Source organism: Rhizobium sp. AN5, from assembly GCF_900215255.1.
GTDB classification, from domain to species: domain Bacteria; phylum Pseudomonadota; class Alphaproteobacteria; order Rhizobiales; family Rhizobiaceae; genus Agrobacterium; species Agrobacterium tumefaciens.
Map to the genome: position 1 here is coordinate 2,038,116 of NZ_OCMJ01000004.1, position 113,714 is coordinate 2,151,829.

The window sequence follows — 113,714 nt, forward strand, 5'->3', positions numbered from 1 at the left end:
GCTTCTTCGCCCATGCGTCGCTTGCTTATGCTTATGGTAAAGACACCGACAGCAACGAATTCATCCGCACGGTGGCGCCGTTCAAGTCCGTCCTCGGCGTCGGCTACGCACAGGAGACATGGGGCACGGAATTCACCGGCATATTCTCCTCGCATATGCGTGATGACAAGGTGGCCACAACCTACGACGCACCCGGTTACGGCATCTTCAACCTGACTGGCTGGTGGGAACCGGAACAGACCAAGGGCCTGCGTATCCAGGCCGGCGTCTACAACCTGTTCGACAAGCAATACTGGAATGCCGTCGGCGTTCGTGACGTCAATCCCAACGCCGTCAGCACCGTAAACCAGCCTGTCGACTTCTATACGGAAGCGGGCCGCACCTTCAAAATCTCTCTGACCCAGAAATTCTAAATCTGGTCAGAACATCATCTCCAGTCGGGGCGGCCTTCGGGTCGCCCCCTTTTTTATCAGCGGCAGTAGAGATAACCTCCCTTTCGCTCCAGCACGTCGAGATGCAGGTGATCCTGATGGGTCGCGTCACTGCCGGGGGAAAGAACGGTGCGGAAGAACAGGCAGGCGGCGGCTGTAATCGTCCGCTGGAACGCACCTTCCACCGTTCCATCCTCGCCGCGCGGCTTCATCACCAGCGGATCGCCCTTGTCGAAGGCGATGGTGGAAATATCGACAGCATTGCCCTTTGCATGTTCGGAAATCTTGCCGGTTTCGGCACTGTTGCGGTTGCGGCAAATATAGGTCGAAGCATTGGCAATCGCCGTTACTTTTTTGTCCGGCAGGGCGAGAGCCGCAGCCGGCAGCATCATCCCCTTTGTCCAGCGCGATAGCGCAAGCGCGGTTTCGCAGCGCATGGTGCCAGATGGTTCAAGCTTGACGCCCGGCAGCACCACGGAAAGCTCGATCGGCGCCTCGATACCGCACCCCTGCTCTTCGTCGCGGATCGGCTCGAGCTCTTTGAATTCCGCGCCGATTTCCTTCAATGCGCCAAGGCAGGCCTGAAGCTCTGCCGGGTCTTCCGGCTTCACAGGCTCCGGCGGTTTTTCCTCGGGTTTCGTGGCTTCGCCAGCCGGAGCTACCGTCTCACCGCCGTTTTGCCCCTTGTCGTCTTTCTTCTTTTCCTCGGCACCCTTCCCTTCCGCGCCAGATTTTCCTTCTTCAGGCGGTTGCGGTTTGGGGGTCGGTTTCGGTGTGTCTTCGGGCGTTTGCGCGCCCTTATCGGCCGGCTTTTCCGTCGTGGCAGGTGCTTGCTGTTCGCCAGGCTTCGGCTGTGGCACCGGCACCTGTGGCGACGGTTCGGAAGCGGAAATAAGGGCGAGACTCGTCATCAGAAGACACAGGCGATGAAGCATTTTCCGGGGCACTCCTGACTGTTTCGGCAGGACAGGAACGCAACTCGCGCCGGTAAGGTTCATTCCGTCGCCGGAATCCGCTTGCCAAGGCGAATTGTGCAGGCTAACAATTTTCCCATGAACATCGTGTCTATGAACATTGCTAACTGGTGGTGGAGCAGCTTTACGCGGCCTTGACCAGTCATGTCTTCAGACAAAGTCCAAGCCGCCCGAATTTTCAGGCGGCTTTTTTGTTATTCTGCCGCCTGTCATCGGGCCTGAAAAACGGGAAGTGCGAAAGAAATGGTAACGATCATTCAGGATGACGGAGCGGAAACCTACGAGACGAAAGGCGGCATCAAGGTCAGCCGAAAGCGTCGCGCCGCCGAATATGCCAGCGCCATCGACAACTACATCGAAAAGCTCGATGCCCATCGCGGCGCGGTTTTCTCGTCCAACTACGAATATCCGGGCCGCTACACGCGCTGGGATACGGCCATCATCGATCCGCCGCTCGGCATTTCCTGCTTCGGTCGCCAGATGTGGATCGAAGCCTATAACGGCCGCGGCGAAGTGCTGCTCGACTTCATCACCGAAAAGCTGAAGGCGACACCCGATCTTACGCTGGGCGCATCCTCCGTCCGCCGTCTCGACCTCACGGTCAACGAGCCGGACCGCGTCTTTACCGAAGAAGAACGCTCGAAAATCCCAACCGTCTTCACGGCGCTACGCGCCATCGTCGACCTGTTCTATTCGAATGCGGATTCGGCCATCGGCCTGTTCGGCGCCTTCGGTTACGATCTCGCTTTCCAGTTCGACGCGATCAAGCTTTCGCTCGCGCGCCCGGAAGATCAGCGCGACATGGTGCTGTATCTGCCCGACGAAATTCTCGTCGTGGACCATTATTCCGCCAAGGCCTGGATCGACCGTTACGATTTCGAGAAGGACGGTGTAACGACGGACGGCAAGTCCTCAGAGATCGCACCCGATCCCTTCAAGACCACCGATACGATCCCGCCCAAGGGCGATCACCGTCCCGGCGAATATTCCGAGCTGGTGGTGAAGGCCAAGGAAAGCTTCCGACGCGGCGATCTGTTCGAGGTCGTTCCCGGCCAGAAGTTCATGGAGCGCTGCGAAAGCAATCCCTCGGCAATCTCCCGCCGCCTGAAGGCGATCAACCCCTCGCCCTACTCCTTCTTCATCAATCTCGGTCATCAGGAATATCTGGTCGGTGCTTCGCCGGAAATGTTCGTGCGCGTCTCAGGCCGTCGCATTGAGACCTGCCCGATTTCAGGCACCATCAAGCGTGGCGACGACCCGATTGCCGACAGCGAGCAGATCCTGAAGCTGCTCAATTCGAAGAAGGACGAGTCCGAACTGACCATGTGCTCGGATGTGGACCGCAACGACAAGAGCCGCGTCTGCGAGCCGGGTTCGGTGAAGGTCATCGGCCGCCGCCAGATCGAGATGTATTCGCGCCTCATCCACACGGTCGACCACATCGAGGGCCGTCTGCGCGACGACATGGATGCCTTCGATGGCTTCCTCAGCCACGCCTGGGCGGTCACCGTTACCGGCGCACCGAAGCTATGGGCCATGCGCTTCATTGAAAGCCATGAAAAGAGCCCGCGCGCCTGGTATGGCGGCGCAATCGGCATGGTCGGTTTCAACGGCGACATGAATACCGGGCTTACGCTGCGCACCATCCGTATCAAGGACGGCATCGCGGAAGTCCGCGCCGGTGCGACGCTTCTCAATGATTCCAATCCGCAGGAAGAAGAAGCCGAAACCGAACTGAAGGCATCCGCCATGATCGCGGCCATTCGCGATGCAAAAGCCACAAACTCGGCCGCCGCCAAGCGCGATGCCGCCAAGGTGGGCACCGGCGTCAAGATCCTGCTGGTCGATCACGAAGACAGTTTCGTGCACACGCTGGCGAATTATTTCCGCCAGACGGGCGCCACGGTTTCCACCGTCAGAACGCCGGTCGCAGCGGAGGTCTTCGACCGCTTCCAGCCCGATCTCGTCGTGCTTTCGCCCGGACCGGGCAGCCCGACGGATTTCGACTGCAAGGCGACGATCAAAGCCGCCCGCGCCCGCGAGCTGCCGATCTTCGGCGTGTGCCTCGGTCTTCAGGCGCTGGCGGAAGCCTATGGCGGCGAACTTCGCCAACTTGCGGTACCAATGCACGGCAAGCCCTCACGCATCCGCGTGCTGGAGCCAGGCCTGGTCTTCTCCGGTCTCGGCAAGGAAGTGACCGTCGGTCGCTACCACTCGATCTTCGCCGACCCTTCCACCCTTCCGCGTGATTTCATCATCACGGCGGAAAGTGAAGACGGCACGATCATGGGCATCGAACACGCCAAGGAACCGGTAGCCGCCGTTCAGTTCCACCCGGAATCGATCATGACTCTCGGCCAGGATGCCGGCATGCGCATGATCGAGAACGTCGTGGTGCATCTGACCCGCAAGGCGAAAACCAAGGCAGCGTAAACATCCTGCATCGGCGGCGTCACTTCGGCGCCGCCGGGCAAGCCTCAAACAGCGCGACTTCGAGATCGCCTGCTACCTAGCTACGCGGCAGCGATGTGGAAATGCACAGCGCGAATTTCTTCAAAAGCTGCATGTCGAAGTGGCCTTCCCGGCGCAACATCCACGTCAGCGCTTCGTTTGCCGTCCACGGCTTCTTGTAGGGCCGAACCGAGGTTACGGCGTCATAGACATCGCAGATCGCCGCAATGCGCGCGTGAAGACTGATCTCGTTTCCGGCGCAGCCGCTGGGATAACCGCCGCCATCAATGCGCTCGTGATGACTGAAGCAGACATCCAGAACCATGGCTGGCATCTGCTCGTTGCGCGACAAGATATCCCGACCGAACGTTGGATGAAGATTGATGATTTCCCGCTCGGTGGGGCTTAACCCTTCCGCCTTATTGAGGATCGATGAAGGAATTTCCACCTTGCCGATATCGTGCAGCAGGCCACTGATGCCGAGCAGATCGACCGTTTCCTTGTCCAGCCCGAGATAATTGCCAAAATGGATCATCAATCCGCTGACGGAAACCGAATGCACAAACGTCGTCTCGTCCTTCGACTTCAACCGGGTAACGCCGATGAAAATCGCCGGGTTCGACTGGACCGCATCGGAAATCTTGCCGGCCGCCGCTGTCATGCCCTTCAGGGACACGCAGCCACCGGCTTCGGCAACGGCAAATGTCTCGGCAATGGCATCGGCGGCGGAGCGCACGGCATGGGTGACTGCATCAATGGTTTCGGGGCCACTATTTAATCGCGGCGGGACGGCTCCAGAGCGCGGCCTGCCCTCGATATCGTTTCCCCTGGCCGTATTGATGATGATGCTTTCAGCGCCGCTCAATTTCAATTGACGCATCAACTCTTCATGCCGCAGAAGAAATCGATATCGCTGCAAAAATTCGCTGTTCGAAAGCGCTCCCTCGACCGCTTCGATAAACATGCCAACCGTCAATTGCTGGGTAGAAATTCGTTTGAGCATCTGACGCTTTTATTTTCCTTCCCGGGAATGGTAACCTCCGCTGGCAATTACTGAAAACACCGGAACCAACCGGTATCCCTGCAAGGGTAAGTTACGCATTCCTAACGTTGTTCAATTTTGGAACTTAAACATAAGATAGCACGAATATGAAAATTTTTTACTCTGGATATATTTAAAACGCAAAGAATCAATTCGCTTAAGCCAAGAAACAACCTAAGAATGTAAATACTGAAAATTCTCGCGAACGACATAAACCAGGAGCCGAAGAAAAGCCGCATGAATTCGAAACTTGAAACGCGCATCGATCAGGGTACGGGCCGTGAACCGGCAGATATAGTTCTCAAGGGCGGACGATTCTTCGACCTCGTAACTGGAGAACTTGTTGCCTCCGACATCGCCATCTGCGGCGATACCATCGTTGGAACTTGCGAAAGCTACAAGGGTCGCCGGGAAATCGACATTTCCGGGAAAATCGTCGTTCCAGGCTTCATCGATACCCATCTCCACATCGAATCATCGCTGGTCACACCGCACGAATTCGACCGCTGCGTTCTGCCCTATGGCGTTACCACCGCCATCTGCGACCCGCATGAGATCGCCAATGTTCTGGGCGCGGAGGGGCTTCGGTTCTTCCTGGACAGTTCCATGGAAACCATCATGGACATCCGCGTGCAGCTCTCGTCCTGCGTGCCCGCAACCCATCTGGAAACCTCGGGCGCCGATCTGCCGATCGAAAAACTGCTGCCGTTCCGTGATCATCCGAAGGTTATCGGCCTTGCCGAATTCATGAATTTTCCGGGTGTCATCCACAAAGACCCGGTATGCATGGCAAAACTCGAAGCCTTTCAGGGGCAGCATATCGACGGACACGCGCCGCTTCTGTCGGGAACGGCGCTGAACGGATATCTGACAGCCGGCATCCGCACCGAACATGAGTGCACCAGTGCTGCCGAGGCTTTGGAAAAGATCCGCAAAGGCATGCATATTCTTGTGCGCGAAGGCTCGGTCTCAAAAGACCTGCACGCCCTGATGCCTGTTATCACCGAGCGTCTGTCGCCTTATCTTGCGCTTTGCACCGATGACCGCAACCCGCTCGACATCGCCGAACAGGGTCATCTCGATTATATGATCCGAACGGCAATCGCCAACGGCGTGGAACCGCTCGCCATCTACCGCGCCGCCTCGATTTCCGCCGCAAAGGCCTTCGGCCTGCGCGATCGCGGTCTTATCGCACCGGGCTGGCGTGCCGACCTCGTGGTGATCGACACCTTGCAGAACTGCAAGGCCGGCATGGTCTTCTCCGGCGGTCGTATCGTCGATGACGCGCTGTTTGCCACCCGCAAGCCGGTCGCGCCCGTCGGTCTTGACAGCGTCAAGGCAAGACCCGTGCTCGCCGCCCATTTCGGCGTGCCGGTCGCACAAGGCGAGACCCCGGTGATGGGCGTGCTCCCCGGCAAGATCATCACCGAACATCGCCGCTACACGCTGCCGACGGACGGCAACCAGACGACTGTCGATCTCGCAAACGACATCATCAAGGTCGCCGTCATCGAGCGCCATGGCAAGAACGGCAACCACGCCAACGGCTTCGTGCAGGGCTTCGGGCTTAAGAAGGGCGCCATCGCCTCCACTGTCGGTCATGACAGCCACAATATCTGCGTTGTCGGCGTGAACGAGGACGACATGGCGCTGGCCGCCAACCGGCTCGGCGAAATCAAGGGCGGTTTCGTGGTGGTCGAAGACGGCAAGGTGACGGGCGAGATTGCGCTCCCGGTGGCCGGGTTGATGAGCCTCGAACCTTACGAAACGGTGCGAGACACGCTCCACACCCTGCGAAAGGCAGCCTATGCGCTCGGCACAACGCTCGAGGAGCCCTTCCTGCAGGTGGCTTTCCTGCCGCTACCCGTCATCCCGCACCTGAAGATTTCCGACATGGGCATGGTGGATGTGGATCGGTTTGTACTGATCTGACGATGGAGTTTATCGGCCGGAAACAGCGTAATCTGCTTATGCCGCGTTTCTGAGACGGCGCGAGCCGTCTCAGGTTTTCGTTTCTGCAGGCCAGGTCACGTAATAATATTTGCCCGCGACCCTGCCAAAATAGGCGTGGTTGCCCGTTGTCTTTTCGACATAGCTGCCACTTGCGTCCCTGGAAAGAACGCCGCTTTCGTTACGTTTGAGCTGCGAGTTCAGGAAATCCGCCCAGTTGGTCTTGGCGATATCCGTGGCGGTTGTCGACCTGGCGTTTTTCTGACTCGGATCCCATGCGCTGATCGATTTGCCTTGCGTGGGGTCCGAGATCTGCAAGCGCCCGCCCGCAAGAGCGCTCATCATCGATTGGGAACGCAGATATTGCGCCGGGTCGTCCCCCGCCGTCGAAAGCTTGACCTTCAGATTTTGCATAAAGCCTGATGACGCGAGATATTCGATTGACGACATTTTTGGCGTTGCATTCGTTGTGGATGCGGGGACTGACGATTGTCCAGAAGCGAAAACGCTTCTGATGGATGTCGCGGGGGCGGTCTGAGCCCTGGTACGTGAGGATGCGGAATTAGCGGGGGTAAGCTGACTCGAATTCTTGATCGAAACGGACATGACAATCCCTACTTCGCTTTATGGTTATTATCCGAAAATATACAATTATTCAGTCAATAATAATCCAAACTTGCGCAAAGCTCGCCAAATTCATAAGCAATACATAAATAATGGACCGAATATTTCGTTTTTTCTTAGATTAAAATGATAAATTACATCAATTAATTCAAATTTTCACATTTTTCAGTAAATTAATACATAAGTATTATGAAAATAAGCACTATCGCCTATGGGCGATTTGCATCGCGTCACCAAGTCCAACCCAGCGCAAGTTCCCGGAATGAGCATAGAGGAGCCGAGCGACGTCCGCATGAAAATGCCGGTTCAGACAAGGCGAAACGGACGGATTGCTAAATCGGCTGGCCTACAGCATCGGCAAGTCATGAACGCGATGGCAGCAGCTTGCGGAAATAAACCACCCGTTCAGTTTCCTCAAACCCCAGCGCCGCATGCATGCGGTGTGAATCGACATTGGCAATATCGGCATCGGAGGCAAGCTCGCTCACACCCTTGCTGACCGCCCAGCGGGTGACCTCGGCGATCAATGCAGCGGCAACGCCCTGACCGCGGAATTCCTCTTCCACATAAACGCCTTCGAGAAACGCCACGGGCGACGTATCGCATCCATTGACATAGTCGTGTCGCAGGCTGACGTCGGCAAAACCGATGGCCATTCCGACCAGATCATAGGCAATGAAACCGGCGTCGTTGTCGGAGAGGTTCCGCAATTCCGCCCTGTGTTCGGCAACGGAGGCATCGGGCCATAAACGGTGGCGCAAAAGGGACCAGTCATCCAGAGATGCTGCGGCGTCCCTGATGGAAAATTGCAGGCTCAAGCGACGACCCCGCAAAACACGTCCAACCCCTCAAGCTTCACGATCCCCGCGTCGAACAGCGGCTCAAAACCCGGCATCGGCAGGATATCCGTGACCTCCATACCCTTCGGGACAGGGAATTCCACCGCCTCACGGGTCAGGTTGAAAACGAACAGCAGTTTTTCGTCACCCTTGTGGCGCGTGAAGGCCAGCACATCGAGATTGGTCTTGATGAAGTCCATATCGCCGTCGCGCAATGCTCCATGGGTTTTGCGGAAGGACAAGACCGCGCGGTAGTGGTTCAGAACCGAGTCCGGCTTGCGCTCCTGCGCATCCGCCGCCTGCATGGCGTGGGCATAGGGCACCGGCAGCCACGGTTTTTCAGCGCTTGAAAAACCAGCATTCAGCTTGCCGGTTTCCCACACCATCGGCGTGCGGCACCCGTCACGCCCCTTGAAGGCGGGCCAGAAGCGAATGCCGTAGGGGTCACGCAAATCCTCGAAGGCAAGTTCGGCCTCGGTCAGGCCCAGCTCCTCACCCTGATACAGACATATCGAGCCGCGCAGGCTGGCGAGAACGCAGATGGCGAGCTTCGCAACCCGCGTCTGCTCCTCGGAGCCCTCGGAAAACCGGCTGAGATGGCGCACCACATCGTGGTTGGAAAAAGCCCAGCACACCCAGCCATCCGTCACCACCTTGCCGAAGGTCTCGACCGAACCGCGCAGGTGTTTTGCGCTGAAATCCGGGCCAAGGAGATCGAAGGTATAGCACATGTTGAGCTTGTCATTGCCGGATGTGTAGGCCGCGACCGTCTTCAGTGAGCGTGCGCCGTCCCCCACCTCACCCACGGTGGCGCGGCCCTCATATTCATCGAGAAGCGCGCGGAAGCGCTGGAGGAAGGCCACGTTTTCCGGCCGCGTCTTGTCGTAGAGATGATCCTGCATGCCGTAAGGATTGACGTCGGACGCATCGAGGCCAAAGCTTTCGTCGTCAAAAAGCGGCGGGTTGTCGCGCAACAGCTTGTCGTGGAAATAGTGATTGACGGTATCGAGACGAAAACCGTCCACGCCGCGATCAAGCCAGAACCGTACGGTTTCCAGAAGCGCATCCTGAACATCCGGATTGTGAAAATTGAGATCCGGCTGCGAGGCGAGAAAGCTGTGCATGTAATATTGCTTGCGCACGCCATCCCATTCCCATGCCGGCCCGCCGAACACGGAAAGCCAGTTGGTGGGCGCCGTGCCATCCGGCTTGGAATTGGCCCAGACATACCAGTCCGCCTTGCTGTTGATGCGGCTTGCACGGCTGTCCACGAACCAGGGGTGCTTATCGGATGTATGCGAAATCACCTGGTCGATGATGACTTTCAGCCCCAGCCGGTGCGCCTCGGCCATCAATGCATCGAAATCGGCAAGCGTGCCGAACATCGGATCGACATTGCAATAATCGGATACGTCATAACCCATATCCGCCATGGGGGAGGTGAAGAATGGCGAGAGCCAGATGGCATCGACGCCGAGCGAGGCGATGTAGGACAGCCGCTTCGTCACCCCGGCAAGATCGCCGTAACCGTCGCCGCTCGTGTCCTGAAAGGATCGCGGATATACCTGATAGATCACCGCCCCCTTCCACCAGTCCGATTGCGCTTGGGATTTGTGGACCGGGGCATGGGTTGTCGGCATGAGCGATCTCCTGATGAGGGTTGGTCCGAGAATATAAAGCAGCTGTCCCTGCGTAAACCGGAACTTCGCAAATGCCCAAAATCACCTCGAAGCGGGCTTGTCAGGCACCGCCTGTCGTCGTAATCCCGAAGGTAAAGCAAGTGGAGGATGACGGCGTGGGCGGACGGTTTCTGTCGATTGGCGAATGCATGGTGGAACTGTCGCAGGCCGGAAACGGGCTGCTGCGCAAGGGTTTTGCCGGTGATACCTTCAATACGGCATGGTATGCACGTGCCTGCCTGCCAGAAGACTGGTCCGTCGATTATTTCACGGCACTCGGCGACGATCCTCTTTCGCAGGACATGCTGGCCTTCATTGCAGATGCCGGTATCGGCACGGAAAAAATCCGCCGCATCAAGGGCGGCACACCCGGCCTTTACCTCATCAACCTCAAGGATGGTGAGCGCACCTTCAGCTATTGGCGCAACGCCGCCGCAGCAAGGCAGCTCGCAGCCGATGCGGACCACCTGCGCAAGACGGTGGAAAGCGCCGACGTCGTCTATTTTTCCGGCATCACGCTCGCCATTCTCGCCTCGCCGCATGATGTCGACACTTTCCTTGCGGAACTGCGCCGCGCCAAGGCAGCGGGCAAGCCCGTGGTCTTTGACCCGAACATCCGACCGCGCCTCTGGTCCGACAAGAACACGATGCTGGAGACGATTACCAACGGCGCACGCGCCGCAACGCTGGTAATGCCAAGTTTCGATGACGAAGCCAGCCATTTCGGCGACACATCCGTCGAGGCCACAATCGAGCGTTACCGTGCGCTCGGCGTCGCCAACATCGTCGTCAAGGATGGCGCAAAGGGTGCGACACTCGACTTCAGCGGCGCACGCAGCCACGCTCCGGCGGTAGAGGCTGTGGACGTGGTGGATACGACAAGTGCAGGCGACAGTTTTAACGGCGCGTTTCTCGCCCGATATGTAACCGGCAGTTCGCCGCATGACGCCGCCGTCTTTGCCGCACGGGCAGCGGCAACCGTCATCGGCCATCACGGCGCGCTGATCAGCCCGGAGCTTCTTCCGCTGGTCGGATGATGCCAGACGGAACCGGCTTCCCTCATCCCTGTGCTTGTCACAGGGATGACCAGGAGCGCGCTTACGGACAAGAGCAAGCTCGTGTGTGCAAAGGCACTTCTACTACCCTCATCCGCCCTGACATGATCCTGTAACACGCACGCCGCATATACGGGCTGAAGCCGGGTGGTGGGGAATCGCCCGCGCGCAGTCGAGCAGGATCGGTGTTTCATGACGAGAATCACGATTGTCACAGATGCCTGGCACCCGCAGGTCAACGGCGTGGTTCGTTCCATCGAAAACACCAATACGGAACTCGCGCGGCTGGGCGTGGATGTGCACATGGTGACGCCGCAGAGTTTCTACAGCATCCCCTGCCCGACCTATCCGGAAATCCGCCTGTCGGTCGCCGGCTATCGCCGTGTCGCGGCGGAGATTGAAAAAAGCCAGCCCTCCTTCGTGCACATCGCCACCGAGGGTCCGCTGGGTTTCATGGCGCGGCGCTGGTGCGTGAAGAACAGGATGCGTTTTTCCACCAGCTATCACACCCGCTTTCCCGAATATGTCGCGGCGCGCTTCCCCATCCCGGAAAGCTGGCTTTACGCTTTCGTTCGCTGGTTTCACAACGGCGGCAACACCTGCATGGTGGCGACGCCAAGTCTCGAGACCGAGCTTGAGGCCCGCGGGGTTCGCAACCTGAAGCGCTGGAGCCGCGGCATCGATGCCGAACTGTTCCATCCACGTCCGAAAACGTCGCTGCCATTCGATCTGCCGAGGCCGATCTTCATGACGGTCGGGCGCGTGGCGGTGGAAAAGAACCTGCCTGAATTTCTCGACCTCGAGCTGCCCGGATCGAAGGTCGTGATCGGCGACGGCCCGGCCCGCCATGAATTGCAGGAAAAATATCCGGACGTGCTGTTTACCGGCATCAAGACAGGGGAAGAACTCGCGGCCGCCTATGCGCAGGCCGATGTCTTCGTTTTCCCGTCCAAGACTGACACATTCGGCAACACCATTCTCGAAGCGCTGGCGAGCGGTGTGCCGGTGGCCGCCTTCCCCGTTACCGGGCCGATCGACATTCTCGGCGGCAATCCCGGGGCAGGCGCGCTGAATGACAATCTTCGCGACGCGTGTCTTGCAGCGCTCCATTGTTCGTCGCAGGAGGCCCTGGCGCTTTCCAAAAGCTACAGCTGGGAAAAGGCATCGCGGCAATTCCTCGACAACGTCATTCACGCCGCCGGAAAATCCCTGCCGCTTTTGTCCCGCTCACGACTTGCCTGACGTGGAGACACATTGATCCCCGACATTTTATCGGGGAACGGTGGACGAAACAAAGCAGGAGTGTCACAAGACGATCTGGACGCGACCGCCGTTATCTTTAGAACGGGGTCGGGCTGCTGATTGACGTCAGGCGGCTGCCGCGAGATCACGCTGGCCGTCCTAATTTCACAACGACTTATCCCGTCTCAGATCACCACGTGCCGACGAGCGCCTGGCCGGAAAGCGGCACCGTCCGCGACTTGCCGTTCCGCTCCGTGACCGAAAGCGACGGGGACATCTGTTTCGGCGACTTGCGGAACCAGTTTGCGGCGACGCTCGCCAGATCGCCGATCATCGCCTGTCTGTGCCAGTCGGCAAAACGCCGCGCGGTGGCTTCCGGCTCGGAGCGGTAGAAGAAATCGCCGGATTGATCGAGATCGTTGATGGAGGTCGCCATTGCCGATAGCGGACGCTGAAACATCTTCGGGGGCACGGAAAGTTCGCGTGCGCTTTGCGAAAAAGCTGGCGCCATGAAATCGATAGCCCATCCGTCCGCTTCAACCCAGCAATGAAAATTATCGCCAGCGCCCGTCACATAACCATCGTCACGATGGTCCGCAAAAAGCATGACCGTTCCACCCAGATTATAAGCGGCAAGCCCGCCCTTCGGCACAGCTTTCACCTTGTAATGCTGCTGAAGGATGAAGGCGCCGAAGGTGCTGAAATACATGCAGGCCGTAGCCGGGTCGGCATTGTCGTTGATGAGCAGGCTGTTGATGACGCGGTAAATCCGGTGATAGTCGGTCTGCTTGATCAACATGGTTCTTACTCGCCAGTTTTATTCTCGATGTTGGTGAGACCTCTGCCCCACGCGACGTCATCCTCGGGCTTGTCCCGAGGATCTACCTCCCGTGTCGCAAAATCGAAAGTTTGCAGATTCTCGGGACAAGCCCGAGAATAACGGAGGAGAGGTTTTCAGCAGCCGATTACCGCCTCTTCTTCGCCTTGCTCTCGAACGGATTATCCGACCCACGATAATGCACGCGGATCGGCACGCCCGGCATGTCAAAATCCTTGCGAAGGCCGTTCACCAGATACCGCGTATAGCTCTCCGGAATGGCTTCCGGCCGTGTGCAGGAAATCATGAAGGCTGGCGGGCGCGCCTTTACCTGCGTCATGTATTTCAGCTTGAGGCGGCGGCCGGAAACGGCCGGCGGCGGATGCTGCGTCGTCTGCGAATCCAGCCAGCGGTTCAGCTTGGCGGTCGAGATGCGGCGGTTCCAGATCTTGTCGGTGTCGATGATGTTCTGCATCAACCGGTCAAGGCCATAGCCCGTCTGGCCGGACATCGGCACGGCGCGGATGCCGCGGGCCTGCGGCAGAAGCCGCTCGGTCTTTTCACGCAGATCGGCCAGAAACGCCTGCGGATCTTCAACCAGATCCCATTTGTTGAAGGCGAGCACGGCGGCGCGGCCTTCGCGGATAACGAGATCGACCAGTTGCAGGTCCTGCTTTTCGAACGGAATGGTGCTATCGAACACGATCACCACCGTTTCGGCGAAACGAATGGAGCGCAGGGAATCCGCGACCGAAAGCTTCTCCAGCTTCTCCGTCACCCTTGCCTTCCGGCGCATGCCGGCCGTGTCGAACATCTTGATGGTGCGGCCGCGCCAGTCCCACTCGACAGAAATACTGTCGCGGGTAATGCCCGCTTCCGGGCCGGTCAGCAGACGGTCTTCACCGAGAAAACGGTTGATGAGGGTGGACTTGCCCGCATTGGGTCGGCCGATGATGGCGACACGCAGCGGCTTGGTCTCGTCATAAACAGGCTCTTCTTCTTCCTCTTCCTCGCTGCCGGGCTCAGTGCGCGGAAGAACGATATCGGTCTCCGCCTCATCCACTTCAGGCGGGAAGGCGACGTCTTCGCCGATCGCCTCGACGATGGCGTCGCGCAGGTCGATCATGCCCTGACCATGTTCGGCCGAGATGGCGCACGGGTCGCCAAGACCGAGCGTAAAGGCATCGTAGAAGCCCGCATCGGAACCGCGCGCCTCGGACTTGTTGGCCACCAGAACCACCGGCTTGCCACGACGGCGCAGCATTTCGGCCAGCGTTTCATCGGCGGGCGTCAGGCCTGCCTTGGCGTCAACGACAAAAAGCGTCACATCGGCTTCGTCGATCGCCGCTTCCGTCTGCGCCCACATGCGGCCCTGAAGCGTCTCCGGCCCGGATTGCTCCAGACCGGCGGTATCGATGATGGTGAAACGAAGGTCGACAAGCTTCGCGTCGCCGGGGCGGCGGTCACGGGTCACGCCCGGCGTATCGTCGACAAGCGCCAGCTTCTTTCCGACCAGACGGTTGAAAAGCGTGGACTTGCCGACATTGGGGCGCCCGACTATGGCGACGGTGAAGCTCATTGATCGTTAATCCTTGGAGGTGGGAAAGCCGTGTTAGACAGCTTTGCCCGAAGCAGTGATATTGTCGAGCATGATCTGCGCGCGGTTCGTCACATTGCGTGGCGCCTGCGCGTCGCTGACGATCTGCTCGAACCATTGTTTGGCCTTGGTGAAATCGCCAGCCTTGTAGGCGGCAAGACCAAGGGCTTCGCGAGCCGATGCACGCATGGTCTGGGCTTCGCCGCTCAACGGCTCCGCAAGTGCAACGACCTGATCATACGTACCGTTGTCAACCAGCAGCCACGCCGCGCGTACCTTCGCCGTATCGCGGAAGACCTGCGGGGCAGACGTGTCGTTGCCGATCGCGGTGAAGGCAGCGATGGCGCCGGCCGCATCGCCCTTCTGCGAAAGCAGCGTCGCAGAACGGAACTTCGCCAGCACCGGATAATTGCCATGACCGGAGGTTTCAAGATCGGCAAAGGCCTTCAGCGCTTCGTCCGTCTTGTTGTCGGAAGCAAGCTTCAGCGCCGCAATGAACTGGTCGCCGGAATTGGAAGCGCGGCTGGTGTTCCAGTATTCATAGATGCCCGCACCGGCGGCGCCCACAACCACGAGAACGGCGGCGCCAACGACCACGATACCGTAGCGGCCCCAGAAACGGGAAAGCTGCTCGGAACGGATCTGCTCGTTCACTTCGCGGATAAAGGTATCATTTTCGTTTGCCATCAAATTCTCCGTTACCCGCGCGGAGATCGTCGCCGATCCATCCGTTCGCGGACATACCAAGCCGCTTACCCGGGTCAGCAAAAGTCCGGCCGACGGGTCATGGTCGGCCTTCTAGCCTATTTTGCCTGATATGTAAGGGGGAAACGTTGATTTCCTACATGGCGATGGGCTGAACGCCGATCAACCATTCGTGCAGTTTCAGGATGAAAGCGCCCCAGAGAACGATGCCGCCGACGATGGCCACCAGATCGTAACGGCCCGAGACGAAGGGACGGACCACTTTTTCACCCGCTCTTTCCCGGCGCTTCAGCGAAATCCGCATCACCACACCCCAGGCGAGGAATGATGCAAAGAGAAGGATCGAAGAGGTCTCTCCATTCGCCAGAAGATGGGCGAGCGCCCAGATCTTGACCGCCAGAATGAGCGGATGTTTGGTTCTGGTTGCGATGTTGCCAGCCGGGATGAGGCTGGCGATAAGACAGATCATCGCGGGCAGCATCAGGGTCACGGCGAGGTGGCTCGTCCAGACCGGCGGGTTCCACAGAACGCCGGTTTCCTGTCGCGCCTCGCCGAACGCATAGATGACGAGACCGAGCGTTATGAGGCTTGCGACAGAATAGACGCCCTTGAACGGTCCTTCTCCCATCTTCGCGATCATCTGCGCGCGAAATTGCGGTGCAAACACCTTCAAAAGATGCGTCAGGAAAAACAAGGCAAGACAGAGTACGAGAAAAAGCATGGAACACGGTCCCCCGGTGGAACGGAATGCGGCCTCATTACCGCGACGCAGAAAAGGAATTAGGCTGAAAGACGTAAAAAAGCCAGTTTATTCAAAGCTTCGCCTTATTCCACCCGCAAAAGGCAGCGGTGTTTCATATGACGGATGCCTGATGTTTCGCCCATTGACTGCTTTTTCCCTGTCGCTCTGCCTTGCCCTTCCCGCTTTTGCCGAAAATGCGGAGAAGCCGAAGCAGCTCGTCATCGTTTCTTTCGACGGTGCGGGCGACAATTCGCTGTGGGAAAGAAGTCGTGCGACGGCGAAGGAGGTCGGCGCGCATTTTACCTATTTCCTCGCCTGCACGCTGGTGATGGACCGCAAGACCAGCGCCAAGACCTATCAGGGCCCCGGCCAGAAGGCCGGCCGCTCCAACGTCGGCTTTGGCCAGTCGCCGGAAGAGGTGGAGACGCGGCTGCGCAACATCTGGTCGGCCTATCGCGAAGGCCACGAGATCGGCAATCACACCTGCGGGCATTTCGATGGCGGCCAATGGACCGCCGAGCAATGGGACGGCGAGTTCACCACCTTCACCAGCACGCTGGAAAATGCCTGGCAGATGATTGGCAAGAAGGGTGAGGAACCCGAAGGCTGGCGCGACATGGTGAAAAACATCAACGGTTTCCGCGCGCCCTATCTTTCGCAGGGGCCGGCGCTGACCGCAGCCCAGAAGAAACACGGCTTCGTTTATGACGCCACCAGCATCACCAAGGGACCGGAATGGCCGGTGGAGCGCGACGGCATCGAACATTTTGGCCTGCCGCTGGTTCCGGAAGGTCCCGGCAATCGCCCGATCATCGCCATGGACTACAACCTCTTCATCCGCCACTCCATCGGCATCGAGACGCCGGACCGCGCGCAGGAATTCGAGGACCGCGCCTATGCCGCGTTCCGCACCGCTTTCGACAAGCAGTATAATGGCGAACGCATCCCTCTGCAGATGGGCTTCCATTTCGTGAAGATGAATGGCGGCGCCTATTGGAACGCCTATGAGCGGCTGCTGCGCGAAGTCTGCCGCAGGGACGATGTCGCCTGCGTGAGTTACGCCGAGGCCATGCCGATCATCAAGGCGCGCAGGAAGCAGAAGACCGAGGGCTAAGGTCCCCGGATGTAATGCAAAAGGGCGGCCAATCGGCCGCCCTTTTTTGTTTTCCGTCAGGGCTTGTTGGCCGCCAGCTCTCCGGCTTCCGCTTCCCGCTGAAGATAGCGCTGGTCGATTTCAGGCAGTGGCTTGTCGTCAATTGCAGCTTCGAAGGCGCGGAGACGTTTGTAGATCGACATTAGCTCTACAATCGTCGTCCATGAGTTGATGAGATACTGAAACGAACCGCGGACCTGATCGAAGACGTTGCCGATCTGCGTGAAAACGCCAAGCGTCACCTTACCTGCAGCAATGGAAGGAATGAGGACGATGAGACTATAGATGTTGTCGGCCTGAAGATAGAAAATCCGCGCTACGTTGAAATACATATAGTGGAAATACAGACGGAAGTAGTTCTTTCGAACATTTGCAAATAGCTCGGCCACAGTTGCCGGTTGCGCACGATTTCCGTCGTCTTCACCGTAGACGAGTTCTTTTCGATAAGCCGCCTCGACCCGCTGGTTGCGGAATTCGAGACCCGGCAGCTTTATACCCACAAGAGCAAGAAAGCCGGTGCCGAACAGCGACCACAAAATAGCTGCCCAGACCAGTGCGTGCGGCACCTGACCGATGATCGGCAATTCGTTGATCGTCTCCGAGAAGGTAAACAGAACCGGCAAGAAAGCGATGAGGGTCATGATCGCGCGCACCAGACCGACGCCGAGCCCCTCAACTGTCGAGGAAAACCGCATCGTATCTTCCTGAACGCGCTGGGAAGCACCTTCGATATGGCGCAGGCGGTCCCAGTTTGCCATGTAGAATTCGTTCATCGCCGTGCGCCAGCGAAAGATATAGTGGCTTACGAAGAACAGGTTCAGCACACCGACCGTAATCGCAAAAAACAGAATGCCGCTGACGCCGACGAGGCCCATATAAAGTTGCTCGGCCGTTACCGGCGCGGTCTTTGCCAGCGCCTGCTGGATAAGATCGTAATAAGGCCCATACCACGCATTGAGTGCGACACTAACCTGCACCGAAAAATAAGTCGCGAAAACGATGAGTGCGGAACCGAGAATGGACCAGTTCTGCCAGCGGTGTGGCCTGTACCAGAACCAGAATCCGGCAAACACTAGAACTGCCGCAGCATAATAAACGTAAAACCACAGGAACGGGGTGGACCAGAAAACCGAAACGCCGGTCGCGGGCGCCTGTCCCTCTGGCAGCGGCGGCAAGCCGATTGCCGCACCCCAGTTGCGTGCGCCTGCATACCACAGCCCAATCATGGCCATGGTCCACACAAAGGCAGAGGTGAAGAACAATTTCGGCTTGGGAAAGAAGGAATGAAACACGTTGTTGAACTCACGCGCGTTTGAAGTCGGCCACTATTGGCGAAGCATTTGTTATCCCGAACCTAGGGCAGAAATTTGTGCACAGCAATGAAGAAGCGCCGACCTTAACAAGATGTAACGCGCAACATGCTGGATTGACTGACAAAACGGTTGGGGATCAGCAGTGGCCCGGCCTTGTAGGCGCGGTTATCGCCGCTCCGTGGCGAGAACCGGCAGCATCAGGAGAATGCTGGCGACAAGCACGGCAGAGGCGAGAATACTCGGTGCGGTGAAACTTCCCGTCACCTCGGCAATCCAGCCGGCGGCGAGTGGTCCGACGATCTGTCCAGTACCGAAGGCTGCCGTCATCAGGGCAAAGGCGCGGCGTGGACTTGGGCCTGCGAATTCCCGGCCGAGCTGAAGGCCATAGGCGGTGATGACCATGAAAGTCAGCCCCAGAAGCAGACCGCCGGCAAGCACGCCCGGAACGGGTGGCAGCATGACGGAAGCGAAGACGCCGACGGCTTCCACAGCAAGAACGATCACGAAAGCGCGCTTCAGCCCCTGCGATTTCAAGACCGGCTTCCAGAGGAAAAGCGAAATGGCGGCGGCACATCCCGTCACGAACCAGGCCAGAAACTCCACGAAAGCGCCGGCAGCAGCCATGCGGGCAATCGCAACAATGAAGGTGGCGGTGATGACGTAACCGAAGCCGAACAGCCCATAGGCAAGCGTCGTCAGAAAGAGCGGCTTCGTCCATTTGAGCGGCGGCTCCGCCAGCGCAGACGCATGCCGGGGTGGCCCGGCGGGCAGCACCCGCCAGACGAGAAGAAACGTAGCGAAGGAAAAGACGGCACCGGCAATCCACTCCTCTCGCCAGGAGGCGCCGCCGCCATCAAAAACGACGCCGATGAGATAGACCACAAGCGAGGAAATCGCGATGCCGGCACCGACGCCGCCATAATGCAGCGCCTGAATATGGTCCTTGCCGGCTTTCATGGCGTGGCCGATGACGATCTGCGACGTGAAGATCATGGTCATCGCACTGGCAACACCGGCGAAAAACCGGATCAGAGTGAAGGCCGCAACGGAGTTGAAAGCGGCCATGGCAAGCAGCAACGCGCCCGTGGAAAACAAGCCGCAAAGGGCGACCAGCCGCTCCCGCCCCGAGCCCCATGAATAGGCGGCGAGAACCGCCCCCGCGAGATAACCGGCGAAATTTCCAGCCGCGACAATCCCCGCATCCCCCGCCGATAGCGGAACATCCGCCATCATGCCGGGAAGAATGGGGGTGAAGGAAAAGCGGCCGAAGCCCATGGCGGACGCCATCATCAAGGCGCCGGCGAAACCGAGTGCAGTCAGATGTTTGGGGGAAAGTGGCTTGTCGATGCTCATGTACGGCTTATCGCAACCGCACTGCCACGGAACAAGCGAGTTATTTTGATCGGCAGCATAAGCCGTCTTTATCGGTACGAGATGCGAGATCCCGTCGCCTGTTCATCCCCTCACTCAACCAGCGTCAGCACCAGCGGGCCGTTCTTCGTAGCAACCACGGTATGTTCATACTGCACGGTCGGCGCGCTCGGATCGCTATAGAGCGTCCACGGATCGTCGTCGCCATCTTCGGCCCAGTAGGCACCCGTCGACAGGAAGGGCTCAACGGTGAAGACCATGCCCTCCTGCATGATGCGCCGCTCACCCTTGTCCGGCCAGGTCGCCAGTTCCTTCGGCTCCTCATGCAGGGAGCGGCCGATGCCGTGGCTCGCCAGATTGGTGATCAGCGTGTAACGGTTCTTTTTTGCAAAGGAGCCGATGGCATTGCCGATATCGGCAAAGGGCCGGCCGGTTTTCACCTGCTGCAAGCCAGTCCACATGGCGCGCTTGCCATCGCGGCACAACCGCTCGATCTCCTTTTTCACCGGCGGCACGGCGAAAGACGAACCCGTATCGCCGAAAAAACCGCTCTTCACCGCCGAGACATCGATATTGACGAGATCGCCCGCCTTGATGATGCGCGGGCCGGGAATGCCATGCGCAACCTCTTCGTTGACGCTGATGCAGGTCGCGCCGGGAAACTGGTAGCAGAACTCCGGCGCCGATTGCGCGTCGTTATCCTCCAGCACCTTGCGGCCGATCGCATCCAGTTCGGCCGTGGTGATACCGGGTTCCAGCGCATCCGCCATGGTCTGCATGGCCACGGCGCAGATGCGGCCGATATCCTTCAGCAAAACCAGTTCTTCGTCGGTGGAGATGACCATGTTTCTGTCCGTCGTTCTAAATGGCGGGTCTGAAGACGCCCGCCTTGGTAATAATCAGGCCGTGGCTTTCACCGGATCGGCACTCCCCGTCAATTCTTTTCTGACAACAGGCGCGACTTTCGTACCATAAAGCTCGATGCCGCGCATGATCTGGTCATGCGGCATCAGGCCGATTGCCATCTGCAACAGGAAACGGTCGTTCTTGAAAACGCCGTGCGCCTTGATGATCTTTTCCGCCACCAGCTCCGGTTCGCCAAGGAAGAGGTTGCCCTCCGGCCCACGCGCCGCATCGAAATGCGCGCGGTTCGTCGGACCCCAGCCGCGCTCGCGCCCGATGCGGTTCATTACCTCAGCCTGCGGTCCGTAAAACTGGTCCGCCGCCTTATCGGTGGTGTCGGCAATGAAGCCGTGCACGTTGATGCTGGTGCGCAGCTTGGTCTTTTCCTGCCCCGCGCGGCGTGCCGCTTCGTGATAGAGATCGAACAGCGGTGCGAAGCGGCGATATTCGCCGCCGATGATGGCGAGCGCCACCGGCAGCCCCATGGCCCCTGCCCGCGCCACCGATTGCGGCGTGCCGCCAACGGCGATCCAGACCGGCAGGCGCTCCTGCAAGGGGCGCGGATAGACACCGCGGCCATTGATGGCCGGATGTTTGGTGCCGGACCAGGTGACGATCTCATTTTCTCTGAGCGCCAGCAGCAGATCGAGCTTTTCCGCAAACAGCACGTCATAGTCTTCGAGATCGTAACCGAACAGCGGGTAGGATTCGATGAAGGAACCGCGCCCGGCCATGATTTCGGCACGGCCGTTCGACAGGAGATCGACGGTGGAGAATTGCTGGAAGACCCGGACCGGATCATCCGAACTCAGAACCGAGACAGCGCTCGTCAGGCGGATATTCTTCGTCTTCACCGCCGCCGCCGCAAGCACGGTGGAGGGTGAGGACGCGACATAGTCCGGGCGGTGATGTTCACCCAGCCCAAACACATCCAGTCCGACCTGATCGGCAAGCTCGATTTCCTCAAGCAGTTCCCGCAGCCGGCGCGCACCTTCCGGCCCACGGCCATCGGCGGGGTTGGGATTGACATCCGCAAAAGTGTAAAGACCGAGTTCCATAGACGATACCTCTGTTTGATTGTCTGAGAGATAGGCACGGACGGCCCTTCAGACAAATGCAAAATCTGGCGCAAAATCTGGATGCTTAGCTTCGAAAAAGTGGATGGGCGCCGGCGCATTATGCCCCATGCCGGCCTCCCCCGAAATCGCGCCCGAAATCGCGATTGCCAGCCCGCCCCCTTTGGGCATAACCTGCTTAAATATGTGCGAAGTAATGCAAAAAGGGGAAAGCATGCATCGGACAGTTATCGTGACAGGCTCCACAAGTGGCATCGGCCTTGGCATCGCACAGAGATTTGCGAGGGAGGGCGCAAATATCGTGCTGAATGGCTTCGGCGACGAAGACGAAATTGAAAAACTCCGCCTTTTGCTGGAAGCCGAAAGTGGCGGGCGTGTGCTCTACCACCCGGCAGATATGACGAAACCGGACGAGATCGCCGATCTCATCAATTCCGCGCATGAAAAGCTTGGTTCGGTCGATGTGCTCGTCAACAATGCCGGCATTCAGCACATCGCTCCGATCGAGGAGTTTCCGACGGAAAAATGGGACTGGATCATCGCCATCAATCTGACCAGTTCCTTCCATACGATGCGCGTTGCGATACCGCTGATGAAGAAGGCTGGCAAAGGCCGTATCATCAACATTGCCTCCGCCCACGGTCTCGTCGCCTCGCCGTTCAAATCGGCCTATGTGGCAGCCAAGCACGGCATCATGGGCCTGACGAAGACGGCCGCGCTCGAGCTTGCGCAGACGGGCGTCACCGTCAACGCCATCTGTCCGGGTTATGTGCTGACGCCGCTCGTCGAAAAGCAGATACCGGAAATGGCCAAGGTGCGCGGCATCAGCGAAGAGGCGGTGAAGAACGACGTGATGCTGGAATTGCAGGCGACCAAGCAATTCGTCACCATCGATGACGTGGCGGCAGCGGCGCTGTTTCTGGCAAGCGATGCCGCCAGCAACATTACCGGCACACATATTTCCGTTGATGGCGGCTGGACAGCGCAATAATCGACGGCATCTCTTTCCGTTTTGGAAACAATGAATTGCCAAAACGGAAATCGATATGCGCGCGCGGGCGTGCATAGATAGTAGATTGGGAACCGGCTCAACCGGACAAAAAGCAAGGCAGTGCATGAACGACGCGATCAGCTTCATCCTCAACAGCGAAACCGTTTCGCTTAAGGGTTTCGGACCGACAGACACGCTTCTCGATTATCTCCGCCTTCAAAGACGGCTGACCGGGACGAAAGAAGGCTGTGCTGAGGGCGACTGCGGCGCATGCACGGTGCTGGTCGGGCGGCTTGTCGATGGCTCGCTGCGTTATGAAAGCGTCAATGCCTGCATCCGCTTTTTGGGCTCGCTGCATGCAACCCATATCGTGACGGTGGAGCATCTGGCCGGCCGCGATGGCACGCTTCACCCCGTGCAGCAGGCAATGGTGGATTTCCACGGTTCCCAATGCGGTTTCTGCACGCCGGGCTTCATCATGTCGCTCTACGGCCTGTGGCTTGCCAGCGAAAACCCGTCCCGCGCCGATATTGAAAAGGCGCTGCAAGGCAATCTCTGTCGATGCACGGGTTACGAGCCGATTGTGCGGGCTGCCGAAAAGATTGCAGCCGCCCGCCCGAGTGCGCTGTTCGACCCGCTGCAACGCGACCGCACCGATATCATGGCAAGGCTCTGGGCGATCCGCGCCAATGAGACCATTACGGTCACCCACGGCGAGGATCGGACCATCATCCCGGCAACGCTTGCTGAATTGACCGATATCTATGCCGCCGAGCCGAAGGCTACCATCGTTGCCGGTTCCACCGATGTCGGCCTGTGGGTGACAAAGCAGATGCGGGCGCTTAACCCTGTCATCTTCATCAACAACCTCGGCGATCTGCAGGGTATTGCCGTGGATGAGAACGGCGTGACGCTCGGCGCCGGCGTTACCTACAGTCAGGCGTTCAAGACCATCGCCCAGCATTTCCCGCCGCTTGCCCGGCTGTTCGATCGTCTTGGCGGCGAGCAGGTGCGCAATATGGGAACCATCGGCGGCAACATCGCCAACGGTTCGCCCATCGGCGACACGCCCCCGGCCCTGATCGCGCTCGGCGCAACGCTCACCTTGCGCTCGTCTTCCGGCAGCCGCACCTTGCCGCTGGAAAGCTACTTCATCGATTATGGCAAGCAGGACCGGCTGAGCGGCGAATTCGTCGAAAAGCTCTTCATTCCGTTCCAGAAACCCGAAAGCCTCTATGCCGTCTACAAGATTTCAAAGCGGCGCGACGAGGATATCTCTGCTCTCTGCGCCGCCTTCCATCTGACGCTCGACGCCGACGGCACGGTCGAAGACATCCGCATCGCCTTTGGCGGCATGGCCGGCACGCCGAAACGCGCCGCGCATCTTGAGGCAGCACTTCTCGGCAAGCCCTGGTCTCAGGAAACCATCGATGCGGCGCGCAATGCGCTGGACGATGATTTCACCCCGCTGACCGACTGGCGCGCCACCGCCGAATATCGGCAACTGACGGCCAAGAACCTGCTGACACGGTTCTTGCTTGAGACTTCGGGCAAAAAGCAGGAACTCACGCGTTTCTCGCTGGCGGAGGCGTGATCATGGAAAGAGCAAACCTCCCCACCTCCCTCATTCCTGTGCTTGTCACAGGAATCCAGCCGACGCGCGTCTGCGCGGCGAGACAACCCTTTCAGCCCGAGGATTTGGGCTGGCTGGATTCCTGTGACAAGCACAGGAATGAGGGTTTATTGTCGCTGTCATATGCCGCAATTGATGAAGGAGAGGCTTGAACCATGGACACGACAAGCTTCGATAAGACCAAGACCGAAATCGACGGCCCTGTACACGCTTCGCTCAGGCACGATTCCGCCCATAAACATGTGACGGGCAGCGCCGAATATATCGACGATATTCCCGAACCCGCCGGCCTCGTTCACGGCGCGCTTGGCCTTTCCGACCGGGCCCATGCCGAAATCGTCTCGATGGACCTTTCCGAAGTGGAAGCTACGCCGGGCGTGTTATGGGTGATGACAGGCAAAGACGTGCCCGGCGAAAACGACGTCTCCTCCGGCGGGCGTCATGATGAGCCGCTGTTGGCCGAAACGAAGGTTGAATTTCACGGCCAGCCGATCTTCGCGGTTTTCGCCGAAAGCCGCGATATTGCCCGTAAGGCCGCCCGCAAGGCGAAAATCGTCTACAAGGACCTGCCGCATTTCACCGATATCGACACGGCGATTGAAAATGGCGGTGCGCTCGTCATCGATCCGATGACGCTGAAGCGTGGCGATGCGAAGCTGGAAATGGACGTAGCGCCCCGTCGCCTGACCGGCACGATGCGGATCGGCGGGCAGGAGCATTTTTATCTCGAAAGCCACATCGCCATGGCCGTGCCGGGCGAGGACGATGAGGTGACGCTGTGGAGCTCCACCCAGCATCCGAGCGAAATCCAGCACATTGTCAGCCACATCCTTCAGGTGCCATCCAATGCCGTCACGGTGCAGGTGCGGCGCATGGGCGGCGGTTTCGGCGGCAAGGAAACCCAGGGCAACCAGTTCGCAGCCCTTTGCGCCATTGCCGCCAAGAAGCTGAACCGGGCCGTGAAAATCCGCCCCGACCGCGACGAGGACATGACCGCGACCGGCAAACGCCACGATTTCCGCGTCGACTACGAACTTGGCTTCGATGAGGAAGGCCGCATCCACGCCGTCGACGCCACCTATGCGGCCCGCTGCGGCTTTTCCTCCGACCTGTCCGGCCCCGTTACCGACCGCGCGCTGTTTCACGCCGATTCCAGCTATTTCTATCCGCATGTGCATCTGACCTCCCGGCCGCTTAAAACGCACACGGTCTCCAACACCGCCTTCCGCGGTTTCGGCGGCCCCCAGGGCATGCTCGGGGCTGAGCGTTTCATCGAGGAAATCGCCTATGCCGTCGGCAAGGACCCGCTCGATGTCCGCAAGCTCAATTTCTACGGCGAGACCGGTTCGGGCCGCACCACGACCCCCTATCATCAGGAGGTCGAGGACAACATCATCGCCCGTGTCGTCGAGGAACTGGAAGCCTCCAGCGAATACCGCGCGCGCAGGCAGGCAATTGTCGAGTTCAACAAGACCAGCCCGATCATCCGCAAGGGCATTGCGCTCACACCGGTAAAATTCGGCATCTCCTTCACCATGACCGCCTTCAATCAGGCGGGCGCGCTGGTGCATATCTATAATGACGGTTCGATCCATCTGAACCATGGCGGCACCGAAATGGGCCAGGGCCTCTACACCAAGGTGGCGCAGGTGGTGGCCGATGCCTTCCAGGTGGATATTGGCCGGGTGAAAATCACTGCCACGACCACGGGCAAGGTGCCCAATACGTCGGCCACGGCCGCCTCGTCCGGTACGGACCTCAATGGCATGGCGGCCTATGACGCTGCCCGCCAGATCCGTGAAAGGCTCATCAAATTCGCCGCCGAGAACTGGAACGTGCCGGAAGAAGAGGTTGTCTTCCTGCCAAACCGGGTGCGCATCGGGCTTGAGGAAATCGCCTTCAACGATTTCATCAAACGAGCCTATTTCGCCCGCGTGCAGCTTTCAGCCGCCGGTTTTTACAAGACGCCGAAAATCCATTGGGATCGTGCCGCCGGCCGCGGCACGCCGTTTTATTATTTCGCCTATGGCGCGGCCTGTTCGGAAGTGTCGATCGATACGCTGACCGGCGAATACATGATGGAGCGCACCGATATTCTCCACGATGTCGGCAAGTCGCTGAACCCGGCCATCGATATCGGCCAGGTGGAAGGCGCCTTCGTGCAGGGCATGGGCTGGCTGACGACGGAGGAATTATGGTGGGACGGCAAGGGGCGGCTGCGCACCCACGCTCCCTCCACCTACAAGATCCCGCTTGCCTCTGACCGGCCAAAGATTTTCAACGTTCAACTGGCGGAATGGTCGGAAAACGCCGAGCCCACCATCGGCCGCTCCAAGGCCGTGGGCGAACCGCCTTTCATGCTGGCGATCTCGGTTCTCGAAGCACTTTCCATGGCCGTCGCGTCCATCGCCGACTACAAGGTCTGCCCACGCCTCGATGCGCCGGCAACGCCCGAGCGGGTGCTGATGGCGGTTGAACGGTTGAAGAAGGTGTGAGGGGAGACATAATGACGTCCCTCTCCCTCTTCCTCGCCAGTTCCGGACCTGCAATCCTCGTGGAAATCGAGGCCGTGAAAGGGTCATCGCCGCGCGAGGCGGGAACCTTCATGCTGGTAAGCCGGAAGGCGCTGTGGGAAACCATCGGCGGCGGGCAGTTCGAATATATGGCGATAGATCATGCCCGCGCCATGTTGAAGAACGGCACGACCGAAGACGGCATGGATATTCCGCTCGGCCCCGAAATCGGCCAATGCTGCGGCGGCCGCACCCTGCTCCGTTTCCGGCTGGTAACGGCGGACATCGCGGCAGCACTCGAGGCAAGGCTTAAGGCTGAAACCGAGCAGCAGCCGGCCGTCTTCATTTTCGGGGCAGGCCATGTCGGCAAGGCGCTGGCTGATGCTCTGTCGCTTCTGCCTTTGACACTGACCGTGGTGGAAACCCGTGAAAACGAGTTGCGCGATCTTTCAGCCGGCGTCGTATCCGTGCTGACCCCCATGCCGGAAGCGCTGATCGCGAAAATTCCCGCAAACGGTGCTGCGATCATCGTCACCCACGATCACGCACTCGATTTCCTGATTGCAAAGGAAGCGCTTGCCCGCGACGATCTCGCTTATGTTGGCATGATCGGCTCGAAGACCAAACGCGCCACCTTCGCCCATTGGCTGGAGCGGGAGGGAGTGCCCCCTTCCCGTCTTCAAAAACTCATCCTGCCCATCGGTGGAAGTAGCGTCAGGGACAAGCGCCCGGCAATCATAGCGGCCCTTGTGGCAGCCGAGTTGCTGCAAGCATTTTCCGCTGACGAAACCCGTCGCACCGAAAATCAGCGCGTCCATCCTCAAGACCAAGATCACGCCTGATCCCGTCGGGCAGGCTTTCATCTGCCAGATTGTCCGGTCGAAGGCTTTCAAGGGAAAACCGTTCCGCGGTCCGCAGACCCGCGCGCAGGCGGGACCACGCGCGCAAGAGTGCTGTGCGCATGTTCGTCTCCATTCAAAAAGTGTTAGAAGCTAAGTTGATGAATGACACGAAAAATGCTCTGTTTTCCGGATAAAAACCAATGAAACCTTTGGCCCTTGGCATAAAGAGAACTTATCCATGAAAATGTCCCGCCAGTTCCCCCTGAACGCCCTGCGCGTGTTTGAAGCCGCTGCAAGGCATCTGAGCTTCACCAAGGCTGGTGAGGAATTGGGCATGACCCAAACGGCAGTCAGCTATCAGGTGAAACTGCTGGAGGAGAACATCGGCGAGCCGCTCTTCATCAGAAAGGCGCGGCAGGTTGCGCTGACCGAGGCCGGGCAGAAACTGGCGCCGAAAGTGGCGGAAGCCTTCAACAGTCTACGCGAGGCCGTCGAAAATGTGCGCGACACCTCCGACACGACCTTGACCATTCACTCCACCGCGACGTTCGCATCCCGCTGGCTTTCGCGGCATCTGGGCGCTTTTCAGCTGGAGCATCCCTCGATCGCGGTGAGGCTCGAGACCTCCGCCGCGTTGATCGATTTCGAGCAGTCCGACTGCGATGTCGCCATTCGCTGGAGCAGCGGCGATGGCAAAGGACTGATCTATCATCAGTTGCTACGGGGCGTTTATACGCCGATGCTGCATCCGAACCTTGCCGAAAGCATTGGCGGATTGAAAAAGCCGGAGGACCTTCTGCGCCTGCGCATCATCGATCCGGGTGACATCTGGTGGAGCCAATGGTTCCGGGAAGTCGGCATCGAAAATCCGGGCCTCGACCGTTATCCGCGCAGCCGCCTCAGCGTGCAGGCTTTCGAAGCCGCAGCGGCAATTGCCAGCCAGGGGGTAGCCATGCTCACCCCTGAACTTTATGCGGACGAGATTGCCCTCGGCCGCCTTTATCAGCCCTTCGAGCACCTCAGCAGCGAAGGTAAGAACTACTGGCTCGTCTACCCTGAAAACCGCAGAAACATTCGCAAGATAAGGCTGTTTCGCGACTGGATACTGAAGCGGATCGACGAAAACCGGCCGCAAACATCTCAATACCCCATATCAGGCGCATAAAAGCAGCGCGGCGTGTCCTCGTCCGGGAACAGACAGAGATGATATTCTCCATCCTCGGATCGTCTTGCCTCACGCTGCGACCAGCTGAAGACGTGGCGCCGCGTCACCAGACGATGATCGCCGGGCGCAAGCGAGACCTCGTAACCATCCTGCGTGACACGAACACTTCGCGTAGGGATCATCTGGCAATCGCCGGTTTCGGCGTCGCCATTGCAGCAGTAGCTTTCATATTTGAACCCCTTGTGGGATTCATGCGCAAGCGCCGTGGCGTTGAACGCCATCAGCAGGAAAAGAACTGTCAGAACAAGGCGCATCGGCACGGTCTCCGTTGAAAACAACGGCGGCTGCCGGAAGGTCATTGCGTCACTTCATTCAAAATCCAAGCATCAACGCATACCCGGACGCAACGGCACCGGGAACTGCAACACCTGCCCCTGATCTGCCCCCCGCCCCCAGGGTTCGCAGCACCCGCTTTCGGAATGAACCGCCAGCGAAAACATGTCATTGAAGCCCTGCGCCTCTGACCGAAAACCGGAAAGAACAATGCGCAACATAAATGTGTCAGAGTGCCCTTCGAAGCGTCCTTTCGGACGCAGGTCGCTCCAAGGCCCCGCAGCCCAATAGTTTGGCACATCAGCAGACTGCTCAACAGATAATAGCTGAGTCGCGTTAGCCAGCTAAGCACAAACTCAGCGGCAGGACGGCTCCTTTACGATTGGGCGGGGCCGGAAGCGGGGCGTCGCCGCGCCTGCGCCAAAGTTGTGGACACGAGCGTACGGGATTGTGAACAATCATCGTGCGGTGTTTGCTTTTCCCTTTCCTAACGGTCAAATTTCTCGCAAGGTGCGCTGCACAAGGATCAGGGGAACCGAATGTACGAATATGCCATTGCGTGGGAATGGATGGCCTTTGCCGTCCGCTGGCTCCACGTCATCACCGCCATCGCCTGGATCGGCTCGTCCTTCTATTTCATCGCGCTCGATCTTGGGCTGGTCAAACGGCCGCATCTGCCGCCGGGGGCCTATGGCGAGGAATGGCAGGTGCATGGCGGCGGCTTTTACCACATCCAGAAATATCTGGTCGCCCCGGCCCAGATGCCCGAACACCTGACATGGTTCAAATGGGAAAGCTACGTCACCTGGCTGTCCGGCTTCGCCATGCTCTGCATCGTTTATTACGGCGGCGCCGACCTTTTCCTCATCGACCATTCGGTGCTGGCGCTCACCCAGTTCCAGGCCATCTGTCTGTCGCTGGCATCGCTTGCCGTCGGCTGGCTGTTTTACGATTTCCTCTGCAAATCGCCGCTCGGCAACAACACCTGGGGCCTGATGGTTGTGCTTTACGTCGCGCTGGTGGCGATGGCGTGGGGCTATACGCAGGTCTTCACCGGCCGCGCCGCCTTCCTGCATCTCGGCGCTTTTACCGCCACTATCATGTCGGCGAATGTGTTCTTCATCATCATTCCAAACCAGAAGATCGTCGTTGCCGACCTGATTGCCGGGCGCACGCCGGACCCGAAATATGGCCGCATCGCCAAACAGCGCTCATTGCACAACAACTACCTGACGCTGCCCGTCATCTTCTTCATGCTGTCGAACCACTATCCGCTGGCCTTTGCGACCGAGTTCAACTGGATCATCGCAGCACTCGTCTTCCTGATGGGCGTCACCATCCGCCACTGGTTCAACACCACCCATGCCCGCAAGGGCAAGCCGACATGGACCTGGCTGCTGACCGCGCTCATCTTCATCGTCATCATGTGGCTTTCCACCGTGCCGAAGGTGCTGACCGGCGAAGAAGAACAGAAGGCGGCAACGCTTTCGCCGATGCAGCAGCAATTCGTCAGCGACGCCCATTTCGCGAGCGCCCGCGATGTCGTTCAGGGCCGCTGTTCCATGTGCCACGCCGCCGAGCCGGTGTGGGAAGGCGTGCCCTTCACGCCAAAATCGGTGAAGCTCGAAACCGACGCGCAGATCGCCGCCCACGCCCGCGAAATCTATTTGCAAGCCGGCCGCAGCCATGCCATGCCTCCCGGCAACATCACCGCCATCACCCCGCAGGAGCGCAAAGTGCTGACCGCATGGTATGAAAGCGCCGTATCCGCGGGCAAAGACGCCAAGGAAAAAACCGAATGAGCATGGTTCTGCTGCGTGGCCGCCTGTTAAGCTTCCGCCGCGCGCCGCTCGCAATCGACGATACGCAAAGCTATCTCTACATTGAGGATGGCGGCCTGCTTATCGAAAACGGCAAGATCGCCGCCATCGGCGACTATGCCGATATTCGCAAGCAGGCACCTGATGACATTGAGGAGAAGGACCACCGCCCCCATCTCATCGTGCCCGGCCTCATCGACATGCACCTGCATTTCCCGCAGATGCAGGTCATCGGCTCCTATGCCGCCAACCTTCTGGAATGGCTGAATACCTATACTTTCCCGGAGGAATGCCGTTTCGTCGAAAGCGCGCATGCCCAGCGCATCGCCACACATTTTTACGATGAGCTTCTGCGCTACGGCACCACCACGGCTGTCGCCTATTGCTCCGTGCACAAGACCTCAGCCGATGCGTTTTTCACTGAGGCCCTGAAGCGCGGCATGCTGATGGTGGGCGGCAAGGTGATGATGGACCGCAACGCCCCGCAGGGCTTGCTGGACACGCCGGAAACCTCCTATGGCGAGACCCGGGCCGTCATCGCCGACTGGCACGGCAAGGGCCGCAACCACGTCGCCATCACGCCTCGCTTCGCCATTACCTCCACGCCGAAACAGATGGAAGCAGCCCAGGCGCTGGCGCAGGAATTTCCCGATCTCTTCATCCAGACGCATCTTTCCGAAAATCTGGACGAGATCAAATATACCTGCGAGCTCTACCCGGAAGCGACCGATTACACCGACATCTATGTGCGTTACGGCCTGATGGGCAACAAGACCCTGCTCGGCCACGCCATCCACCTCTCGGAACGTGAGGCGGACGTGCTGTCGGAAACCGGTGCAGTCGCCGTGCATTGCCCCACATCGAACCTCTTCATCGGCTCCGGCCTCTTCCCTATGAAAAAGCTGCAACGGCGCGAAAAGCCGGTGCGCATCGCAGTCGCGACCGATATCGGCGGCGGATCGAGCTATTCCATGCTGCGCACCATGGATGAGGCCTACAAGATCCAGCAATTGCTGGGCGAACGCCTGAACCCGCTGGAAAGCTGGTATCTGATGACGCGCGGCAATGCCGAAGCGCTTTCCATGGTCGACCACATCGGCACGCTGGACGCCGGCACGGATGCCGACATCACGGTACTCAACGCCTCTTCCACGCCCGCCATGGCGCTGAAGATGGAAGTGGTGAAAAGCCTGACCGAAGAACTGTTCCTGATGCTGACCATGGGCGACGATCGCACCGTCGTCGAGACCTACGTGGCCGGCAAGGCGATGAAAAGCGCCCTTGCATAGTTCGGTTTAGGCCGAAACATCAGGTCGTCGCCTCATCTATATCAGTACATATTGAAACGAGCGGGCGTCGCGTGTTTTTCTCTCCCCGCCGGGGAGAAGAAACAGGCCGCACTCGCCCGTTTCATATGATTGCCTGACAGCCCAGGTCAGCCGAAATGCGAATGACCCCTGGAGTGCGCCGTGCCGGATTTTGAGACAACCACAATGCTCATGATTGTCGCGACATTCATCGTCGCGGGCATCGTCAAGGGCGTCACCGGCATGGGCCTGCCAACCATTGCCATGGGCGTTCTCGGCCTTTTCATGCCGCCGGTCGTTGCCGCAGGCCTGCTCATTCTGCCCTCCTTCATCACTAATATCTGGCAATTGCTGGCCGGACCCGATTTCAAGGCGGTCGTCTCGCGACTATGGCCGATGATGATCGCCATTGCCGTCGGCACGCTTCTCGGCATCCGGCTGATGACATCAGGCACCGGCGTCTGGACCACCTCGGCGCTCGGATTGTGCCTCGCGGCTTACGCAGCCTACAGCCTTCTTGCAAAGCCCTTCGCCATTCCCGCAAGGCTGGAACCGAAACTCTCCCCGGCCGTCGGGCTGGCGACCGGCCTTCTGACCGGCGGCACCGGAATTTTCGTGGTCCCCGCCGTGCCCTATATCCAGTCGCTTGGCTTCAGCCGCGACGATCTCGTGCAGGCGCTTGGCCTGTCCTTCACCGTTTCCACCGTTGCGCTTGCCGCCGGCCTTGCCTCTCAGGATGCCTTCCGCGTCGAGCACATGTCGCTTTCCGCACTCGCCGTCCTGCCAGCGCTTCTCGGCATGTGGCTTGGCCAGAATATCCGCCGCATCGTCAGTCCCGCGACATTCAGGCGCTGGTTCCTAATCTGCCTGCTATTGCTTGGGGCTGAGCTATTTTTGCGGGCATTCTGGGGTTGAAACCCCGTAGATTTTGATGTCGCACGCGCCACTATTGTGATATATGAAGCCATCATTCAAATGTGAAGGCTTTATCCATGGGCAAAATCCTCACCATAGCGGACCTGAAGAAACAGGCTCAGCGCCGTGTGCCGAAGATGTTTTTCGACTATGCCGATAGCGGCGCCTGGACGGAAGGCACCTACCGGGCCAATGAGGAGGATTTTTCCAAGATAAAGCTGCGCCAGCGTGTGCTGGTGGATATGACCGACCGGTCGCTCGCCACCGAAATGATCGGCCAGAAGGTTTCGATGCCGGTGGCGCTCTCCCCCACTGGCCTCACCGGCATGCAGCATGCCGATGGCGAGATGCTGGCGGCAAAAGCGGCGGAAGAATTCGGCGTGCCTTTCACGCTTTCCACCATGAGCATCTGCTCCATCGAGGATGTCGCCTCCGTCACCTCCAAACCTTTCTGGTTCCAGCTTTACGTGATGAAGGACCGGGATTTCGTCAATAATCTGATCGACCGGGCGAAGGCAGCGGGATGCTCGGCGCTGGTGCTGACGCTCGACCTGCAAGTTCTCGGCCAGCGCCACAAGGACCTGCGCAACGGCCTCTCCGCCCCGCCGAAATTTACCCCGAAACACATCTGGCAGATGGCGACACGGCCAAAATGGTGCCTCGACATGCTGCGCACCCAGCGCCGCAGCTTCGGCAATATCGTCGGCCACGCCAAGAATGTCTCCGACCTCTCATCGCTCTCCTCCTGGACGGCCGAGCAATTCGATCCGCGCCTGTCGTGGAAGGATGTCGAATGGATCAAGGAGCGTTGGGGCGGCAAGCTCATACTCAAGGGCATCCTTGACGAGGAAGATGCGCGCGCCTCGCTCGATACCGGCGCGGACGCCATCATCGTTTCCAACCACGGCGGTCGCCAGCTCGACGGCGCGCATTCCTCGATCGCCATGCTGCCGAGGATCGTCGATGCCGTTGGCGACAAAGTGGAGGTACATATGGACGGCGGCATCCGCTCCGGCCAGGACGTGCTGAAGGCAGTAGCACTCGGCGCCACGGGCACCTATATCGGCCGCCCGTTCCTCTACGGCCTCGGCGCGGATGGCAAACAGGGCGTGACGACAGCGCTTGAGATCATCCGCAAGGAAATGGATATCAGCATGGCGCTTTGCGGCAAAAGGCTGATTACCGATGTGGATCGCAGTATTCTGGCGTGATGGCAGTGGGGCGAAGGTGGTGCCCGATGCCGTCGCTCACTCCTGGCGATACGCTTCCTCCCTCATTCCTGTGACAAGCACATGAATGAGGTGGAGAGGCCGGCTCAATGCCCCACCGTCTTCGAAAATACATTCACAATCACCACTCCCGTGACGATGAAACCGAGGCCAACGACGGCGGCAATATCCAGCGTCTGGCGGAACACGAAATAGCCAATGCCAGAAATCAGCACGATGCCAAGCCCGCTCCAGATCGCATAGGCAACCCCGACCGGCAGCGCCCGGAGCGTGAACGACAGGAGATAAAAAGCCGCACCGTAAAACAGCGCCATCAGCACCGTCGGCAACAGCTTGGTGAATTGCTGCGACTGCTGCAGGAAAGAGGTTGCGATAACCTCGCAGATGATGGCCGCGACAAGCGCCCCATAGGTAAAAACAGCCGCATTCATGGTTCCATTTCCCTTTTCGTCTGAGCAATCATCCGGGCCTTGAGAGCTGCCCTGTCGCCCCCTGCCTTGCCGTCATCAGCCATCAGATCGGCAAACCAGATGCCGTCTGCGGCAAGCCGCACCAACTCCAGTAGCACCCCCTCGTCCGTGTCTTTATGACGGATGAGACGTCCATCGAACCAGCCCGTCCACATGCGCCGAAGCGATGGTTCTCCGACCATCGATACCGAGATCGCAGCCCACTGCCTGCCCGATTCCCGGTCGCGATCGGCAAAAACGGCGTTCACATAGGCCCGCGTGAAGCTCCCGTAAGGTTCACAATCCTGTGACATGAGCACGTCGATTTCCGCATCCAGCGCACCCAGAAGGTCCGCCATGACAGCTTCCAGCAACGCCTGTTTGGAGGAGAAATGGTGGAACAGGCCACCCTTCGTCACCCCCGCCGCATCCGCCACCGCTTGCACGGAAAGTGCGGCAACACCCTGATCAGCAGCAAGTTTCGCCGCACAGTCTAGGAGACTGCGGCGCACGATCTCGGGCTGCTTCTTGCGTTCATGTGCATTTTTCATGCTTTCAGTACATACCGGATGGTTGGTTTCTTTTCAAGGAAATTGTAGGGCCCGTATGCGGGTTGAATTTCATACTTAATTAAGCATGAAAGCGATCTCTAAAGTTTTAGCGGTTTTGTTGCCGGAAAGTGTCAGTAAAACTTCGCTCATCGCGGCGATCGAACAAAAAGGGGTGGACCATGTCGGGAACGATCAAACGGGGAATGGCGGGCGCATGGGTATTCGCACTCGCCTTCTTTTGCGCGATCCTCTCATTGCAGGCATCGCCTGCGCAGGCCGGTTATGCCCATTTCATCATGGATGCCAATACCGGCAAGGTTCTCGCCGCGCAGAACGCCGATGTGCTGAACCACCCGGCATCGCTGACCAAGATGATGACGCTCTATATGACCTTCGAGGCGTTGCACGCCGGCCGAATTCGCTGGGACCAGAAGATAAGGATGTCCAGGAACGGCGCAGCCGTCATCCCCTCGAAGCTTTATGTGCGTGAGGGCCAGACGTTTACGGTCCGCGAAGCCGTCTACGGCATGATCGTCAAATCCGCCAATGACATGGCGGAAGGCATGGGCGACCATCTCGGTGGGTCCGAGGCACAATTTGCGCAGATGATGACCCGCAAGGCCCGCCAGCTTGGCATGACCAAGACGGTTTTCCGCAACGCCTCCGGCCTGCCCAGCAAATCGCAGGTGACGACGGCCCGCGACATGGCGAAACTCGGACTTGCGCTGCAGCGCGACTTTCCGAAAGAATACGGCCTCTTTGCCATGGAATCCTTCAGCTTCCGGGGTAAGCGCATCCGTGGCCACAATAATCTGATGTATCGCTATCAGGGCATGGACGGCATCAAGACCGGTTACACCAATGCGTCGGGTTTCAACCTCGTCAGCGCCATCAATCACAATGGCCGCCGTGTCGTCGGCGTCGTGCTGGGCGGCAAGACCGCGCGCAGCCGCGATGCGCAGATGGCAGCTCTGCTGGACAAGGCGATGCCGCAGGCCTCGAGAAACCGTAATACCGAACAGCTGGTGGCAAGCGCCAATGTCAGCCGCACCTTCGATGTGCCGCCCGCAGCCGTCCCCCCGGCAGCCGTACCATTGCCTATGTTTGCCGAGCGTCGCGCCGATCCGATAGCCATGCAGATCGCCACGGCGAACAGCCAGATGGCGGATATGATCCAGGTCTCTGCCATCCCGAAACCCGCACCCGCTGCACAAATGACCGGCCAACGCAGCCGCTGGGAAGTACAGATCGCCGCCACCGACAGCGAAGCCGCCGCCCGCTCGCTGCTCGCCAATGCCCGCTCCAACATCGCCAGCAGCTACTCCGGCATCGCGCCTTATACCGAAGCGGTGCAAAGCGGATCGGCAACGCTCTACCGCGCCCGCTTCACCGGGTTTGAAGACCAGTCTTCGGCGGTTTCCGCCTGCAAGGAGTTGAAGGCGCAGTCTTATGCGTGCGTGGTCATGAACAGCGAAGGGTGAGCTCTACCGCTTGAGCCAACCGTTTTCCAACGCATCGGCCAGATACGGAATGCCGTTGACCTTCGCCATCTCGGCCATGGCAAGATTATCGTAGCGTATCTGCCGGAAATAGACCTGCCAGCCGCGTGCGGTCTGTTCCAGCACGGCGTAGCTAGCCAGCGGATGACCGACGTCGACATGATGGTCGAACGGCGTGTCATCTTTCCAGCCGGGGCAGCCGACGCTGCCGGGATTGACGATCAAGCGGCCATCGGAGAGCTGCACGGTGCGGGCGATATGTGTGTGGCCGCACAACATCAGCGGCTGGGTGATGCCATCAGCCATGGCCTCGATTTCGGAAAGCGGTCGCAATTTCAGCACCCCTTCCGGCGAAAGCGTCTCCAGCCAGTATTCCAGATCACCGCGCGGCGAGCCGTGGCAGCAATAGGCGACGTCCTTGAAAACCATGCTGAACGGCAGGGTGTGCAGCCAGTCCAGATGCGCGGCGGTCAGCTGCGCATGCGCCGGCCTCTCCCAGCTGCCCATCTCTTCCGGCGCGCGCTCGATCAATTCGCGATCATGATTGCCGAGAACGCTGGGTATCCAGTTACCAACCAGCACATCGCCGGTAAAACCCGCTTCCAGCGGACCACTGAAGCAATCGCCGAGATTGACGATGTCCTTGATGCCAAGCCTCGCGATATCCTCAAGCACGGCCTCCAGTGCGGCGCAGTTTCCATGAATATCGGCAATGGCGGCAAAGATCATGGCGGTCAGCTTCCTCGATAGGTGGAGTAACTATAAGGCGAAAGCAGAAGCGGCACATGGTAATGGCTGCTCTCGTCGGCAATGCCGAAACGGATGGGGATGATGTCGAGAAAGGCGGGTTCCGCCAAGGCGACGCCCTTGCCACGCAAATAATCGCCCGCATGGAAAACCAGCTCGTATTCCCCGGCCTTGAAACTGTCGCCCACAAGCAGCGGCCCGCCATCAACGCGGCCATCGCTATTGGTCTTAACCGTCTTAATCTTCTCGCGACGATCACCCGAGAGCCGGTAAAGCTCGATCGTCAGTCCCTCGGCGGGCGTGCCATGGGCGGCATCGAGGACGTGGGTGGTCAAACCGGTCATAGGCTGGGCTCCGCGATAATGTAGGGCGCATCGAAAAAATGCTCTTCCAGATTGTTGCCCGGCCCATCGCGATCGGCAACGAGAAAATCAGAAATCGCCTGCAGCGGCATCAACGGATAATGCCAGACATTGCGGCGGTAATTCACGCCCTGATCCCCGCGCGCCAGAAAAACCTGCGGTCGGGCGGGTTTGCCCCCCTCGTCTTCGGCGACGACGACGAGGAATGACCTGCCGGACAGCGGCGAAAAGCTCTGGCTGCCGAGCGGATGCCGCTCCATCATCTCGATTGTGTGCGGGAAGGCACGCGGCTGCCCGCGAAAGATATTGAGGATGATACGCGCGCCCTCGCCCGCCGCCTCGGGTGCCGCAAGGGCATGATGCCGCTCGGTCTGGCCGCCGTTGATGTGGCGCATGGAAGAGGGTGTAATTTCGATCACATCACCGAAGGATGCGAACGCCTCTTTGGTCAGAGGCTTGATTTCGAGAAAATCAGTCAAATGTCATTCACCTTGGGCATGCCAGTTTCGGAGGAGTGAGAGACGCGCCTGCAAATCCGGAATGCTCTGCGTTATCGTTTTCCAGACGACCGAGAGTTCCGCCCGAAAATAATCATGCACGATCAAATTGCGCATACCCTTCATCTTTATCCAGGGGATTTCCGGGTGCTGCTGTAAAAACGCGGGGTAATGTTTGTCCAGTTTTGCGACCGCCTCGCCAATCAGGGCAAGGCCCATCATTACCGCCATCTGGGTACGCGTATCGGAAGAAAAAGCGGCCTCATCCATATCCTGAATGAAACCCCCTATTCGGGAGGCGGCAACATCCATCTCCTTCAGGTAGAGCAGAAGCCGATCCGTACTCATACTGCTTTGGCTTCCATCAGAACACGCGCCCGGATATCCGAGTGCAGGCCGCCTGAGGTGACGACGTCAACCTCGACACCGAGGATAGTCTTCAGTTCCTCCAGCAGTCCGCCAAGATCGAACAGAGTGGTCCCCGGCAACGCATCCACCAGAATATCCAGATCGCTGTCCGGCCTGTCCTCGCCACGCGCGACGGAACCGAACACGCGCGGGTTTGCCGCGTTGAAGCGCTTTGTTGCTTCGCGGATCGCTTCCCTGTTCTTTTCCAGCACCTCGGAGGGTCTCATGGCCTTAGTCTCCAGATAGCACGAGTATAGCGGAACGACCGCCGCTCGCCAATTCAGCCCTCGGGCAGCATCGAGGAAAGGCGCAGCCAGGCGATCTTTTCCACCTGCGCCGTCGCCGTCGCAAATTCTGTCGCCGCATCATTGCCGATACGCGTCTCGAAGGCGGAGAGAATATCGTGCCTGTTCAGCCCCTTGACTGCAATGATGAATGGAAAGCCGAATTTTTGCGTATAGGCGGAGTTCAGCTCGGTGAAGCGCGCATGCTCCTCGGGCGAAAGCCGGTCGAGCCCTGCGCCTGCCTGTTCATTGCGGCTATCGGCGGTCAACTCACCTGCGATTGCGAGCTTGCCGGCAAGATCAGGATGCGCGCGCAAAACACCCAGCCGTTCCGCTTCGGAGGCGCCACGAAACTGCGCGCATAATGCGCCGTGAACCGCCTTCGCCGTTAACTCCAGACCTGCGCCTCCGACATCATAGGCCCGCTCGGCGATAAAAGGCGAATGTTCGAACACACCGCCGAAACGGCTGACAAATTCATCCCGCGTCAGCATCAGAGCGTTCCCGGCTTGTGGTTTTCATGCCAGTGACGAGCGATCTCGATACGCTGCGGAATCCACACCTTTTCGTGGCCCAGCACATATTCGATGAAACGGCGAAGGGCTGCGGCGCGGCCGGGACGGCCGACGAGACGACAATGCAGGCCGACGCTCATCATCTTCGGCGCGCCTTCACGCCCTTCCTGATAAAGAACGTCGAAAGCGTCTTTCAGATAGGCGAAGAACTGGTCGCCGGAATTGAAGCCCTGCGGTGTGGCGAAACGCATATCATTGGTGTCGAGCGTATAAGGAATGATCAGGAACGGTTCATCCTGCAATCCCTTCACCCAATAGGGCAGATCGTCGGCATAGGAATCGGACGAATAGAGAAAACCGCCCTCTTCCATGACGAGACGCAACGTATTGTCGGAAGGCTTGCCCTGATACATGCCAAAGGGGCGCTCGCCCGTAAGCTCCGTATGCAGGCGCACGGCTTCGGTTATATGCTTGCGCTCCTCCTCCTCGGAAAAATCCTTGTATTCCAGCCAGCGATAACCGTGGCTGGCGATTTCCCAACCCGCTTCCTTCATTGCCGCAACGGCTTGCGGGTTGCGCGCCATGGCAGCGGTCACGCCATAAACAGTTGTGGTGACGCCGAGATCGGCGAACATGCGCCACAGCCGCCAGAAACCGGCGCGTGAGCCATATTCGTAGATCGATTCCATGTTCAGGTTGCGCTGGCCCGGCCACGGCTGCGCGCCGACGATTTCCGACAGCAGCGATTCCGAAGCCTTGTCATTGTCGAGAATGCAGCTTTCGCCGCCCTCTTCGTAATTGATGACGAATTGCACGGCGATGCGTGCGCCGCCCGGCCATTTCGGATCGGGACTATTGCGGCCGTAGCCCACCAGATTGCGGGAGTAATTCTCGGAAATCATTCAGCCACCCAAAACACCTCTCCCGAAGCGGAACCCGCTTCTGGAAGACATGAGCAAAACAACCATCCGAAGGTGTCTGCCCGAAACGGGTAAACACGACACGCTTCAGACATGCGATGCACGGACGGTAGCATCCGCATTCGGAATGTCGAGAGCAATTTTGCCGACATTCCGATGCTTTTTTGTGTACGATTTCTGCGGCGCGCTTTTCAGGCGATCTTGCGGGCGGAAACACGACCCATGGGATGCAGCGAATGCACCCGGAAAGGCGCGCCGGGTTCATCCTCGATGAAAAGCGCGAGGCTGGAAAATGACAGAGGCCGGCTGAGCAGCGGCTCGAAAACCTTGCGCACGGCACGCTCGATCCTCTGGCTGCTGGAAGGCTCGACACCGCCCGTCAGCGACATCTGAAAACGGAACTCGTCCATCACATGCGGGCTGCCCCAGCGATGCAGATTGGTCAGTTGCGAAGCCGAAAGCCGGTCCGGATCCGCCCGCTCGATTTCCGCCTCGGAGAGTGGCGCGCGGTAACGGTCGAATTCCTGCACCACACGGGCTGCGAAAAAATTCAGCACTTCGCAGGGGCGCTCGGGAACGAGGCTGAAGACATTGTCATGCCGCGCTACTATAAGTTGTGGAAGCGTGAAAGGGTCCTGCCTGCCGGAAAAATACATCAGGTCGCGCAACAGCGCGGCCTCGGAATGACCTTCGGCAAGCCGGAACGGGGCCTTTATGGTGCCGTGAAAACCATAACGGCGCGGCAGGGCGGTATGGTAGGAAATCTCCTGCATGCCGAGATCGATCATGCCAGGCGGCTCCACCGCATGGCCTGAATAGGCATCGCGTCCCAGCCACGCGGCAGCCGCATGCGTCAGCGGGTCGTTGGGGGAAGGCGTGAAATGGATGGCGTATCGCATGCGCTGTCACCTCGCCGCAAATGCGGCCAAACGGGGCTCTTTGCAGGCCAGCAAGTAAGCGATTTGCGTGACAGATTAACGACGTGGACCAAACTAATCAGAAGTTTCTAAAGTCCGGACGGCAATACTCACGTGTTCTTGAAGGCGAAAACCGGAAGGCACGTCCGGCGTGTGGCCACACACGGCCTGCAACGCAGCATCAGCAAGACAATGGGCAAGGCCGAAGCTGACCTTGAAGCCGCCCGATAACGCCACGAGCCGCGGATATTCGGCAAGTGTACCCACCATCGGGTCCCGTCCAACCGCCTTCGGCCGCAGCCCGGCCCAGCGTTCGAGCACCGGCGCACGGCCAAGCGACGGCACCACGGCGCATGCATCCGCAAGCAATTTTTCCAGCTTTTCGTCGGTGCTGAATGGATCGGAAAAACAATCTTCGCTGGTACTGCCGATGGCGACAGTGCCATCCTCATGCGGCACGATGTAGAGGCCGTTCAGAAATACGACCGGCATGGCCGGGTCGGCCGCAGCATCCAGAAGGGCGGCCTGTCCCTTCACGGCCTGTCCAAGCGCAATGCCGGGTTCCAGACCGATGGCATCGCGGATCAGCGCGAAGGAACCATGGCCGTTCGCGACGATGACATGACCGAAGGCGACCTCGTCGCCCGACGACAGCACCGCCCGCCCTTTATCCGGATCGAGCGAGACGACGCGGCACTGTTCCGCCACCCGCACATGCCGGGCGTTGCGGAGGAAAGCCGACAGAAGGGCGATCATTGCCCGGGGAGAAACCCTTGCGGCCAGCGTATCCAGCACGAAGCCGGCTTGCCCCGCCGCATCGTCCACCCATCCGGCAACGGAAGGGCTGTCGCCGACATGCCAGTGGAACCGGCGCCCGTCTGAAACCCAGTTTTCCCCGGCATCCCGCTCGTGCCGTTCGGCAATGCTGCGCAAATGTGGTTTCGGCAGGGGAATGATCCGACCGCAGCGCCGGTAACCGGCGGAAAGCCCGGTTTCGGCCTCAAGCTCGGCGATCTGTTTTTCCAGCGCGACGAGAGCGTCGAACTGGAATTGCTTCTTGTCCGACCAGCGGTCCGGCATATGCGGCATCAGCGCGCCCAACAGCCCGCCGCTTGCGCCATCGCCAAGACGGCCCGCTTCCAGCAGCAGGGCGTTTATGCCCAGCCGCTCTGCCTTGACGGCAGCCCACAGCCCCATAATGCCGCCACCGACGATGAGAAGCGGCACCGAGCCAGGCAATCTTGGTGCCCGCAATCTTGGTGATTGACCAGATTCGAAAGCGGGACTATCGGCATTAGTCATGACACATTCCAAGGAAAACACCGCAGATGTCGGTTCGGCAGCCGACAATCCGCCCACCGCGCTCGACTGGCGTGAGGGGGATATGCCCTATTCGCTGGCCTTTGACGATCATTTTTATTGCCAGACGGATGGCAGGCTGGAATGCGGCCATGTCTTTCTGTCCGGAAACGGCCTGCCGCAGCGCTGGCTTGAGCGAGAGGGCATCTTCCGCATCGGCGAACTTGGCTTCGGCACCGGTCTCAATCTCTGCGAGACCTGGCGTCAATGGAAAGAGGTGCGCAACGGCCGCTCCACGCTGCATTTCATGTCCTTCGAACTCTACCCGATGAAGGCGGACGAGATCGACCGGGCGCTTTCCCGCTGGCCGGAAGTGGATATTGAGCGCAAGGCACTGGTCGCCCGCTGGCCGGCGGACCCGAAAGGCGAGGTCGATATCGAACTGGACGACCAGACGCGCCTGACAGTGGTATGCGGCGAAGCGCTCGCCGGCATTTCCGGCAGAAGCGAAGGCTTCGACGCCTGGTTTCTGGATGGTTTCGCCCCAGCCCGCAATCCCGACATGTGGTCGCTGGAAATCATGCAGACGCTGTTCGGTAAGACGGTACTGGGGGGCACATTCGCCACCTATGCCGCCGCTGGCTTCGTCCGCCGCAACCTCATCGCCGCCGGTTTTGAACTGGAGCGCCGCAAAGGGTTTGCCGGGAAGCGTGAGATGCTGTGCGGCACCAAGCCATCCCGCTGAGACGGCTCCCACAGCAGCAACCGGCCGTCACTGTCAGGCGGTCGGCACGTCGCGGCGTGGCATCGCGTCTCCCAGCCATTGCGCGATCTTGTCCTCGAGAATTTCGGGGCTGATGGGCTTCGACAGATAATCATCCATGCCTGCTGCGATGCAAAGCTCGCGGTCCGCGTCCTGTGTATGCGCGGTAACGCCGATGATCGGAACATGCCGGCCGTCGGCAGCCGCCTGTTCGGCGGCGCGGATTGCCAGTGTCGCCTGATGCCCGTTCATGACCGGCATCGACACATCCATAAGGATGACGGCGGGATTGTGCTCCTCCCACGCCTGAACGGCCTTCTTGCCATTGCCGACGATCAAAAACCGCAAACCCGCCTGCTGCAATATCTGGGTGAAAACGATCTGGTTGACGTCGTTGTCCTCGGCCACCAGCACATCGACAAGGCAGGGTCGGCGCCGGTCTGGAACCGTCGTCGGAGGTGGCGCAACCCGCCGCTTCTTGTCCGTGGGGCCATTGTCCGGCCGCGCTGGCGCATCGCTACCACCTGACCTTAGCCCCTGCGGATCCTGCCGGGCGCGCTTCTGCCGCACATCTCGCACCACATCGAACAGGGTGGAACGCAACAGACGCGCCCGCGCCGGCTTCATCAGATGCGCCTGCACGCTGAGATCGGTGAACAGGCTCTCGTCACCCACGACATCCATGGACGTCAGGAACACGATGGCGATATCGTCGAAACGGCTATCCGCCCTGATGCGCTCGACCACATCCAGCCCGTTCATAACAGGCATATGATAATCGAGAATGATGGCGTCGATGGCAAAACCGAGAGATGCAGCCTCCTGCAGCACGGCAATGCCTGATGGCCCGTCCTGCACAGCATGGCCGTCGATATCCCAAGTCTTCAACTGCTCCGTCAATATGCGGCGATTGACGTCGTTATCGTCGATGACGAGTACGCGTATATCCTCGATCGCCATGGCAAGAAGCGGAGCGTCGCGCCGTTTTTCCGTAACGTGAAACGGAATATTGACTTCGAAGGTCGATCCCTTGCCGACTTCGCTCACCACATTGATGGTACCGTCGAAAAGACCGACAAGACCGACCGTGATCGCCAGTCCCAATCCCGTTCCCTCGTGCCGCCGCGTCGCTGAGCCGTCGACCTGGCTGAATTTGTCGAAGATGGTTTCGAGCTTGTCTGCGGGAATGCCGATGCCGCTATCTTCGACGCGCAGCGACAGAATGGTCTCCGACGCTTCCGCCGACTGCGCCGAAAGTTCGATCAGCACATGCCCCATTTCCGTGAACTTGACGGCGTTTCCAACAAGATTGGTGACGACCTGGCGGAACCGCCCGGCGTCCCCCATGACCTTGCCGAAAACCGACGGATCTATCCGGACGACCAGTTCTATGTTCTTTTCCAGTGCCGCCGAAGACAGGAGGGAAACCACATCCTCCACCGCTTCCGCCGGATCGAAAGGCACGCTACGCAGCTTCATCTGCCCGGCTTCGATCTTGGAGAAATCGAGAATGTCGTTGATGATCGTCAGAAGCGCATTGCCGGATTTGACGATGATATCGGTGAAGGTTTTCTGGCGCGTATCCAGATTGGATTTGGCCAGAAGTTCCGCCATGCCGAGCACGCCATTCATCGGCGTGCGGATTTCATGGCTCATATTGGCAAGGAATTCAGATTTGGCGCGATCTGCCGCTTCCGCGCGGGAAAGCAGCCGCTGCAACTCCTCCTCGCGCATCTTCATCTCGGTCACGTCGGTGACGATGAAGAGCCAGTAATTGCCGGAACTGTTGGTCGCTTCCAGATTGAGCCACGTCTTTCCGGCAATATGGATCAGCCAGGAGAACGGCCTGTTGGCGGCTATGTGCTCTCTCCAGGCGGTCAGCGTCGCGGCCGCCTCCTCTTTGGTTCCAAAATCTCCGCGCCCGGCGCAATGGGCAAAGAACCCCGACCAGTTGCAGCCCTTTTCCAGCAGCTGCGGCGGCACGTCGAACATTCGCGCCACGGCCTCGTTGGACATGATGATGGTTCCCTGCTCGACCAGCACCAGCCCCTGTGCCATGGCGCGCGTGGCGCCCTGCATATATTCGCCGACACGCTCAAGCTCGGCCTTTGCCTCACTGATCTCGGCGTCGCGCATGCGCACGTCGGTCACATCGGCATAGGTGCTGAGGATTTTTCCGCCGTCGAGGCGGGTCTTGGAAATGACGGTGACCTTGCCGCTTTTGCTGCGCACCTCGCGCGGCGTGAAGACCTTGTCGTTGAGCAGCCGTTCTGCGCGTTGGTTGTAGAGTTCCTCGAAGGGTATATCGCCATAGTCATAAAGGCCGCTTTCGAAATTCGTTTCCATGAATTCGCGATAGCTTTTGCCGACAAGCGACTTCTCGCCGCCGATTTCGCCCCATAACGTGTCGAAGCACGGATTGACATATTCGATGACGAGATCAGCGTTGAGGAGCAGTACGCCAACCGGCAGGGCATGAAGAACCGTTTCGAACTGGCGATGCAGCGCTTCGGCCTGCGCCTGCGCCGCGATCAGCGCATTTTCCCGATCCTGCAGCAGGCTGACATCGGTGACTGAACCCACCAGATAATATTCGTCATCCGGCGTCGTGACCCGGCCGAGCCGGGTTATGACCGGGACGGCGCCGCCATCCGAAAGCGGAATGTTTCCGGTCTTTTCAATCGCCTCTCCGGTTTGCAGGATATGCTCGTTTTCCCGCTGGAACTCTGCGCCTTCCTCCGGAAACATCTCGCATTCGGTCTTGCCCAAATAGTCGGCGAGGCTGCCGCCCTGGAATTTCTCAAAGGCCGCATTGGCAAAGGTCAGCCGCCTGTCCTGATCCCGCAGGAACACGCCCACGGGCAATTGCTCAAGCGCGGCGCGCAGCAGCCAGGTCTCGCGGATCTGCTTGCTAAGCAGGGTCTCATGCGCCTTGAACTCCGTCACATCGACGCGAAGCCCCACCAGCATGCCGTTTTCCAGCCGCTTGTTGACCATGCGCACCCAGCGGCCATCGGCAAACTGCTCCACCCTCTCGAGATAGGGCAGGGAAAAATCCCGCAACTGCTTCTGCAGCCATGCCTGGTAATCCGGATCGTCCGATTTCACGTTGCGGTAGCCGCTCGAGAAATAGACCGCCTCCATCAGCGTCTCAAGCCGGGTGCCGGGCTTTAGCTGGAGGTTGAAATCGCTGTAGAATTCCACGAAACGCGCATTGCAATAGACGAGCCGGTTTTCACGGTCATAAATCACGATGCCGGCATCGATGAGGTCGATAACGCCGCTGTCGAACAGCAGGTCGGCGCTGCCGCCGTCCGAAATACCCTTCACGACGACAGAGGGCATTTCTTCGAACACTTCGAACAGGAACAGACTGCCGTCATCGCCGGTGAAGCGTTCGCAACGCAGCTTGTAAGGCCCTGAAGACGCTGCACCATGGCATGAAATCACTTCGTCCGTGGCAAAGACCAGCGAGCGGCGCTCCCTATCCTCGCGCTCGGCATCTCGAATATCGGCGGTAAGGGAAAGGCTGGTGTGGCCTGTGAACGCGGCGGGCGGACGCCCCATGACCCGGCCATAGGCTGCATTGACCATGAGGTAGCGAAGCTCGCTGTCCTTGATGCACGCGGGCAAATCCAGGGCGGCGATGGCCCCGTAAGCTTTTTCCAGCAACCCGCATCCTTGGGTCAAGCGATACTCCACACCGTGCAGTTCCATCCTTGTCGAATCAAATATTTCCAGACGTCGTTGCAAAAACGTTATGTGAGAAAACCGCTATTTGCTATGTGCGGAATGGTCGCTTTACCCTTTTTTAACCATAATTATTCGCAAGCCTCAGCGCCGTGCCGGTAATCACCAGCCTGCCTTCTGCATGGCAGCCATGCGCCGCGGGACGGCAGCGTTACAAAACTATTGCTTGACTTTACGCCATAAAACGCCCACATGCCGGTCAAGCTTTCACCTTCGGCAGCCGCGTGAGCTGCAGCACATGACCAAGATGACTTGGCCCGCATGAAGGAAAAGCGCAACGAATACAGAAGACGGCGTTTTGCCGCACTGATGCGCAGAAAGTTATTCCAACCCACAAGTTCCCAATTCACGCGGGGTTCTTGACGCCGAAACCGCCGGACAGCAGCAACTGCTCCGGACGATTGGTTTTTGGCGCCCCGAAAGGCATTACTATTGACCAGTTTTAGCGAACTCGGCCTCTCTGAAAAGATTGTGGCCAGCGTTACCCAGCTCGGCTACACGACCCCCACCCCCATTCAGGCAAAGGCCATTCCGCTGCTGCTTGAAGGCCGTGATCTCATCGGCCTCGCACAGACCGGCACGGGCAAGACGGCAGCATTCGGCCTGCCCATCATCGAAATGCTGATGAAGCAAGCCGACCGCCCGGCAAACCGCACCACCCGCACCCTCATCCTTGCACCGACCCGCGAACTGGTGAACCAGATCGGCGAAAACCTGCGCTCCTTCGTGAAGAAGACGCCGCTGCGCATCAACCAGGTTGTCGGCGGCGCATCGATCAACAAGCAGCAGCTTCAGCTCGAAAAAGGCACGGACGTCTTGGTGGCGACACCCGGCCGCCTGCTGGACCTCATCGCCCGCAACGCGATCTCGCTTTCCAAGGTCACCTATCTGGTGCTTGATGAAGCCGACCAAATGCTCGATCTGGGCTTCATTCACGACCTGCGCAAGATTTCCAAGATGGTTCCGGCCAAGCGCCAGACCCTGCTGTTTTCGGCAACGATGCCGAAGGCGATTTCCGAGCTTGCCAGCAACTTCCTGACGGACCCGATCAAGGTCGAGGTAACACCTCCGGGCAAGGCCGCCGACAAGGTCGAGCAGTACGTGCATTTCGTCGCCGGCAAGAACGACAAGACAGACCTTCTGAAGAAGTCGCTCAACGAAAACCCGGATGGCCGCTCGATCGTTTTCCTGCGCACCAAGCACGGCGCGGAAAAGCTCTACAAGCATCTCGAACATATCGGCTTCAAGGTCGCTTCCATCCACGGCAACAAGAGCCAGGGCCAGCGCGAGCGGGCACTGAAGGGCTTCAAGGACGGTGAGATCAAGGTTCTGGTCGCAACCGACGTTGCTGCCCGCGGCATCGATATTCCGGCCGTGACGCACGTCTTCAACTATGACCTGCCGGAAGTGCCCGACGCCTATGTCCACCGCATCGGCCGTACCGCCCGTGCCGGCCGCGACGGCATTGCCATCGCGTTCTGCGCACCGGACGAAACGCGTCTGCTGCACGATATCGAAAAGCTGATGAAGATCGATATCCCGGTTGCATCCGGTGAACGTCCGGCCGGTCTTGCCAGCCCGACGCGCCCGAACAACAACAACCGTGGTCGCAACAACAATGGCGGCCAGCCGCGTGGCCCTCGCGAAGGCGGACGCCACAATGGCGAGCCCCGTCCCTCGCGTCACCACGCCCCGCGTGATGCGGACAACGATCTGGAAGTCACGTCAGACTTCAAGCGCGTGAAGACGGCGGAAGGTGACGCGGGTCGCCCGGCCGGCCCCCGCAAGCAGCGCCGCCCTGCCCGCAAGCCCGGCGGCAGCGGTGGCAACCGTCACGCGCCTGCTGGCGGCAACGGCCAGGAAAAGCGCGCTTCCGGCAACGGAAACGGCAATCGCGGCCGTAACCGCTAAGTAACTCTGCGCGAGTCGGCTTCGTCGGCATCGCGTGTCTACCTTCAAACCCCGCAAGCGCAGGCTTGCGGGGTTTTCTTTTTGCTCTCAACCGCCCTGCGCCAACGACCGGCGCCGCGACGGCAAGGTCATGGCCAGCACACCGGCAATCACGCAGACAAGACCCACCCACATGGCAGGCGTCGGCACTTCTCCAAGAAACACCATGCCAATGGCGACACCGATCGGAACCCGCAGATACGCCTGCGACGTGGTACCGACCGAACCGAGCGTCTGCATCAGCCGGAAATAGACCATGAAGGCGAGCGCGGTTGAAAAGACGCTGAGACACGCAAGTGCGGTGAGCGACGCCGAAGATGGCGACAATGTCCAGGGCCGGTCAACGATCACACTCACCGGCAACAGAAGCACGGCGCCGCAGATCAGCGAGCCGGCGGCAGGCATGACGGGATCGAGACCCCTGAAGTTTTTGCTGAAGATGGCGGCACAGGCGTAGGAAAAGGCCGCAGTCAGCACGGCAATCTGGCTCCACAGCGCCTCACCCGCCCCGTTCAACGCATCCAGACCGATGATGAGACAGACACCTGTCATGCCCGCAATAGTGCCGAACAGCTTGCGCCCGCTGACCTGTTCATGCCGGATGATCAGCGCGGTGAGAAGAAAGGTGAAGATCGGCGTCGTCGCATTGAGGATGACGGCGAGACCGGCATCGATGCTCTGCTCCGCCCACGCGATCAGCGTGAAAGGCAACACGCTGTTGATGCAGGCCTGAACGAAGAAGAGCCGCCATGTGGCGAAATCCCGCGGCAACCGCAGCCCGCGCAGGCGAATGACCGCCAGCAGCAACAGACCGGCAATCAGGGTTCTTGCGGCAATGAAGGTCAGCGGTGGTATTGTCTCCACCCCGATCTTGATGAAAGTGTAGGATGCGGCCCACAGAGTGGACAACAGGGCGAGCAGCAGCAATTCTCGGGCGATAGGGTTTTGACTGGTCACGGATCAATTTTCCAACTGCGTTCAGGATGAACCGTTCCTAACCCGAAAACAAGCATCTATGCTTCGGTGACGGCCGAAGTTTGCTCCGCTTCAAAAGCATGAAGCCCCGCACGGTACCAGCCATGAGGGGCTTCAATGACAGACCGGTCAATGCAGCGGCCGATCAGGCCCGGCGTTCATCCACCGAGAAAGCGCCCGGACCGGCAAACACGAGATAAAGGAAGATGAAGCAGAACAGGATCGCGGCGTCGCCCCCATTGAGAGCGGGGAAGAAGCTCTTAGGCCCGTGCGCTATGAAATAGGCAACAGCCATCTGGCCGGACAGGATGAAGGCAACCGGACGCGTGAAAAGGCCGACCAGCACGAGAATGCCGCCAACGGCTTCCAGAAGCGCCGCCACCAGCAGCATCGTCGGCAGGGAGCCGTCCATCTGCGATGCCGGGAAACCGAACAGCTTCTGCGTTCCATGCGAAATGAAAAGCAGCGCTGTCATGATGCGCAGCGCCCCGAGTGCCTGCGGGCGATAGCGGGAGAGATTGTCTAAGATTGCCATGTTCATGTGTCCCCGTTGAAGTAGTGCGACGCTCGATACAGCGCAATCATGCCTTTATGGATACACGTCTCGAACACCGAAAATCACATTTCCGATATAGCAGAACTCCCTTAAATACATAAAGGGAGGCATTCTACACATGGTTGATTTTCCACCATAAAACTGGGCTCATGTGGAAAAAATCAACCCAAGGATACAGGCATTTTTTCGCGTGGCAAAGGCGGAAAAATCCGCATCCCCGTCAGGCCTGCAGCACCACGACCCTGGAGCCAACCGGCACGCGGCTGTAAAGATCGATGATGTCGTGGTTCAGCATGCGGATACAGCCGCTTGACATGGCGTGGCCGATGGATTGCGGCTGGTTGGTGCCGTGCAGGCGGAACATGGTGTCGTTGCCGCCGCGATAGAGGTAGAGCGCCCGTGCGCCGAGCGGGTTGTTCGGCCCCCCCTCCATGCCGCCGGCGTATTTCAGATTGCGCGGATCACGGCGCATCATGTTTGCGGTCGGCGTCCAGGAAGGCCATTCCGACTTCCGGCCGATATAGGCGTCGCCCTTCAGCGCGAGCCCCTGGCGACCGACGCCGACGCCGTAACGCATTGCCCGTCCATCACCCAGCACGTAATAAAGACGCCGCGCTGGCGTATCCACAATCACCGTTCCGGCCGGATGCGCGGTGTCGTAGGCCACTTCCTGCCGGCGCAGCTCGGGCTTCACCTTGTCGAGATGCATTTCCGGAAGCGGAAACTTCTCGTCCGGCTTCGCCGCATAATTAAGCCTTTGCTGCCCGATGCCGGAACTTGCGCAGCCGGCCAGCAACAGCGGCAATCCGAACAGAACACCACGACGTGAAATAGACATGTAACCCCCGCCAAATCTCTAGATTAACGAGAGGTATAATTTTATGGTTAACAAACCTCTAATATGAGGTTGTAGGAATTAACGTGCCTCAACCGGCGCTGCGGGCCGGCGGTTGGCCAGATACACACCCGTTACAGCCAGAACCGTGCCGGCAATCATGGCAGGCGTCAGCGTTTCCCCGAAAAGCAGGGCCGCTTCCACGGCAGCCAGCGGCGGCACGAGATAGATCAGCGAGGCGGCGCGCGAGACCTGCCCGCGCCGGATGAGATAGAGCAGCAGGGCCACCGCACCGATGGAGATCGCGCCTACCGACCAGACGAGCGTGGCGGCAAGCCCGAGGCTCCAATCCACATGGCCATCCTCCAGCAACAGCGCGAAGGGAACCGTGACGATGAGGGCGCCGACATATTGCAGCGTGGCGACCGCCATGATGTTTCCGCCATGGACGTATTTCTTCTGGTAGAGGGTGCCATAGGTCACGGACGTCATGCCCAGCACATTCACCGCCACGGCATAAAGCGGCACGGAAAGGCCGAGCGCGCCTGACGCCATGACCTTCGGCAGCACGGCGATGGCAATGCCGACAAAGCCGAGAAGCAAGCCGGCACGCTGCACCGGAGAGATCTTTTCGCCGATCATGTACCGAGCGGCAACCGCCGTCATCAACGGCTGCAAACCGGCAATAATGCCCCCGATCGCCGCCGGCACACCCTGCCCTATCGCCCACCAGATCATGCCAAGGTAGAGGCCGTGCAGGAACACACCGGACAAGATCGCCCGGAAGACATCAATGCGCCGTTCAGGCCATTGAATGGAGGAAAACCGGCAGATCGCCCACAATATCGCACCCGCCAATAAGTAACGCAGACAGAGGAAGGTCAGCGGACCGGTATAATAAACGGCATATTTTGCGGTGACCCAGCCGGTCGACCAGAGAAAGACGAAGATGGCCGGAGCTAGACGGTCGAGCGACATGGGAACTTCCCCTGTGCCGCGTGATGCCCCGCAACCGGACATTGGTCCGGGACATAAGGCATGCGGCGAATTGACATTTTTACGACTTGAAGCAACCGGTCAATGACCCGGCCGGATCTCGGCGCGCACCCCGTGGCGAAACACAGCCGTCCAAGCTAGCCGGTATCCCCATCCCCGCAAAAGGTCAAAAGTGTTTTGGTGATCGCATCTTTCAGATTTTCTGATGCCACACCCAAAACCCATCAACCGAAAGCGAACGAACAAAATTTGTGCATTCGCCCACGGCGCACACAGCGCCACTACCCCGTTCCACCCCACCTTGCCCTGCAACCAATTTGCCAATGCCGCATTTATAGGCTGAAAGCGAAAAAACGCTTCTTTTTTAAAACTCTAGGGCGGTAAAAAATCTTCACGGAGGCCTCCGCATAGTTCTTGCATTGCATTTGTCGTTGTATTCATATGGCAAAAAAGGGGACATCGAAGTTGGCATTTGACGAAATGATAAATGCGGACAACGCGCCGCGAAGCCCATATGAAAACTATAACGAGTGGTACAGCCGGCAGGACAGGGCACACCTGATCCAGAAGTCTAAAGACGCGGAAAACATCTTTCGAAAAACAGGCATTACTTTCGCAGTCTACGGCCACGCCGACAGTTCAGAAAAACTGATCCCCTTCGATATCATTCCGCGCATCATTTCCGGGCGCGAGTGGCGCAAACTGGCCCAGGGTATCGAACAGCGCGTTCTCGCTCTCAACGCTTTCCTCGACGATATCTACCACAAGCAGGAAATCATCCGCGCCGGGCGTATACCCCGTGAAATCATTGAGAAGAACGTTGCATTCCTCCCGGAAATGATCGGTTTCACGCCACCCGGCGGCGTTTATACCCACATTGTCGGCACGGATATCGTCCGCACTGGCGAAGACCAGTTCTACGTTCTGGAAGACAATGCCCGCACGCCTTCAGGTGTCAGCTACATGCTGGAAAACCGTGAAACGATGATGCAGATGTTCCCGGAACTCTTCCATGAAAACCGCGTGCAGCGGGTGGAGGATTACCCCTATCAGCTGCGCCAATCGCTCGCCTCGCTTGCACCCCCCGGCTGCACCGGCAAGCCGCGCGTCGCGGTGCTGACCCCCGGCATCTACAATTCCGCCTATTACGAACATTCCTTCCTGGCCGACATGATGGGCGTGGAGCTGGTGGAAGGGTCCGACCTGCGCGTCATGGACGGCAAGGTCAAGATGCGCACAACCCGTGGCTACGAGGCCATCGACGTGCTTTACCGCCGCGTCGACGACGACTTCCTTGACCCACTCACCTTCCGGCCGGATTCGGCGCTCGGCGTACCCGGCATCATGGATGTCTACCGCGCTGGCAACATCACCATCGCCAATGCCCCCGGCACCGGCATTTCCGACGACAAGGCGATCTATTCCTACATGCCTGAGATCGTCGAGTTCTACACCGGCCGCAAGCCGCTTCTGGAAAACGTGCCGACATGGCGCTGTTCGGAGCCGGACAGCCTGAAATACGTTCTCGACAACCTTGCCGAACTGGTCGTCAAGGAAGTTCACGGTTCGGGCGGTTACGGCATGCTGGTCGGCCCCACCGCGTCGAAAAAGGAACGGGCGCTTTTTGCCGAAAAGCTGAAAGCCCGCCCCTCCAATTACATCGCGCAGCCCACGCTGTCGCTTTCCACCGTGCCGATCATGGTGAAGAACGGCATCGCGCCGCGCCATGTCGATCTGCGTCCTTATGTGCTGGTTTCAGACAAGGTGAAGATCATTCCCGGCGGACTGACCCGTGTTGCCCTCAAGCAGGGCTCGCTGGTGGTCAATTCCAGCCAGGGCGGCGGCACCAAGGATACATGGGTACTGGAGGACTAAGCCATGCTGGGCAGAACGGCAAACGGGCTCTACTGGATGTTCCGGTATATCGAGCGCGCTGAAAACATCGCCCGGCTTATTGATGCGGGCCTGCGCGTTTCCCTGACACGCAGCGGCAGCGGCGATGAGGACTGGGACGGCGTGTTGCAGAGTGCCGGCGTGCACGAAGCCTTTCTCGAAACCCGCGAGAAGGTAACGGCGGCCAATGCGATCGATTATCTCCTGCGGGACAAGGCAAACCCTTCCAGCGTCATGTCCTGCATCGAGGCGGGCCGCAACAATGCCCGCATGGTGCGCACCGCGCTGACGCGCGAGACATGGGAAGCCACCAACGAATTCTGGATCGAGCTGAAGAACATCCTCGGCCGCAAGCTCAGCCATGCCGAACTGCCGCAGACCATCGATGTCATCAAGCATCGCGCCGGTCTGGTGCGCGGCGCCTTCCACGGCTCGATGCTGCGCAACGATCTCTATAATTTCTCCCGCATCGGCACCTTCATCGAGCGCGCCGACAACACCGCCCGCATTCTCGACGTAAAATATTACGTGCTGCTGCCGGCCGTGGCGCATGTCGGCTCCTCGCTCGACAATGCCCAATGGGAATCCATCCTGCGGTCGGTCTCGGCGCACCGCTCCTATGGCTGGGTCTACGATGCGGAATACAAGCCCGCCAACATCGCCGACTTCCTCATTCTCAACGGCCGCATGCCGCGCTCGCTCGCCTATTGCTATGAGAAGATCACCAGCAACCTCAATTACATAGCTGAGGATTACGGTGAAAAGCACAAGGCGCATGAAACGGCGGAAAGCATTCGCGACAGTCTGCGCAAGACGACGATCGATCGCGTCATGGATGAAGGACTGCATGAGTTTCTGGAGAGATTTGTCAACCGGAACGGGCAGCTGGGGCAGGAAATCATGGAAGGCTACCGCTTTTATCTGTAAGCGCGTGGACGGGGACAGCTTATGCGTCTGAAAATCACCCATACGACCGAATATGTCTATGACGAGCCGATGCCCTATGCATTGCAACGGCTGCGCCTGACACCACAGACCGGCCCGTGCCAGACCGTGGAGGACTGGGATGTATCGGTCGACGGCGCCACCGTCGAAGTGAGCTATGACGACCATTTCGGCAACCGTGTCGCACTGGTCGAGACCGAAGGCCCGCAACGCAGGGTCAAGGTCGTGGCTGGTGGCCTCGTCATAACCGAAGACAAGGCCGGCATGGTCGGCCCCCACACCGGCAGTGCGCCGCTATGGCTCTTCCTGCGCGAGACGCCGCTGACGAAGCCCGGCAAACTCGTGCGCGAACTGGCGAAGGCCAGCACCGGCAACAGCGAGCTCGAACGTCTGCACGACCTGATGGAGAAGATCAACAGCAAGGTGGAATATGTGCCGGGTTCGACCGACACCGAAACCACCGCCGAACTGGCACTCGAAGCCGGCAAGGGCGTCTGCCAGGACCATGCCCATATCCTCATTTCCGCCGCCCGGCTGATGGGCCTGCCCGCCCGCTATGTTTCCGGTTATCTGATGATGGAAGACGTGGCGGAGCAGACGGCAACCCATGCCTGGGCCGAGGTGCATCTGCAGGGACTCGGCTGGGTTGGCTTTGACGCCGCCAACAATATCTGCCCTGATGATCGCTACGTGCGTATTGCCCTTGGCCTCTGCTACCGCGACTGCGCGCCGATATCGGGCATGCGGATCGGCCCGGCCGGTGAAACGCTGAACGTTTCGGTGACCGTGCAGCAATCGCAGAGCCAATCGCAAAGCTGAGACAATGGCCGGCAGAGACGACGACACGATCGGCTTTTATACGGATAATGCCGGAGCCTATACGTCGAGAGGGCAGACGGCGGACCTTCCCCATCTGGAAAAATTCCTGACGCGCCTGCCCAAAGGCGCGACCATTCTCGAACTGGGGTGTGGTGGCGGGCAGGACAGTGAATTCATGCTCGCTGCAGGCTTCGACGTGCGCCCGACGGACGGCACACCCGAAATCGCCAAGGCGGCCGAAACGCGGCTCGGCATTCCCGTCGCGACATTGCTGTTCGAAGATATCGGCGACGTGGAGACTTATGACGGCGTGTGGGCCAATGCCTGCCTGTTGCATGTCCCCCGCCCCGCTCTTTCCGGCATCATCGGCTGCATCCATACGGCGCTGAAACAGGGCGGCGTTTTTTATGCCAGCTTCAAGGCCGGGGAAGCGGAAGGCCGCGACACGTTCGGCCGCTATTACAACTATCCTTCGAAAACCTGGCTTGAGGACCTGTACGGGCATTTCGCCTGGGTAGGCCTGGAGATAGAAGCCCGGCACGGCAGCGGTTACGACAAGCTGCCAACCGACTGGCTGCATGTGACGGCAACGAAATCCTGATCCGCTTTCAACAACCTGTGGGTTGCGAAAGCCCGCCGTGACCGGTTAAATCGCCGCAGCAACCGATCAGGGAGAGGGCTTTTTGTACAGTATTTCCGACTATCGCGACTGCCAGTCGCATGGACCCATCATTGCGGAACGGGTCTGGACGGCATGGTGGCAGGATAGTGGCCTCCAGGTCGGCGATGTGGCTGAACATCTGAAGGATATGGTGAACCCCCATGCCCTTCCGACCGGCTTCGTCGCCCATGACGACAAAGGTTACGTCGGCTCCGCCTTTCTTATCCATTGCGATCTGGAGGAGCGGCCACAATATCTGCCATGGGTTGCCGCACTCTGGGTGGAGGAAAACAGCAGACGCTCAGGTGTCGCCCGGGCGCTCATGCAGGCCGCAACACAACGGGCCGCCGAACTTGGTCACGACACCAGCTACCTGTGCTGCCAGCGCCATCTCGAAACCTATTACACGAACTGCGGCTGGACCGTTCTGGAACGTGGTGTCGGCAAACACGACCTGACGGTGCTGACCTACAGCACGAAAACATAGACTGTCCGCCATATCCGTTGCCAGACATCGGGGAGGAACCATGAAACCGCCAGCCGCCCTTATGGAAACGGCGATCTACGCCGACGATCTCGACGCCGCCGAGGCCTTTTATCGCGATGTCTTCGGGCTGGAGGTGGTGCGCAGGCTGCCGGGCCAGTTCGTGTTCTTCAAATGTGGCCGGCAGATGCTGCTGGTCTTCGATCCGCAACAATCGCGCACGGCCACCCCCGACAATCCGATCCCGCGCCACGGCGCCACCGGACAAGGCCATTTCTGTTTTTATGCGAAAGACAAGTCGGAAGTGGACGACTGGAAAGCCCGCTTCGAGGAGCTTGGAATTCCCATCGAACACTATCACCGCTGGCCGAATGACAGCTATTCCGTCTACATCCGCGACCCGGCCGGCAATTCCGTGGAGGTGGGCGAAGGCAGGCTGTGGGGGTTCGAGTAAGCCCCAGATACCCGGAAGAACACTATGAAGAACATTTTTGTCGTCACGCACACCCAGTCCGTCCATCATGTCGAGAACAAGGTTGGTGGCTGGTATGATACCGAACTGACACCCAAGGGAAAAGCCGATGCGCAGGCGACGGCCGAGAAACTTGTGGCCTTGATCGGCAACGCATCAGTCGAAATCTTCAGTTCCGATCTTCTGCGGGCCTCCCAGACTGCGGCAATCATTGCTGAACACCTCAAATGCCCTTTTGAAACCACGGATGGCCTGCGGGAAATCAGCTACGGTTCGGCGGGTGGCATGCCGCAAGAATGGCTCGACGCCCGTCAAATACCGGCCCCCCATCACGACCGGATGGATCATCGTGGCGGAATTGCTGATGGCGAAACGAGACGAGAGTTGGCCGAAAGAGTGTACCGCGCCGTGGACGCGATTGTATCGCGTCCTTGCCCCACACAGATCATCGTTACCCATGGATTCGCTCTTACCTTCGTCATCGCGGCATGGATCAAAATGCCGATCGATAGCGTCGGCTATGTAAGCTTTCCGGCGTCTTCCGGCAGCATCACGCACCTAAGACAGGACGATTACTGGCAGAACCGCGCCGTTATCGCTTTGGCGGATGTTTCCCACCTGAAGACAAGCCCGGGGATGACGCCGAGAGGCGGGGGACGCTGAGCGACCCCCACCATCAACCTTTTAACGTGCGGCCCCGGTAGATCAGATCTGCCGAACCGTGATCTCTTCTTCCGCATTAACCGCCAGCGGGTTCTTCAGCGGCAGGCCGAAACCGGCGGCCTCGATCTCGAACACGTCACCGGCTTCCGGCTTGATGCCTTCGGCAAAAGAGAGCGTCGCGGTACCGAACATGTGCACATGCACGTCGCCCGGTGCGCGGAACAGGCCGTATTTGAAGTGGTGATATTCAAGGTTCGCGAAGGTGTGGGACATGTTGTCCTCACCCGAAACAAACGGCTTTTCGAAAATGACCTTGTCGCCACGACGGATGCGCGAGGTGCCGCGAATATCAGACGGTGCAACGCCAACGCGGATTTCCGGGCCGAAGCTTGCCGGGCGCAACTTGGAATGGGCGAGGTAGAGATAGTTGATCCGCTCGGTGACGTGATCGGAAAATTCGTTCGATACGGCAAAGCCGATGCGCACGGGTTCGCCCTTGTCCGAAATCACGTAGATGCCGGCCATTTCCGGCTCTTCGCCGCCATCAAGCGCGAAGGACGGAGAGGTGAGAGCAGCACCGGGTGCCGCTGCGACATAGCCGTTGCCCTTGTAGAACCACTCGGGCTGAACGCCTTTTTCGCCAGCCTTCGGCTTGCCGTTTTCCAGACCCATGCGGAACATCTTCATGGAATCCGTCAGGCTTTCCTCGGCGGCTTCCGTGGTCTTCTTGTGCATGCTGTCGCGGGTAGCAGCAGAGCCGAGATGGGTCAGGCCCGTGCCTGTCAGATGCAGATGCGCCGGATCGGGATGGGTGATCGGAGGCAGAAAGCGACCTTCAGCGTAAGCCTTCTCAAGATCGACGGCATCGCCGAGACCATGGGCGGACACGACATCGGCAAGGCTCTTGCCACCATTGGCAGCTTCCATGGCGAGCGCGTAAACCGATTGAGCGCCGTTGACGGCGTGCGCCTGTCCGCCTTCTTCGCGAACGGCGACGGTGATTTTGCCACTGGCATCCTTGATCTGTGAAATGAGCACGGGATTTCCTTCCTGCGGCGCAACGCGCCTTATCTTCTTCGGCGCGTTGCGCCTTCACCTTATGAAAGTGGCCGGAAACCGGCCACTTTTTTGACTTGCTATATTGGCTGGGCAATCAGCCCTTGTTCTTGTTGTAGACGTCGAAGAACACGGCAGCGAGCAGCACGAGGCCCTTGACCATTTGCTGGAAGTCGATGCCGAGGCCGACGATCGACATGCCGTTGTTCATGACGCCCATGATGAAGGCACCGATAACAGCACCGGTGATCTTGCCAACGCCGCCGGAGGCCGAAGCACCGCCGATGAAGCAGGCCGCGATCACGTCAAGCTCGAAGCCAACGCCTGCCTTCGGCGTTGCCGAGTTGAGGCGGGTCGCGATGATCATCCCGGCCAGACCGGCCAGTACGCCCATGTTGACGAAGGTGAGGAAGCTCAGGCGTTCGGTGTTGATACCGGAAAGCTTGGTCGCCTTCTCGTTGCCGCCCATGGCGTAAACGCGGCGGCCAATGGTCGTGCGGCGCGTCACGAAGCTGTAAAGCGCAATCAGAACCAGCATCACGATCAGGACGTTAGGCAGGCCGCGATAGGTAGACAGCTGGTAACCCAGGAACAGGATAGCGCCTGAGATCAGCAGGTTCTGCACAATGAAGAAACCGAACGGCTCCACGTCGATGCCGTGCTTCACGTTCACCACGCGACGACGCCACGCCAGATAGAACAGCACGACCGTAATCAGCAATGTCAGGATCATCGACGTCGTGTTCAGACCTTCGATGCCACCGATATCAGGCAGGAAGCCGGTGCTGATGATCTGGAAATCGGTCGGGAACGGGCCGATGTTCTTGCCGCCGAGCACAAAAAGCGTGAGGCCGCGGAACACAAGCATGCCCGCCAGCGTCACGATGAAGGACGGGATGCGGTGATAGGCGATCCAGTAACCCTGGGCAGCACCGATGATGCCGCCGATGACAAGACAAATCAGCGCCGCTAGAAACGGGTTCATGCCCCATTGCACGGTCAATATGGCCGCAATCGCGCCGACGAAGGCGACGATGGAACCGACCGAAAGGTCGATATGCCCGGCCACGATGACCAGCAGCATGCCAAGCGCCATGATGACGATGAACGAGTTTTGCAGGATGAGGTTTGTCAGGTTCACGGGGCGGAACAGAATGCCGCCGGTATAGAACTGGAAGAAAACCATGATAGCGACGAGCGCGATCAGCATGCCGTATTCGCGGATATTGGAGCGAATATACGACCCGACCGAGATGACGTTGCTTTCTTCGTTTGTGGTGTTTGCCGAACTCATGAGTTCTTCTCCCCTGAGCGCATGATAGCGCGCATGATGCTTTCCTGGCTCGCCTCTCCCTTCGGCAATTCAGCGACGATGCGGCCTTCGTTCATGACGTAGATGCGGTCGCAATTGCCGAGCAGTTCAGGCATTTCCGATGAGATCATCAGAACGCCTTTGCCGTCGGCAGCGAGCTGGTTGATGATGGTGTAGATTTCGTATTTCGCGCCAACGTCGATACCGCGTGTCGGCTCGTCGAGGATCAGGACATCAGGATTGGAGAAAAGCCACTTGGAAAGCACGACCTTCTGCTGGTTGCCGCCCGAAAGATTGACCGTTTCCTGAAAGATGCCCGAAGAGCGGATGCGAAGGCGTGTGCGGAAATCGCTCGCCACCTTCATTTCCTTGATGTCGTCGATGACGCTGGCCTTCGACACGCCGGCCAGATTGGCAAGCGTGGTGTTATGCAGAATGTTGTCGTTGAGCACCAGACCGAGATGTTTGCGGTCTTCGGTCACATAGGCAAGACCGGCATCGATTGCCTTGCGCACGGTGCTGACATCCACGGGCTTGCCGTCGATCAGCACGTCGCCGGTGATCTTGTGGCCGTAGGACTTGCCGAACACGCTCATGGCGAATTCCGTGCGCCCTGCCCCCATCAGCCCGGCAATGCCGACGACTTCGCCCTTGCGCACGGTGACGTTGATGTCGTGCAGGACCTTCCGGTCGCGGTGCTGCTGGTGATAGGCGTTCCAGTTCTTCACTTCGAGAATGGTCTCGCCGATAGGCACGTCGCGCGGCGGATAACGATCTTCGAGATCGCGTCCCACCATGTTGCGGATGATGACGTCCTCGCTGATTTCTTCCTGATGACAGTCGAGCGTCTTCACCGTCATGCCGTCGCGCAGCACGGTGATCTGGTCGGCCACCTTGCGCACTTCGTTGAGCTTGTGGGTGATGATGATCGACGTCATGCCCTGCTTGCGGAACTCGATCAAAAGGTTGAGCAGAGCCTCGGAATCGCTCTCGTTGAGCGAGGCGGTCGGCTCATCAAGGATGAGAAGCTTCACGCTCTTCGACAATGCCTTGGCGATTTCGACCAGCTGCTGCTTGCCAACGCCGATATCGGTAATCAGCGTCTCCGGCGATTCCTTCAGGCCCACCTTCTTTAGAAGTTCGCGGGTACGGTTGAAGGTCTGCTGCCAGTTGATGACGCCGCCCGAAGCGACCTCGTTGCCAAGGAAAATATTTTCGGCAATCGACAGGAGCGGCACAAGCGCAAGCTCCTGGTGAATGATGATGATACCAATATCTTCGCTGTCATTGATGGCGCGAAAATTTCGCACAGCACCTTCATAGTGGATCTCGCCCTCATAGGTGCCAGCGGGATAAACACCGGAAAGGACCTTCATCAAGGTCGACTTTCCAGCGCCGTTCTCGCCAACGAGCGCGTGGATCTCACCTTCCTTTACCTTAAGGTTGACGTTCTCAAGCGCTTTTACGCCCGGAAACGTCTTGGTGATGTTCCGCATTTCGAGAATGGTATTGGCCATATCGCAATCCAGCGCCCGATTAATTCAGGCGTTTTTATTTTTATGGAAAAACGGGGACGGCGCCAAGCCATCCCCGCATGTGTTTCAGGCTTATTTCAGCTGATCTGCGGTGTAGTAACCACCGTCGACGAGAACCTGCTTGTAGTTGTCCTTGGTCACGGCAACCGGCTTGAGCAGGTAGGACGGAACAACCTTGACGCCATTTTCATAGGTCTTGGTGTCGTTCACCTCAGGCTCTTTGCCCTGCAGAACGGCGTTGACCATGCCAACAGTAACCTTCGCGAGTTCGCGAGTGTCCTTGAAGATGGTCGAATACTGTTCGCCAGCAATGATCGACTTGACCGACGGAACTTCAGCGTCCTGACCGGAAACGACCGGCAGCGGCTGGTCCTTCGTGCCATAACCAACGCCCTTCAGCGAGGAGATGATGCCGATGGACAGACCGTCATAGGGCGACAGAACAGCGTCAACCTTGGCGTCCGTGTAATAAGCCGACAGGAGGTTATCCATGCGAGCCTGGGCCGTTGCCGGATCCCAACGCAGCGTACCGACCTTGTCCATGCCCATCTGGCCCGACTTTACGACCAGCTTGCCGCTGTCGATGTAAGGCTTCAGAACCGACATCGCGCCATCGTAGAAGAAGAAGGCGTTGTTGTCGTCAGGAGAACCGCCGAACAGCTCGATGTTGAACGGGCCCTTGCCGTCCTTCAGGCCAAGCTTGTCGGTGATGGAAGTTGCCTGCAGAACGCCAACCTGGAAGTTGTCGAAAGTGGCGTAGTAGCTGACGTCGCCGCTGTTGCGGATAAGGCGGTCATAAGCGATGACCTTGATGCCCTGCTGGCCAGCCTGCTTCAGAACGTCCGACAGGGTCGTGCCGTCGATCGAAGCGATCACGAGGACCTTGACGCCCTTGGTGACCATGTTTTCGATCTGGGAAAGCTGATTCGGAATATCGTCGTCGGCATATTGCAGATCGGTCGTGTAACCGGCTTCCTGCAGCTGCTTGACGATGTTGTTGCCGTCATCGATCCAGCGCGCGGAAGACTTGGTCGGCATGGCGATACCGACGGAACCCTTGTCCTGCGCGAAAGCCGGCGCTGCAAAGGAAGCAGCACCGATGGCACAAGCCGCCATCAGCGAAATAATGGACTTCATTAACTCTCTCCCTTGAACCCTCTTTGGTACCCGCTTGTTGCGTTGCACCATAAAATTCATGCCATCAGAGGAAGAAGCCGCATTGCGCCCGCTCCGATCTCGCAACTGCGAAATGGAACAGATGCCGCTCCTCCCCGGCATTCCGCAAATTGTTCTGAATCCATATAACTGTCAAATAGAATAAATCAGTTTACGTATATCAATTATGATATATTAAATCGATACAATAACCATTGAGGGGTATAAACCGGCGAATGAGCAACCAGAAAGTGTATGAGCAGACGCAAACAGCGGATGCGCTCTTCGTCTTCGAAGACAACCCTTTGCTGCGTGCCGGCCTGAAGATGAGCCACCTGCGCATGCTGGTCATGATCGAGGAGCACGGGCAGGTCAGCGCCGCCGCGGCGGCCATGAACATGACGCAGCCGGCGGCATCGCGCATGCTCTCGGAAATGGAAGCGATCGTCAAAAGCCCGCTCTGTCAGAGAGCGTCGCGCGGTGTGGTGCTGACCAAGTTCGGTGAGGCGCTGGCGCGCCGCGCCCGCACCATATTGCTCGAGCTGCGCGAGGCGAGCCGCGAACTCAACCAGATGAAATCCGGCAGCGGCGGATCGGTTTATATCGGCGCCGTCACCGCACCGGCCATCAGCCTGGTCGTACCCGCCATAAGACGGGCGATGGACACCTATCCCGGTATCGAGATCAACGTGCAGGTGGAAAGCAGCAACGTGCTGGCGCGGGAACTTCTGGCCGCGCGTCACGACTTCATCATCGGCCGCATCCCCGATGATTTCGACCCCGGCCTGTTCTCCATCCATGAAATCGGCATAGAGCGCGCCTGCCTGGTGGTTCGCGAGGGCCACCCCCTGCTCCACGGCGAGCCCGTGACATTGCAGGATCTGTCCGGTTACGACTGGGTCTTCCAGCCGCCCGGCGCGCTTTTGCGTAGAACGATGGAAGACGTGTTCCTCACCCACGGCGTCGCCATGCCGCGCAACGTCATCAACACGCCATCCGTGGTGCTGACGCTTGCCCTTATCTGCAACACGGATGCAATTGCGCCAATCGCGCAGGACATGGCCGAGTTTGTGGCCGGCCAGCAGGCCGATATCGGCCGCACCCGCATCCTGCCGACGGATTTCGAGCTTGTCGTCAAGCCATACAGCATCATCACCACCAAAGGCCGCGTTTTGCCGCCCAGCGCCCGGCTGCTCTACGATCTGGTTCTGGATGAAAGCCGCAAACTGACGGGCTTTTGAGGAAGGCAAGCCAGACGCCAACTTCATTGTATATAGAGGCCGGATTTATCGGGACCTGCCCAGGGAATAGCCGCATGCTTTTCGGACAATCCGTCTTCGAGTCGGTCGTTGAAAGACTGAGACAGGAAAAAGAAGACGAAAGCACGGAGCCGACGCCGCCCGCCGGTCATCGTATTGTGGGTTTCAGCTCTGGCTTCGTCGTGGATACCTATCCTGATGCACCGCAACCGGGAAACGCCAGTCTCGACGCCTATCTGGCCTTTCTGCCGGAGCCCGTTGCGCTTGCCGAGCCCCAGCCGGAACCCCAACCCGAACCTATGCCGGCCCATCTCGAAAAGACCTCGCTCGCGGATGTTTCAGCAGAACTGGCCATCCATGAAACCGACACCGCCGCAACGCTTGCGGAAAAGCGCCGCGCCTTCGCAAGGCTCAATCATCCCGACGGAGTGAGACCGGAATTCCGGCACAATGCGACGCTGCGCATGACAGCGGCAAATCTCCTGATCGACCAGGCGATCCGGATGCTGCGAACCCGTGAACATTTCCAGTAAAGGCAGATAGCGGTTTTACGCCCGGAAAGCTCGCCTCAGCCGGCGTCTTTTCTATCCGTGGGTGCGCTTTCGACTGGCTCGTCTGAATCGTCCTTGCCCGCGTCAGCCTTGCCTGCAGCGTTCTCGTCGCTGGCGGGCTTGAACTTCAGCAACAACTCATAGGCCGCATAGACCGCCACGCCGCCGACAACCGTACCCCAGAAAAATTCGCGATTGACGAATTCGATGACGGACCAGGCGGCGCAAAAGCCGACGATGAGCAATCTGACCCACAAGCGGCGATAAAGCGGATGGCTCGTATCGATAATCAGCATGGCGTTCCCGTTTCGGGCCTTTCCAGAACATTGCACAGTTGCGGCATGGCGCGCGCCAACGGCGTAGGCACGTCCAAGGCGTCTTGGCCGTTTCGCAGGAAAATTGCAACGCAAATCGACCCGCTACCAATCAGACCCTCGTGAAAGGGAGAGGCAGGAGATTGCCGACCGGCTTGACCGATACCGCTCAGTCCCGAAGGCGCCCAAGCAGGGCCAGCAGCTGGTCACGGGCTTTTTTGCCGCCGATCCGGTCGATCAGCTTTTCCTCGCGGTCACGCCATGCGTCGGAAAGGCGCTCAAGAAGGCTGCTGCCCTCATCCGTCATGTCGAGGAAATGAACGCGCCTGTCCTCTTCCGACCTGCGACGGACGAGCAATCCCTTGTCTTCCATGCTATCGACGATCGCGACGAAATTGGCGCGCTGTATGCCAAGCGCCTCGGCCACATCGCTCTGCTTGAGGCCCGGATTGCCGCCGACGATGACGAGAACGGAAAAATCGGCCGGCCGCAATCCCATCTCCGCCAGCACGTCGGAAAAGCCGTTTGCCACGGCAAGTTGCGAGTGCCTCAGATGATAACCGATCGCGGTCGTCAACAATCCATAGTCGATAGCGTTTAAATGCTCCGCCTGCGTGCCGCCGCTTTCGGCCTTTTCCGCCCGTGGCCCGTTGCTATGTGCCAATTGCAAAGCCATCCGATCCCCCGCCTGATTCGTTCCTTAACCCTGCCGGAATGATAACCGACAACAGGACTAAACTGTATCCCAAATAAATGTAGATGATACTAATATTGTATAATAATTTGACAGTTAATACCCATTGCGACAACCCCTGTCTCGTAATCACCATCGGGCGCAAAAGAAAAGTATGATTATTTACCCGCCGATTTTTAGGGTCAAAAACCGCCTCCCCCGCCTTGTTTGAAAGGCAATACGACAATCCGCCCCTCTGTGTACAAAAGTGCCAGGACAGCCGCCGGATGCGACCGTAAAATACTACTTAAAAGGGAAACGCCTTATCAGGAAGAAACGCAATACCGCAAACAACATACCGCCCTTCTATCGCAAACATGCAGGCAGCAGCCCTCGCAGCAACCCACGCTCTCCCCCTCACCGGAAAACAGGCCCCATTTCGTAAATCTTTGATTTTTAGACATTGATGCGGAAAGAAAGCTGGGGTATGAACCAACCGCTGCACGCGATTCAAGCGTGACCGCTGCACCCGTAGCTCAGCTGGATAGAGTGTTGGATTCCGATTCCAAAGGTCACAGGTTCGAATCCTGTCGGGTGCGCCATTTTACGTATTTAACGCGCATGCAAAAACGCGCTTTTCATTCCTGTCATTTTTGACGGTTAGCCGCCGGCTCGTTACCAGCCTGAGTGGCGAAGAACGCCATAGTCGTGTTCATCAACGTCGAAAGTCGCACCATTCGCGTCACAGGTCATATCCGCACCGTATTGCCGAGCGACGCCTGCTATGGCGTCGCGTTGCGACTTGTAGTCTTCGGATGCCCGCAATTCTTCGAGGGTTCGACCGCTCCAGGCAATGACTTTCTTGACCGCCTGCTCATCAACCTTCCATTGCTTGCAAGGATTGCTGCGATGATAATCAGCCTCTGCCATGGCCGATGCCGCCCACAGGGCACGCGATTCCATATCGATCGCGAATGCCGGCTCCAGGTTACCGGCAATCAAAAAGATCCCCACGGCCATAGTCGCGACGCGCTGCGTGAAGGACAATGTATTGCGAAAATTGCCAGACATGTTCGTCACCCCCCTACGGCATAAACTATGCCACGCAAACGATTTCCGATTGCGTGGCATAGTCCTTGATTGGCGGCGGGGATATCCCCCGCCGAAGCTCATGTCGTTGACCAATCGCCGATCAAAACTCCTGCCAGTCGTCCTTTGACGTATCAACAGCAGCGTTGCCAGAGAATGCGGATGCAATCTTGCGGCCAAGCGCGCGTACGGGGGATGCCACGTATTTGTCGTTGCCGCCGGCATTGCGAACCGGAGCGGGCTGGCTCTTCTGCTGATAGGCGGTATCAGCGAGCTTGAACTGCGCGAGAAGCTGGTTGAGCGAAGCTACCTCCTTGGCCAGATTGTGGCTGGCGGCGTTGGTCTCTTCCACCATGGCAGCATTTTTCTGAGTGTCCTGGTCCATCTGGTTGACCGCGGTATTGATCTGCTGGAGGCCGGAGGATTGCTCCTGCGCGGATTCCACGATGGAGACGACGTGCCGGTTGATTTCCTGCACTTCCGATACGATCGTCGCCAGTGCCCTGCCCGTGTCGCCCACCAGCTGAACGCCCTGCTGCACCTGATCGTTCGAGGTGGTGATCAGCGCCTTGATTTCCTTGGCCGCATTGGCGGAGCGTTGCGCAAGCTCGCGCACCTCCTGTGCGACGACGGCAAAGCCCTTGCCCGCCTCACCCGCACGCGCGGCTTCCACACCCGCATTGAGCGCAAGAAGGTTCGTCTGGAAGGCGATTTCGTCGATCACGCCGATGATGTTGCTGATCTCGTTGGCCGATTTGGAGATCTGCTCCATTGCGACCACGGCGCGGCGTACCACCTCGCCGGATTGTTCGGCACCTGCCTTGGCGCGGCTGACGATCAGGCCGGCCTCCTGCGCTCGCTTGGTGGAATCCTTCACTGTCGTGGTGATCTCTTCCAGAGCGGCAGCGGTTTCTTCCACGGCTGCGGCCTGCTGTTCGGTACGCTTGGCCAGATCGTCGGCGGCCGATTTGATCTCGTTTGCGCCCGCGCCGATGCCACCGGCATTCTGCGCAACCCGGGTCAATGCCGATTGCAGCTTTTCGGCGGACATGTTGAAGTCGTTGCGAACGCCGTCGAGTGTCGCCGTGAACGGCTGGCCGATGCGGTAGGACACATCGCCATCCGAAAGCTTCGAAAGACCGGTCGCAAGATTGTCGACGGCAAATTTGACGTCGGCAGCTTCCTTGGCCTTCTGCTGCTCGCGCTCGATGCGTTCCTTTTCCGAAAGGCTGCGATTGGCTTCGGTTTCCTGCTCGAGACGAATGCGCTCGATCGCATTTTCACGGAACACCTGAACGGCCGCCGCCATCTGGCCAACCTCGTCCTTGCGGCCAGTGCCGTCGATTTCAGCCGTGGTCTCACCGCCCGCAAGCGATGCCATCCGCTCGCGCAGACGGGCGATCGGTGTGGTGATGCCTCGCGATGCAACGAAAATCGCAACGATGATGCCCATCGCGAAAACAATACCAACAACCATCAACGACGTCAGGATGGTCGAATTGGTCTGATCCGTCAGATCGTCGCTTCCCTTGACTACGCCTTTCGAGAGCTTGTCGAGGAGGAGGGCCATTTCATTTCCGGTGGAGCGGATCACGGCGTCAGCCTTTAGAAGCTCGGCAAAAGACTCCTCATTGCGAGTGGCAGTGCCGAGTTCAACAGCCTTGTCGGTGATCGCGACAATACCTTGAGCCTGTTTCAAAAGCCCATCCAAGGCCACCGTTTCCTCGGGGAAAATAGCCTTTACCTGGTTCAGGCGCGAGATCAATGCGGTCTTGTCCGTTTCATATTCCTGCTTGACGGTCTTGAAGCCCGCAGTACTGGCGTCATAAGCCATCACTTGATAGGCACCGTAAGCCATAGCCTGAAGGTTACGATTGGCGCGTGCAAGCTCCACCAGTGCGGCGTTGTCAGTGGCGATGAAATCTGAATAGGCGTTGTCCGCTTCCTTGTAGCGGCTGCCCATGAAGGCAGTAGCACCAAGGCCGACAATGCAGAGCGGGAGAATGAGCGACAGGATCTTGGTGCGGATACTGGCATTTTGAAGAAAGGACACGGGGAAACCTCAAGGCATGAATACCGCTCCTTCCCCGTGCCGGAGGTGTTCGGCGAGACTGACATTGCACGTCGCGTACCTCGATCATCAAGGCTTCGGTAGCCGTATCATCGGCTCTGACCGCAACTGCATCATGCATGCGCCGAAGAACGCCGTCCTGCCCCTTCAAATACGGACAGGTCACCATTCCGCGGGCGGCACGACAGCCCCGCCAACAGGCGGAAACGCCGGGCCGCATTTCGAAAAAAACACGCAAGAGAACCGATTGTTCCAAAGCCGTGCTTCATTAGTTTTCTTGCGAATAGTTATAGTTAAATACTTTACAATTTCTTCATGCTCGCAAGGACGCGGGAAATATTGGCCGGCAAAAATGTGGACGGCGCCGGCTCTCCCCGCCCAATCCATCGATGACAACGTCGAGGAGTGCGCGTCATCCGTTTTGGGCAAAAGGCCACGGCTCTCGCAGCATCGCCCATTGCTGAATGATTTGCGGCAAGGCTGGCCATGATGGCGAATGCCACGGCGATATCGCGATAGGTGGTCGCAAAACCAAACCGGGCAAATCGCTCATGGAACGTCCTTCGGTAAGGTTCCGCTCCCTGATAATTCCTCAACTATAGTTGAGGTCAATGGCCACGCACAAAAAATGCGGCAGGCATCGAGCCTGCCGCATCCATTGCGGATATTAGCGCTAAAGCGGTGTCGAATACGTCAAGCAGCCGCGCGGCGCAGCGCTGTCGCAACCGTGTGGATATGGGCAGCGCCGATACCGCAGCAGCCGCCGATCATGGTCGCGCCCGCATCTGCCCAGGAGCACGCGAAACGCGAATAAACATCGTCGGTCAGGTCGGTGCGGGTGCCGTGCAGGCCCTCATTAGCGGCGGAATCGCCCTGCTCGCCTTCGAAGGCATTGGCATAAACGCCGATTTCCAGCGATACGCCCTTTTTCGCGAAGACGGCGGATGCCGTTTCCACGGCGGCTTTCATGATTTCCGGCTTGCTGCAATTGAACAGCAGGGCGGCAGCACCAGATTGCGCCGCCCATTCGGCCGCCGCCTTTATCGTTTCACCGGAGCGCAGCGCAGGCTCGCCGCCGCCTGTCGCAGCCGCATCGTCGTTCAACGTGAAGGAAATCCAGAACGGTTTGCCGGTTGCGGCCACGGCTTCCCGCACCGCCTCGCCTTCGGCGATCAGGCTCAGCGTCTCGCCCAGCCAGACATCGACGGAGGGCGCGAGATTATCGACCAGCACCTTCAGATAGTCCTGCACCCGCGTTGCATCGAAATTCTGCGGCTCATAGGAGCCGAAGATCGGCGGCAGCGAACCGGCCACCAGCACGTCGCGGCCGGAGGCGTCCGCTGCCTCGCGTGCCAGCCTGCCGGAAAGGGCGATCAGCGATGCGCCATCCTTCTGGAAACGCTCCTCGCCAATATGGAACGGCACCAGCGCATAGGAATTGGTGGTGACGACATCGGCACCGGCCTCGATGAATTCCTGATGCACCTGCCGCACGATATCAGGCGAATTGATGAGCGCCAGCGCCGACCATTCCGGCTGCTTCAGCTCGGCGCCGAGCCGCTGCAATTCGCGGCTCATGCCGCCGTCGAGAATACGGATAGTGCCCATGTTCATGCTCCTTGAACGGTTTACCGCCGGACCGGCACCTGCTGTTCGATGAGACCGAAACAGCGGGCGATGATGGCGGTGAGAATGAGGTAAAAGACGGTGACGACGATCAGCGGCTCATAGACGAGCAGCGTGTCCTGCCGCACCTTGTAGGCGACGGCGTAAAGGTCCATCACCGTCACGGTGAAGGCAAGCGGCGTCGCTTTGAGCTGCATCACCACCTCGCCGGCAATAGTCGGCAGCGCGATGCGGATCGCGCGCGGCAGCCATATACGGCGAATAAGGGTGAAACGGCCCATGCCGAAAGCCCGGCCCGCCTCAAGCTCACCCTTTGGCACGGCCAGCAACGCGCCGCGCAGAACCTCAGCCTCATAGGCCGCGTAATTCAACGTGAAGCTGACGGCGGCGAAAAAGAAGCCCTCGCGCAGCACCGGCCACATGAAACTCTGACGTAAGCCGGGGATCATCGGCAGAAACGAGCCGACACCGTAATAAAGCAGCCAGAGCTGGATCAAAAGCGGTGTGCCGCGAAAGAAGGTGCAATAGGCGCGCGCCAGAATTTTCGTCACCCGCCCGCCGCTGACCTGCGCGAAGGCAAGCCCGATGGCGAGAAGAAAACCAATGCTGACGGAGATGGCGAGCAGCGCCAGCGTCTGCCAGGCACCGGACAGAAGCAGCGGCCAATATTTGGCGATCCATGAAAAATCCATGCCGCTTCCCCTTTAGGCCAAGGCCGGCTGGCCGCGCCGCACACGGCGTTCCAGCAGCGAAAAGACGAGGTTGGAAACCAGCGTAATGGCAAGGTAAAGCAGGGCTGCGGCAAGAAAGAACAGGAAATATTGCTTGGTGCTGGCGCCCGCCAGCCGTGTCGCAAGCGCCAGTTCCTGATAACCGACGACAGCCACCAGCGCGCTATCCTTCGTTACCGCAAGCCAGAGATTGGCAAGGCCCGGCAGGGCGTTCGGCAACAGTGCCGGCAAGACCACACGGCGGAAACGCAAGGTCGGCGACATGCCGAAGGCGCGCGCCGCCTCGATCTGCCCGTTCGGAATGGCAAGGATCGCACCACGCAGCACCTCGGTCATATAGGCACCCTGCACGAAACCCAGAACCGCAACAGCGGCAACGAAACCGTTGACTTCCAAAGGCGGCAGACCGGCCAGTTGCAGCAGCCGGTTCAGCCCATCAGTGCCGGCATAATAAAGCCCGACGATGAGGATCAGTTCGGGAACGGCGCGGATTGCCGTCGTATAGAGATTGAGCAGAAGGCCAAGCGGCCTGTTGCCGGAGAGCTTGCCGAGTGCACCGGCAAGCCCGATGACGATTCCGATAAGATAGGCACCAGCGGAAATGGCAAGCGTCGACGCCGCACCCTTCAAAAGGGTGCCGCCCCATCCCGGAGGATAGGGTGACAGCAGTTGCAGCGTGGTTTCAAGGCTTGCCATTTACGTGACCGGTCAGGAGAAATTACTTACCGTAGATATCGAAGCTGAAGTATTTCTTGGTGATCTCGTCATACTTCCCGCTGGCGCGAACGGCGGCGAGAGCAGCGTTCAGCTTGTTCTTGAGTTCGGTGTCGTCCTTGCGCAGGCCGCCGGAAACGCCAAGGCCGAGAATTTCCTTGTCATCCGCAACGTTGCCCATGTCGGCGCAGCAATCCTTGCCGGCATCGCTCTTCACGAAGGCATCGAGAACGAGCGAGTCACCGAACACATAGTCGATACGGCCGGCTGCGAGATCCTGAAACGCCTCGTCGAGCGTCTGATAGGTCTTTTCGTCTGCAACATCAGCGAAATATTTCTTGTAATATTCGGACTGGATGGTCGCGACCTGAATACCGATGGTCTTGCCCTTGACGTCTTCCGGCGCCGCACCCGGCTTGCCATCCTTGGCGCCGATCAGCTTGCTCGGCGTGTTGTAATATTTGTTGGTGAAATCGATGACCTTCTCGCGCTCTTCCGTGTTGGACATGGACGACCAGATGACATCGAACTTCTTCGTCTGCAGCGCCGGGATGAGGCCATCCCAGGAAAGCTCGACGATCGAGCATTTTTCCTTCATTTCCGCGCAGACGGCGTCCATGAGATCGATTTCCCAGCCCTGCCACTTGCCGCTGGCATCCTTGGCGAAGAAGGGCGGGTAGGATTCATTCATGATGCCGAAGCGGACATCGGCGCTGGCGGTGAAGGCGGAAACCGCAAATGCCGTTCCGGCAAGCAGCGTGGCGAAGAATTTCATTTAAAGTCTCTCCTGTTAAAACAAATGGCGAAGCGAAACGGCCATCACGCCAGCGCGCCGGTAAATTCCCTGCAACGGGCGCTTACGGGATTGCCGAACACCTGCGCCGGTGGCCCCGCTTCCTCCACACGGCCCTGATGCAGAAACATCACCTCGGTGGAAACATCGCGCGCAAAGCGCATCTCGTGGGTAACGAGCAGCATGGTGCGGCCTTCCTCGGCCAGATCGCGGATGACCTTCAGCACCTCGCCCACGAGTTCCGGATCGAGCGCCGAGGTGGGTTCGTCGAACAGCATCACCGCCGGCTCCACGCAGAGCGCGCGCGCAATCGCGGCGCGCTGCTGCTGCCCGCCGGAAAGGAACGCCGGATAGGCATTTTTCTTGTCGTATAGACCGACCTTGTTCAGCAGGGCTTCGGCCTTTTCCACCGCCTCCTGCCGCTTGACGCCGAGAACGTGAACAGGCGCTTCGATGACATTTTCCAGAACGGTACGATGGGCCCAGAGATTGAAATTCTGGAACACCATGCCAAGCCCGGTCCGCAGCTTTTCCACTTGCCGCCAGCTTTTCGGCACAGCCTTGCCGTCCCTGCCGGTCGTCATGACGATCTCCTCGCCATTGACGATGACCCGGCCGCGATCCGGCTTTTCGAGAAAGTTGATGCAGCGCAGGAAGGTACTCTTGCCGGAACCGGACGAGCCGATGATCGATATGACATCGCCTTTGTGGGCCTTCAGCGAAACGCCCTTCAAAACTTCGTGGGTGCCGAAGCTCTTGTGGATGTCATCCGCTTCGAGCGCACAGGCGCCTGTATCTGCCATTTATTGACCTTGCCGATCCGGTTCATTGCGTGTCGAGCAAAATGCGGAGCGGTTTTGCGACAGGACATGCATAACAACAAAGACTTAAGCCACGCATGTTTAGCGAAACCCGCTGCAAACGCGCGCAATATCAGGCTCTTTTACACATTTGAAACGAAAAATCATTTCAAAATATCATCCGCGAGCAACGATCTGCGCGATTTGCCCCGGATGCGCCGCGCCACGCTGGCCGCGTTACTGCCGGTCAGGGCCAATTGCGGTTCCGCCTGAGCCTCATCCTCGACAAGGCTGGCATTCGCCTGCAAACGCAGGCCCATCACGGCGACGACGAGGAAAAACCAGACGAAACCGGTACTGAGGAAGAACATCGTTTCCAGAAAGCCGTAGAGCAGGACATAAAGCCAGACGCCGACATAGAGCTTCGTCAGCGGGCTTTTGCGCGTGGCCTCATCCATCTTGCCGAGATCGCGAAGCGGCATCAGACAAATCCACGTCAGCACCAGAATAAGACCGGGCACGCCGCCGCCAAGCACAAGGTCGAAATAGCCATTGTGGGAATCCGGCGCCGTCGTTGCCCAGGTATTGTTCTCGGTGAAGCTCGTCATCAGAGTGTCGCTGCGCCAGAAGGCCTGATAGCCGTATCCGACGATCGGGCTTTGGCGGATATAATCTATGGAGACGGTCCAGATATCGGTTCTGCCGGTGAAACTGGCGTCGATCCCCAGTTTCGTCAGCATCTGTGAAAAGACCGGATCGACGGTCGTGCCGACGATCACCACGGCGAAGGTTCCCAGAAGCAGGGTCACAACAGCGTAACGCCATCTGGGCCAGCCCACGATGAACCAGCCCGTGGCGATAATGATCGGCATCAGGCCGAGCGCGGTCTTGCCACCCGACTTGACGAGAAAGATCAAAGACAGCAACAGCACCGCCAGGCCGCCGATAAGGGACCAGCGTTTGCACAGATAAATCCCGACGATCATCAGCACCGCCATGATCGAGGCGGCCTCGTTCTTGTGGCGGAAGACCCCGCGCCAGTTGCCTGCGAGAAGCGGCTCCAGCGCATCGCTTGCCTGATGGATCGACCGCGAAGGCAGGACAGCAACGCCGAAATAACAGAGGAACAGGATGATCAGCACGCATGTGGCAAGCAGCGTGGTGAAATGCCGCTCGGTGCGCGGCAATTGCAGGAAGCAGCTGGCAAGCACGCAGATGATGGCGCACATGACAAGCCGCCGCAGCGAAAACACCGGTGCTCCGCCCACCATTGAGGTGAAGATATACCAGCCGAAGATCGCCAGCATCAGCAAACGCGGCGTAAAGACGATGGAAGACGACCGCTCCTTTGCCATGAACACCACGAAACTGATGAGCAGGATGATCGCGGTAAGCTGGTTGAGAAGGTTGGATCCGGCCGCCATGGCGGACCCAAGATAGGTCGAGGAAAGCGAGATATAGGGCGAGAAGCCGACCGTGAAATAAAAGAACGTCACATAGAAAAGTGCATTCCGCCAGGCGACACTCGCCTGCTCATCATGCGCTGCATCCATCAGGTAATTTTCTCTACCTTTTTCCATACGTTCTCACATCGTACCCGATGCTTCGTCTCGGTAACATGAATATCCCGTCAAAACCCTATTTTTTAGTTATTCATAATACACGGAGGAATAGTAATTCCATTATAGAGGAATGAAGCCCGGGAAATTGAAACGGAACCTGATTTTCGAAGTCAACATATGGATAAGGGTAGAATCTTGACCATATCAAACTTCATCTGTCAAATTTAAGTTGCTGATTTCCTTATTATTGGCTAGACATACGCCCTCGTAAAGGTTGCTTATATCTATTTGACGACAGAGATATTTCACTACGTTAAGGATATACTGGGGTGATGATCCGAAATTCTGTTTAACGTATATTAACAACTCTGGATATATCTTTGGCTTGTTGATTTCATAAACGCGTAAATAGCTGGAAACCGACGGTGGACGTTCCGATACACACCAATATGGACGATAGCAACAACGAAGGGGCGACACAACGCCCGGTTCAGCCAGCTGCGCCCGGCGTTCGACCCATGCGCAGGGACGATCTTCCGGCTGTCGAGGTTGTGCTCAACAGCGCGTTCAAGAAGACCGGGCTTGATAGAAACTTCGACTTCGGCGCTTACGTCGAAACATTGTTTTTCAGCAGTCCTGTCTTTGATCCCGAATACGGCAGCGTTGTCTACGATGCGGGAGAGAGCGGGGTTACCAGCGTTATCCTTGCCGTCCCCATGCGGTTTGTCGCGAACGGAAAACCCATTACCGCAAGATTGTTATGTGCTTTCGCGTCGAAAGGAAAACTCGGCGCGCTCGGCGCCGCGCGCCTGTCCCGCGGCATGCGCGCGACGAAACACGATATGCTGTTTTCGGATACGGCCTCCCCCGTCAGCGCCGATCATTGGCTTGCGATCGGCGGCAGCATGTTGCCGATGGAAAGCCTGCAATGGCACAAGGCGCTCAAGCCTTTCAGCGCGATTGCCCTGCGCATGCCGCGCCGTTCGCAAGTAGTCAAATCCAGGCCCGGACTTATGGCGCTTGGATTTGTCGACCGTATCCTGCGATCGTGGAAAAAGGGCATAAGGCCCAATGAAGTTGCCGGCACCACGGTCAGACCGGTGGATTTCGAAACGTTCCGCCGCAACGCGCTGACAATGATCGAGCGTTTTTCCGTCCGCCCGGAATGGTCCCATGAGGAATTCCACTGGCTGATCGAAATGAGCAAAACCAACGGCACCCTTGGTGAATTGAGCAGCCTGGCGATCGAAAATGCCGAAGGCCGCATCATCGGCGCTGCCCTGTTTTTCGGTAAAGCGGGACGGACCGCCTATGTGCTGAATCTCGTCTGCGATGCCGGCCGCGAAAACGACGTCCTCGGCGCGCTGTTCCGCCATTTCGACGATGAGAACTATGCCCATGTCACCGGCATGTCGCAGCCGTTTCTCATGAACGCGCTTTACCGTCAGAACCACGTGACCTTCCATCATCGCGGTTATTTCTGCATGGCCACCCGGGATGAAGCCCTCAGGGATCGGGCGCTTGCCGGCGATATCTATATTGGCGGGCTAAGCTCGGAAAGCTGGAGCAAGCTCATCACAGATTTCTAAGGCACTTGCGCCGGTGGTGAAGAAATTGCCGAGCCTTCTATGCCCTGGTGAAGCGCTGGACATTCGCTGAAATCAGGTGACGCAGCGCCTTCGCGTAACGTTTGGAGCGCGTCTTGGCCGCAAGGGCGCTCGACCAGTCCACCATCGATCCGTTGATATCGAAATCTCCGAGCTGGCCCTCGGGAACGTCGCCCTTTTCGATGCGCTCGACGATGGAGCCCAGCGCCGCGTAAAACTCGGGCGAGCGATAGGGCGGGTGTAGCGAATACATGCCCTTGCCCGTGCCGAGAAAATCAAGCCGGTGTACGCCGATGCGCATCATATTGTTGCTCAGCACCTCTTCGGCGGGCATCGAGACCGGCTGCTGATTATAGGCATAGGAGCGGATGCGCCGTTTGACGTCGGGTCTCAGCAGTTCGAGCGAGCCGATGCGCTTGGCGAAACGGTCCATGTCGATCATGAACAGGCGGGTGGAAACGGTGGCGAACCGCCATGTGGGAACGCGCGACGGCAGCTTGCGCGGTTCGGGAATGTTCTTCACCCCCGGCATGCCGACATGGCGGGAGATATCGAGATCGCCGCGCACGGTCGGCGGCCCGGAAAACGGCGTGATGCAGAGCGCGTCCGGGTTGGCCTTCTGCAGCGCAATGGCTTCGTTGAACCAGCTCTGGCTGCCGCCGCCAAACATCATGTCGCTGTCCATATGCAGCACATAACGGGCGTTGGCACGTTTCAACCCGTGGAAATAAACATGGAACGGCCCGCCGTCGAAAGCCTTGGCGGGATAAGGAACCGGCGAGCGCGAAAAGAACGTCTCCGCCACCGCACTGCGCGCCGCATCGCTATAGTCGGCAATATCCACATGCAGATGCGGATAGTTGGCCTGCATTTCCTCCAGCATGTCAAACAGGCGTTTGCTGGCGGCCTCGAAACCATTGCCCTTGTAGCGGCCGGCTCCAACCTGGCCGGTATCAACCGTCAGGAGAATACGATCCACCTGCCCGCCCCAGACCCGCAGCTGATGCGGAACGGTCAGGGCCGCATGCGGTGCGTCGAAGGGATGCAGATTGATTTGCAGCGCCTTTTGTACAGGAGGAAGCGGCATTTCAGCAGTCATAATTACGCACCACGGTTCCGGAATTCATTGATGACGGCCATCATGGGTTTTTCGTTGAAGCTCCAGTCGAGCGGCAGCGGCCGGTTCGCGGTGCCGTCCCGGCGGGGATAGGCCCAGCGGATCCAGGTATATTGGTCTGAAATGCCCCATGTGGTGATGGAGGAAAGCGGGCCGCCTTCGCACGCCGCTTCGAGAAAATCGCGGACCTGACCGTTTATCAGCATGTCGCGCTCGGCTTCCGGGGCGGGAAGCGTCTGGTCCATCGCATCCAGTTCCGTCACCAGAACGGCAAGACCATAACTGCGCATTTCCTTGGTAAAGGCGGCAAGCTCGTCTTTCGCAATGGGCCAGCCACCGCGCAGATGCCCCTGCAGGCCGATAGCGTTGATCGGAGCGCCTTTCTCGAGCAGCTCGAGAATGAGATTGCGGAAGGCCGCGCGCTTGGCCGGCGATTTCTCGACCGCAAATTCCACATCATATTCGTTGAGAACGAGCTGGGCCTTCGGATCGACGGAATGGGCGATGTCAAAGGCCTTTTTGATGGCGTCCGGGCCTGCGCCATAATACCAGGCGTCGCGGCGCGAGCGCACATTGCCGGGCACATCGGGGATCGGTTCATTGACCACATCCCAGCTGTGTATCACGTCCTTGTACCGTTCCATCACCTTGACGATGTGGGTTTCCATCAACTTCTCGACCTTGGTGCCGCTGCCGATGCTGGCAAGCCAGGGCGCGTTGGAAGCGTACCAGATAAGTGGATGACCATGCATGGTGAGTTTGTTCTGGCGCGCGAAGTTCGCAAGCGCATCGGCAGCGGCAAAATCGAAAACGTCTGCCGAAGGCCGCATGACCTCCCATTTCATCTCTGTGACGGGGGTGATGCGCGAGCAATATTTGACCACCGCTTCGCCGATGCGGCTATCGGCGGTAAGGTCCGGCAGATAGATGGCCGCACCGTAAGGGGCAATCTTTGTCGAGGTTTTCCTGGTCGCGGCAACGCCCTGCCCGGCCATGGCTTGCAACAGGCCCGCGCTTGCAGCACCACCCAGAAAATTCCGCCGCCCGATCCGCATTCGCCCGCCTCCACAACCCCGGCGCATCGGCCTGAAAATCGGAAGCGATTTTCGACGGGGACGATGCGCATATCACAACTGTCAGAACGTCGCTGATGCGTCCCAATGGCCGCACGGCGCTCTAATTCTCAAAACATAACATCTTGATCATGCCAAAAGGATATTAAAGATTTGCAAGGTTAACTGACGCTATACCACGTCACAATTGGCGCAAGCCGGCTTAATCCGGTAGTAACTTCAGTGTGAGAATTGTTGACGCGCCCCTGATGGAGTAAAAATATTGGTTTCCGTTTCGATTGTCATTCCCGTTCGCAACGGCGAGCGTTACATCGTGGAAGCGATCGAAAGCGTTTTGTCTCAGGGGAAAACCGTTTGCGAAGTGCTCGTCGTCGATGACGGCTCCACCGACACGACGGCGCAAAAGGTGCAAAGTTTCGCCGATCCCCGCGTAAAACTGCTGGCCCGTCCGCAGGGACGGCAGGGCGTTTCCGCCGTGCGCAATTTCGGCCTGTCGCAGGCGCGCGGTGAATGGACGATGTTTCTCGATGCCGACGACCGCGTGAAGCCGGGCGCCATTGCTGCGCTATGCGCCGGCATCTCCGGACCGGATGTCGTTGCTGTCTACGGTGATTATGAGCGCATTGACGAGAATGGCGCCAAGATCGGACGGCGCAACCTCATCAGACGGCGGGAAAAACCTGATGGTTTCATCCTTCAGCCGCTTTTGGGCGGAAACTTCATCGTCAATGGCGGCATCATGCTGGTCAAAACCCGCATCTTTCAGGATTTTGGCGGTTTCGACGAGACATTGCGTTATGCGGAAGACTGGTATGGCTGGTGCCGGCTGGCTGCCGCGGGCCGTTTCGCCTATCTGCCCGGCCGCCATGTGCTGGATTACCGGGTGCACCGGACAAGCGTGATGATGAACCGCCTTCTGACCTTCCGGGATTGCGAACCGGCAATCGAAGCGGTGTTTTCCGATCCCGCCATCGTCGCCGCCATTGCGCCGCAGGAATTGCGCCGGCTTCGCCGCAAATCCGAAAATCACATGAATGCCTATACCGTGGCGCAGGCCTTTCGCGCCCGGCGCTATCGCGAGGCCTTTTCGGCACTTGCCGATACATTTGTCAATCGCCCGCGCCAAAGCCTGCGCGCCGTCGTGTTTTCCGCCGCAGCCCTTGCCGGAATTTAGGAGTGTCCATGTCCGAAATCATGCCGGAAGCGGTGGTGTGCATTCCGAGTTTCCGCAGGCCGGCAGGTTTGCAGAAGACGCTGAACTCGCTGGCAGCCCAGAAGGTCGATTTCCCCTTCGCCATCGTCGTCGTCGATAATGACGGCGCGGGCCAGGCGGGGCTGGCCGTCGCGCGCGCTTTTTTTGCCGAGAGCGGAATGATGGGCCAGACGCTGGTCGAGCCGACGCAGGGCAATTGTTACGCCATCAACACGGCATTCCGCACGGCGCGGCAGAGCTATCCATCCGCGCAGTGGTTTCTGATGATCGATGACGACGAAGCGGCCTCGCCCGTCTGGCTCGCTGAAATGGTCTCTGCCGCAAAATCCTTCGGCGTCGATATCGTCGGCGGGCCGGTCGATCGCGAATTCGATGCGCCCGCACCCAAGGCGGTTCTGGCACACCCGCTGTTCGGCTCCATCGAGGCGCCGACCGGCGTAGTCGATCAAATCCATGGGTCCGGCAATTGCCTGATCTCAAGGCGGGTTTTCGAAACGCTGGAAAAGCCGGAATTCGATGTGCGGTTCAACTTCCTCGGCGGCGGCGACATGGATTTCTTCACCCGTTGCCGAAAGGCGGGTTTCAAATTCGCCTGGAACGCTCAAGCCCTCATCATCGAATATGTGCCGGAAAACCGCATGGCGCCGCGCTGGATCATGGAGCGCTCGCTACGAACCGGCATCATCAATTACAGCATCGACCGCGCCCGCCGCCCCGGCCTGAAGGGCGGGCTGCTGCTTGCCGCCAAAAACGTCGTCAGCCTGTGCCTGTCACTGGCCCGCGCCGTTTCCGCATTCCTGAAAACCGGTGCGCTGCTGCCCGCCACGCATCCACCGCTGATGTCGATCGGCCGCGTCATGGCGAGCCTGGGTATTACGCTCACGCCCTATAAGGCGCCGGCGAAAAAGGCCTGAACACGGGCTCGTTCCGGCAGTTAATCTCAGCTTTTCAGCTCAGGGTTTTTTCCCTGCGCAAAGAGATCCCATTCACATGCCGTTTCTGGGAAGCGAATGACGAAAAAACGGCTGCAAGAATGAGAAGCGGCACAAGAACCGGCCAGAAGAAACAAAGGATGATACCGGTCACCCGGTAAAAGTCCCAATCCTTGTCGCGGCGGGCGCCTTCTATATAGGTCATGGCAAGAGAAGTAACGGTGCCAATTCCATATACGAAAAGAGAAATGGACGTAATTACCATCGCTGTCCTCAATATATTTCTGATTCGAATAAATATGTAATATCCGCTCAGTGTACCGCCGTTACGCCCACTTGCAACGATTTTCAGCGGAAAGACACCTCCACCCCGATACGTTAGAGCTACCTTATATAGCGCGGCTCGATCTGATGATTGCATGCGCCGGCAGATGCCGCTCACATGATCTCGGTCCTGAACCGGACACACCGTCAGGGGCAATTCCGTAAAAAATCAACGAGAATGCGCAGATTTCAGACCTTGCCGGCCCCGAACCCGTAGCGGTGCTTCAGCAGCGAATATATGGCAATGGGATTGGTCAGCAGGTAGCGCTTGCCGAGACGCCTCGGCTCAAGCATGGCCCTGTAGAGCCATTCGAGCCCCATATCCTGCATCCATTGTGGCGCCCTGCTGTTCTTGCCCGCGAGAAAATCGAACAGACCGCCGCAGGTCTTGATTACCGCAATGTCGGAAAGCCTGTCGAGATTGCGCGCGACGAAACGTTGCTCCAGCGGTATGCCGAAGCCCACCCAGAGAATATCGGTCTGCGATGCGACGATATCGGCAAGGATCGCCTCCTCGTCGCCCGGTTTGAAATAACCATTGCGACGACCCGCAAAAACAAGCCGTGGATAGAGCTTTTGCATTTCCTCGACTGCCGCGCGGTTCACCTCTTCGGAGCCGCCGAGAAAATAGAACCGCGTGCCGGTCGCCTCAGCCCTCCGGGCCACCGCATGAACGAGATCCGTCGTCGCCACACGTTCCCGCAGCGCCCTCACGCAGAACTGGCGGGAAAAGATCACCAGCGACATGCCGTCGGCATGAATCTGGTCCGCCTGCCGCAGCAGTGCTTCGAATTCCTTGTCTTGGTGGCAGAGCGCGATGACCTGACCGTTCGCCGATGTCGAATAGAACGGCTTTGCGCCGGCCGCGCGTCCACGTTCCGCCCGCAGGATAAAATCCTGCGCCGTCTCCTCGATGGTCGCATCGGTGATGGGCAAAGCCGCAAGCGGAACAACCGGCCAGTGTGTGCCAGGCCCTTCCGCATGCGGGACATCTCTCCCTGTCATATTCTGTCCGGTGTCCAAGATAGGCATCGTTTCACTGTTATATTCACGCATAGGATTAAGGTATAAGGCTTCAAACACTACGAATAACTATCATTAATATTCTTATAAATCTGAAGCTTGAATCAAACAATTATACGCCCGGGGGTTGAGTGACCACCCCAACCTCTCCTCCCCCTATTCCGGTTTTGCGGCTGATGGGTTAAGGGACGACGAAACCACACCATAGAAAAGGTCCCGGCCATGGAAACCATATCGATCGACAACCGCGGCGATTTCGGCCTTTGGGCCATCGAACGGGCAAAGGAAATCGTCGCCAACGAGGCGTCCGATCTTGCCGTTTCGGTCCGTGACGGCGACGAGACAGGCATTCGCGATGCAGGTAATGCGCTGGGTGCTGCCATCGCCGCCGCCCTGCTCGAGGTCTATGACGGCCTGATGTCCGAGGAATAATCGGCGGTCGCAGCCCTCAGGCGTAGCGTTCCGCGTGGTCTGTCCGGCGCAGAAAACCCAAAAGCCCGAGTGCGATGGCAATTCCGAGACCAAGGAACAGACCGCCCGCGCCACCGGCGATCAGGAAGATAAGCTTGCCGGGCGGCCAGCTTCTGGAATTGGGCGCCACCGGCTGCGAAATCACCCGCACATTGGTGGAATCGATTGTCTGCTGCTCGGCGATCTGGCGTGATCGGTTGAGATAGGTCTCGTAGATCGCGGCGGCCGAGTTGGCGTCACGCTCCAGATCGCGCAGCCGCACCTGCGCCTCATTGTCGGTGAAGACGTTGGCGCGTTCCGCAACCGCCTTCAGCCGCAGGGCATCAAGCGAGGAGCGGGCCTCGGCGACATTGGTCTTGGCCGCCAGCAAAATCCGCTGCGCCTCATCCGCAATGCCGCGCTCCAGCATGTCGCGTTCCGCCCCCGCCGTCGCCAGACGCGGATGGCGGGCGCCATAGGTCAGCGTCATCGCCCCGATCTGCTGCTGCAAGGTGCTGTATTGCGCGCGGATGGTGTTCATGGTCTGGCTGTCGAAGATCGCGTCGCTCTGGGTGCGGTTCTGGGCAATCGCCGCCTGCATCTGCTTGAGGCGCGACTCCTCCTGAATGACGCGCTGCTGCGCGGCAAGAACCTGCGCATTCAGCTCGCCGGACGCCAGATTGCTGACCAGCTGGCCGTTATTCTCCTGCAGGCCATTTTCGCGGCGGAAATCGGCGACGCGCTTTTCGGCAATCGTCACGTTCTGGCGCATTTCCTCAAGCCGCTTCTTGAGATCATCGACGATACGTAGGCTGCTGTCGGAGGTCGTCTGGAACAACTCGCTTTCGAAAGCCTTCACCATCGCCTTCGAGACTGTCACGGATTTGTCCGGATCATTGGTCCAGACAGCAAGCGTCACCACGAAGGAACGCGGATCACGTTCCGCCGCAACCCGTTCGCCCAGCGAACGAAGCGCGCCGACCTTGTTGTCACCATCTTCCGGCTTCGGTGAAAAAAATGCTTTCAGCCGCGCAAGAGGGGGTGGGGATATGAATTCCGGGTCCTCATCCAGTTTCAGCTCGTCCACCACCCGCGCCAGCACGTTGCGCGACGTGACGGTGCGCAGCTTGCTCTCCACTTCGAGAATCTGGGTGTCGCGCTGCTGGTTGGGCGAAAACACCCCGTCACTGACGACATTCAGGTTGGAGGGGTTGACGACGATATCCGTATAGGCGGTGTAACGCGGCGGCGTCATATAGGCATAGGCGAGTGCAGCGGCGACGCAGAGAATGATCGCAAGCACAATCCAGACGATCCCGGCACGCAGCCAGCCGAGTACCTCGTCCACACCGATCCGGTCGATATATTTCAGGCCCGGCAGCGTGGCCGCGAGACTGTTGCTTGGCGAGGCCGGCCTTGTCGGCTTTTCAGCCGGCGCGGGTTCGGCAATGGCAGCCGCCGGCTTCGGCTCAAGATGCTCTTTCAGCACCGTGCGCTCGAAAACCTCATCCTCATCCACCAGATCGTCCAGCAGGGAACCGTGGGGTCTGGCGGCGGGCGCCGCTTTTTCATCCAGCGGACGTGCCTGCTTATGTCCCGCCTTTTGAAGCCTGTACATCAGCCAATCCAACTTGAACGAACCACAAAAAAGGCCTGCAACAGATGGTTTTCATCGTCGCCAGAACCACTATTAACCGGCAAGTCTAGATATAACGGGTGAATTTTAGGTTACCCGCATCATCGCCGCCATCATCACCTATTCGCCGCGTCCATGAAAGAGACGATTGACTTGAATGGATCGATACGGTTCTTTCTGGCGTTATATTTTTGTATTATCCATTTGAACCTCAAAGATTTTATCGAAACGGAGTTTGGCATGAGCCTGAAATTTGGAACGAGCGGCCTTCGCGGCCTGTCTGTCGATCTGAAAGGAAAGGCCTCGGCCGTATACGCAACGGCATTTGCAAGGCACCTTCTCACATCGGGTCAGGCAAAGGCGGGCGACCCCATTCTCGTTGCCCGCGATTTCCGCGATTCGAGCCCGGATGTTTCCGCAACCTGTATCGCCGCGCTGAAAAAGGCCGGCCTCGCACCGCTCGATTGCGGCACGGTGCCGACACCGGCACTGGCCCTTTACGGACTTTCCCTCAAGGCCGGCGCGCTGATGATAACCGGTTCGCATATTCCGGCCGACCGCAACGGCATCAAATTCTACCGCCCGGACGGCGAGATCGACAAACAGGACGAAACGGCGATCGCCGCACTCGCAGCCGAAGTCGAGGCTGAAGGGATTAACGACGAGGCAGCAACGGCGGACGACCATTCCGCAATTGCAGCCGAACTCTTTTATGAGCGCAACGCGGCACTCCTGCCGGAAAAGGCGCTGTCGGGCCTGAAGATCGGCGTTTACCAGCACAGCACGGTGGCGCGCGATCTCTTCGTCGATGTTCTCGCCCACTATGGCGCCGAAGTCGTGTCGCTCGGCCGTTCCGAGACCTTCATTCCGGTCGATACCGAGGCGGTCTCCCCGGAAACGCTGGAGCTTCTCAAAAAATGGGCGCCGGAACACGGCCTCGATGCCATCGTTTCCGCCGATGGTGACGGCGACCGGCCCCTGCTTGCCGATGAAAACGGCGTGCCGCTGCGCGGCGACCTGATCGGATTGATCACGGCGAATTTTCTCGATGCCGGCGTGGTCGTCACCCCCGTCACCTCCAATTCCGGCATTGAGGCGAGCGGTTCGTTCAAGGTCATCCGCACCAGGGTCGGTTCGCCTTTCGTGATCGCCGGCATGGCACAGGCCCTTGCCGAAGGAAACAATGGCGTCATGGGCTTCGAGGCCAATGGTGGCCTTCTGACGGCCTCCACCTTCACATTGAACGGCAAACCGCTATCGCCCCTGCCGACGCGGGACAGCTTCCTGCCCATCCTCGCCGTATTGCTTCTCTCCGCCGAGCAGAAAAAGCCGCTATCGCAGATTGCCGCTGCCTATAACCTGCCGGTCGCGGCTGCGGATCGTCTGGAAAACTTTGCGCAGGAAAAAAGTGCTGCCCTGATGACGCATCTGCGCGCCTCGCGGGACAACCTCGAAACCTTCCTCGCCCCCGTCGGCACGGTCAAGGCGCTGAGCGACATTGACGGCCTGCGCGTGGCCCTGACGGACGGCAGCACCATCCATTTCCGCCCTTCCGGCAATGCTCCGGAAATGCGCTGCTACGTCGAGGCCGCCAATCAGGACGAAGCCGAAACGCTGCTCAGCAAGGGCCTCGATCTCATCCGCAACTTTGGATGAGTGGATGGCGCTGAACGCTTGAAGCGGACGGCCACCATGAATGTCCCAGTGTCGCAAATGTCGCATCCCGTCTTTGCCTGTTGCTCTTCCCGCTCCGGAAAGCGATAAGGGCCGCAGGGTTCAAGGAGGCGGGATGTGAGCGGCGAGACCATTACCCTTTATGAAGCGATAGGCGGCGATGCCACAGTCAGAGCACTGACCCGGCGCTTCTACGAATTGATGGACACCCTGCCAGAGGCGGCGCATTGCCGCGCCATCCATCCAGCCGATCTTTCCGGCAGCGAAAGCAAGTTCTACGATTATCTGACCGGATATCTTGGCGGACCGCCGGTCTATGTCGAAAAACACGGCCACCCGATGTTGCGCAGGCGCCATTTCGTGGCCCCTATCGGACCCGCCGAGCGGGACGAATGGCTGCTCTGCTTTCGCCGCGCAATGGATGAGACCATCGACAACCCAAAGCTCAGGGACATCATCTGGGGACCGGTGGAGCGGCTGGCCTTTCACATGCAAAATCAGGAAGCGAATAACCCATGACGACGGAAAGATTGCGCGCCTTCATTTTGCTGCTGGGCGGCCTTTTGGGTGCCGCCGGCGTCATGCTTGCCGCCGCCGCCACCCATACCGGCGAAACCTATATGCTGGGGAACGCCTCGGCCATGGCGCTCGCCCATGCGCCGGTGCTCGTGGCACTGCATATCGGCACGGACCGCATCAGAACCGCCATTCCGGCAGGGCTGATTCTTGGCTTCGGCACGGCGGTTTTTGTTGGTGATCTCGTCACCAGACATTTTTCCGGTCACAGCCTGTTTCCCTACGCGGCCCCCTTGGGTGGCCTCGGCATGATCGCGGGATGGCTGGTGCTGTGCGCTAGTGCATTTTTGAAGCCGAGGGGCTAAATCGGCATCAACGCCGTTTCCAGCGAAACGACAGGATGTTGCGGCCACGTTGAGCCGCCTCACCGATCTCGAAGAACGGCTTTTCGCCCGGCTGGCGGGTGCGCAGATAGGGAAAAGCCAGCACATTGCCGCCGTCAGCTGCGGCGCGGTTGCGCCGCTCGCGTTCGCCGACGACTTCATACATCTCCGTCAGGGCCGGATCGGCGCCCTGTTCGGCCATCTTGTGCAGCTCCACGCGGCAGGCCTCAGCCACCGCCTGCTCTGCATCCTTGAAATTATTGCGCTCGTCGCTCATCGTTCGAGGTCCGTTCATTCATCGTCTGCAGCGCCCGCTCCAGACTGGATTTGCTGCCATTGCGCAGCGGAATGAACGTCTTGCCGAATTTCTTGCAACCGGACTTCACCCGCAGACACGCATCGTGGCTGATACAGTCGATCGGGCAGAAAACGCAGTCGACGGAGGGAAGAACAGTGTCGATACGCGAGACCGCCTCACGCAATCCGCCATCGTGATGGATAAGCTCGGCACCGAAATTGCTGGCGATCTGGCGAAGATGGGCAACCTGACAGTCACGGCCACCAACATAAAGAAAGCTCTTCGGACCGGAAAGCTGCTGTTCGGCCACATCCTTTTCAGGTTGAGGCGCTCCCTTGCCCTGCTTGCCGCCGCGTTCGGCTTTCTTCTTTTCCTTGCGTGCCATTCCCTCACCTGCCGGTTGATTTTTTCATGCCCCGACGTTCGGGATGCCGGCACCATAATAAAGATGAGTTTTGGAGTAAAGTATAAAGGTGATAATTTTCCTCATGTTTTGACATAAAGAATCGATCACATATTCGCGAGAACCCCACCAGATCAGTTGTTGATCTTCAATCCACCCATGAAAAGCTGCTCCAGGTGCCGGGCTGCATCCTCAAACCGGCCTTCGCCACCGTTTTTGTCGCCCAGCACGGCCCGCACCTGCACGTCGAAATCCGCATAGTGCTGCGTGGTCGACCAGATAGAGAAAATCAGGTGATAGGGATCGCATTTCGCCATCCGCCCGGCCTTGATCCAGACGCGGATCACCTCCGCCTTTTCATCCACCAGTTGCTTCAGAGGACCCTTCAGCTCATCCTCGATATGCGGCGCACCCTGCAGGATTTCATTGGCAAACAGGCGGCTCTCACGCGGAAAATCGCGCGACATTTCCAGCTTGCGGCGAATATAGGAGCGGATTTCGCTTTCAGGATTGCCCTCGGCATCGAAAGCCCTGAGCGGATCCAGCCAGGTATCCAGCACCCGCTCGATCAACGCGCGATGCATCGCCTCCTTGGTGCGGAAATAATAAAGCACGTTCGGTTTCGACATGCCGGCCGCCTCGGCAATCTGGTCGATGGTGGAACCGCGAAAGCCGTTGGTGGAAAACACACTCAGCGCGGCCTCGAGAATCGCTTCCTGCTTTTCTTCCTGGATGCGGGTCCGCTTCTGTGTTTTCGCTGCGCGCGGTATGGCCATACTCTGCTCTCTGTGTTTCTTTTCGGTGCAATTGCCGCTACAGTATGCTTAAAAAATAATCGCCGCGTACAGTTTAGGCAAAATTAGTGCGATTCGTCACGAAAATCCCTTGCTGACGTCATGGCGAATTTGCAATGTTTACCAGCCGGTCAATTTATCCACCATCGCCATCACAAGGCAATGGCTGTTATCTTAACCGGCAAAAACGGGAACGGCACAAGCTTTGCTTCGATAAAAACAAAACAGGTGAGGACAACACTTCATGGCAGCGGGTAAGAACTTGACGGTCAATGGCGACCGTCTGTGGGACAGTCTGATGGACATGGCGAAAATCGGCCCCGGCATTGCCGGCGGCAATAATCGCCGCACGCTGACGGATGAAGATGCTGAAGGCCGCAGCCTGTTCAAGAGCTGGTGCGAGGCGGCCGGCCTGACGATGGGAGTCGACAAGATGGGCACGATGTTCGCCACCCGCCCCGGCGAGGACCCTGACGCACTGCCGGTCTATATCGGCAGCCATCTCGACACCCAGCCGACCGGCGGCAAGTTCGATGGCGTTCTCGGTGTGCTGGCTGGACTGGAAGTCGTGCGAAGCCTGAACGATCTCAACATAAAAACGAAACACCCTGTTGTCGTCACCAACTGGTCCAACGAGGAAGGGGCGCGCTTTGCCCCGGCCATGCTGGCTTCCGGCGTCTTTGCCGGCATTCACGATCTCGATTACGCCTATAGCCGCACCGATACCGACGGCAAGACCTATGGCGACGAGCTGAAGCGCATCGGCTGGCTGGGTGAGGAAGAGGTGGGCGCCCGCAAGATGCACGCCTATTTCGAATATCATATCGAACAGGGACCGATCCTCGAGGCGGAAGGCAAGCAGATCGGCGTCGTTACCCATGGTCAGGGCCTGTGGTGGCTGGAAGTGACGCTGACAGGCAAGGAAGCGCATACCGGCTCGACGCCGATGGCCATGCGCGTCAATGCCGGCCTCGCCGCCGCCCGCATCCTCGAAAAGGTGCAGGAAGTGGCGATGGCCCACCAGCCGGGCGCCGTCGCCGGCGTCGGCCAGATGATCTTCACCCCAAATTCCCGCAATGTCCTGCCCGGCAAGGTGGTTTTCACCATCGACCTCAGAACCCCCTCGCAGGCGAAACTCGACAACATGCGCGCCATCTTCGAACGCGAGGTGCCCGTTATCGCCGAAGAACTCGGCGTCGGCTGCTCAATCGAGGCCATCGGCCATTTCGATCCCGTCGCCTTCGACCCCGTGCTGGTCGGCCGCGTGCGCGCCGCTGCCGAAAAGCTGGGCTACAGCCATATGGACATCATCTCCGGCGCCGGCCATGATGCCTGCTGGACCGCAAGGGTCGCACCCTCCACCATGATCTTCTGCCCCTGCGTGGACGGTCTTTCCCACAACGAAGCTGAAGACATCTCCTCCGAATGGGCCGCCGCGGGCTGCGACGTGCTGCTGCATGCCGTGCTGGAAACTGCGGAGATCGTGCAATGACCGCCACCATCATCAAGAACGGCACCATCGTCACCGCCGACCTGACCTACAAGGCCGATGTTAAAATCGAAGGCGGCAAGATCACCGAGATCGGACCCGATCTGACCGGCGGCACAGTGCTCGATGCCACGGGATGTTACGTCATGCCTGGCGGCATCGATCCGCATGTGCATCTGGAAATGCCCTTCATGGGTACCTATTCCGCCGATGATTTCGAGAGTGGCACGCGTGCCGCCCTTGCTGGCGGCACGACCATGGTGGTAGATTTTTGTCTGCCCGATCCCGGCCAGTCGCTTCTCGATGCCCTGCAACGATGGGACAACAAGGCAACGCGCGCTAACTGCGACTACTCCTTCCACATGGCCGTTACCTGGTGGGGCGAGCAGGTCTTCAACGAGATGAAGATTGTGGTTCAGGAAAAGGGCATCAACTCGTTCAAGCACTTCATGGCCTACAAGGGCGCGTTGATGGTGAATGACGACGAGATGTTCGCCTCCTTCTCGCGCTGCGCCGAGCTTGGCGCCATTCCCTTCGTGCATGCGGAAAACGGCGATATCGTCGCGCAGATGCAGGAAAAGCTGATGGCGGAAGGCAACGTCGGCCCGGAAGCGCATGCCTATTCCCGACCTCCCTCCGTCGAAGGTGAGGCCACCAACCGCGCCATCATCATCGCCGATATGGCGGGGGCGCCGCTTTATGTGGTCCACACGTCGTGTGAACAGGCGCATGAAGCCATCCGCCGCGCGCGTCAGAACGGCATGCGCGTTTATGGCGAACCGCTTGTCCAGCACCTGATCCTAGACGAGAGCGAATATGCCAATGCCGACTGGGACCATGCTGCCCGCCGGGTCATGTCGCCACCCTTCCGCAACCGCCAGCATCAGGACAGCCTCTGGGCAGGTCTCGCCTCCGGCTCGCTGCAATGCGTGGCGACCGACCATTGCGCCTTCACCACCGAGCAGAAACGCTTCGGCCTTGGTGATTTCCGCAAGATCCCCAATGGCACCGGCGGGCTGGAAGATCGCATGCCGCTGCTCTGGACCCATGGCGTGGCGACCGGTCGGCTGACGATGAACGAATTCGTCGCTGTCACCTCCACCAACATTGCGAAAATCCTCAACATCTATCCGAAAAAGGGCGCGATCCTCGTCGGCAGCGATGCCGATATCGTCGTCTGGGACCCGGCGCGGGAAAAGACCATCCGCGCGGCAAACCAGCAATCGGCCATCGATTACAACGTGTTCGAAGGACAGAAGGTCAAGGGTCTACCGCGCTTCACCCTGTCGCGGGGCGTAATCAGCATCGAGGAAAGCACCGTCAAGACGCAGGAAGGTCACGGCACGTTCGTCGCCCGTGATCCCTATCCCGCCGTCAGCAAGGCGCTGTCCACATGGAAAGAGCTCGTCGCGCCACGCAAGGTGGAACGCAGCGGCATTCCGGCATCGGGTGTATGACCTTGAGCACCGATCCGAAACGCGAAATCGTCATCGCTGCCGCCGTTCTCCTGAATGCGCGGCGGCAAATGCTTGTCGTGCGCAAGCGCGGCACCACGCAATTCATGCAGCCGGGCGGCAAGATCGATCCGGGTGAAACGCCTGAGCAGGCGCTTCGCCGCGAACTTGCCGAAGAAATCGGCCTCACGCTTCCTGAAAATGCTGCGCGATATGAGGGCGTATTCCGTGAGGAGGCCGCCAATGAGACGGGGGCGGAGGTCGTGGCCCATGCCTTCGTCGCCCAACTGAATATCGACGTTACCCCGCAGGCCGAGATAGAGGAGGTGCGCTGGCTCGATCTGGATGCGGCCTCCAATCTGCCGATCGCCAAACTCACGGAAACACGTATGCTGCCGCTGGCACGCGCAGCCCTGACGGAAAGTGGAAACAAGCCACGATGAACCAAGCCTCGTCCTATTCCGTCGTTTCCGCCAGAAATCTCGGCCTCACCTTCGAAACCGGCGATGGCCCGGTGCACGCGCTTTCCAATGTCGATCTGGAAGTGGGCAAGGGCGAGTTCGTCTCCTTTATCGGACCTTCCGGCTGCGGTAAGACCACGTTCCTGCGGGTGATCGCCGATCTCGAAAAGCACACATCCGGCGATATCACCGTCAATGGCACCACACCGGAAAACGCCCGCAAGGACCGGTCCTACGGCTATGTCTTTCAGGCCGCCGCACTCTATCCGTGGCGGACCATCGAAAAGAACATTGCGCTGCCGCTCGAAATCATGGGCTATACGAAGGCCGAACAGAGGGAGCGCATCGACCGCACGCTCGATCTCGTCAATCTCAGCGGTTTCAGCAAGAAATACCCATGGCAGCTTTCCGGCGGCATGCAGCAGCGCGCCTCCATCGCCCGCGCGCTCGCCTTCGATGCCGACCTGCTGTTGATGGACGAACCGTTCGGCGCGCTGGACGAGATCGTCCGCGACCATCTGAACGAACAGCTGCTGAAACTGTGGGATACGACCGGCAAGACCATCTGCTTCGTCACCCACTCCATCCCGGAAGCCGTTTATCTCTCGACCAAGATCGTCGTGATGTCGCCACGGCCCGGCCGGGTGACGGATATCATCGAATCCACGCTGCCAAGGGAAAGGCCGCTTGAGATCAGGGAGTCGCCGGAATTTCTGGCAATTGCGCATCGCGTGCGTGAGGGGTTGAAGGCGGGGCACAGCTATGAGGGGTAAGGTCAGCGCCAGCACTACCCCCCTCTGCCCTGCCGGGCATCTCCCCCACAAGGAGGGAGATCGGCAAGACGCGCTAGCATCGCTTCAATCTCAGGCTTCGAGATGGGCGAAACATCACCTCATATCGATCTCCCCCCTTGTGGGGGAGATGTCCGGCAGGACAGAGGGGGGTAACCCCCAACCACCGAGGGCACCGCAATGACCCTCCTCCGCCACCGCGTCCTCCCCATCCTCACCGTCCTCCTCGCCATCCTCATCGTCTGGCACCTTTTTGTCATCTACCTCAACATGCCCTTCGTCCGCGATCAGGCAAACCGCGCCGGCCAGACGCCGAGCTTCATGGAGCTTCTGCCGCAAACCTTCGCGCAGGAGCGCCCGGTTCTCCCCGCCCCGCACCAGATCGTCGCGGAACTGTGGGACACCACCGTCAACAAGGCGATCACCTCCAAGCGCAGCCTCGTTTATCACGCAGGCGTCACACTTTCGGCCACGCTCCTCGGTTTCGCCATCGGCGCGGTGCTCGGCATCCTGCTTGCCGTCGCCATCATCCACAATCGCGCCATGGACCGCTCGGTCATGCCGTGGATCATCGCCAGCCAGACCATCCCCATCCTTGCCGTCGCGCCGATGATCATCGTCGTCCTGAATTCCATCGGCATTTCCGGGCTGTTGCCCAAGGCGCTGATTTCCACTTATCTCTCGTTCTTCCCGATTGTCGTCGGCATGGTGAAGGGCCTCAGAAGCCCCGAAACCATCCAGCTCGACCTGATGCACACCTATAATGCCTCGCCCGCACAAATCTTCTGGAAGCTGCGCTGGCCGTCTGCCCTGCCCTATCTCTTCACCTCGCTGAAGATCGCCATCGCGATTGCGCTGGTCGGGGCCATCGTCGGCGAATTGCCGACGGGCGCTGTCGCCGGCCTCGGTGCGCGTCTGCTCTCCGGCTCCTATTACGGCCAGACGGTGCAGATATGGGCAGCGCTGTTCATGGCCGCCGGTGTGGCCGCCATTCTGATCTCGATCATCGGCATCGCCCACGCAGCCGTCCTCAAGAGAATGGGAGCGCGGCCATGACAAATCCCGTCTGGTTTATTGGCGCGATCCTGTTCTGGCTTGCCGCCTGGGCCTCCAATGAATGGCTGGTGCGCCACACCTTCGCATCACAGGCGGCAAAGAGAATGAGTCGCATGGCCGTGCCGCTTCTCTTCGGGCTGGCCATTCTCGCACTATGGGAAGGTGTGGTGCGCGGCTTCTCCGTCCCGCCCATCCTTTTGCCTGCCCCGAGCGCCATCCTCGCCCGCCTTCTCGGCTCGCTACCGATCCTCTGGGCGGATTTCCGCCAGACCTTCCTCAAATCGGTGCTGACAGGTTATGTGCTCGGCTGCGGCCTCGGTTTCATCGTCGCCATCCTCATCGATCGTTCGCCCTTCCTCCAGCGCGGGCTGCTACCCATCGGCAATTTCGTCTCCGCTTTGCCTGTGGTCGGCATCGCGCCGATCATGGTCATGTGGTTCGGCTTCGACTGGCAGTCGAAAGTGGCCGTCGTCGTCATCATGACGTTTTTCCCGATGCTGGTGAACACGGTTCAAGGGCTTGCCGCCTCCAGCCACATGGAACGCGACCTGATGCGCACCTATGCCGCAGGCTGGGGGCAGACATTGCTGAAACTGCGCCTGCCCGCCGCCTGGCCCTTTATCTTCAACGCGCTGAAGATCAATTCCACACTGGCGCTGATCGGCGCCATCGTCGCGGAATTCTTCGGCACGCCCATCGTCGGCATGGGTTTCCGCATCTCGGCGGAAATGGGCCGCAGCAATGTCGATATGGTCTGGGCAGAAATCGCTGTAGCGGCGCTCGCAGGCTCAGGATTTTACGGTCTGGTGGCGCTCATCGAGCGCGCCGTCACCTTCTGGCATCCGTCCGTCCGTGGGGGACGAACGTAAATAACGAAAAAGGGAACAGCGATGAAAATGAAACTTGCCTCCATGCTTCTTGCCGGCGCGTCACTTCTGAGCGCATTTGAGGCTCAGGCGGCCGACAAGATCACCCTGCAGCTGAAATGGGTCACCCAGGCGCAGTTCGCCGGTTATTACGTCGCCAAGGACAAGGGCTTTTATGAAGCCGAAGGCCTCGATGTCGATATCAAGCCGGGCGGACCGGATATTGCGCCTGCGCAGGTTCTGGCCGGCGGTGGCGCGGATGTGATCGTCGACTGGATGCCATCGGCACTCGCCACCCGCGAAAAGGGCGTGCCGCTCGTCAACATCGCCCAGCCGTTCAAAACGTCAGGCATGATGCTGACCTGCCTCAAGGAAACCGGCATTACCAAGCCGGAAGATTTCAAGGGCAAGACGCTCGGCGTCTGGTTCTTCGGCAATGAATATCCGTTCCTGTCGTGGATGGCGCACCTGAAAATCCCGACCACCGGCGGAGCGGATGGCGTCACCGTCCTCAAGCAGGGTTTCAACGTCGATCCGCTGCTGCAAAAGCAGGCCGCCTGCATTTCCACCATGACCTATAATGAATACTGGCAGGTCATTGATGCCGGCATCAAGCCGGAGGAACTCGTCACCTTCAAATATGAGGACGAAGGCGTCGCAACGCTGGAGGACGGGCTCTACGTTCTCGAAGACAAGCTGAAGGACGCCAAGTTCAAGCAAGACATGGTCAAATTCGTCCGCGCTTCCATGAAAGGCTGGAAGTGGGCGGAAGAACACCCTGACGATGCAGCAGGTATCGTTCTTGAAAATGACGCCTCCGGCGCCCAGACCGAAAAGCACCAGAAGCGCATGATGGGCGAAGTCGCCAAGCTGACGGCCGGCTCGAAGGGCGCGCTGGACAAGGCGGACTACGAGCGCACCGTCAAGACGCTGCTCGGCGGCGGTTCCGATCCCGTCATCACCAAGGAGCCGACAGGCGCCTACACCACCGAAATCACAGATGCGGCGCTGAAATAGTCACGTCGAAGCCGAAAACATGGAAACGCGCGGCCATCGCCGCGCGTTTTTTTGCGTCCTGGTGACCCGTTTGATGAATTACAACACTCGGCCATATACAAAAATGTATATCAACCCTCGAGGCTATGCGGATTGATTTGTATAACAACAACAATTAGAGTCCCCGCCAACAAGACTGCCGAATTTGATCTTGTAAAAAAGCACGAGGCAAAGGTGCTTAAGATTCGCGTTGAGGGGCGTTTGAATCGGGAGGATCGAGAAGGAAGTATTGTGATCCCTTGTTTCACATTCGTTGCCGCATGACCTTTTAAAACACGCCTTCAGGCTGAAGGACATGCGATCGAATATTGCGCGAGCCAAGACACATGCAGCATAAAGTCACGTTTAACCGCTTTGTTTTCCTTCTTCTTTCCGCAACGGCCCTGCCATTTTCGGCCGTGGCCGAGGGAGAAGTGCCGGAACCGGTCAAACAGCAGAACCTGCCTTCCATCATCGTCGCGCACGTCGCAATACGCGATCTCGTGGACCGCATCATCGCCACCGGCACCATCAGACCCGTGGACGAAATTTATGTACAGCCGCTGGTCGACGGCCTGTCGATCGACGAACTGAACGTCGATATCGGCGACAGGGTCGAGGCCAATGCGGTTCTGGCCGTGCTTTCCTCGGACAGTCTTCTCCTGCAAAAAAGCCAGCTTGAGGCCAACAGGGCCAAGGCGCAGGCCGCCGTTGCGCAATCCAAGGCGCAGGTTTTGGAGGCTGAGGCCAACAAGGCCGATGCCCTTCGCCAGCGCGACCGCGCCGCCAAGCTCGGCCAGAGCGGTTCCGGTTCCGTCTCCGAGACGGAAAAGACCGAGGCCGCTGCCCAGGTTGCGCAGGCACGTCTTGATGCCGCCAAACAGACCGTTTCCGCCGGAGAGGCAGACATCAAGGTCGTGGACGCGCAGATTGACGACATCAATCTGAAACTGACGCGCACGGGTGTGAAAACCCCCGTCACCGGCATCGTTTCCGCCAAGAATGCCAAAGTCGGCGCCATCGCCAGCGGCGCCGGAAACCCGCTTTTCACGATCATCAAGGACGGCGCGATCGAGCTCGTCGCCGATCTTTCCGAGACCGACATCCAGCGGGTGAAGGTCGGCCAGAAAGCTTTCCTGACGGTTGCCGGCGGAGCCCAAAAAATTGAGGGCAAGGTGCGTCTCGTTTCGCCGACTGTCGATCCGGCAACGCGCCTCGGTTCCGTGCATGTAGTACTGCCGACGGACAGCCCGGCACGGTCGGGCATGTATGCCAGCGCGGAGATCATCGTAAAAGAGACGAACGCGCTTGCCCTGCCGCTTTCGGCCGTCACCTCCGGGCGTGAAGGCTCGACCACCCGCAAGGTGGAAGGCGACATCGTCAAGCAGGTGAAGATCGAGACCGGCATTGAAGACAGCGGTTTCATCGAGATTGTCAGCGGACTTGCCGCTGGTGACAAGGTTGTCGAGAAAGCTGGAGCATTCGTGCGTGATGGTGACCGGATAAGACCGGTGGAAGCCCAGACGGCTGCGTCCAACTGACTGAGGGAATGAAATGAACTTCTCCGCATGGTCAATCCGTAACCCGATTGCGCCGCTTCTCGGCTTCGCGCTTTTGATGTTCCTCGGCATCCAGGCCTTCAACGCCCTGCCGATCACCCGTTTTCCGAATATCGACGTTCCCGTCGTTGCCGTCACCGTGACCCAGAGCGGCGCTTCGCCGTCCGAGCTGGAAATGCAGGTGACGAAGGAGATCGAAGACGCTGTCGCCGCCATTAGCGGCGTCGACGAAATCCAGTCGACCGTCACCGACGGGCAATCCCTGACGACCGTTGTCTTCCGCATCGAAAAGCCGACGGAAGAGGCGGTTCAGGACGTCAAGGACGCCATCGACAAGATCCGCAGCGATCTGCCGTCCGATATCGAAGTGCCTGTTGTCAGCAAGATCGACGTGGAAGGCCAGGCAATCCAGACCTTTGCCGTCTCCTCGCCGAACATGACGCTGGAAGAACTGTCCTGGTTCGTGGATGACACCATCAAGCGTTCGCTGCAGGGCAAGTCCGGCATCGGCAAGGTCGACCGTTACGGCGGCGCCGACCGCGAAGTGCGGGTTTCGCTCAGCCCCGAAAAGCTCGACGCCTACGGCATTACCGCAAGCGAAGTGAACGGTCAGCTGCGTGGCACCAATATCGACCTCGGCTCCGGCCGCGGCCAGGTTGGCGGCAACGAACAGACGATCCGCACGCTCGGCGACACCCGCGACGTCACCCAGCTTGCCAACACAACCATCGCGCTCTCCAATGGCCGTTTCGTGAAGCTCGCCGAACTCGGCACCGTCACGGACACCTATGAGGAGCAGAAGTCCTTCTCGCGCTTCAACGGCAACCCCGCCGTTACCTTTGCGGTGTTCCGCTCCAAGGGCGCCAGCGAGGTTTCGGTCGCCAAAACCGTGGCTGAAAGCCTCGATCAGGTCCGCAAGGACCATCCCGACGTCGCGATCCAGATGGTCGATGACGCCGTCTACTTCACCTATGGCAACTATACGGCAGCGCTCGATACGCTGATCGAAGGCGCGGTCCTCGCCGTCATCGTGGTTCTGCTGTTCCTCAGGAACTGGCGCGCTACCCTGATTGCCGCAGTGGCCCTGCCGCTCTCCGCGATCCCGACATTCTGGATCATGGACATCATGGGCTTTTCGCTCAACCTCGTCAGCTTCCTCGCATTGACGCTCGCCACGGGTATTCTCGTGGACGACGCCATCGTGGAAATCGAGAACATCGCCCGCCACATCAAGATGGGCAAGACGCCGTATCGCGCCTCGCTGGAAGCCGCAGACGAAATCGGCCTTGCCGTCATCGCCACCAGCTTCACCATCATCGCCGTCTTCGTGCCCGTGTCATTCATGCCCGGCATTCCCGGGCAGTACTTTATCCAGTTCGGTCTGACGGTCGCCTTCTCGGTGTTCTTCTCGCTGGCGGTCGCCCGTCTCATCACGCCCCTGATGGCCGCATACCTGATGCGCGCCGAAGACGCGATGGACGACCATGCCGACAATGACGGCTGGCTGATGAAAGCCTATACGCGCATGGTTTCCGCCACCACCTCCAAATGGTGGGCGCGTTACCTGACGCTGGTCGGCGCCATCGGCTTCCTCATTGCTTCCGTCATGCTTCTAAGCCAGGTGCCGGGCAGCTTCCTGCCGCCGGACGACGCCTCGCGCGTGACGCTTTCGGTGGAACTGCCGCCCAATGCGACGCTGGACGAGACAGATCGAACGACGACAGAAATCTTCCACGCCATCCGCGATATCAACGGTGTGGAAAGCGTCTTCATCCTCGGCGGCGCCTCGCCCAAGGGCGATCTGGAGCTTCGCCGCGCCACCGTCAACGTCATTCTCCAGCATATCGACCATTCGCTGCTCAAGCTGGTGGTCAATAAGGGGCTGGGTTCCATTCCGCTCATCGGCCAATATCTTCCGAAGGTGGAAGAAAAGGGCCGTGTCCGTCCGCAGTGGGATGTGGAGCGGGATATCTTCGCCAAGGTCCACAGCATTCCGGATGTGCGTATCATCAAGCTGAACGACCGCGCGGAACGCGAACTGAGCTTCAACTTCCTCTCGTCCAACGAGAAGGATCTGAACGACGCCGTCGGCATTCTCGAAAGCCGCCTGCGCGCCTCGCCCATCCTTGCCAATGTCAGCTCGGAAGGGGCGCTTCCCCGTCCCGAACTGCAGATCCGCCCGCGCAAGGACGAGATCGCCCGCCTCGGCATCACGCCGCAGCAGATTTCGCAGACGGTGCGTGTCGCCACCATCGGTGACATCGACGCACAGTTGACGAAAATCTCGCTGGACGACCGGCAGATCCCGATCCGCGTGCAGGCATCCATCGATACCCGCCGTGACCTCGCCACCATCCGCGCGCTGAAGATCAAGACCGCATCCGGTTCGCTGGTGCCGCTCTACAGTGTTGCCGATATCGACTATTCGGAAGGTCCAAGCTCGATCAAGCGCAACGACCGCAACCGCGTCGTCTCCATCGGCTCCGATGTACCGTTCGGCACGGCACTCGATACATCGACGGCGGAGTTCAAGCGGATCGTTTCGGAAACCGAACTGCCGGCAAGCGTTCGCCTTGCCGAAAGCGGTGATGCCAAGGTGCAGGGCGAAATGCAGCAGGGCTTCGTCAACGCCATGCTGCTCGGCCTGCTGCTGGTGCTGGTGGTGCTTATCCTTCTGTTCAAGGATATCATCCAGCCCTTCACCATCCTGTTCTCACTGCCGCTCGCCATTGGCGGCGTGGCCGTGGCGCTCATCATCACGCAGAACGCGCTTTCCATGCCCGTTCTCATCGGCATTCTGATGCTGATGGGTATCGTGACGAAAAACGCCATCCTGCTGGTGGACTTCGCCATTGAAATGCGCCGGCACGGCATGGAACGGGTGCATGCCATGGTCGAGGCCGGCCGCAAGCGCGCCCGCCCGATCATCATGACCTCGATCGCCATGTCGGCGGGCATGTTGCCCTCGGCACTGGGCGTCGGCGAAGGCGGCTCCTTCCGCGCGCCGATGGCGATTGCGGTGATCGGTGGCATCATCGTCTCCACGGTGCTGTCCCTGATCGTGGTCCCCGCCTTCTTCCTGATCATGGATGATCTGTCGCGCCTGCTCGCCCACCTCTTCGGCCGCTTCGTCGGCAAGAAGGAAGAGGAGGAAGAGTCGCTCTCCAACGAAAAACTTTCGGAGATCGCCCGCGAAAACAGCCTGGCGCTCTCCTCGCTGGAAGCGCGCGTCGCCGGCATGGAAAAAGGCTCCGCTGAAAAATCCGGTGACAAGGGCAGCAATATATTGCGGCTGCCGCCGCTCGCTGCCGAGTGAAAGTTGAAACGCCGGGTCCAGTGCCCGGCGTTTCCTTTTGTGATGAGTTTACTTGGTCGCGACTGCGTTGCGGCTGGCTTCTTCTCCACGCCGGGGAGAAGAGATAGGCCGCACCCACTCGCTCCACATTTCCCTGCTCCCCGCACAACAACGCCAAACCCATTTGATCGAAATCAATTCGCTTTTCAGGTGAACTGCTAATCTCCCTCGCATCGGGAATTGCCGGTCGAAGGATAATGCGATGAGCTCTTTTCAGATAGGCGTGAGGGAAAAGGAACATCCCCGGTTTCGTATCGCTTCGGACAACCCGGCAAAAGGTTTGAGCGGGAGCCGGATGGACGTGAACAAGACCGTAAAGCTGAGCAACAGGGACAGGAACATTCTGCTGCGCGTGCCCCTGATAGGGATTGCGGATGAAGCGGCGGCGTTGAAACTGATGGAGGCGGCAACCGTCACCAATCTCAATGCCCGCCATGTGCTCTTCAAGGAGGGCGAGGCAGCGCAACATTTCTACTGCGTGTTGTCTGGGTATGTCCGCCTTTACCGGCTGGACAGGCACGGGCGCGAGGCGGATGTGCGTGTCAGCGGTCCGGGCGACACCTTCAACGAATGCCTGATCTTCGGCAGCGACAGCTATCGTTACAGCGCGCAGGCGGCGGAAAGCTGCACCGTGGCGCGTTTCGAGCTGGCAAGAATCCGCAGCCTTGTAGATCAGGAACCGGCAATCGCCAAGGCCGTGATGCGCTGCCTCTCCAACAGCCTGCTCGGCACCATGGATTGCATTGCCAACGACCGGCTGCAAACCGCGCCGCAACGCGTTGCCCATTACCTGATCAATCAGGGGCCCCGCGACGCTACGTCCTTTTCGCTGCGTCTGCCGTTCCAGAAAAGCCTGCTCGCCGGCAAGCTCGGCCTTGCGCCGGAAGCGCTGTCGCGCGCTTTCTCCGCACTGAAAAAGGCGGGCGTCACCGTTCGCGGCCGCATCGTGCAGGTCAATGATGTCGCGGCGCTGAAGCAGATTTGAAGAAGTACCGGGGAGAGGAAGAGGACGGGACGCCTGCGGGTATCCCGTCCTCCAATTTTTTGTCCAGCCGGATATCAGACCGGCTGCGGCACGAAGCGGAAGCGATCGCCCTCTCGCTCGATGCGGAAAAACCCGCCGAGATGGCCGCCGGAAACCAGCCAGCCGTGATCGGCAACCTGGGTCAGGGCATTGAGACGTGTCGAGTATGCGGTTTCGGAATGGATATCATAGACGAAACCAATACCCGGATCGTCCGCCTGCAACGCGCTCACATGCAGCACATCGCCCCACAATAACAGCCGGTCATCGCCGTTACCGATGAGATAGCCGGTATGGCCAGGCGTATGGCCGGGCATGGCGATGGCCTCAATACCCTCGGCAATCCTGCCAGTTGGGATTGGCCGCAGCATGGCCCCACAAATGTCGAGCAGCCGGGCGGCAATATCGAAAGCGCCCTGCCGCGCAGTCGGCAATGTCTTGCGCGCATCCTCGCTGGTGAAAAAGGCAAGATCGGCCTCGGGCACCCATATGTCCGCATTGGGAAAATAAGGCTGGTCGCCGTCGATAAGTCCCAGCGCATGGTCGCCGTGAATATGGGTGAGGATAACACGGCTGACATCATCAGGCTGAATCCCAGCGGTAATCATCCCCGCACGGGCATGGCCGTAGGTCGGCCCCCAGGCCGTGCCGCAACCGGTGTCTATCAGTGAAATACCATCAGGCCCTGACAGCACAAAACAGTTGACGTCCATATCCACCGTTTCGCCCTCGTACCCGGCAAGCGCCGCCGCCAGCGCATCCTCGCCCTGCCGGTGGATGAGGTGACCGACAGGCGCCTTGTAGACACCATCGACAAAACGGGAAACGTCATAGGGACCAAAACGGAGGGGCGTGGTCATGTCTTAGAGACCGCCCTGCTCTTTCAGGAAACCGACGATGCGATCGACCCCCTCGCCGCGCTTCATGTCGGTAAAGACGAAAGGCATGGCATTGCGCATGCGCGTGGCGTCACTGTCCATCACCGTCAAATCAGCGCCGACGTAAGGGGCAAGGTCTTTCTTGTTGATGACCAGCAAGTCCGAGCGGGTGATGCCCGGCCCGCCCTTGCGCGGAATTTCCTCGCCTTGGCAGACGGAGATCACATAGATGGTGATGTCGGCAAGATCGGGCGAGAAGGTCGCCGCAAGATTATCGCCACCGGATTCGATGAAGACAACATCGAGATCGGGAAAGCGCGCATTGAGACCGGCAATCGCCTGCAGATTGATCGTCGCATCTTCACGGATGGCGGTATGCGGACATCCGCCCGTCTCCACTCCAACGATACGCTCGGACGGCAGCGCCTGCATGCGCACCAGTGCCTCGGCATCTTCCTTGGTGTAGATATCGTTGGTGACGACGGCGACGGAATAATCGGCGCTCATCGCCTTGCAAAGCTTTTCCGTCAGCGCGGTCTTGCCGGAACCGACCGGCCCGCCAATACCGACGCGCAGCGGACCGTTGCCCGATTTCATGCCCGATGTCACAACCATGTTCCCTTCAATATGCTTTGATGTTGCCCCACCATAACGCTTCACACGACCGCTTCAAGGGCGGTAATGCTGCATTGCGGCGAGATATTCAGGAGCGGAAAAGCCGCGTTCCCTGCATCTCGTGCCGCATGGTCGCGGTGTCGGCGATAACAGTGGCGCTGCCGAGATCGTCGAGCGTGGATTGCACGGCCCGTGCCGCCATTTCGCCGATCGTCGCCTCGCTTGCGGCGAGAATGGCAACGCCGTCCTTCTGCCCCGCGACGCCGAGGCGGATACCGGCGGAGACGATCTGCGAGACACCGGCATGCAGGAATGCGGCAACCGTTTCCCGAAGCGGCACGCCATGCCCTGCCGCCACCGCACCTATGGCAACAGGATAAGGAACCTCTTTCGGCAACAGCTCAAGAACCGCGTTCGGCCAGGCGCCGGCGGCGGCAACGAAGGCATCGCCGAGGAGCACCGTCTCGCGGTAGCGCTCCGCAGAACCGGCGAGCGCGCGAGCCAGATCCGCCGCTTCACTCAGGGCGACGGCGTCCGTTCCATTACGCCAGGCATCAGCCAGAAATACCGCATCGTTCCACAGACTGCCGGAACGCAGAAGCACCTCCACCCAGCCGTAAAGACCGGCGGCATCACGGACGCGCCGGTCCTCCACCGCCTTTTCAAGGCCGCCGGAATAGGAAAAACCGCCGATGGGAAAGGCAGGCGACATCCAGGCCATGAGCCGCAGCAGCGCGGCAACGCCGCGATCTTCGCTCATGCCTCAGCCATGGTCGTGATGGTGACCATGGTCATGCCCGTGATCGTGGGAATGGCCGCCATGGGCGTGATAGGCACCGCGCGCCGGCTGGAAAGGTTCTTCCACATCACGCACTGTTGCGCCAAGGCCTTCCAGCATGGCGCGGATCACGTGGTCACGCAGGATGAGAATACGCTCCTCCTCGATCTGCGCCGAAAGGTGCCGGTTGCCCAGATGCCAGGCAAGCTCGATCAGGTGAAGACGGTCCTTCGCCTTGATTTCGAACAGCTTTTCGTCCGCAGCGCGAACCTCCACCAGATCACCGTTCTCCACCACCAGCAGGTCGCCATGGGCAAACAGCACGGCTTCCTTCAAATCCAGCATCACCATCTCGTCGTTCTGCAAATGCAGCAGCTTGCGGCGCAGATGCCGCTGGTCATGCGCGAGAGTGACATAACCGGAAGGTTCGTCGGCTGGAGTTCCGGCGGGGTGATAGGACGTGACGCGCAGCATGGGATGATCCATTTCAGAAACAGTCTTGGGGTTCCGATTGTTGACGGATAGCCCGGCCGATTTCAAGGCGTGTTTTCAGGTCGAACGCGTCTCGGAAAACGAAAAAGCCCGGCATCGCTGCCGGGCCTTGTCAAAAGAGCAAACCGCAATCAGGCCGCAACGCGGCTTTTCAGGTTTTCCAGAATGTTCTGCGGCGAGGAAACGCCGTAAGGGTCGGTATCGCTATTGTCGCAATAGCCCTCTTCCTCGAACCACTGCTCCACCAGACCGTCGTTGATGACGGCGGCGTAACGCCAGGAGCGCATGCCGAAACCGAGATTGTCCTTGGCGACCAGCATGCCCATCTTGCGGGTGAACTCGCCCGAACCGTCAGGAATGACCTTGACGTTTTCGAGGTTCTGGCCCTTTGCCCATGCATTCATCACGAAGGCGTCGTTGACCGACAGGCAATAGATTTCATCGACGCCGAGCGCGCGGAATTCGCCCGCGAGCTTTTCGAAATCGGGAAGCTGGTAGGTCGAGCAGGTGGGCGTGAAAGCGCCGGGCAGCGAGAAGAGAACGACCTTTTTGCCCTTGAAGTAGTCGTCGGAGGTCACGTCCTGCCAACGGAAAGGGTTGGGGCCACCAACGGCCTCGTCGCGAACACGCGTGCGGAAGGTAACGGCGGGCACTTTTTTGCCGAGCATGTCTTGTCTCCTGATCTGTCTTCAATTTTCTGGCGTTTTGCACGGATCGCTTGGGACCGGTCCGCACGGAATTCTTTTGCCGTTTCTTTAGCGCAAGATGCGCTGCGGTGCAGCATAAAAATCGGATTACCAGACGTCAAATCAACGAAACGTCGCACCGCGGGAAGATCAATTGTGCAGCGCTACCGACCAGCGCAACAGTGGCGGCAACGGTGTCCACCAGCCGGTGCGAATGCCGGCTTGCCGCAACATGGCGGCAGACCACGTGTTGCAGCCGGCCAGCGCATTGAACCAGCCATTCGCCTCGAAAAACCCATCCGTCAGGCTGTAGGAAGCACCGGGGATAAGCTGAACTTTGCCATTGTCCCGCAGGAAACTCGCACGAATGCCCGCCACAAGTCGCTGATATCCCACTTCGGAAATGCGAAGGCGCTTCACCCCGGCAAGGTCGGCGGGAAAATCCCCCGTCACATCCACATGCATCACCGACTGGTCGAGTGTCAGAGAGCGCACGACCGGCATCGGCTTCAGGTCGGCCCATGTCGGCGTCTGTATGTAAAACGACCGGCCACCCCAGCCGAACACCAGATAGGCAGCAGCCGGATGGTTAACCGCGATACCGCCCTCCTGCAATTCGGAAAAGACCCGCCGCAGATCGTCATCAACAGGCAGGGCGATATCGGTATGGATCGGGTTGGATAACAGCAATATCTCGCGATCCCTCACGCCGCTTGTTTCATCGGCAAAAAAGGGTCGCGGCACGACGGTGCCGAGCACAAGAAGCAGGATGATCAGCAGCAGGCCACCGCCGATCCACCTCGTGATAAATCTCACCACGAAACGCCGTCAGAACAGGAAATAACGCTGCGCCATCGGCAGCACCGTCGCCGGTTCGCAGGTCAGAAGCTCGCCATCGGCGCGCACCTCATACGTTTCCGGGTCGACCTCGATATGCGGGGTCAGCGAATTGTGGATCATCGAGGCCTTGGAAATGCCGCCGCGCACGTTCTTCACCGCCATCAGCTTCTTGGCAACACCGAGACGCCCCGCCAGGCCGGCATCCAGCGACGCCTGAGACACGAAAGTGACCGAGGAATTGGTGCGCAGCTTGCCATAGGCGGCAAACATCGGGCGGTAATGCATCGGCTGCGGTGTGGGAATGGAGGCATTCGGATCACCCATCGGTGCCGCGGCGATGGAACCGCCGAGCAACACCATTTCCGGCTTCACGCCGAAGAATGCCGGGTTCCACAACACCAGATCGGCACGCTTGCCGACTTCGATCGAGCCGATCTCATGGCTGACGCCCTGCGCGATGGCCGGGTTGATAGTATATTTGGCGATGTAACGGCGGACGCGGAAATTGTCGTTTTCGCCCGTCTCTTCCTTCAGGCGGCCACGCTGGCGCTTCATCTTGTCAGCCGTCTGCCAGGTGCGGATCGCCACTTCGCCGACACGGCCCATGGCCTGGCTGTCGGAGGAAATGATCGAGAACGCGCCGATATCGTGGAGAATATCCTCCGCCGCGATGGTTTCCTTGCGGATGCGGCTTTCGGCAAAGGCGATATCCTCAGGGATGGACGACGACAGGTGGTGGCACACCATCAGCATATCCAGATGTTCGGCTAGCGTATTGATGGTGTAGGGCCGCGTCGGGTTGGTGGAAGACGGAATGACGTTCGGATTGCCGCAGACCTTGATGATATCGGGCGCATGGCCACCGCCTGCCCCTTCGGTGTGGAAGGCATGGATGGTGCGGCCCTTGATGGCGGCAACCGTGTCTTCCACGAAACCGCTCTCGTTCAGCGTATCGGTGTGGATCATCACCTGCACGTCATATTCGTCAGCCACCGTCAGGCAATTGTCGATGGCGGCGGGTGTCGTGCCCCAGTCCTCGTGCAACTTCAGCGATGAGGCACCGGCAAGGATCATCTCTTCCAGCGGCGCGGGCAACGAAGCATTGCCCTTGCCCGCCAAGGCGAGGTTCATCGGGAAAGCGTCGAAGCTCTCAATCATCCGCTCGATGTGCCACGCGCCGGTGCAGGTGGTGGCAAGCGTGCCATGCGCGGGGCCGGAACCGCCGCCCAGCATGCAGGTAACGCCGCTCATCAGCGCTTCCTCGATCTGCTGCGGGCAGATGAAATGGATATGTGCATCCATGCCGCCGGCAGTCAGAATCTTGCCTTCGCCGGCAATCGCCTCCGTCGAAGGGCCGACGATGATCGTCACGCCCGGCTGCGTATCGGGATTGCCCGCCTTGCCGATGGCGTGGATGCGCCCGTTCTTCAGGCCCACATCCGCCTTGTAGATGCCGCTATGGTCGACGATGACGACGTTGGTGATGACGGTATCGACAGCGCCCTCGGCCCGCGTCGCCTGGCTCTGGCCCATGCCGTCGCGAATGACCTTGCCACCGCCGAATTTTACTTCCTCGCCGTAGGTCGTGTAGTCCTTCTCGATCTCGATGAAGAGTTCGGTATCGGCAAGACGCACCTTGTCGCCGACGGTCGGGCCGAACATGCCGGCATAGGCGGCGCGGGAAATCTTGTAAGGCATGGGTTCAGGCTCCTTCGGACGCGGAGAAAATCGATATGGGAGAAATTCGTGTCAGCCGGCCCTCGTGTGTGAGGGCCTCTACAAGCTGTTTTTCGGCGGCAAACGGATGCCCGTTCCAGCCGTGATGACCAAAGCCCGCAATCGCCACCTCGTCATCACCGCCGCTCACGGTCTCCAGAACATGGGCAATGGCAAGAAGCCCGGTGCTCGGGCAGACGTAAGTGGCCGGCGCATAGACCTGCAATGCGTGATCAAGCCGCTCATGCACCCCGCGCGGAATGACGATGTGGCTCTTGCCGGTCTCTTCGGCTATTGCCGCGAAACCGGCGGTATAGTCGGCACAAAAATCAGTCAGTTCGGGCCAGCGAGCGCGGATATCCGGCTCCATCTGCGAAAATTTCGCGGGATCGCGCACCGACCAGATGGCGGAAGCCTGCTGCACCCCGTCATTGTCGCGCCACGCGGCCCGTTCGCTCATCTCGCGGCCGGGCCGGCCGGTGTTGCAAACGGCCACCACATCCGTGCGGCTGCCGCCAGCGCCCAGAGAACGGCAATCGTTAAAGCGGATGACGATGTCGGAAAGGTCGATGAGATCAGCCACGCCCTGCGGCATTTCTCCGTTTCCGACAATCATGATCCGCCGCCCCATACCGTTCAGAAACCTTCGGACAACTGGCGCAGTTCGTCAGCGCGCTTGTTGCTCATATCGGCCAGGCATGAGGAAACCAGCATAGGCTCCATCGTGCCGCCACGCGCCTGAAACCCGAAGGCATCACAATTGGCATCGCGAAACGCCACCCAGGCACGCTGGGCGGCAACCAATGCATCCACGGCACCCTTGCCGCTTTCGTCTGCTGTCTTGTCACGCTCGGCAAGCTGCTTGCGAACCTTCTGGTAGGCGGCGTTCAACTGCTTGTCGGCCTTTTCGTAATCCTTGCCGGCGCAGATGGTCATATCGGCCTGCGTTTGCGGCGAGGTGCAATCGGGCGCGTCATCGGCAAATGCGGAAGACGCCGCAAGAGACAGCAGGACAGCCGCACCGAAACAGAATTTTTGCGAAGTCATGGCCATCACTCAGGCAGCCGCGCCATCGAAAGCCTGCGGCTTCAGCGCACGCGGATCGACACCATCAAGACAATTGGTATTCACCGCCACCATCGGCGTCCCATCCGGCCCATCGGCATAGGCAAAACTCTCAATGCCGCAGGTGGAGCAGAAAAGATGATGGATCTTGTGCTTGTTGAATAGATATTCCGTCAGCTTGTCGTCGCCGGAAAGCAGGGTGAATTTTTCGCGCGGCGCAAAGGCAAGCGTCGAGCCCAGGCGCTTGCAGCGCGAGCAATTGCACACGACCGTGTGGTCGAGATCGGCATCGACCTCGAAGCTCACGTCGCCGCATTGGCAACTTCCGTGATAATGTGCCGTCGCCATCTCATAACCTCCCCATGATCTGTTGACGAAACCCGTAAACCTCACGCTTGCCGGACAGCGGCACCAGCGTCACTTCGCGCTTCTGGCCGGGTTCGAAACGAACCGCAGTGCCCGCCGGAATGTCGAGACGCATGCCGCGCACCTTGTCGCGGTCGAAGACAAGACCCGCATTGGTCTCGAAGAAATGGTAATGGCTGCCCACCTGCACCGGCCGGTCACCGGTATTGGCAACTTCGATCGTCACCGTCGGCTGGCCGGCATTGAGTTCAATGGTGCCCTCTGCGGCAATGATTTCGCCTGGTTTCATGGTGCTCCCCTTTGTCTCTCTCAAGCAGCGGTGGCTGCCGCGCAGCCTTCAGCCTTCAGCACCCGTGTCGTCGATGCCGGATTGTTGACGAGTTTGGCCGCCGGGCGGATGGGCCTGCGAACCAGCTCGCCGCCGCAATTCGGGCAGGCGCCTTTGAGCACATCGGTCGCGCAATCGGCGCAAAAGGTGCATTCGAACGAGCAGATCATCGCATCCCGGCTGTCGGGGGCAAGATCACGGTCGCAGCATTCGCAATTGGGCCGAAGCTCCAGCGCCATATCGTCCCCCCTCAGCGTATCGGTTCGTGAACGGTCACAAGCTTGGTGCCGTCGGGAAATGTTGCTTCCACCTGCACATCATGGATCATGTCGGCGATGCCCTCCATCACCTGATCGCGGGAAATGACATGCGCGCCGGCTTCCATCAGGTCGGCCACCGCGCGACCATCGCGGGCGCCCTCGACAACGAAATCGGTAATCAGCGCAATCGCTTCCGGGTAATTCAGCTTCACGCCACGCTCCAGCCGGCGGCGCGCCACCATGGCGGCCATGGAAATCAGCAGCTTGTCTTTTTCTCTCGGAGTAAGGTTCATCGTCGTCCCGCAGCTTTCGCACCTGCCCCGCAAAACACAGTGTTTCGGGGGCTGATCCGACTTGTTTGACAGACCCCGGAAGGTCGCCGGTAACGGGCGATCCGGAGCTTTACAGATTCCAGACTTTCGGCACTGGCGCGCCGTTTCGCAAGAGCGAAATGATCGGAAAAAGTATTTTTCTAAGGGAGAAACCGTCGGCGGCGGACACGCGCACAACAAGCTTGCCCTGCCATTCGCTGGCGCCGCCGCTTTCCCCGGCAATAGCCCGGATTTTAGGCAAAAGCGCCTCGGCCAGTGGCCCGATATAAAGAAGCGTGGCAAAGGCCACCTGCCCGGCAAGCACCGCCGGTTTTGCAGTCAGCTCGGCCACTTCACCCGCAAGCAGCAGCTCTTCGGCATGTACCAGCCGGCCGCCATGGCGAATGCGCCAGCGATCCCGGAACAGGCCATGCTGCATCGCCTCGCCCATGGCCTGACGTCCGAGCAGCACGGCTTCGACGGCGATGAATTCGGAGGTTACGTCGAGATCGGCTTCCAGCCTGCGGGTCAGCGACGCCCGGTCGAAAAGAATGGTTTCCTGCGGCAGCCAGTGCAACCGGGCGCCCGGCCCTGCGGAAACGCGGGCGGTGACGGTGGCGGTTCCGGAGGATGCCTTGTAGACCTTCTCGCAGGCTTGCGTCGTCACCACCAGCGAGGTGCCGGCCCCGGCAACAGCCTGCCATTCCACTTCATCTCCGCCGGTCAATCCGCCGGAGGAGTTGATGAGGATGGCCTCGATCTCGTTGGAAAACGTATCCGGCAGGCGGATCTTGGCGCAACCTTCCTGGAATAATTGGTCCAGCCGGCTGCGACCTTCGACAGCCTTGGTTACAATGCGTCCTCTGCCACGGGCGCGCTGCTGCCGGGCAGGTTCGCCGTCTTCGAGACCGGAAGGGCGGATGGCTTGCTGTTCTGGCTGCACGCGGTCTCCGAAACGGTTGCGGAAGCGGACCCGGCCTTGGCGCCGCAATCTTTTTTGACGATGGCATCCACCACCATCTGTCCTTCCGTGTTGCGGAAGAAATCCCACATTCTTTCCGCCGCATCAACCGTGCGCGTCACTTCGCCTGTGGGCATCTTGCGCTCCACCGCGGGTTCCGCCTTCGGCGTCTGCTCGCCACCCGGCTTGCGGGTAAGGACCGCCGACGCTGCCAGCACTTCCGCCTTCATGGTGGCGCGCGGCCAGGCATGGTCCCAATTGTCAATGACATAGGACTGGATACGTGCGCCGCCCTTGCAGACGTCATAGGAATTGACGGTGAAGCTCTCGCCCGGTCTGGTTTTCGCGCCGCCCTTGCAGCCGTCCATTTCCGCCCAGCGCTTCAGCGCCGTCTCGCCGCCATATTGCCAGTAGGACTTGCCACCGCCCTGATAGGGATTGGCCGGATCCTTCAGGCCCGCAAAGGCGATGATCGACATCGGCCGCGCCGGCTTGCAGCTTGCCGCATCCGGTCCCCATTTGCCCTCTGTCTCAAGCGGGTAACCCGCGCGCAGCGATGCAACGAAGCCGGCAGCGGTGAAATCCGCGCTGCCATTGCAGATGAATTGCGACAGCATGCGCCCACCGCCGGAATAACCGGAACCGTAAAATCGCTCCTCATCCACGCAGAACTTGCCTTTCACCATGGCAATTGCATCGCGAATGAAGCTCACCTCATCCAGCCCGCCGGGACGCGTGGTAACACCAGGAACATTCCAGGCATGGGTGCCGGGCATTTCGCCATTGAGGCTGCCCGCCAGCGCCACCACCATCAGGCCGTCGCGCTCGGCAAGCTTGTCCCAGCCGCTGCGGTTCAGCTGGCCGTGCGGATTGCTGTTGGAGCCGTGGAAATCGAACACGACAGGCACCGGTTTTTTTCCGTCATAGGCCGATGGAACGAAATAAACGCCTTCGCGTTTCTGACCACTGGAGAGAATGGAAAAATCATGCCTGCCCGGTTCCACGCCGGGTTGAGCAAGCTGACCGCAGGTCGAGGCCGACGCTGCGACACTCGCGCTCGCGCAGATCGCAAGACCCAGAAACAGGGTGCGGGCGGAGCGGAACAGCCGGGCAGCCCGGCCAAGGGCAAAGTCTTGATGCATTGACACGCCTTTATTGGGCACGGTTTCCCCGACGATACGTCGGACGCGCGTGGAATGTAAGGGATCAACTGTCGCGGCGTGCGAATAGACTTCGTCTGTGTCTCGCATGCAGCATTTTCGCTGCCAATATCACAGGCGTTTATTCAATGAAATGCTAAAATTCCGCATAAAAGCCATGCAGACACGCATAGACTTTCAAAATATTAATCGGCCGTTTGCACACCGTGATCGGCGTGCGTGGCTTTTAGTCTCGATTTATACTGTCAGATGGCGACGCGCCTCGGGCGTATCCAGCGTTTCGGCAAGCCCCTCATGCACAATTTCGCCCCGGTCCATGATGTAGACATAGTCGGCAAGCTCACGGCAGAAATCCAGATATTGCTCGACCAGCAGGATCGCCATACCGGTGGAATCCCTGAGATATTTGATTGCGCGGCCGATATCCTTGATGATCGACGGCTGAATGCCTTCGGTCGGCTCGTCGAGAACGAGGATTTTCGGCCGCGTCACCAGCGCCCGGCCGATGGCGAGCTGCTGCTGCTGGCCACCGGACAGGTCGCCGCCGCGTCTGCCAAGCATG

The 113,714-nt window shown here is 59.2% G+C and carries 111 protein-coding genes, 1 tRNA gene and 1 pseudogene (2 of these 113 cut by a window edge); 45 read left to right on the plus strand and 68 right to left on the minus strand.

Annotation, left to right across the window (positions count from 1 at the left end; all coding sequences use genetic code 11):
- Nucleotides 1-413: the final stretch of a TonB-dependent hemoglobin/transferrin/lactoferrin family receptor gene (locus tag CRP02_RS22680; protein WP_097172354.1), read on the plus strand. 1,828 nt of this gene lie to the left of the window's left edge; only the last 413 of its 2,241 coding nucleotides appear in the window; its start codon lies off the left edge, out of view; its stop codon occupies nt 411-413.
- Between the two features lie 56 nt (nt 414-469).
- Here CRP02_RS22680 and CRP02_RS22685 read toward each other — a convergent pair whose 3' ends face one another.
- Nucleotides 470-1,366, minus strand: a complete 897-nt coding sequence (locus CRP02_RS22685; protein ID WP_097172355.1) for an extensin family protein — start codon at nt 1,364-1,366, stop codon at nt 470-472.
- A gap of 282 nt (nt 1,367-1,648) precedes the next feature.
- Between CRP02_RS22685 and CRP02_RS22690 the strand changes: the two genes are divergently transcribed.
- Nucleotides 1,649-3,838, plus strand: coding sequence for an anthranilate synthase (locus tag CRP02_RS22690; protein WP_097172356.1), 2,190 nt, complete (start codon nt 1,649-1,651; stop codon nt 3,836-3,838).
- Between the two features lie 76 nt (nt 3,839-3,914).
- Here the strand turns inward: CRP02_RS22690 and CRP02_RS22695 are convergent, their stop codons facing one another.
- A complete protein-coding gene (locus CRP02_RS22695; RefSeq protein ID WP_097172357.1) occupies nt 3,915-4,859 on the minus strand; it encodes an HD-GYP domain-containing protein in 945 nt (314 codons plus the stop codon).
- 276 nt (nt 4,860-5,135) lie between these two features.
- Between CRP02_RS22695 and ade the strand changes: the two genes are divergently transcribed.
- Nucleotides 5,136-6,830, plus strand: a complete 1,695-nt coding sequence (ade, locus tag CRP02_RS22700) for an adenine deaminase (protein WP_097172358.1) — start codon at nt 5,136-5,138, stop codon at nt 6,828-6,830.
- 69 nt (nt 6,831-6,899) lie between these two features.
- On the opposite strand, the gene CRP02_RS22705 is transcribed toward ade, so the two are convergent.
- The 3 genes from CRP02_RS22705 to CRP02_RS22715 form a co-directional block, all read right to left on the minus strand.
- Complete coding sequence (locus CRP02_RS22705) at nt 6,900-7,298, minus strand: hypothetical protein (protein WP_097172359.1); 399 nt, start codon at nt 7,296-7,298, stop codon at nt 6,900-6,902.
- 536 nt (nt 7,299-7,834) lie between these two features.
- On the minus strand, nt 7,835-8,290 hold the full coding sequence (gene aac(6'), locus CRP02_RS22710) for an aminoglycoside 6'-N-acetyltransferase (protein ID WP_097172360.1): 456 nt from the start codon (nt 8,288-8,290) through the stop codon (nt 7,835-7,837).
- Nucleotides 8,287-9,951 carry an alpha-glucosidase family protein gene (locus CRP02_RS22715; protein ID WP_097172361.1) on the minus strand — a complete coding sequence of 555 codons (1,665 nt, stop codon included), beginning with the start codon at nt 9,949-9,951 and terminating at the stop codon, nt 8,287-8,289. The genes aac(6') and CRP02_RS22715 overlap by 4 nt, the downstream gene beginning before the upstream one ends.
- 155 nt (nt 9,952-10,106) lie before the next feature.
- On the opposite strand from CRP02_RS22715, the gene CRP02_RS22720 reads away from it, so the two are divergent.
- Nucleotides 10,107-11,027, plus strand: coding sequence for a sugar kinase (locus CRP02_RS22720; protein ID WP_179784169.1), 921 nt, complete (start codon nt 10,107-10,109; stop codon nt 11,025-11,027).
- Between the two features lie 210 nt (nt 11,028-11,237).
- Nucleotides 11,238-12,287, plus strand: a complete 1,050-nt coding sequence (locus CRP02_RS22725) for a bifunctional monoglucosyl/glucuronosyl diacylglycerol synthase (protein WP_013636642.1) — start codon at nt 11,238-11,240, stop codon at nt 12,285-12,287.
- Between the two features lie 190 nt (nt 12,288-12,477).
- Here CRP02_RS22725 and CRP02_RS22730 read toward each other — a convergent pair whose 3' ends face one another.
- The 4 genes from CRP02_RS22730 to CRP02_RS22745 form a co-directional block, all read right to left on the minus strand.
- The gene (locus CRP02_RS22730; protein ID WP_097172362.1) at nt 12,478-13,086 is read right to left on the minus strand and encodes a DUF2026 family protein; all 609 of its coding nucleotides are present in this window, start codon (nt 13,084-13,086) and stop codon (nt 12,478-12,480) included.
- Nucleotides 13,087-13,252: 166 nt separating this feature from the next.
- Entirely contained in the window at nt 13,253-14,683 is a 1,431-nt protein-coding gene (der, locus tag CRP02_RS22735) for a ribosome biogenesis GTPase Der (protein ID WP_097172363.1), read from the minus strand.
- A 33-nt stretch (nt 14,684-14,716) separates the two neighbouring features.
- Complete coding sequence (locus CRP02_RS22740) at nt 14,717-15,388, minus strand: tetratricopeptide repeat protein (protein ID WP_097172364.1); 672 nt, start codon at nt 15,386-15,388, stop codon at nt 14,717-14,719.
- Nucleotides 15,389-15,542: 154 nt separating this feature from the next.
- Nucleotides 15,543-16,127, minus strand: a complete 585-nt coding sequence (locus CRP02_RS22745) for an NnrU family protein (RefSeq protein ID WP_097172365.1) — start codon at nt 16,125-16,127, stop codon at nt 15,543-15,545.
- Nucleotides 16,128-16,278: 151 nt separating this feature from the next.
- Here CRP02_RS22745 and CRP02_RS22750 point away from each other — a divergent pair, with 151 nt between their 5' ends.
- Entirely contained in the window at nt 16,279-17,262 is a 984-nt protein-coding gene (locus tag CRP02_RS22750; protein ID WP_065659128.1) for a polysaccharide deacetylase family protein, read from the plus strand.
- Between the two features lie 56 nt (nt 17,263-17,318).
- Here CRP02_RS22750 and sbmA read toward each other — a convergent pair whose 3' ends face one another.
- The 4 genes from sbmA to CRP02_RS22770 form a co-directional block, all read right to left on the minus strand.
- Nucleotides 17,319-18,593: a peptide antibiotic transporter SbmA gene (gene sbmA, locus CRP02_RS22755; RefSeq protein WP_097100707.1), complete on the minus strand. Its 1,275-nt coding sequence runs from the start codon at nt 18,591-18,593 to the stop codon at nt 17,319-17,321.
- Nucleotides 18,594-18,779: 186 nt separating this feature from the next.
- The gene (locus tag CRP02_RS22760) at nt 18,780-19,967 is read right to left on the minus strand and encodes an MFS transporter (protein ID WP_097172366.1); all 1,188 of its coding nucleotides are present in this window, start codon (nt 19,965-19,967) and stop codon (nt 18,780-18,782) included.
- Nucleotides 19,968-20,077: 110 nt separating this feature from the next.
- A complete protein-coding gene (gene map / locus CRP02_RS22765; RefSeq protein ID WP_003513640.1) occupies nt 20,078-20,830 on the minus strand; it encodes a type I methionyl aminopeptidase in 753 nt (250 codons plus the stop codon).
- Between the two features lie 54 nt (nt 20,831-20,884).
- On the minus strand, nt 20,885-21,946 hold the full coding sequence (locus CRP02_RS22770) for an LLM class flavin-dependent oxidoreductase (RefSeq protein ID WP_097172367.1): 1,062 nt from the start codon (nt 21,944-21,946) through the stop codon (nt 20,885-20,887).
- A gap of 232 nt (nt 21,947-22,178) precedes the next feature.
- Here CRP02_RS22770 and CRP02_RS22780 point away from each other — a divergent pair, with 232 nt between their 5' ends.
- The 5 genes from CRP02_RS22780 to CRP02_RS22805 all read left to right on the plus strand — a co-directional run bounded on the left by CRP02_RS22780 (nt 22,179) and on the right by CRP02_RS22805 (nt 29,108).
- The gene (locus CRP02_RS22780; protein WP_025594214.1) at nt 22,179-22,955 is read left to right on the plus strand and encodes a 3-hydroxybutyrate dehydrogenase; all 777 of its coding nucleotides are present in this window, start codon (nt 22,179-22,181) and stop codon (nt 22,953-22,955) included.
- Nucleotides 22,956-23,079: 124 nt separating this feature from the next.
- Entirely contained in the window at nt 23,080-24,549 is a 1,470-nt protein-coding gene (xdhA, locus tag CRP02_RS22785; RefSeq protein ID WP_097172368.1) for a xanthine dehydrogenase small subunit, read from the plus strand.
- A 194-nt stretch (nt 24,550-24,743) separates the two neighbouring features.
- Complete coding sequence (gene xdhB / locus CRP02_RS22795) at nt 24,744-27,083, plus strand: xanthine dehydrogenase molybdopterin binding subunit (RefSeq protein ID WP_025594218.1); 2,340 nt, start codon at nt 24,744-24,746, stop codon at nt 27,081-27,083.
- A gap of 11 nt (nt 27,084-27,094) precedes the next feature.
- Nucleotides 27,095-27,943: a xanthine dehydrogenase accessory protein XdhC gene (gene xdhC, locus CRP02_RS22800; RefSeq protein ID WP_097172370.1), complete on the plus strand. Its 849-nt coding sequence runs from the start codon at nt 27,095-27,097 to the stop codon at nt 27,941-27,943.
- Nucleotides 27,944-28,181: 238 nt separating this feature from the next.
- Complete coding sequence (locus CRP02_RS22805; protein ID WP_097172371.1) at nt 28,182-29,108, plus strand: LysR substrate-binding domain-containing protein; 927 nt, start codon at nt 28,182-28,184, stop codon at nt 29,106-29,108.
- On the opposite strand, the gene CRP02_RS22810 is transcribed toward CRP02_RS22805, so the two are convergent.
- Nucleotides 29,084-29,422 (minus strand): hypothetical protein, encoded by a 339-nt coding sequence (locus CRP02_RS22810; RefSeq protein WP_003513656.1) that lies wholly within the window; start codon nt 29,420-29,422, stop codon nt 29,084-29,086. The two genes, CRP02_RS22805 and CRP02_RS22810, sit on opposite strands and share 25 nt — an antisense overlap.
- Before the next feature lie 558 nt (nt 29,423-29,980).
- Here CRP02_RS22810 and puuD point away from each other — a divergent pair.
- The 4 genes from puuD to CRP02_RS22830 all read left to right on the plus strand — a co-directional run bounded on the left by puuD (nt 29,981) and on the right by CRP02_RS22830 (nt 34,694).
- Nucleotides 29,981-31,243, plus strand: coding sequence for a urate hydroxylase PuuD (puuD, locus tag CRP02_RS22815; protein WP_025594222.1), 1,263 nt, complete (start codon nt 29,981-29,983; stop codon nt 31,241-31,243).
- The gene (guaD, locus tag CRP02_RS22820; protein ID WP_097172372.1) at nt 31,240-32,550 is read left to right on the plus strand and encodes a guanine deaminase; all 1,311 of its coding nucleotides are present in this window, start codon (nt 31,240-31,242) and stop codon (nt 32,548-32,550) included. The genes puuD and guaD overlap by 4 nt, the downstream gene beginning before the upstream one ends.
- A gap of 210 nt (nt 32,551-32,760) precedes the next feature.
- A complete protein-coding gene (locus CRP02_RS22825; protein WP_097172892.1) occupies nt 32,761-33,483 on the plus strand; it encodes a sulfite exporter TauE/SafE family protein in 723 nt (240 codons plus the stop codon).
- A gap of 77 nt (nt 33,484-33,560) precedes the next feature.
- Nucleotides 33,561-34,694: an alpha-hydroxy acid oxidase gene (locus CRP02_RS22830; RefSeq protein ID WP_179784103.1), complete on the plus strand. Its 1,134-nt coding sequence runs from the start codon at nt 33,561-33,563 to the stop codon at nt 34,692-34,694.
- A 104-nt stretch (nt 34,695-34,798) separates the two neighbouring features.
- Here the strand turns inward: CRP02_RS22830 and CRP02_RS22835 are convergent, their stop codons facing one another.
- Nucleotides 34,799-35,143 (minus strand): DMT family transporter, encoded by a 345-nt coding sequence (locus tag CRP02_RS22835; RefSeq protein ID WP_097172374.1) that lies wholly within the window; start codon nt 35,141-35,143, stop codon nt 34,799-34,801.
- Nucleotides 35,140-35,712 carry a TetR/AcrR family transcriptional regulator gene (locus tag CRP02_RS22840; protein WP_097172375.1) on the minus strand — a complete coding sequence of 191 codons (573 nt, stop codon included), beginning with the start codon at nt 35,710-35,712 and terminating at the stop codon, nt 35,140-35,142. The genes CRP02_RS22835 and CRP02_RS22840 overlap by 4 nt, the downstream gene beginning before the upstream one ends.
- A 203-nt stretch (nt 35,713-35,915) precedes the next feature.
- Between CRP02_RS22840 and CRP02_RS22845 the strand changes: the two genes are divergently transcribed.
- Complete coding sequence (locus CRP02_RS22845; RefSeq protein ID WP_179784170.1) at nt 35,916-37,193, plus strand: serine hydrolase; 1,278 nt, start codon at nt 35,916-35,918, stop codon at nt 37,191-37,193.
- 3 nt (nt 37,194-37,196) lie between these two features.
- Here the strand turns inward: CRP02_RS22845 and CRP02_RS22850 are convergent, their stop codons facing one another.
- From CRP02_RS22850 to CRP02_RS22890, 9 genes are all read right to left on the minus strand, one after another.
- Nucleotides 37,197-37,940 (minus strand): metallophosphoesterase family protein, encoded by a 744-nt coding sequence (locus CRP02_RS22850; RefSeq protein ID WP_097172377.1) that lies wholly within the window; start codon nt 37,938-37,940, stop codon nt 37,197-37,199.
- A 5-nt stretch (nt 37,941-37,945) separates the two neighbouring features.
- Nucleotides 37,946-38,302: a hydroxyisourate hydrolase gene (uraH, locus tag CRP02_RS22855; RefSeq protein WP_097172378.1), complete on the minus strand. Its 357-nt coding sequence runs from the start codon at nt 38,300-38,302 to the stop codon at nt 37,946-37,948.
- The gene (locus CRP02_RS22860) at nt 38,299-38,799 is read right to left on the minus strand and encodes an ureidoglycolate lyase (protein ID WP_097172379.1); all 501 of its coding nucleotides are present in this window, start codon (nt 38,797-38,799) and stop codon (nt 38,299-38,301) included. Before CRP02_RS22860 ends, uraH begins: the two co-directional genes overlap by 4 nt.
- Nucleotides 38,800-38,802: 3 nt before the next feature.
- A complete protein-coding gene (locus tag CRP02_RS22865) occupies nt 38,803-39,165 on the minus strand; it encodes a DUF86 domain-containing protein (protein WP_097100722.1) in 363 nt (120 codons plus the stop codon).
- Nucleotides 39,162-39,452, minus strand: coding sequence for a nucleotidyltransferase family protein (locus tag CRP02_RS22870; RefSeq protein WP_003513679.1), 291 nt, complete (start codon nt 39,450-39,452; stop codon nt 39,162-39,164). The genes CRP02_RS22865 and CRP02_RS22870 overlap by 4 nt, the downstream gene beginning before the upstream one ends.
- Before the next feature lie 53 nt (nt 39,453-39,505).
- Nucleotides 39,506-40,003 (minus strand): 2-oxo-4-hydroxy-4-carboxy-5-ureidoimidazoline decarboxylase, encoded by a 498-nt coding sequence (uraD, locus tag CRP02_RS22875; RefSeq protein ID WP_097172380.1) that lies wholly within the window; start codon nt 40,001-40,003, stop codon nt 39,506-39,508.
- Entirely contained in the window at nt 40,003-40,926 is a 924-nt protein-coding gene (gene puuE, locus CRP02_RS22880; protein WP_097172381.1) for an allantoinase PuuE, read from the minus strand. The genes uraD and puuE overlap by 1 nt, the downstream gene beginning before the upstream one ends.
- Before the next feature lie 209 nt (nt 40,927-41,135).
- Entirely contained in the window at nt 41,136-41,843 is a 708-nt protein-coding gene (locus CRP02_RS22885) for a DUF1045 domain-containing protein (RefSeq protein WP_097172382.1), read from the minus strand.
- A 93-nt stretch (nt 41,844-41,936) separates the two neighbouring features.
- Nucleotides 41,937-43,163 (minus strand): NAD(P)/FAD-dependent oxidoreductase, encoded by a 1,227-nt coding sequence (locus tag CRP02_RS22890; RefSeq protein ID WP_102026109.1) that lies wholly within the window; start codon nt 43,161-43,163, stop codon nt 41,937-41,939.
- Here CRP02_RS22890 and mnmD point away from each other — a divergent pair.
- Nucleotides 43,162-43,905, plus strand: coding sequence for a tRNA (5-methylaminomethyl-2-thiouridine)(34)-methyltransferase MnmD (gene mnmD, locus CRP02_RS22895; protein ID WP_097172383.1), 744 nt, complete (start codon nt 43,162-43,164; stop codon nt 43,903-43,905). The two genes, CRP02_RS22890 and mnmD, sit on opposite strands and share 2 nt — an antisense overlap.
- Nucleotides 43,906-43,938: 33 nt before the next feature.
- Here the strand turns inward: mnmD and CRP02_RS22900 are convergent, their stop codons facing one another.
- Nucleotides 43,939-47,640, minus strand: a complete 3,702-nt coding sequence (locus CRP02_RS22900; protein ID WP_097172384.1) for a response regulator — start codon at nt 47,638-47,640, stop codon at nt 43,939-43,941.
- Nucleotides 47,641-48,105: 465 nt separating this feature from the next.
- Here CRP02_RS22900 and CRP02_RS22905 point away from each other — a divergent pair, with 465 nt between their 5' ends.
- Nucleotides 48,106-49,584, plus strand: coding sequence for a DEAD/DEAH box helicase (locus CRP02_RS22905; RefSeq protein ID WP_003513690.1), 1,479 nt, complete (start codon nt 48,106-48,108; stop codon nt 49,582-49,584).
- 87 nt (nt 49,585-49,671) lie between these two features.
- On the opposite strand, the gene CRP02_RS22910 is transcribed toward CRP02_RS22905, so the two are convergent.
- The 4 genes from CRP02_RS22910 to CRP02_RS22925 form a co-directional block, all read right to left on the minus strand.
- Nucleotides 49,672-50,580, minus strand: a complete 909-nt coding sequence (locus CRP02_RS22910; RefSeq protein WP_097172385.1) for a DMT family transporter — start codon at nt 50,578-50,580, stop codon at nt 49,672-49,674.
- 163 nt (nt 50,581-50,743) lie between these two features.
- Nucleotides 50,744-51,139, minus strand: coding sequence for a DoxX family protein (locus tag CRP02_RS22915; protein ID WP_019565150.1), 396 nt, complete (start codon nt 51,137-51,139; stop codon nt 50,744-50,746).
- Nucleotides 51,140-51,374: 235 nt separating this feature from the next.
- On the minus strand, nt 51,375-51,992 hold the full coding sequence (locus CRP02_RS22920; RefSeq protein WP_003513696.1) for a L,D-transpeptidase: 618 nt from the start codon (nt 51,990-51,992) through the stop codon (nt 51,375-51,377).
- A gap of 78 nt (nt 51,993-52,070) precedes the next feature.
- Nucleotides 52,071-52,967, minus strand: coding sequence for a DMT family transporter (locus CRP02_RS22925; protein ID WP_003513697.1), 897 nt, complete (start codon nt 52,965-52,967; stop codon nt 52,071-52,073).
- A 483-nt stretch (nt 52,968-53,450) separates the two neighbouring features.
- On the opposite strand from CRP02_RS22925, the gene CRP02_RS22930 reads away from it, so the two are divergent.
- The 7 genes from CRP02_RS22930 to CRP02_RS22960 all read left to right on the plus strand — a co-directional run bounded on the left by CRP02_RS22930 (nt 53,451) and on the right by CRP02_RS22960 (nt 58,922).
- Nucleotides 53,451-54,860: a circularly permuted type 2 ATP-grasp protein gene (locus tag CRP02_RS22930; protein WP_003513699.1), complete on the plus strand. Its 1,410-nt coding sequence runs from the start codon at nt 53,451-53,453 to the stop codon at nt 54,858-54,860.
- Nucleotides 54,861-54,863: 3 nt separating this feature from the next.
- Complete coding sequence (locus tag CRP02_RS22935) at nt 54,864-55,805, plus strand: alpha-E domain-containing protein (RefSeq protein WP_003513700.1); 942 nt, start codon at nt 54,864-54,866, stop codon at nt 55,803-55,805.
- Nucleotides 55,806-55,826: 21 nt separating this feature from the next.
- Nucleotides 55,827-56,642, plus strand: a complete 816-nt coding sequence (locus CRP02_RS22940; RefSeq protein WP_097100728.1) for a transglutaminase family protein — start codon at nt 55,827-55,829, stop codon at nt 56,640-56,642.
- 4 nt (nt 56,643-56,646) lie between these two features.
- Nucleotides 56,647-57,243, plus strand: coding sequence for a class I SAM-dependent methyltransferase (locus CRP02_RS22945; protein WP_097172386.1), 597 nt, complete (start codon nt 56,647-56,649; stop codon nt 57,241-57,243).
- A gap of 82 nt (nt 57,244-57,325) precedes the next feature.
- On the plus strand, nt 57,326-57,790 hold the full coding sequence (locus CRP02_RS22950; protein ID WP_097172387.1) for a GNAT family N-acetyltransferase: 465 nt from the start codon (nt 57,326-57,328) through the stop codon (nt 57,788-57,790).
- A gap of 40 nt (nt 57,791-57,830) precedes the next feature.
- Nucleotides 57,831-58,241, plus strand: a complete 411-nt coding sequence (locus CRP02_RS22955; RefSeq protein ID WP_097100731.1) for a VOC family protein — start codon at nt 57,831-57,833, stop codon at nt 58,239-58,241.
- 24 nt (nt 58,242-58,265) lie between these two features.
- Nucleotides 58,266-58,922, plus strand: a complete 657-nt coding sequence (locus CRP02_RS22960) for a histidine phosphatase family protein (protein ID WP_097172388.1) — start codon at nt 58,266-58,268, stop codon at nt 58,920-58,922.
- A gap of 42 nt (nt 58,923-58,964) precedes the next feature.
- On the opposite strand, the gene araD1 is transcribed toward CRP02_RS22960, so the two are convergent.
- The 4 genes from araD1 to chvE form a co-directional block, all read right to left on the minus strand.
- Complete coding sequence (gene araD1, locus CRP02_RS22965) at nt 58,965-59,960, minus strand: 2-keto-3-deoxy-L-arabinonate dehydratase AraD1 (protein WP_097172389.1); 996 nt, start codon at nt 59,958-59,960, stop codon at nt 58,965-58,967.
- Nucleotides 59,961-60,075: 115 nt separating this feature from the next.
- Nucleotides 60,076-61,272, minus strand: coding sequence for a sugar ABC transporter permease GguB (gene gguB, locus CRP02_RS22970; RefSeq protein WP_020809403.1), 1,197 nt, complete (start codon nt 61,270-61,272; stop codon nt 60,076-60,078).
- Nucleotides 61,269-62,807, minus strand: a complete 1,539-nt coding sequence (gene gguA / locus CRP02_RS22975) for a sugar ABC transporter ATP-binding protein GguA (protein WP_003513716.1) — start codon at nt 62,805-62,807, stop codon at nt 61,269-61,271. Before gguA ends, gguB begins: the two co-directional genes overlap by 4 nt.
- A 90-nt stretch (nt 62,808-62,897) precedes the next feature.
- Entirely contained in the window at nt 62,898-63,962 is a 1,065-nt protein-coding gene (gene chvE, locus CRP02_RS22980) for a sugar ABC transporter substrate-binding protein ChvE (RefSeq protein ID WP_097100734.1), read from the minus strand.
- Nucleotides 63,963-64,216: 254 nt separating this feature from the next.
- Between chvE and CRP02_RS22990 the strand changes: the two genes are divergently transcribed.
- Both CRP02_RS22990 and CRP02_RS22995 read left to right on the plus strand, forming a co-directional pair.
- The gene (locus tag CRP02_RS22990; RefSeq protein WP_003513718.1) at nt 64,217-65,221 is read left to right on the plus strand and encodes a LysR family transcriptional regulator; all 1,005 of its coding nucleotides are present in this window, start codon (nt 64,217-64,219) and stop codon (nt 65,219-65,221) included.
- A gap of 74 nt (nt 65,222-65,295) precedes the next feature.
- Nucleotides 65,296-65,772 (plus strand): hypothetical protein, encoded by a 477-nt coding sequence (locus tag CRP02_RS22995; protein ID WP_097172390.1) that lies wholly within the window; start codon nt 65,296-65,298, stop codon nt 65,770-65,772.
- Nucleotides 65,773-65,807: 35 nt separating this feature from the next.
- Here CRP02_RS22995 and CRP02_RS23000 read toward each other — a convergent pair whose 3' ends face one another.
- Nucleotides 65,808-66,086 carry a hypothetical protein gene (locus CRP02_RS23000; RefSeq protein WP_097172391.1) on the minus strand — a complete coding sequence of 93 codons (279 nt, stop codon included), beginning with the start codon at nt 66,084-66,086 and terminating at the stop codon, nt 65,808-65,810.
- 187 nt (nt 66,087-66,273) lie between these two features.
- On the minus strand, nt 66,274-66,780 hold the full coding sequence (locus tag CRP02_RS23005; RefSeq protein WP_097100738.1) for a MarR family winged helix-turn-helix transcriptional regulator: 507 nt from the start codon (nt 66,778-66,780) through the stop codon (nt 66,274-66,276).
- A gap of 522 nt (nt 66,781-67,302) precedes the next feature.
- Here CRP02_RS23005 and CRP02_RS23010 point away from each other — a divergent pair.
- A tRNA-Arg gene (locus CRP02_RS23010) sits at nt 67,303-67,379 on the plus strand.
- 73 nt (nt 67,380-67,452) lie between these two features.
- Here the strand turns inward: CRP02_RS23010 and CRP02_RS23015 are convergent.
- The 8 genes from CRP02_RS23015 to uppW form a co-directional block, all read right to left on the minus strand.
- Nucleotides 67,453-67,848 carry a hypothetical protein gene (locus CRP02_RS23015; RefSeq protein WP_323455386.1) on the minus strand — a complete coding sequence of 132 codons (396 nt, stop codon included), beginning with the start codon at nt 67,846-67,848 and terminating at the stop codon, nt 67,453-67,455.
- A gap of 121 nt (nt 67,849-67,969) precedes the next feature.
- Nucleotides 67,970-69,919 carry a methyl-accepting chemotaxis protein gene (locus CRP02_RS23020; protein WP_097172392.1) on the minus strand — a complete coding sequence of 650 codons (1,950 nt, stop codon included), beginning with the start codon at nt 69,917-69,919 and terminating at the stop codon, nt 67,970-67,972.
- Nucleotides 69,920-70,630: 711 nt separating this feature from the next.
- A complete protein-coding gene (locus tag CRP02_RS23030) occupies nt 70,631-71,545 on the minus strand; it encodes a homocysteine S-methyltransferase family protein (protein ID WP_097172393.1) in 915 nt (304 codons plus the stop codon).
- A gap of 20 nt (nt 71,546-71,565) precedes the next feature.
- Nucleotides 71,566-72,255, minus strand: coding sequence for an ABC transporter permease (locus CRP02_RS23035; RefSeq protein WP_097172394.1), 690 nt, complete (start codon nt 72,253-72,255; stop codon nt 71,566-71,568).
- Between the two features lie 12 nt (nt 72,256-72,267).
- Complete coding sequence (locus tag CRP02_RS23040; RefSeq protein WP_097172395.1) at nt 72,268-72,990, minus strand: ABC transporter permease; 723 nt, start codon at nt 72,988-72,990, stop codon at nt 72,268-72,270.
- Between the two features lie 22 nt (nt 72,991-73,012).
- Nucleotides 73,013-73,783 (minus strand): transporter substrate-binding domain-containing protein, encoded by a 771-nt coding sequence (locus CRP02_RS23045; RefSeq protein ID WP_097172396.1) that lies wholly within the window; start codon nt 73,781-73,783, stop codon nt 73,013-73,015.
- Nucleotides 73,784-73,827: 44 nt separating this feature from the next.
- Nucleotides 73,828-74,604 carry an ABC transporter ATP-binding protein gene (locus CRP02_RS23050; protein ID WP_097172397.1) on the minus strand — a complete coding sequence of 259 codons (777 nt, stop codon included), beginning with the start codon at nt 74,602-74,604 and terminating at the stop codon, nt 73,828-73,830.
- Between the two features lie 161 nt (nt 74,605-74,765).
- Nucleotides 74,766-76,181 carry a Wzy-type polysaccharide biosynthesis protein UppW gene (gene uppW, locus CRP02_RS23055; protein WP_097172398.1) on the minus strand — a complete coding sequence of 472 codons (1,416 nt, stop codon included), beginning with the start codon at nt 76,179-76,181 and terminating at the stop codon, nt 74,766-74,768.
- Between the two features lie 500 nt (nt 76,182-76,681).
- Between uppW and CRP02_RS23060 the strand changes: the two genes are divergently transcribed.
- Nucleotides 76,682-77,752: a GNAT family N-acetyltransferase gene (locus CRP02_RS23060; RefSeq protein ID WP_179784171.1), complete on the plus strand. Its 1,071-nt coding sequence runs from the start codon at nt 76,682-76,684 to the stop codon at nt 77,750-77,752.
- A gap of 37 nt (nt 77,753-77,789) precedes the next feature.
- On the opposite strand, the gene uppG is transcribed toward CRP02_RS23060, so the two are convergent.
- Nucleotides 77,790-78,869: a polysaccharide biosynthesis glycosyltransferase UppG gene (gene uppG, locus CRP02_RS23065; protein ID WP_097100775.1), complete on the minus strand. Its 1,080-nt coding sequence runs from the start codon at nt 78,867-78,869 to the stop codon at nt 77,790-77,792.
- A gap of 2 nt (nt 78,870-78,871) precedes the next feature.
- Nucleotides 78,872-79,942 (minus strand): polysaccharide biosynthesis UDP-hexose transferase UppI, encoded by a 1,071-nt coding sequence (uppI, locus tag CRP02_RS23070; protein WP_097172399.1) that lies wholly within the window; start codon nt 79,940-79,942, stop codon nt 78,872-78,874.
- Nucleotides 79,943-80,222: 280 nt separating this feature from the next.
- On the opposite strand from uppI, the gene uppH reads away from it, so the two are divergent.
- Nucleotides 80,223-81,134 carry a polysaccharide biosynthesis endo-1,4-beta-xylanase UppH gene (uppH, locus tag CRP02_RS23075; RefSeq protein WP_097172400.1) on the plus strand — a complete coding sequence of 304 codons (912 nt, stop codon included), beginning with the start codon at nt 80,223-80,225 and terminating at the stop codon, nt 81,132-81,134.
- A gap of 8 nt (nt 81,135-81,142) precedes the next feature.
- Nucleotides 81,143-82,087, plus strand: a complete 945-nt coding sequence (gene uppJ / locus CRP02_RS23080) for a polysaccharide biosynthesis UDP-hexose transferase UppJ (protein ID WP_097172401.1) — start codon at nt 81,143-81,145, stop codon at nt 82,085-82,087.
- A gap of 34 nt (nt 82,088-82,121) precedes the next feature.
- On the opposite strand, the gene CRP02_RS23085 is transcribed toward uppJ, so the two are convergent.
- Nucleotides 82,122-82,370, minus strand: coding sequence for a hypothetical protein (locus CRP02_RS23085; RefSeq protein WP_003513848.1), 249 nt, complete (start codon nt 82,368-82,370; stop codon nt 82,122-82,124).
- Between the two features lie 248 nt (nt 82,371-82,618).
- The gene (gene uppL, locus CRP02_RS23090; RefSeq protein WP_097103036.1) at nt 82,619-83,434 is read right to left on the minus strand and encodes a polysaccharide biosynthesis UDP-hexose transferase UppL; all 816 of its coding nucleotides are present in this window, start codon (nt 83,432-83,434) and stop codon (nt 82,619-82,621) included.
- Nucleotides 83,435-83,674: 240 nt separating this feature from the next.
- Here uppL and CRP02_RS27660 point away from each other — a divergent pair, with 240 nt between their 5' ends.
- Entirely contained in the window at nt 83,675-83,884 is a 210-nt protein-coding gene (locus CRP02_RS27660; protein ID WP_003513853.1) for a hypothetical protein, read from the plus strand.
- Nucleotides 83,885-83,900: 16 nt separating this feature from the next.
- Here the strand turns inward: CRP02_RS27660 and uppM are convergent, their stop codons facing one another.
- A complete protein-coding gene (gene uppM / locus CRP02_RS23100; RefSeq protein ID WP_179784104.1) occupies nt 83,901-85,520 on the minus strand; it encodes a polysaccharide biosynthesis protein UppM in 1,620 nt (539 codons plus the stop codon).
- 258 nt (nt 85,521-85,778) lie between these two features.
- Here uppM and uppO point away from each other — a divergent pair, with 258 nt between their 5' ends.
- From uppO to CRP02_RS23120, 3 genes are all read left to right on the plus strand, one after another.
- Nucleotides 85,779-87,194 (plus strand): polysaccharide biosynthesis phosphomannomutase UppO, encoded by a 1,416-nt coding sequence (gene uppO / locus CRP02_RS23110; protein WP_097172895.1) that lies wholly within the window; start codon nt 85,779-85,781, stop codon nt 87,192-87,194.
- 135 nt (nt 87,195-87,329) lie between these two features.
- On the plus strand, nt 87,330-87,731 hold the full coding sequence (locus tag CRP02_RS23115) for a group II truncated hemoglobin (protein ID WP_097100778.1): 402 nt from the start codon (nt 87,330-87,332) through the stop codon (nt 87,729-87,731).
- Nucleotides 87,728-88,093, plus strand: coding sequence for a DUF423 domain-containing protein (locus CRP02_RS23120; protein WP_097172402.1), 366 nt, complete (start codon nt 87,728-87,730; stop codon nt 88,091-88,093). The genes CRP02_RS23115 and CRP02_RS23120 overlap by 4 nt, the downstream gene beginning before the upstream one ends.
- A gap of 7 nt (nt 88,094-88,100) precedes the next feature.
- Here the strand turns inward: CRP02_RS23120 and CRP02_RS23125 are convergent, their stop codons facing one another.
- The 3 genes and pseudogenes from CRP02_RS23125 to CRP02_RS23135 all read right to left on the minus strand — a co-directional run bounded on the left by CRP02_RS23125 (nt 88,101) and on the right by CRP02_RS23135 (nt 89,588).
- A complete protein-coding gene (locus CRP02_RS23125; protein WP_097172403.1) occupies nt 88,101-88,388 on the minus strand; it encodes a hypothetical protein in 288 nt (95 codons plus the stop codon).
- Nucleotides 88,369-88,692, minus strand: a pseudogene (locus CRP02_RS23130) (DUF2325 domain-containing protein); the annotation flags it as partial. The gene CRP02_RS23125 and the pseudogene CRP02_RS23130, both read right to left, overlap by 20 nt.
- Nucleotides 88,693-88,946: 254 nt before the next feature.
- On the minus strand, nt 88,947-89,588 hold the full coding sequence (locus tag CRP02_RS23135; RefSeq protein WP_003513869.1) for a TetR family transcriptional regulator C-terminal domain-containing protein: 642 nt from the start codon (nt 89,586-89,588) through the stop codon (nt 88,947-88,949).
- Between the two features lie 262 nt (nt 89,589-89,850).
- On the opposite strand from CRP02_RS23135, the gene CRP02_RS23140 reads away from it, so the two are divergent.
- The 10 genes from CRP02_RS23140 (at nt 89,851) to CRP02_RS23190 (ending at nt 102,657) form a co-directional block, all read left to right on the plus strand.
- On the plus strand, nt 89,851-91,098 hold the full coding sequence (locus CRP02_RS23140) for a Zn-dependent hydrolase (RefSeq protein ID WP_097172404.1): 1,248 nt from the start codon (nt 89,851-89,853) through the stop codon (nt 91,096-91,098).
- Nucleotides 91,095-92,552 carry a dihydropyrimidinase gene (gene hydA, locus CRP02_RS23145; RefSeq protein ID WP_097172405.1) on the plus strand — a complete coding sequence of 486 codons (1,458 nt, stop codon included), beginning with the start codon at nt 91,095-91,097 and terminating at the stop codon, nt 92,550-92,552. The genes CRP02_RS23140 and hydA overlap by 4 nt, the downstream gene beginning before the upstream one ends.
- The gene (locus CRP02_RS23150; RefSeq protein ID WP_174002222.1) at nt 92,549-92,992 is read left to right on the plus strand and encodes an NUDIX hydrolase; all 444 of its coding nucleotides are present in this window, start codon (nt 92,549-92,551) and stop codon (nt 92,990-92,992) included. The genes hydA and CRP02_RS23150 overlap by 4 nt, the downstream gene beginning before the upstream one ends.
- Nucleotides 92,989-93,783, plus strand: a complete 795-nt coding sequence (locus CRP02_RS23155) for an ABC transporter ATP-binding protein (RefSeq protein ID WP_097172406.1) — start codon at nt 92,989-92,991, stop codon at nt 93,781-93,783. Before CRP02_RS23150 ends, CRP02_RS23155 begins: the two co-directional genes overlap by 4 nt.
- Before the next feature lie 198 nt (nt 93,784-93,981).
- The gene (locus CRP02_RS23165; RefSeq protein WP_097172407.1) at nt 93,982-94,857 is read left to right on the plus strand and encodes an ABC transporter permease; all 876 of its coding nucleotides are present in this window, start codon (nt 93,982-93,984) and stop codon (nt 94,855-94,857) included.
- Nucleotides 94,854-95,726 carry an ABC transporter permease gene (locus CRP02_RS23170; protein WP_097172408.1) on the plus strand — a complete coding sequence of 291 codons (873 nt, stop codon included), beginning with the start codon at nt 94,854-94,856 and terminating at the stop codon, nt 95,724-95,726. Before CRP02_RS23165 ends, CRP02_RS23170 begins: the two co-directional genes overlap by 4 nt.
- A 21-nt stretch (nt 95,727-95,747) precedes the next feature.
- Nucleotides 95,748-96,740 carry an ABC transporter substrate-binding protein gene (locus CRP02_RS23175; RefSeq protein ID WP_003513879.1) on the plus strand — a complete coding sequence of 331 codons (993 nt, stop codon included), beginning with the start codon at nt 95,748-95,750 and terminating at the stop codon, nt 96,738-96,740.
- A gap of 365 nt (nt 96,741-97,105) precedes the next feature.
- Nucleotides 97,106-98,299: an efflux RND transporter periplasmic adaptor subunit gene (locus CRP02_RS23180; protein ID WP_097172409.1), complete on the plus strand. Its 1,194-nt coding sequence runs from the start codon at nt 97,106-97,108 to the stop codon at nt 98,297-98,299.
- A gap of 13 nt (nt 98,300-98,312) precedes the next feature.
- Nucleotides 98,313-101,633 (plus strand): efflux RND transporter permease subunit, encoded by a 3,321-nt coding sequence (locus tag CRP02_RS23185; protein ID WP_097172410.1) that lies wholly within the window; start codon nt 98,313-98,315, stop codon nt 101,631-101,633.
- A gap of 334 nt (nt 101,634-101,967) precedes the next feature.
- The gene (locus CRP02_RS23190) at nt 101,968-102,657 is read left to right on the plus strand and encodes a Crp/Fnr family transcriptional regulator (RefSeq protein WP_097100788.1); all 690 of its coding nucleotides are present in this window, start codon (nt 101,968-101,970) and stop codon (nt 102,655-102,657) included.
- Between the two features lie 74 nt (nt 102,658-102,731).
- Here the strand turns inward: CRP02_RS23190 and aidB are convergent, their stop codons facing one another.
- From aidB to urtE, 16 genes are all read right to left on the minus strand, one after another.
- Entirely contained in the window at nt 102,732-103,556 is an 825-nt protein-coding gene (gene aidB, locus CRP02_RS23195) for an AidB family quorum-quenching N-acyl homoserine lactonase (protein ID WP_097172411.1), read from the minus strand.
- Between the two features lie 3 nt (nt 103,557-103,559).
- Nucleotides 103,560-104,171 carry an urease accessory protein UreG gene (gene ureG, locus CRP02_RS23200; RefSeq protein ID WP_013636707.1) on the minus strand — a complete coding sequence of 204 codons (612 nt, stop codon included), beginning with the start codon at nt 104,169-104,171 and terminating at the stop codon, nt 103,560-103,562.
- Between the two features lie 106 nt (nt 104,172-104,277).
- A complete protein-coding gene (locus tag CRP02_RS23205) occupies nt 104,278-104,949 on the minus strand; it encodes an urease accessory protein UreF (RefSeq protein ID WP_179784105.1) in 672 nt (223 codons plus the stop codon).
- A gap of 3 nt (nt 104,950-104,952) precedes the next feature.
- Complete coding sequence (gene ureE, locus CRP02_RS23210) at nt 104,953-105,441, minus strand: urease accessory protein UreE (protein WP_179784106.1); 489 nt, start codon at nt 105,439-105,441, stop codon at nt 104,953-104,955.
- 149 nt (nt 105,442-105,590) lie between these two features.
- Complete coding sequence (locus tag CRP02_RS23215; protein WP_097172413.1) at nt 105,591-106,127, minus strand: peroxiredoxin; 537 nt, start codon at nt 106,125-106,127, stop codon at nt 105,591-105,593.
- A gap of 168 nt (nt 106,128-106,295) precedes the next feature.
- A complete protein-coding gene (locus CRP02_RS23220) occupies nt 106,296-106,964 on the minus strand; it encodes a TIGR02117 family protein (protein ID WP_179784107.1) in 669 nt (222 codons plus the stop codon).
- Nucleotides 106,965-106,973: 9 nt separating this feature from the next.
- Nucleotides 106,974-108,683: an urease subunit alpha gene (ureC, locus tag CRP02_RS23225; protein WP_013636712.1), complete on the minus strand. Its 1,710-nt coding sequence runs from the start codon at nt 108,681-108,683 to the stop codon at nt 106,974-106,976.
- Nucleotides 108,684-108,687: 4 nt separating this feature from the next.
- On the minus strand, nt 108,688-109,332 hold the full coding sequence (locus tag CRP02_RS23230; RefSeq protein WP_179784108.1) for a Urease operon accessory protein: 645 nt from the start codon (nt 109,330-109,332) through the stop codon (nt 108,688-108,690).
- A 5-nt stretch (nt 109,333-109,337) separates the two neighbouring features.
- The gene (locus tag CRP02_RS23235) at nt 109,338-109,748 is read right to left on the minus strand and encodes a lysozyme inhibitor LprI family protein (protein WP_097172899.1); all 411 of its coding nucleotides are present in this window, start codon (nt 109,746-109,748) and stop codon (nt 109,338-109,340) included.
- 9 nt (nt 109,749-109,757) lie between these two features.
- The gene (locus CRP02_RS23240; RefSeq protein ID WP_003513905.1) at nt 109,758-110,114 is read right to left on the minus strand and encodes a GFA family protein; all 357 of its coding nucleotides are present in this window, start codon (nt 110,112-110,114) and stop codon (nt 109,758-109,760) included.
- Nucleotide 110,115: 1 nt separating this feature from the next.
- Nucleotides 110,116-110,421, minus strand: coding sequence for an urease subunit beta (locus tag CRP02_RS23245; protein ID WP_003491734.1), 306 nt, complete (start codon nt 110,419-110,421; stop codon nt 110,116-110,118).
- 20 nt (nt 110,422-110,441) lie between these two features.
- Nucleotides 110,442-110,699, minus strand: a complete 258-nt coding sequence (locus CRP02_RS23250; RefSeq protein WP_013636714.1) for a DUF1272 domain-containing protein — start codon at nt 110,697-110,699, stop codon at nt 110,442-110,444.
- Nucleotides 110,700-110,710: 11 nt separating this feature from the next.
- The gene (locus CRP02_RS23255; protein ID WP_003513909.1) at nt 110,711-111,013 is read right to left on the minus strand and encodes an urease subunit gamma; all 303 of its coding nucleotides are present in this window, start codon (nt 111,011-111,013) and stop codon (nt 110,711-110,713) included.
- 109 nt (nt 111,014-111,122) lie between these two features.
- Nucleotides 111,123-111,974: an urease accessory protein UreD gene (locus tag CRP02_RS23260; protein WP_179784109.1), complete on the minus strand. Its 852-nt coding sequence runs from the start codon at nt 111,972-111,974 to the stop codon at nt 111,123-111,125.
- The gene (locus CRP02_RS23265; protein WP_097172415.1) at nt 111,881-113,134 is read right to left on the minus strand and encodes an alpha/beta hydrolase family esterase; all 1,254 of its coding nucleotides are present in this window, start codon (nt 113,132-113,134) and stop codon (nt 111,881-111,883) included. Before CRP02_RS23265 ends, CRP02_RS23260 begins: the two co-directional genes overlap by 94 nt.
- A 255-nt stretch (nt 113,135-113,389) precedes the next feature.
- Nucleotides 113,390-113,714 carry the 3' portion of an urea ABC transporter ATP-binding subunit UrtE gene (gene urtE / locus CRP02_RS23270; protein ID WP_003513916.1) on the minus strand. 371 nt of this gene lie beyond the right edge of the window, so only the last 325 of its 696 coding nucleotides appear in the window; the start codon falls outside the window, past its right edge — the gene reads right to left on this strand; its stop codon occupies nt 113,390-113,392.

Excerpts from the sequence above, each read along its gene's own strand:
- puuE (WP_097172381.1), bottom strand. The coding sequence starts at position 40,926 with ATGATTTCCGAGAATTACTCCCGCAATCTGGTGGGCTACGGCCGCAAT.
- uraD (WP_097172380.1), bottom strand. The coding sequence starts at position 40,003 with ATGCTGACGCGGGATGAATTTGTCAGCCGTTTCGGCGGTGTGTTCGAA.
- CRP02_RS23140 (WP_097172404.1), top strand. The coding sequence starts at position 89,851 with ATGGCAGCGGGTAAGAACTTGACGGTCAATGGCGACCGTCTGTGGGAC.
- CRP02_RS23035 (WP_097172394.1), bottom strand. The coding sequence starts at position 72,255 with ATGGATTTTTCATGGATCGCCAAATATTGGCCGCTGCTTCTGTCCGGT.
- CRP02_RS22770 (WP_097172367.1), bottom strand. The coding sequence starts at position 21,946 with ATGGAACTCGGTCTTTACACTTTTGCGGATGTCAATCCCAACCCCGCC.
- hydA (WP_097172405.1), top strand. The coding sequence starts at position 91,095 with ATGACCGCCACCATCATCAAGAACGGCACCATCGTCACCGCCGACCTG.
- CRP02_RS23150 (WP_174002222.1), top strand. The coding sequence starts at position 92,549 with ATGACCTTGAGCACCGATCCGAAACGCGAAATCGTCATCGCTGCCGCC.
- CRP02_RS22870 (WP_003513679.1), bottom strand. The coding sequence starts at position 39,452 with ATGAGACCCTCCGAGGTGCTGGAAAAGAACAGGGAAGCGATCCGCGAA.
- CRP02_RS22805 (WP_097172371.1), top strand. The coding sequence starts at position 28,182 with ATGAAAATGTCCCGCCAGTTCCCCCTGAACGCCCTGCGCGTGTTTGAA.
- CRP02_RS22740 (WP_097172364.1), bottom strand. The coding sequence starts at position 15,388 with ATGGCAAACGAAAATGATACCTTTATCCGCGAAGTGAACGAGCAGATC.
- CRP02_RS22850 (WP_097172377.1), bottom strand. The coding sequence starts at position 37,940 with ATGATCTTTGCCGCCATTGCCGATATTCATGGAAACTGCGCCGCACTG.
- CRP02_RS22750 (WP_065659128.1), top strand. The coding sequence starts at position 16,279 with ATGTTTCGCCCATTGACTGCTTTTTCCCTGTCGCTCTGCCTTGCCCTT.
- CRP02_RS22715 (WP_097172361.1), bottom strand. The coding sequence starts at position 9,951 with ATGCCGACAACCCATGCCCCGGTCCACAAATCCCAAGCGCAATCGGAC.
- uppM (WP_179784104.1), bottom strand. The coding sequence starts at position 85,520 with ATGTACAGGCTTCAAAAGGCGGGACATAAGCAGGCACGTCCGCTGGAT.
- chvE (WP_097100734.1), bottom strand. The coding sequence starts at position 63,962 with ATGAAGTCCATTATTTCGCTGATGGCGGCTTGTGCCATCGGTGCTGCT.
- uppL (WP_097103036.1), bottom strand. The coding sequence starts at position 83,434 with ATGACAGGGAGAGATGTCCCGCATGCGGAAGGGCCTGGCACACACTGG.
- uppJ (WP_097172401.1), top strand. The coding sequence starts at position 81,143 with ATGTCCGAAATCATGCCGGAAGCGGTGGTGTGCATTCCGAGTTTCCGC.
- ade (WP_097172358.1), top strand. The coding sequence starts at position 5,136 with ATGAATTCGAAACTTGAAACGCGCATCGATCAGGGTACGGGCCGTGAA.
- CRP02_RS23230 (WP_179784108.1), bottom strand. The coding sequence starts at position 109,332 with ATGGGGCGGCGGATCATGATTGTCGGAAACGGAGAAATGCCGCAGGGC.
- CRP02_RS22945 (WP_097172386.1), top strand. The coding sequence starts at position 56,647 with ATGGCCGGCAGAGACGACGACACGATCGGCTTTTATACGGATAATGCC.
- CRP02_RS22940 (WP_097100728.1), top strand. The coding sequence starts at position 55,827 with ATGCGTCTGAAAATCACCCATACGACCGAATATGTCTATGACGAGCCG.
- CRP02_RS22955 (WP_097100731.1), top strand. The coding sequence starts at position 57,831 with ATGAAACCGCCAGCCGCCCTTATGGAAACGGCGATCTACGCCGACGAT.
- ureE (WP_179784106.1), bottom strand. The coding sequence starts at position 105,441 with ATGCTGCGCGTCACGTCCTATCACCCCGCCGGAACTCCAGCCGACGAA.
- CRP02_RS23165 (WP_097172407.1), top strand. The coding sequence starts at position 93,982 with ATGACCCTCCTCCGCCACCGCGTCCTCCCCATCCTCACCGTCCTCCTC.
- puuD (WP_025594222.1), top strand. The coding sequence starts at position 29,981 with ATGTACGAATATGCCATTGCGTGGGAATGGATGGCCTTTGCCGTCCGC.
- gguB (WP_020809403.1), bottom strand. The coding sequence starts at position 61,272 with ATGAGTTCGGCAAACACCACAAACGAAGAAAGCAACGTCATCTCGGTC.
- CRP02_RS22685 (WP_097172355.1), bottom strand. The coding sequence starts at position 1,366 with ATGCTTCATCGCCTGTGTCTTCTGATGACGAGTCTCGCCCTTATTTCC.
- CRP02_RS23060 (WP_179784171.1), top strand. The coding sequence starts at position 76,682 with ATGCGCAGGGACGATCTTCCGGCTGTCGAGGTTGTGCTCAACAGCGCG.
- CRP02_RS22865 (WP_097100722.1), bottom strand. The coding sequence starts at position 39,165 with ATGAGTACGGATCGGCTTCTGCTCTACCTGAAGGAGATGGATGTTGCC.
- CRP02_RS22990 (WP_003513718.1), top strand. The coding sequence starts at position 64,217 with ATGAGCAACCAGAAAGTGTATGAGCAGACGCAAACAGCGGATGCGCTC.
- CRP02_RS22690 (WP_097172356.1), top strand. The coding sequence starts at position 1,649 with ATGGTAACGATCATTCAGGATGACGGAGCGGAAACCTACGAGACGAAA.
- ureC (WP_013636712.1), bottom strand. The coding sequence starts at position 108,683 with ATGCCTTACAAGATTTCCCGCGCCGCCTATGCCGGCATGTTCGGCCCG.
- CRP02_RS23245 (WP_003491734.1), bottom strand. The coding sequence starts at position 110,421 with ATGAAACCAGGCGAAATCATTGCCGCAGAGGGCACCATTGAACTCAAT.
- xdhC (WP_097172370.1), top strand. The coding sequence starts at position 27,095 with ATGACGTCCCTCTCCCTCTTCCTCGCCAGTTCCGGACCTGCAATCCTC.
- CRP02_RS22925 (WP_003513697.1), bottom strand. The coding sequence starts at position 52,967 with ATGTCGCTCGACCGTCTAGCTCCGGCCATCTTCGTCTTTCTCTGGTCG.
- CRP02_RS23155 (WP_097172406.1), top strand. The coding sequence starts at position 92,989 with ATGAACCAAGCCTCGTCCTATTCCGTCGTTTCCGCCAGAAATCTCGGC.
- uppI (WP_097172399.1), bottom strand. The coding sequence starts at position 79,942 with ATGCGGATCGGGCGGCGGAATTTTCTGGGTGGTGCTGCAAGCGCGGGC.
- mnmD (WP_097172383.1), top strand. The coding sequence starts at position 43,162 with ATGACACATTCCAAGGAAAACACCGCAGATGTCGGTTCGGCAGCCGAC.
- CRP02_RS23215 (WP_097172413.1), bottom strand. The coding sequence starts at position 106,127 with ATGCTCGGCAAAAAAGTGCCCGCCGTTACCTTCCGCACGCGTGTTCGC.
- CRP02_RS23175 (WP_003513879.1), top strand. The coding sequence starts at position 95,748 with ATGAAAATGAAACTTGCCTCCATGCTTCTTGCCGGCGCGTCACTTCTG.
- map (WP_003513640.1), bottom strand. The coding sequence starts at position 20,830 with ATGGTCATCTCCACCGACGAAGAACTGGTTTTGCTGAAGGATATCGGC.
- CRP02_RS23170 (WP_097172408.1), top strand. The coding sequence starts at position 94,854 with ATGACAAATCCCGTCTGGTTTATTGGCGCGATCCTGTTCTGGCTTGCC.
- CRP02_RS22915 (WP_019565150.1), bottom strand. The coding sequence starts at position 51,139 with ATGAACATGGCAATCTTAGACAATCTCTCCCGCTATCGCCCGCAGGCA.
- guaD (WP_097172372.1), top strand. The coding sequence starts at position 31,240 with ATGAGCATGGTTCTGCTGCGTGGCCGCCTGTTAAGCTTCCGCCGCGCG.
- CRP02_RS23045 (WP_097172396.1), bottom strand. The coding sequence starts at position 73,783 with ATGAAATTCTTCGCCACGCTGCTTGCCGGAACGGCATTTGCGGTTTCC.
- CRP02_RS22920 (WP_003513696.1), bottom strand. The coding sequence starts at position 51,992 with ATGTCTATTTCACGTCGTGGTGTTCTGTTCGGATTGCCGCTGTTGCTG.
- uppW (WP_097172398.1), bottom strand. The coding sequence starts at position 76,181 with ATGGAAAAAGGTAGAGAAAATTACCTGATGGATGCAGCGCATGATGAG.
- CRP02_RS23015 (WP_323455386.1), bottom strand. The coding sequence starts at position 67,848 with ATGTCTGGCAATTTTCGCAATACATTGTCCTTCACGCAGCGCGTCGCG.
- CRP02_RS22695 (WP_097172357.1), bottom strand. The coding sequence starts at position 4,859 with ATGCTCAAACGAATTTCTACCCAGCAATTGACGGTTGGCATGTTTATC.
- xdhB (WP_025594218.1), top strand. The coding sequence starts at position 24,744 with ATGGACACGACAAGCTTCGATAAGACCAAGACCGAAATCGACGGCCCT.
- CRP02_RS22890 (WP_102026109.1), bottom strand. The coding sequence starts at position 43,163 with ATGACTAATGCCGATAGTCCCGCTTTCGAATCTGGTCAATCACCAAGA.
- uppO (WP_097172895.1), top strand. The coding sequence starts at position 85,779 with ATGAGCCTGAAATTTGGAACGAGCGGCCTTCGCGGCCTGTCTGTCGAT.
- CRP02_RS22885 (WP_097172382.1), bottom strand. The coding sequence starts at position 41,843 with ATGCGATACGCCATCCATTTCACGCCTTCCCCCAACGACCCGCTGACG.
- ureG (WP_013636707.1), bottom strand. The coding sequence starts at position 104,171 with ATGAAATCGGGCAACGGTCCGCTGCGCGTCGGTATTGGCGGGCCGGTC.
- CRP02_RS22730 (WP_097172362.1), bottom strand. The coding sequence starts at position 13,086 with ATGTTGATCAAGCAGACCGACTATCACCGGATTTACCGCGTCATCAAC.
- CRP02_RS22835 (WP_097172374.1), bottom strand. The coding sequence starts at position 35,143 with ATGAATGCGGCTGTTTTTACCTATGGGGCGCTTGTCGCGGCCATCATC.
- CRP02_RS22810 (WP_003513656.1), bottom strand. The coding sequence starts at position 29,422 with ATGCGCCTTGTTCTGACAGTTCTTTTCCTGCTGATGGCGTTCAACGCC.
- CRP02_RS22725 (WP_013636642.1), top strand. The coding sequence starts at position 11,238 with ATGACGAGAATCACGATTGTCACAGATGCCTGGCACCCGCAGGTCAAC.
- CRP02_RS23265 (WP_097172415.1), bottom strand. The coding sequence starts at position 113,134 with ATGCATCAAGACTTTGCCCTTGGCCGGGCTGCCCGGCTGTTCCGCTCC.
- CRP02_RS22960 (WP_097172388.1), top strand. The coding sequence starts at position 58,266 with ATGAAGAACATTTTTGTCGTCACGCACACCCAGTCCGTCCATCATGTC.
- der (WP_097172363.1), bottom strand. The coding sequence starts at position 14,683 with ATGAGCTTCACCGTCGCCATAGTCGGGCGCCCCAATGTCGGCAAGTCC.
- CRP02_RS22900 (WP_097172384.1), bottom strand. The coding sequence starts at position 47,640 with ATGGAACTGCACGGTGTGGAGTATCGCTTGACCCAAGGATGCGGGTTG.
- CRP02_RS22840 (WP_097172375.1), bottom strand. The coding sequence starts at position 35,712 with ATGAAAAATGCACATGAACGCAAGAAGCAGCCCGAGATCGTGCGCCGC.
- CRP02_RS23030 (WP_097172393.1), bottom strand. The coding sequence starts at position 71,545 with ATGGGCACTATCCGTATTCTCGACGGCGGCATGAGCCGCGAATTGCAG.
- CRP02_RS22705 (WP_097172359.1), bottom strand. The coding sequence starts at position 7,298 with ATGTCGTCAATCGAATATCTCGCGTCATCAGGCTTTATGCAAAATCTG.
- CRP02_RS23185 (WP_097172410.1), top strand. The coding sequence starts at position 98,313 with ATGAACTTCTCCGCATGGTCAATCCGTAACCCGATTGCGCCGCTTCTC.
- CRP02_RS23255 (WP_003513909.1), bottom strand. The coding sequence starts at position 111,013 with ATGAACCTTACTCCGAGAGAAAAAGACAAGCTGCTGATTTCCATGGCC.
- CRP02_RS23000 (WP_097172391.1), bottom strand. The coding sequence starts at position 66,086 with ATGCTGATTATCGATACGAGCCATCCGCTTTATCGCCGCTTGTGGGTC.
- gguA (WP_003513716.1), bottom strand. The coding sequence starts at position 62,807 with ATGGCCAATACCATTCTCGAAATGCGGAACATCACCAAGACGTTTCCG.
- CRP02_RS22995 (WP_097172390.1), top strand. The coding sequence starts at position 65,296 with ATGCTTTTCGGACAATCCGTCTTCGAGTCGGTCGTTGAAAGACTGAGA.
- CRP02_RS22745 (WP_097172365.1), bottom strand. The coding sequence starts at position 16,127 with ATGCTTTTTCTCGTACTCTGTCTTGCCTTGTTTTTCCTGACGCATCTT.
- uraH (WP_097172378.1), bottom strand. The coding sequence starts at position 38,302 with ATGACCGGTTTGACCACCCACGTCCTCGATGCCGCCCATGGCACGCCC.
- CRP02_RS22760 (WP_097172366.1), bottom strand. The coding sequence starts at position 19,967 with ATGAGCATCGACAAGCCACTTTCCCCCAAACATCTGACTGCACTCGGT.
- CRP02_RS22830 (WP_179784103.1), top strand. The coding sequence starts at position 33,561 with ATGGGCAAAATCCTCACCATAGCGGACCTGAAGAAACAGGCTCAGCGC.
- CRP02_RS27660 (WP_003513853.1), top strand. The coding sequence starts at position 83,675 with ATGGAAACCATATCGATCGACAACCGCGGCGATTTCGGCCTTTGGGCC.
- aidB (WP_097172411.1), bottom strand. The coding sequence starts at position 103,556 with ATGACCACGCCCCTCCGTTTTGGTCCCTATGACGTTTCCCGTTTTGTC.
- CRP02_RS23120 (WP_097172402.1), top strand. The coding sequence starts at position 87,728 with ATGACGACGGAAAGATTGCGCGCCTTCATTTTGCTGCTGGGCGGCCTT.
- CRP02_RS23250 (WP_013636714.1), bottom strand. The coding sequence starts at position 110,699 with ATGGCGCTGGAGCTTCGGCCCAATTGCGAATGCTGCGACCGTGATCTT.
- CRP02_RS23205 (WP_179784105.1), bottom strand. The coding sequence starts at position 104,949 with ATGAGCGAAGATCGCGGCGTTGCCGCGCTGCTGCGGCTCATGGCCTGG.
- CRP02_RS22935 (WP_003513700.1), top strand. The coding sequence starts at position 54,864 with ATGCTGGGCAGAACGGCAAACGGGCTCTACTGGATGTTCCGGTATATC.
- xdhA (WP_097172368.1), top strand. The coding sequence starts at position 23,080 with ATGAACGACGCGATCAGCTTCATCCTCAACAGCGAAACCGTTTCGCTT.
- CRP02_RS22845 (WP_179784170.1), top strand. The coding sequence starts at position 35,916 with ATGGCGGGCGCATGGGTATTCGCACTCGCCTTCTTTTGCGCGATCCTC.
- CRP02_RS23180 (WP_097172409.1), top strand. The coding sequence starts at position 97,106 with ATGCAGCATAAAGTCACGTTTAACCGCTTTGTTTTCCTTCTTCTTTCC.
- CRP02_RS23085 (WP_003513848.1), bottom strand. The coding sequence starts at position 82,370 with ATGGTAATTACGTCCATTTCTCTTTTCGTATATGGAATTGGCACCGTT.
- CRP02_RS23190 (WP_097100788.1), top strand. The coding sequence starts at position 101,968 with ATGGACGTGAACAAGACCGTAAAGCTGAGCAACAGGGACAGGAACATT.
- CRP02_RS23240 (WP_003513905.1), bottom strand. The coding sequence starts at position 110,114 with ATGGCGACGGCACATTATCACGGAAGTTGCCAATGCGGCGACGTGAGC.
- CRP02_RS22780 (WP_025594214.1), top strand. The coding sequence starts at position 22,179 with ATGCATCGGACAGTTATCGTGACAGGCTCCACAAGTGGCATCGGCCTT.
- CRP02_RS23125 (WP_097172403.1), bottom strand. The coding sequence starts at position 88,388 with ATGAGCGACGAGCGCAATAATTTCAAGGATGCAGAGCAGGCGGTGGCT.
- CRP02_RS23235 (WP_097172899.1), bottom strand. The coding sequence starts at position 109,748 with ATGACTTCGCAAAAATTCTGTTTCGGTGCGGCTGTCCTGCTGTCTCTT.
- CRP02_RS23005 (WP_097100738.1), bottom strand. The coding sequence starts at position 66,780 with ATGGCTTTGCAATTGGCACATAGCAACGGGCCACGGGCGGAAAAGGCC.
- CRP02_RS23040 (WP_097172395.1), bottom strand. The coding sequence starts at position 72,990 with ATGGCAAGCCTTGAAACCACGCTGCAACTGCTGTCACCCTATCCTCCG.
- CRP02_RS23050 (WP_097172397.1), bottom strand. The coding sequence starts at position 74,604 with ATGGCAGATACAGGCGCCTGTGCGCTCGAAGCGGATGACATCCACAAG.
- CRP02_RS22825 (WP_097172892.1), top strand. The coding sequence starts at position 32,761 with ATGATTGTCGCGACATTCATCGTCGCGGGCATCGTCAAGGGCGTCACC.
- CRP02_RS23135 (WP_003513869.1), bottom strand. The coding sequence starts at position 89,588 with ATGGCCATACCGCGCGCAGCGAAAACACAGAAGCGGACCCGCATCCAG.
- uppG (WP_097100775.1), bottom strand. The coding sequence starts at position 78,869 with ATGACTGCTGAAATGCCGCTTCCTCCTGTACAAAAGGCGCTGCAAATC.